Annotated in this window: 105 protein-coding genes, 1 tRNA gene and 1 pseudogene; 59 read left to right on the plus strand and 48 right to left on the minus strand. The window is 62.8% G+C overall.

The window, feature by feature from the left end; genetic code table 11:
* From ftsY to FJ934_RS13900, 5 genes and pseudogenes are all read left to right on the plus strand, one after another.
* On the plus strand, nucleotides 1–1,349 hold a 1,349-nt coding region (gene ftsY, locus FJ934_RS13885; protein ID WP_140610183.1), incomplete at its 5' end, for a signal recognition particle-docking protein FtsY.
* A 62-nt stretch (nucleotides 1,350–1,411) separates the two neighbouring features.
* The gene (locus tag FJ934_RS13890; protein ID WP_140610184.1) at nucleotides 1,412–2,086 is read left to right on the plus strand and encodes a septation protein A; all 675 of its coding nucleotides are present in this window, start codon (nucleotides 1,412–1,414) and stop codon (nucleotides 2,084–2,086) included.
* An 11-nt stretch (nucleotides 2,087–2,097) separates the two neighbouring features.
* The gene (locus tag FJ934_RS13895) at nucleotides 2,098–2,718 is read left to right on the plus strand and encodes a pyridoxamine 5'-phosphate oxidase family protein (protein WP_140610185.1); all 621 of its coding nucleotides are present in this window, start codon (nucleotides 2,098–2,100) and stop codon (nucleotides 2,716–2,718) included.
* Nucleotides 2,719–2,819: 101 nt separating this feature from the next.
* Nucleotides 2,820–2,930: pseudogene (locus FJ934_RS28665) on the plus strand (NAD(P)H-dependent oxidoreductase); the annotation flags it as partial.
* Nucleotides 2,931–2,970: 40 nt separating this feature from the next.
* Nucleotides 2,971–3,291: an NAD(P)H-dependent oxidoreductase gene (locus FJ934_RS13900; RefSeq protein WP_281407070.1), complete on the plus strand. Its 321-nt coding sequence runs from the start codon at nucleotides 2,971–2,973 to the stop codon at nucleotides 3,289–3,291.
* A gap of 240 nt (nucleotides 3,292–3,531) precedes the next feature.
* Here the strand turns inward: FJ934_RS13900 and FJ934_RS13910 are convergent, their stop codons facing one another.
* Both FJ934_RS13910 and FJ934_RS13915 read right to left on the minus strand, forming a co-directional pair.
* A complete protein-coding gene (locus tag FJ934_RS13910) occupies nucleotides 3,532–3,738 on the minus strand; it encodes a 4-oxalocrotonate tautomerase family protein (protein ID WP_140610186.1) in 207 nt (68 codons plus the stop codon).
* A 162-nt stretch (nucleotides 3,739–3,900) separates the two neighbouring features.
* A complete protein-coding gene (locus tag FJ934_RS13915; protein WP_140610187.1) occupies nucleotides 3,901–4,821 on the minus strand; it encodes an SMP-30/gluconolactonase/LRE family protein in 921 nt (306 codons plus the stop codon).
* Between the two features lie 286 nt (nucleotides 4,822–5,107).
* Between FJ934_RS13915 and FJ934_RS13920 the strand changes: the two genes are divergently transcribed.
* Nucleotides 5,108–5,275: a hypothetical protein gene (locus tag FJ934_RS13920; RefSeq protein ID WP_140610188.1), complete on the plus strand. Its 168-nt coding sequence runs from the start codon at nucleotides 5,108–5,110 to the stop codon at nucleotides 5,273–5,275.
* Nucleotides 5,276–5,498: 223 nt separating this feature from the next.
* On the opposite strand, the gene FJ934_RS13925 is transcribed toward FJ934_RS13920, so the two are convergent.
* The 4 genes from FJ934_RS13925 to ccmA all read right to left on the minus strand — a co-directional run bounded on the left by FJ934_RS13925 (nucleotide 5,499) and on the right by ccmA (nucleotide 7,778).
* The gene (locus FJ934_RS13925; protein WP_140610189.1) at nucleotides 5,499–6,077 is read right to left on the minus strand and encodes a DsbE family thiol:disulfide interchange protein; all 579 of its coding nucleotides are present in this window, start codon (nucleotides 6,075–6,077) and stop codon (nucleotides 5,499–5,501) included.
* The gene (gene ccmD, locus FJ934_RS13930) at nucleotides 6,074–6,247 is read right to left on the minus strand and encodes a heme exporter protein CcmD (protein WP_140610190.1); all 174 of its coding nucleotides are present in this window, start codon (nucleotides 6,245–6,247) and stop codon (nucleotides 6,074–6,076) included. The genes FJ934_RS13925 and ccmD overlap by 4 nt, the downstream gene beginning before the upstream one ends.
* Nucleotides 6,248–6,423: 176 nt before the next feature.
* On the minus strand, nucleotides 6,424–7,089 hold the full coding sequence (gene ccmB / locus FJ934_RS13935; RefSeq protein WP_140610191.1) for a heme exporter protein CcmB: 666 nt from the start codon (nucleotides 7,087–7,089) through the stop codon (nucleotides 6,424–6,426).
* An 80-nt stretch (nucleotides 7,090–7,169) separates the two neighbouring features.
* Nucleotides 7,170–7,778, minus strand: coding sequence for a heme ABC exporter ATP-binding protein CcmA (gene ccmA, locus FJ934_RS13940; RefSeq protein WP_140610278.1), 609 nt, complete (start codon nucleotides 7,776–7,778; stop codon nucleotides 7,170–7,172).
* Between the two features lie 286 nt (nucleotides 7,779–8,064).
* Here ccmA and acnA point away from each other — a divergent pair, with 286 nt between their 5' ends.
* The 3 genes from acnA (at nucleotide 8,065) to FJ934_RS13955 (ending at nucleotide 12,837) form a co-directional block, all read left to right on the plus strand.
* Entirely contained in the window at nucleotides 8,065–10,755 is a 2,691-nt protein-coding gene (acnA, locus tag FJ934_RS13945) for an aconitate hydratase AcnA (RefSeq protein ID WP_140610192.1), read from the plus strand.
* A 366-nt stretch (nucleotides 10,756–11,121) separates the two neighbouring features.
* The gene (locus FJ934_RS13950) at nucleotides 11,122–11,907 is read left to right on the plus strand and encodes a thioredoxin family protein (protein WP_140610193.1); all 786 of its coding nucleotides are present in this window, start codon (nucleotides 11,122–11,124) and stop codon (nucleotides 11,905–11,907) included.
* Between the two features lie 543 nt (nucleotides 11,908–12,450).
* Nucleotides 12,451–12,837, plus strand: coding sequence for a DUF2794 domain-containing protein (locus tag FJ934_RS13955; protein ID WP_140610194.1), 387 nt, complete (start codon nucleotides 12,451–12,453; stop codon nucleotides 12,835–12,837).
* A gap of 63 nt (nucleotides 12,838–12,900) precedes the next feature.
* Here the strand turns inward: FJ934_RS13955 and FJ934_RS13960 are convergent, their stop codons facing one another.
* The 4 genes from FJ934_RS13960 to FJ934_RS13975 form a co-directional block, all read right to left on the minus strand.
* Nucleotides 12,901–13,470, minus strand: a complete 570-nt coding sequence (locus FJ934_RS13960; RefSeq protein WP_140610195.1) for a GNAT family N-acetyltransferase — start codon at nucleotides 13,468–13,470, stop codon at nucleotides 12,901–12,903.
* Nucleotides 13,471–13,588: 118 nt separating this feature from the next.
* Nucleotides 13,589–14,362 (minus strand): Bax inhibitor-1/YccA family protein, encoded by a 774-nt coding sequence (locus tag FJ934_RS13965; RefSeq protein WP_140610196.1) that lies wholly within the window; start codon nucleotides 14,360–14,362, stop codon nucleotides 13,589–13,591.
* A 244-nt stretch (nucleotides 14,363–14,606) separates the two neighbouring features.
* Entirely contained in the window at nucleotides 14,607–17,156 is a 2,550-nt protein-coding gene (locus FJ934_RS13970) for an ABC transporter permease (protein WP_140610197.1), read from the minus strand.
* The gene (locus FJ934_RS13975) at nucleotides 17,156–17,851 is read right to left on the minus strand and encodes an ABC transporter ATP-binding protein (protein ID WP_140610198.1); all 696 of its coding nucleotides are present in this window, start codon (nucleotides 17,849–17,851) and stop codon (nucleotides 17,156–17,158) included. Before FJ934_RS13975 ends, FJ934_RS13970 begins: the two co-directional genes overlap by 1 nt.
* 88 nt (nucleotides 17,852–17,939) lie before the next feature.
* Between FJ934_RS13975 and FJ934_RS13980 the strand changes: the two genes are divergently transcribed.
* Both FJ934_RS13980 and thpR read left to right on the plus strand, forming a co-directional pair.
* Complete coding sequence (locus tag FJ934_RS13980) at nucleotides 17,940–18,584, plus strand: arylesterase (RefSeq protein WP_140610199.1); 645 nt, start codon at nucleotides 17,940–17,942, stop codon at nucleotides 18,582–18,584.
* Between the two features lie 128 nt (nucleotides 18,585–18,712).
* A complete protein-coding gene (gene thpR / locus FJ934_RS13985) occupies nucleotides 18,713–19,309 on the plus strand; it encodes an RNA 2',3'-cyclic phosphodiesterase (RefSeq protein WP_140610200.1) in 597 nt (198 codons plus the stop codon).
* Here thpR and FJ934_RS13990 read toward each other — a convergent pair.
* The gene (locus tag FJ934_RS13990; RefSeq protein ID WP_140610201.1) at nucleotides 19,213–19,728 is read right to left on the minus strand and encodes a low molecular weight protein-tyrosine-phosphatase; all 516 of its coding nucleotides are present in this window, start codon (nucleotides 19,726–19,728) and stop codon (nucleotides 19,213–19,215) included. The two genes, thpR and FJ934_RS13990, sit on opposite strands and share 97 nt — an antisense overlap.
* A 212-nt stretch (nucleotides 19,729–19,940) precedes the next feature.
* On the opposite strand from FJ934_RS13990, the gene FJ934_RS13995 reads away from it, so the two are divergent.
* Both FJ934_RS13995 and FJ934_RS14000 read left to right on the plus strand, forming a co-directional pair.
* Nucleotides 19,941–20,237: a 4a-hydroxytetrahydrobiopterin dehydratase gene (locus FJ934_RS13995; protein ID WP_140610202.1), complete on the plus strand. Its 297-nt coding sequence runs from the start codon at nucleotides 19,941–19,943 to the stop codon at nucleotides 20,235–20,237.
* Between the two features lie 135 nt (nucleotides 20,238–20,372).
* Nucleotides 20,373–20,735, plus strand: a complete 363-nt coding sequence (locus FJ934_RS14000) for a YkvA family protein (protein WP_140610203.1) — start codon at nucleotides 20,373–20,375, stop codon at nucleotides 20,733–20,735.
* A gap of 45 nt (nucleotides 20,736–20,780) precedes the next feature.
* Here FJ934_RS14000 and FJ934_RS14005 read toward each other — a convergent pair whose 3' ends face one another.
* Nucleotides 20,781–21,395 (minus strand): isoprenylcysteine carboxylmethyltransferase family protein, encoded by a 615-nt coding sequence (locus FJ934_RS14005; RefSeq protein WP_181165613.1) that lies wholly within the window; start codon nucleotides 21,393–21,395, stop codon nucleotides 20,781–20,783.
* A 356-nt stretch (nucleotides 21,396–21,751) separates the two neighbouring features.
* On the opposite strand from FJ934_RS14005, the gene FJ934_RS14010 reads away from it, so the two are divergent.
* Nucleotides 21,752–22,255 (plus strand): invasion associated locus B family protein, encoded by a 504-nt coding sequence (locus tag FJ934_RS14010; protein WP_140610205.1) that lies wholly within the window; start codon nucleotides 21,752–21,754, stop codon nucleotides 22,253–22,255.
* Between the two features lie 78 nt (nucleotides 22,256–22,333).
* On the opposite strand, the gene FJ934_RS14015 is transcribed toward FJ934_RS14010, so the two are convergent.
* Nucleotides 22,334–23,686 (minus strand): chloride channel protein, encoded by a 1,353-nt coding sequence (locus FJ934_RS14015; protein ID WP_140610206.1) that lies wholly within the window; start codon nucleotides 23,684–23,686, stop codon nucleotides 22,334–22,336.
* A gap of 279 nt (nucleotides 23,687–23,965) precedes the next feature.
* Between FJ934_RS14015 and FJ934_RS14020 the strand changes: the two genes are divergently transcribed.
* From FJ934_RS14020 to FJ934_RS14030, 3 genes are all read left to right on the plus strand, one after another.
* Nucleotides 23,966–24,271 (plus strand): antibiotic biosynthesis monooxygenase family protein, encoded by a 306-nt coding sequence (locus FJ934_RS14020; RefSeq protein ID WP_140610207.1) that lies wholly within the window; start codon nucleotides 23,966–23,968, stop codon nucleotides 24,269–24,271.
* A 54-nt stretch (nucleotides 24,272–24,325) separates the two neighbouring features.
* Complete coding sequence (locus FJ934_RS14025; RefSeq protein ID WP_140610208.1) at nucleotides 24,326–24,640, plus strand: EthD family reductase; 315 nt, start codon at nucleotides 24,326–24,328, stop codon at nucleotides 24,638–24,640.
* A gap of 181 nt (nucleotides 24,641–24,821) precedes the next feature.
* Nucleotides 24,822–25,679 (plus strand): sigma-70 family RNA polymerase sigma factor, encoded by an 858-nt coding sequence (locus FJ934_RS14030; protein ID WP_140610209.1) that lies wholly within the window; start codon nucleotides 24,822–24,824, stop codon nucleotides 25,677–25,679.
* A 152-nt stretch (nucleotides 25,680–25,831) separates the two neighbouring features.
* On the opposite strand, the gene FJ934_RS14035 is transcribed toward FJ934_RS14030, so the two are convergent.
* Nucleotides 25,832–26,131: a hypothetical protein gene (locus FJ934_RS14035; protein ID WP_140610210.1), complete on the minus strand. Its 300-nt coding sequence runs from the start codon at nucleotides 26,129–26,131 to the stop codon at nucleotides 25,832–25,834.
* Nucleotides 26,132–26,385: 254 nt separating this feature from the next.
* On the opposite strand from FJ934_RS14035, the gene rlmN reads away from it, so the two are divergent.
* Genes rlmN through FJ934_RS14055 form a run of 4 tightly spaced genes read left to right on the plus strand, consistent with a single transcriptional unit; the run spans nucleotide 26,386 to nucleotide 29,277 of the window.
* Nucleotides 26,386–27,621, plus strand: coding sequence for a 23S rRNA (adenine(2503)-C(2))-methyltransferase RlmN (rlmN, locus tag FJ934_RS14040; protein ID WP_140610211.1), 1,236 nt, complete (start codon nucleotides 26,386–26,388; stop codon nucleotides 27,619–27,621).
* Nucleotides 27,618–28,067: a hypothetical protein gene (locus tag FJ934_RS14045; RefSeq protein ID WP_140610212.1), complete on the plus strand. Its 450-nt coding sequence runs from the start codon at nucleotides 27,618–27,620 to the stop codon at nucleotides 28,065–28,067. Before rlmN ends, FJ934_RS14045 begins: the two co-directional genes overlap by 4 nt.
* Nucleotides 28,064–28,561 (plus strand): hypothetical protein, encoded by a 498-nt coding sequence (locus FJ934_RS14050; protein ID WP_140610213.1) that lies wholly within the window; start codon nucleotides 28,064–28,066, stop codon nucleotides 28,559–28,561. The genes FJ934_RS14045 and FJ934_RS14050 overlap by 4 nt, the downstream gene beginning before the upstream one ends.
* Before the next feature lie 32 nt (nucleotides 28,562–28,593).
* Nucleotides 28,594–29,277 carry a GNAT family protein gene (locus tag FJ934_RS14055; RefSeq protein ID WP_140610214.1) on the plus strand — a complete coding sequence of 228 codons (684 nt, stop codon included), beginning with the start codon at nucleotides 28,594–28,596 and terminating at the stop codon, nucleotides 29,275–29,277.
* A 9-nt stretch (nucleotides 29,278–29,286) separates the two neighbouring features.
* Here FJ934_RS14055 and FJ934_RS14060 read toward each other — a convergent pair whose 3' ends face one another.
* The 3 genes from FJ934_RS14060 to FJ934_RS14070 all read right to left on the minus strand — a co-directional run bounded on the left by FJ934_RS14060 (nucleotide 29,287) and on the right by FJ934_RS14070 (nucleotide 32,991).
* The gene (locus tag FJ934_RS14060; protein WP_140610215.1) at nucleotides 29,287–29,970 is read right to left on the minus strand and encodes an outer membrane protein; all 684 of its coding nucleotides are present in this window, start codon (nucleotides 29,968–29,970) and stop codon (nucleotides 29,287–29,289) included.
* Between the two features lie 102 nt (nucleotides 29,971–30,072).
* On the minus strand, nucleotides 30,073–30,714 hold the full coding sequence (locus FJ934_RS14065) for a LysE family translocator (protein ID WP_140610216.1): 642 nt from the start codon (nucleotides 30,712–30,714) through the stop codon (nucleotides 30,073–30,075).
* A 219-nt stretch (nucleotides 30,715–30,933) separates the two neighbouring features.
* The gene (locus FJ934_RS14070) at nucleotides 30,934–32,991 is read right to left on the minus strand and encodes a bifunctional diguanylate cyclase/phosphodiesterase (RefSeq protein WP_140610217.1); all 2,058 of its coding nucleotides are present in this window, start codon (nucleotides 32,989–32,991) and stop codon (nucleotides 30,934–30,936) included.
* 307 nt (nucleotides 32,992–33,298) lie between these two features.
* Between FJ934_RS14070 and FJ934_RS14075 the strand changes: the two genes are divergently transcribed.
* Nucleotides 33,299–34,522, plus strand: coding sequence for an argininosuccinate synthase (locus FJ934_RS14075; protein ID WP_140610218.1), 1,224 nt, complete (start codon nucleotides 33,299–33,301; stop codon nucleotides 34,520–34,522).
* 108 nt (nucleotides 34,523–34,630) lie between these two features.
* Here the strand turns inward: FJ934_RS14075 and FJ934_RS14080 are convergent, their stop codons facing one another.
* Entirely contained in the window at nucleotides 34,631–35,428 is a 798-nt protein-coding gene (locus FJ934_RS14080) for a lytic transglycosylase domain-containing protein (protein WP_140610219.1), read from the minus strand.
* A 248-nt stretch (nucleotides 35,429–35,676) separates the two neighbouring features.
* Between FJ934_RS14080 and FJ934_RS14085 the strand changes: the two genes are divergently transcribed.
* From FJ934_RS14085 to rpsP, 6 genes are all read left to right on the plus strand, one after another.
* Nucleotides 35,677–36,774, plus strand: coding sequence for a putative zinc-binding metallopeptidase (locus tag FJ934_RS14085; protein WP_140610220.1), 1,098 nt, complete (start codon nucleotides 35,677–35,679; stop codon nucleotides 36,772–36,774).
* Between the two features lie 63 nt (nucleotides 36,775–36,837).
* The gene (locus FJ934_RS14090; protein WP_140610221.1) at nucleotides 36,838–37,443 is read left to right on the plus strand and encodes a DUF1236 domain-containing protein; all 606 of its coding nucleotides are present in this window, start codon (nucleotides 36,838–36,840) and stop codon (nucleotides 37,441–37,443) included.
* A 178-nt stretch (nucleotides 37,444–37,621) separates the two neighbouring features.
* A complete protein-coding gene (locus FJ934_RS14095; protein WP_140610222.1) occupies nucleotides 37,622–38,581 on the plus strand; it encodes a CPBP family intramembrane glutamic endopeptidase in 960 nt (319 codons plus the stop codon).
* Nucleotides 38,582–38,906: 325 nt separating this feature from the next.
* The gene (gene ffh / locus FJ934_RS14100) at nucleotides 38,907–40,496 is read left to right on the plus strand and encodes a signal recognition particle protein (protein ID WP_140610223.1); all 1,590 of its coding nucleotides are present in this window, start codon (nucleotides 38,907–38,909) and stop codon (nucleotides 40,494–40,496) included.
* A 10-nt stretch (nucleotides 40,497–40,506) separates the two neighbouring features.
* Nucleotides 40,507–40,833, plus strand: a complete 327-nt coding sequence (locus FJ934_RS14105) for a chorismate mutase (RefSeq protein WP_140610224.1) — start codon at nucleotides 40,507–40,509, stop codon at nucleotides 40,831–40,833.
* A gap of 50 nt (nucleotides 40,834–40,883) precedes the next feature.
* Nucleotides 40,884–41,279 carry a 30S ribosomal protein S16 gene (rpsP, locus tag FJ934_RS14110; RefSeq protein WP_140610225.1) on the plus strand — a complete coding sequence of 132 codons (396 nt, stop codon included), beginning with the start codon at nucleotides 40,884–40,886 and terminating at the stop codon, nucleotides 41,277–41,279.
* A 75-nt stretch (nucleotides 41,280–41,354) separates the two neighbouring features.
* Here the strand turns inward: rpsP and FJ934_RS14115 are convergent, their stop codons facing one another.
* The 3 genes from FJ934_RS14115 to FJ934_RS14125 form a co-directional block, all read right to left on the minus strand.
* Entirely contained in the window at nucleotides 41,355–41,618 is a 264-nt protein-coding gene (locus FJ934_RS14115) for a YMGG-like glycine zipper-containing protein (protein ID WP_140610226.1), read from the minus strand.
* A 130-nt stretch (nucleotides 41,619–41,748) separates the two neighbouring features.
* The gene (locus tag FJ934_RS14120; protein WP_140610227.1) at nucleotides 41,749–42,159 is read right to left on the minus strand and encodes a DoxX family protein; all 411 of its coding nucleotides are present in this window, start codon (nucleotides 42,157–42,159) and stop codon (nucleotides 41,749–41,751) included.
* Between the two features lie 108 nt (nucleotides 42,160–42,267).
* Nucleotides 42,268–43,173, minus strand: coding sequence for a bestrophin family protein (locus FJ934_RS14125; protein WP_140610228.1), 906 nt, complete (start codon nucleotides 43,171–43,173; stop codon nucleotides 42,268–42,270).
* 180 nt (nucleotides 43,174–43,353) lie between these two features.
* On the opposite strand from FJ934_RS14125, the gene FJ934_RS14130 reads away from it, so the two are divergent.
* Entirely contained in the window at nucleotides 43,354–43,761 is a 408-nt protein-coding gene (locus tag FJ934_RS14130) for an ACT domain-containing protein (protein ID WP_140610229.1), read from the plus strand.
* A 2-nt stretch (nucleotides 43,762–43,763) separates the two neighbouring features.
* Here the strand turns inward: FJ934_RS14130 and FJ934_RS14135 are convergent, their stop codons facing one another.
* The gene (locus FJ934_RS14135; protein ID WP_140610230.1) at nucleotides 43,764–44,216 is read right to left on the minus strand and encodes a GNAT family N-acetyltransferase; all 453 of its coding nucleotides are present in this window, start codon (nucleotides 44,214–44,216) and stop codon (nucleotides 43,764–43,766) included.
* A gap of 177 nt (nucleotides 44,217–44,393) precedes the next feature.
* Nucleotides 44,394–45,428 (minus strand): aspartate-semialdehyde dehydrogenase, encoded by a 1,035-nt coding sequence (locus FJ934_RS14140; protein ID WP_140610231.1) that lies wholly within the window; start codon nucleotides 45,426–45,428, stop codon nucleotides 44,394–44,396.
* 591 nt (nucleotides 45,429–46,019) lie between these two features.
* On the opposite strand from FJ934_RS14140, the gene FJ934_RS14150 reads away from it, so the two are divergent.
* Nucleotides 46,020–47,888: a DEAD/DEAH box helicase gene (locus FJ934_RS14150; protein WP_140610233.1), complete on the plus strand. Its 1,869-nt coding sequence runs from the start codon at nucleotides 46,020–46,022 to the stop codon at nucleotides 47,886–47,888.
* Nucleotides 47,889–47,958: 70 nt separating this feature from the next.
* On the opposite strand, the gene FJ934_RS14155 is transcribed toward FJ934_RS14150, so the two are convergent.
* Nucleotides 47,959–48,165, minus strand: a complete 207-nt coding sequence (locus FJ934_RS14155; RefSeq protein ID WP_246671507.1) for a hypothetical protein — start codon at nucleotides 48,163–48,165, stop codon at nucleotides 47,959–47,961.
* Between the two features lie 55 nt (nucleotides 48,166–48,220).
* Here FJ934_RS14155 and FJ934_RS14160 point away from each other — a divergent pair, with 55 nt between their 5' ends.
* The 4 genes from FJ934_RS14160 (at nucleotide 48,221) to FJ934_RS14170 (ending at nucleotide 49,917) form a co-directional block, all read left to right on the plus strand.
* On the plus strand, nucleotides 48,221–48,871 hold the full coding sequence (locus FJ934_RS14160) for a DUF805 domain-containing protein (protein ID WP_140610234.1): 651 nt from the start codon (nucleotides 48,221–48,223) through the stop codon (nucleotides 48,869–48,871).
* 176 nt (nucleotides 48,872–49,047) lie between these two features.
* Complete coding sequence (locus FJ934_RS14165; RefSeq protein WP_246671508.1) at nucleotides 49,048–49,341, plus strand: hypothetical protein; 294 nt, start codon at nucleotides 49,048–49,050, stop codon at nucleotides 49,339–49,341.
* Nucleotides 49,338–49,475 (plus strand): hypothetical protein, encoded by a 138-nt coding sequence (locus FJ934_RS28380; protein WP_246671509.1) that lies wholly within the window; start codon nucleotides 49,338–49,340, stop codon nucleotides 49,473–49,475. The genes FJ934_RS14165 and FJ934_RS28380 overlap by 4 nt, the downstream gene beginning before the upstream one ends.
* Nucleotides 49,468–49,917: a MarR family winged helix-turn-helix transcriptional regulator gene (locus FJ934_RS14170; RefSeq protein WP_140610235.1), complete on the plus strand. Its 450-nt coding sequence runs from the start codon at nucleotides 49,468–49,470 to the stop codon at nucleotides 49,915–49,917. Before FJ934_RS28380 ends, FJ934_RS14170 begins: the two co-directional genes overlap by 8 nt.
* Before the next feature lie 116 nt (nucleotides 49,918–50,033).
* Here FJ934_RS14170 and leuB read toward each other — a convergent pair whose 3' ends face one another.
* From leuB to leuD, 5 genes are all read right to left on the minus strand, one after another.
* The gene (leuB, locus tag FJ934_RS14175) at nucleotides 50,034–51,137 is read right to left on the minus strand and encodes a 3-isopropylmalate dehydrogenase (protein WP_140610236.1); all 1,104 of its coding nucleotides are present in this window, start codon (nucleotides 51,135–51,137) and stop codon (nucleotides 50,034–50,036) included.
* Nucleotides 51,138–51,326: 189 nt separating this feature from the next.
* Nucleotides 51,327–51,677 carry a VOC family protein gene (locus FJ934_RS14180; protein ID WP_140610237.1) on the minus strand — a complete coding sequence of 117 codons (351 nt, stop codon included), beginning with the start codon at nucleotides 51,675–51,677 and terminating at the stop codon, nucleotides 51,327–51,329.
* A gap of 11 nt (nucleotides 51,678–51,688) precedes the next feature.
* Nucleotides 51,689–52,072 (minus strand): RidA family protein, encoded by a 384-nt coding sequence (locus FJ934_RS14185; protein WP_140610238.1) that lies wholly within the window; start codon nucleotides 52,070–52,072, stop codon nucleotides 51,689–51,691.
* 1,342 nt (nucleotides 52,073–53,414) lie between these two features.
* Nucleotides 53,415–54,344: a hypothetical protein gene (locus FJ934_RS14195; protein WP_140610240.1), complete on the minus strand. Its 930-nt coding sequence runs from the start codon at nucleotides 54,342–54,344 to the stop codon at nucleotides 53,415–53,417.
* A 72-nt stretch (nucleotides 54,345–54,416) separates the two neighbouring features.
* The gene (leuD, locus tag FJ934_RS14200) at nucleotides 54,417–55,022 is read right to left on the minus strand and encodes a 3-isopropylmalate dehydratase small subunit (RefSeq protein WP_140610241.1); all 606 of its coding nucleotides are present in this window, start codon (nucleotides 55,020–55,022) and stop codon (nucleotides 54,417–54,419) included.
* A 150-nt stretch (nucleotides 55,023–55,172) separates the two neighbouring features.
* On the opposite strand from leuD, the gene FJ934_RS14205 reads away from it, so the two are divergent.
* The 5 genes from FJ934_RS14205 to FJ934_RS14225 all read left to right on the plus strand — a co-directional run bounded on the left by FJ934_RS14205 (nucleotide 55,173) and on the right by FJ934_RS14225 (nucleotide 57,784).
* On the plus strand, nucleotides 55,173–55,598 hold the full coding sequence (locus FJ934_RS14205) for a GNAT family N-acetyltransferase (protein WP_140610279.1): 426 nt from the start codon (nucleotides 55,173–55,175) through the stop codon (nucleotides 55,596–55,598).
* Between the two features lie 90 nt (nucleotides 55,599–55,688).
* Nucleotides 55,689–56,003: a metalloregulator ArsR/SmtB family transcription factor gene (locus tag FJ934_RS14210; RefSeq protein WP_140610280.1), complete on the plus strand. Its 315-nt coding sequence runs from the start codon at nucleotides 55,689–55,691 to the stop codon at nucleotides 56,001–56,003.
* Complete coding sequence (locus tag FJ934_RS14215; protein ID WP_140610242.1) at nucleotides 56,000–56,446, plus strand: SRPBCC family protein; 447 nt, start codon at nucleotides 56,000–56,002, stop codon at nucleotides 56,444–56,446. The genes FJ934_RS14210 and FJ934_RS14215 overlap by 4 nt, the downstream gene beginning before the upstream one ends.
* A gap of 35 nt (nucleotides 56,447–56,481) precedes the next feature.
* Nucleotides 56,482–56,970, plus strand: coding sequence for an SRPBCC domain-containing protein (locus FJ934_RS14220; protein WP_140610243.1), 489 nt, complete (start codon nucleotides 56,482–56,484; stop codon nucleotides 56,968–56,970).
* A 67-nt stretch (nucleotides 56,971–57,037) separates the two neighbouring features.
* Nucleotides 57,038–57,784 carry a DUF72 domain-containing protein gene (locus FJ934_RS14225; protein ID WP_140610244.1) on the plus strand — a complete coding sequence of 249 codons (747 nt, stop codon included), beginning with the start codon at nucleotides 57,038–57,040 and terminating at the stop codon, nucleotides 57,782–57,784.
* A gap of 259 nt (nucleotides 57,785–58,043) precedes the next feature.
* Here FJ934_RS14225 and FJ934_RS14230 read toward each other — a convergent pair whose 3' ends face one another.
* Genes FJ934_RS14230 through FJ934_RS14245 form a run of 4 tightly spaced genes read right to left on the minus strand, consistent with a single transcriptional unit; the run spans nucleotide 58,044 to nucleotide 62,076 of the window.
* On the minus strand, nucleotides 58,044–59,210 hold the full coding sequence (locus tag FJ934_RS14230) for an FAD-binding oxidoreductase (RefSeq protein ID WP_140610245.1): 1,167 nt from the start codon (nucleotides 59,208–59,210) through the stop codon (nucleotides 58,044–58,046).
* Nucleotides 59,211–59,248: 38 nt separating this feature from the next.
* Complete coding sequence (locus FJ934_RS14235; RefSeq protein ID WP_140610246.1) at nucleotides 59,249–60,850, minus strand: ATP-binding protein; 1,602 nt, start codon at nucleotides 60,848–60,850, stop codon at nucleotides 59,249–59,251.
* Nucleotides 60,841–61,533, minus strand: a complete 693-nt coding sequence (locus tag FJ934_RS14240) for a response regulator transcription factor (RefSeq protein WP_140610247.1) — start codon at nucleotides 61,531–61,533, stop codon at nucleotides 60,841–60,843. The genes FJ934_RS14235 and FJ934_RS14240 overlap by 10 nt, the downstream gene beginning before the upstream one ends.
* 3 nt (nucleotides 61,534–61,536) lie before the next feature.
* Entirely contained in the window at nucleotides 61,537–62,076 is a 540-nt protein-coding gene (locus tag FJ934_RS14245; RefSeq protein WP_348642485.1) for a DUF4153 domain-containing protein, read from the minus strand.
* A 295-nt stretch (nucleotides 62,077–62,371) separates the two neighbouring features.
* On the opposite strand from FJ934_RS14245, the gene FJ934_RS14250 reads away from it, so the two are divergent.
* The 3 genes from FJ934_RS14250 (at nucleotide 62,372) to FJ934_RS28765 (ending at nucleotide 63,801) form a co-directional block, all read left to right on the plus strand.
* Nucleotides 62,372–63,307, plus strand: coding sequence for a CoA ester lyase (locus FJ934_RS14250; protein ID WP_140610248.1), 936 nt, complete (start codon nucleotides 62,372–62,374; stop codon nucleotides 63,305–63,307).
* Nucleotides 63,304–63,510 (plus strand): DUF1737 domain-containing protein, encoded by a 207-nt coding sequence (locus FJ934_RS14255; RefSeq protein WP_027145959.1) that lies wholly within the window; start codon nucleotides 63,304–63,306, stop codon nucleotides 63,508–63,510. The genes FJ934_RS14250 and FJ934_RS14255 overlap by 4 nt, the downstream gene beginning before the upstream one ends.
* A 159-nt stretch (nucleotides 63,511–63,669) precedes the next feature.
* Nucleotides 63,670–63,801, plus strand: coding sequence for a GIY-YIG nuclease family protein (locus FJ934_RS28765; protein ID WP_348642486.1), 132 nt, complete (start codon nucleotides 63,670–63,672; stop codon nucleotides 63,799–63,801).
* A gap of 161 nt (nucleotides 63,802–63,962) precedes the next feature.
* On the opposite strand, the gene FJ934_RS14265 is transcribed toward FJ934_RS28765, so the two are convergent.
* The gene (locus tag FJ934_RS14265; protein ID WP_140610249.1) at nucleotides 63,963–64,385 is read right to left on the minus strand and encodes a metallopeptidase family protein; all 423 of its coding nucleotides are present in this window, start codon (nucleotides 64,383–64,385) and stop codon (nucleotides 63,963–63,965) included.
* 182 nt (nucleotides 64,386–64,567) lie between these two features.
* Here FJ934_RS14265 and FJ934_RS28385 point away from each other — a divergent pair, with 182 nt between their 5' ends.
* From FJ934_RS28385 to FJ934_RS14280, 3 genes are read left to right on the plus strand one after another with little or no spacing between them, the layout of a single operon-like run.
* Nucleotides 64,568–65,611 (plus strand): hypothetical protein, encoded by a 1,044-nt coding sequence (locus tag FJ934_RS28385; RefSeq protein ID WP_140610250.1) that lies wholly within the window; start codon nucleotides 64,568–64,570, stop codon nucleotides 65,609–65,611.
* Nucleotides 65,553–67,031 (plus strand): DUF6504 family protein, encoded by a 1,479-nt coding sequence (locus FJ934_RS14275; protein ID WP_140610251.1) that lies wholly within the window; start codon nucleotides 65,553–65,555, stop codon nucleotides 67,029–67,031. Before FJ934_RS28385 ends, FJ934_RS14275 begins: the two co-directional genes overlap by 59 nt.
* Complete coding sequence (locus tag FJ934_RS14280) at nucleotides 67,028–70,372, plus strand: error-prone DNA polymerase (RefSeq protein ID WP_140610252.1); 3,345 nt, start codon at nucleotides 67,028–67,030, stop codon at nucleotides 70,370–70,372. Before FJ934_RS14275 ends, FJ934_RS14280 begins: the two co-directional genes overlap by 4 nt.
* A gap of 243 nt (nucleotides 70,373–70,615) precedes the next feature.
* Here the strand turns inward: FJ934_RS14280 and FJ934_RS14285 are convergent, their stop codons facing one another.
* The 4 genes from FJ934_RS14285 to FJ934_RS14300 form a co-directional block, all read right to left on the minus strand.
* Nucleotides 70,616–70,864, minus strand: coding sequence for a Trm112 family protein (locus FJ934_RS14285; protein ID WP_140610253.1), 249 nt, complete (start codon nucleotides 70,862–70,864; stop codon nucleotides 70,616–70,618).
* A 33-nt stretch (nucleotides 70,865–70,897) separates the two neighbouring features.
* On the minus strand, nucleotides 70,898–71,569 hold the full coding sequence (locus FJ934_RS14290) for an LON peptidase substrate-binding domain-containing protein (protein WP_140610254.1): 672 nt from the start codon (nucleotides 71,567–71,569) through the stop codon (nucleotides 70,898–70,900).
* Between the two features lie 205 nt (nucleotides 71,570–71,774).
* Nucleotides 71,775–72,776: a thioredoxin gene (gene trxA, locus FJ934_RS14295; RefSeq protein ID WP_140610255.1), complete on the minus strand. Its 1,002-nt coding sequence runs from the start codon at nucleotides 72,774–72,776 to the stop codon at nucleotides 71,775–71,777.
* 84 nt (nucleotides 72,777–72,860) lie between these two features.
* Complete coding sequence (locus FJ934_RS14300; protein ID WP_140610256.1) at nucleotides 72,861–73,358, minus strand: prolyl-tRNA synthetase associated domain-containing protein; 498 nt, start codon at nucleotides 73,356–73,358, stop codon at nucleotides 72,861–72,863.
* Nucleotides 73,359–73,571: 213 nt separating this feature from the next.
* On the opposite strand from FJ934_RS14300, the gene FJ934_RS14305 reads away from it, so the two are divergent.
* Nucleotides 73,572–73,646: transfer RNA gene (locus FJ934_RS14305), tRNA-Gly, on the plus strand.
* 500 nt (nucleotides 73,647–74,146) lie between these two features.
* Nucleotides 74,147–76,192: a hypothetical protein gene (locus FJ934_RS14310; protein WP_140610257.1), complete on the plus strand. Its 2,046-nt coding sequence runs from the start codon at nucleotides 74,147–74,149 to the stop codon at nucleotides 76,190–76,192.
* A gap of 143 nt (nucleotides 76,193–76,335) precedes the next feature.
* Here the strand turns inward: FJ934_RS14310 and FJ934_RS14315 are convergent, their stop codons facing one another.
* Entirely contained in the window at nucleotides 76,336–76,536 is a 201-nt protein-coding gene (locus FJ934_RS14315) for a helix-turn-helix transcriptional regulator (RefSeq protein WP_210241958.1), read from the minus strand.
* A 136-nt stretch (nucleotides 76,537–76,672) separates the two neighbouring features.
* Here FJ934_RS14315 and FJ934_RS14320 point away from each other — a divergent pair, with 136 nt between their 5' ends.
* Together FJ934_RS14320 and FJ934_RS14325 are read left to right on the plus strand one after the other, a co-directional pair.
* Nucleotides 76,673–77,425 (plus strand): hypothetical protein, encoded by a 753-nt coding sequence (locus FJ934_RS14320; protein WP_140610258.1) that lies wholly within the window; start codon nucleotides 76,673–76,675, stop codon nucleotides 77,423–77,425.
* Between the two features lie 185 nt (nucleotides 77,426–77,610).
* A complete protein-coding gene (locus FJ934_RS14325; protein ID WP_140610259.1) occupies nucleotides 77,611–78,030 on the plus strand; it encodes a hypothetical protein in 420 nt (139 codons plus the stop codon).
* A gap of 198 nt (nucleotides 78,031–78,228) precedes the next feature.
* On the opposite strand, the gene FJ934_RS28000 is transcribed toward FJ934_RS14325, so the two are convergent.
* From FJ934_RS28000 to FJ934_RS14350, 6 genes are all read right to left on the minus strand, one after another.
* On the minus strand, nucleotides 78,229–78,390 hold the full coding sequence (locus FJ934_RS28000) for a hypothetical protein (protein WP_181165616.1): 162 nt from the start codon (nucleotides 78,388–78,390) through the stop codon (nucleotides 78,229–78,231).
* Between the two features lie 219 nt (nucleotides 78,391–78,609).
* Nucleotides 78,610–79,848 (minus strand): site-specific integrase, encoded by a 1,239-nt coding sequence (locus tag FJ934_RS14330; protein WP_181165617.1) that lies wholly within the window; start codon nucleotides 79,846–79,848, stop codon nucleotides 78,610–78,612.
* Between the two features lie 466 nt (nucleotides 79,849–80,314).
* Nucleotides 80,315–82,489 (minus strand): virulence-associated E family protein, encoded by a 2,175-nt coding sequence (locus FJ934_RS14335; protein ID WP_140610261.1) that lies wholly within the window; start codon nucleotides 82,487–82,489, stop codon nucleotides 80,315–80,317.
* A 136-nt stretch (nucleotides 82,490–82,625) separates the two neighbouring features.
* Complete coding sequence (locus FJ934_RS14340) at nucleotides 82,626–82,826, minus strand: hypothetical protein (RefSeq protein ID WP_140610262.1); 201 nt, start codon at nucleotides 82,824–82,826, stop codon at nucleotides 82,626–82,628.
* 769 nt (nucleotides 82,827–83,595) lie between these two features.
* Nucleotides 83,596–83,880: a DUF3892 domain-containing protein gene (locus tag FJ934_RS14345; protein WP_140610263.1), complete on the minus strand. Its 285-nt coding sequence runs from the start codon at nucleotides 83,878–83,880 to the stop codon at nucleotides 83,596–83,598.
* A 140-nt stretch (nucleotides 83,881–84,020) separates the two neighbouring features.
* Nucleotides 84,021–84,272, minus strand: a complete 252-nt coding sequence (locus FJ934_RS14350; RefSeq protein ID WP_140610264.1) for a hypothetical protein — start codon at nucleotides 84,270–84,272, stop codon at nucleotides 84,021–84,023.
* Nucleotides 84,273–84,451: 179 nt separating this feature from the next.
* Here FJ934_RS14350 and FJ934_RS14355 point away from each other — a divergent pair, with 179 nt between their 5' ends.
* From FJ934_RS14355 to FJ934_RS14375, 5 genes are read left to right on the plus strand one after another with little or no spacing between them, the layout of a single operon-like run.
* A complete protein-coding gene (locus tag FJ934_RS14355; RefSeq protein ID WP_140610265.1) occupies nucleotides 84,452–85,090 on the plus strand; it encodes a restriction endonuclease subunit S in 639 nt (212 codons plus the stop codon).
* Entirely contained in the window at nucleotides 85,078–86,604 is a 1,527-nt protein-coding gene (locus FJ934_RS14360) for a class I SAM-dependent DNA methyltransferase (protein ID WP_140610266.1), read from the plus strand. The genes FJ934_RS14355 and FJ934_RS14360 overlap by 13 nt, the downstream gene beginning before the upstream one ends.
* On the plus strand, nucleotides 86,594–87,895 hold the full coding sequence (locus tag FJ934_RS14365) for a restriction endonuclease subunit S (protein ID WP_348642487.1): 1,302 nt from the start codon (nucleotides 86,594–86,596) through the stop codon (nucleotides 87,893–87,895). The genes FJ934_RS14360 and FJ934_RS14365 overlap by 11 nt, the downstream gene beginning before the upstream one ends.
* Nucleotides 87,892–90,870, plus strand: a complete 2,979-nt coding sequence (locus FJ934_RS14370) for a type I restriction endonuclease subunit R (RefSeq protein ID WP_140610268.1) — start codon at nucleotides 87,892–87,894, stop codon at nucleotides 90,868–90,870. Before FJ934_RS14365 ends, FJ934_RS14370 begins: the two co-directional genes overlap by 4 nt.
* On the plus strand, nucleotides 90,867–91,601 hold the full coding sequence (locus FJ934_RS14375; RefSeq protein WP_140610269.1) for a SprT family zinc-dependent metalloprotease: 735 nt from the start codon (nucleotides 90,867–90,869) through the stop codon (nucleotides 91,599–91,601). The genes FJ934_RS14370 and FJ934_RS14375 overlap by 4 nt, the downstream gene beginning before the upstream one ends.
* A 6-nt stretch (nucleotides 91,602–91,607) precedes the next feature.
* Here FJ934_RS14375 and FJ934_RS14380 read toward each other — a convergent pair whose 3' ends face one another.
* Entirely contained in the window at nucleotides 91,608–92,249 is a 642-nt protein-coding gene (locus FJ934_RS14380) for a hypothetical protein (RefSeq protein WP_140610270.1), read from the minus strand.
* Between the two features lie 476 nt (nucleotides 92,250–92,725).
* Between FJ934_RS14380 and FJ934_RS14385 the strand changes: the two genes are divergently transcribed.
* Nucleotides 92,726–93,289 (plus strand): type 1 glutamine amidotransferase domain-containing protein, encoded by a 564-nt coding sequence (locus tag FJ934_RS14385; protein WP_140610271.1) that lies wholly within the window; start codon nucleotides 92,726–92,728, stop codon nucleotides 93,287–93,289.
* Between the two features lie 154 nt (nucleotides 93,290–93,443).
* On the opposite strand, the gene FJ934_RS14390 is transcribed toward FJ934_RS14385, so the two are convergent.
* A complete protein-coding gene (locus FJ934_RS14390) occupies nucleotides 93,444–93,644 on the minus strand; it encodes a DUF2934 domain-containing protein (RefSeq protein ID WP_140610272.1) in 201 nt (66 codons plus the stop codon).
* Nucleotides 93,645–93,818: 174 nt separating this feature from the next.
* The gene (locus FJ934_RS14395; RefSeq protein WP_140610273.1) at nucleotides 93,819–94,622 is read right to left on the minus strand and encodes a SapC family protein; all 804 of its coding nucleotides are present in this window, start codon (nucleotides 94,620–94,622) and stop codon (nucleotides 93,819–93,821) included.
* Nucleotides 94,623–94,940: 318 nt separating this feature from the next.
* Here FJ934_RS14395 and FJ934_RS14400 point away from each other — a divergent pair, with 318 nt between their 5' ends.
* The 4 genes from FJ934_RS14400 to FJ934_RS28390 all read left to right on the plus strand — a co-directional run.
* Nucleotides 94,941–95,198 carry a hypothetical protein gene (locus FJ934_RS14400; protein ID WP_140610274.1) on the plus strand — a complete coding sequence of 86 codons (258 nt, stop codon included), beginning with the start codon at nucleotides 94,941–94,943 and terminating at the stop codon, nucleotides 95,196–95,198.
* A gap of 317 nt (nucleotides 95,199–95,515) precedes the next feature.
* Nucleotides 95,516–96,748 (plus strand): 3-methyl-2-oxobutanoate dehydrogenase (2-methylpropanoyl-transferring) subunit alpha, encoded by a 1,233-nt coding sequence (locus FJ934_RS14405; protein WP_140610275.1) that lies wholly within the window; start codon nucleotides 95,516–95,518, stop codon nucleotides 96,746–96,748.
* 2 nt (nucleotides 96,749–96,750) lie between these two features.
* Nucleotides 96,751–97,764, plus strand: coding sequence for an alpha-ketoacid dehydrogenase subunit beta (locus tag FJ934_RS14410; protein ID WP_140610276.1), 1,014 nt, complete (start codon nucleotides 96,751–96,753; stop codon nucleotides 97,762–97,764).
* A 15-nt stretch (nucleotides 97,765–97,779) separates the two neighbouring features.
* On the plus strand, nucleotides 97,780–98,273 hold a 494-nt coding region (locus tag FJ934_RS28390; protein WP_348642488.1), incomplete at its 3' end, for a biotin/lipoyl-containing protein.

Below are 98,273 nucleotides of genomic sequence, written 5' to 3' on the forward strand. Positions count from 1 at the left end.
CCCCGGAAGTCAGCGCCGCCCCTCATCCGCCTGCCGGCACCTTCTCCCCGTATAGGGACGGGGGGAAGGGCGCTGATCGCGACGCCGGAACCCCTTTTGCTGATACCGAAGAAGAAGCCTCGACGCTGACGCCCCCCTCTCCCCGTACTTCACGTGGAGAGGGTAAGGGTGAGGCGCAGCGCCAACCTGCGGAAAATTCCGCACCGACCGCCGAAGCTTCGCCGACGATTCCGGCGCCACCAGCGGAAATCGTGCCCCCCCTTCGGCAACCATCCCCGGTCGAAGTACAGCCGGTCATTGCCGAGATCGCGCCGGAACCTCAGTCTGTCCCACAACCCCTGCCGGAACCGAAACCCGCCCAGGGAAAGGTAACCGTCTCCAAAAAGGTCGAGCAGAAGGCCGAGCCGGCGAAAGCGCCCGAGGCGGCGCCGCGGCGGTCCTGGTTCCAGCGCATGCGGGACGGGCTTGCCCGCTCGTCGCGTGAACTCACCGGCAACATCGCTGGCGTCTTCACCCGGCGCAAGCTGGACGAGGACACGCTGCAGGATTTGGAGGATGTGCTGATCCGCGCCGACCTCGGCATGGAAACGGCGCTGCGCGTCACCGATGCGCTGGCTTCCAGCCGTTACGGCAAGGATGTCTCCGACACCGAAGTCCGCGCCATCATGGCGGCCGAGGTCGAAAAGGTGCTGACACCTGTCGCCATGCCGCTGGAGCTCGATCTCTCGCACAAGCCGCATGTCGTCCTGGTGGTCGGCGTCAACGGCACCGGCAAGACCACCACCATCGGCAAGCTGGCGGCGAAACTGACCGATGGCGGCCTGTCGGTGATGCTGGCCGCCGGCGACACGTTCCGCGCCGCGGCCATCGAGCAGCTGAAGATCTGGGGCGAGCGGACGAAATCGCCGGTGATCGCCTCGAAACTTGGCGCCGACGCCGCCGGCCTCGCCTATGACGCCTTCGAGAAGGCCAAGGAGGCGGGTTCAGACGTGCTGATCATCGACACCGCCGGCCGCCTACAGAACAAAACCGAACTGATGGCCGAGTTGGAAAAGATCGTGCGCGTGCTGGGCAAGCTCGACCCCGAGGCGCCACACACGGTGCTGCAGACGGTCGATGCCACCACCGGCCAGAACGCGCTCAACCAGGTCGAGATCTTCCGCAATGTCGCCGGCGTCAACGGCCTGGTGATGACCAAGCTGGACGGCACGGCGCGCGGCGGTATTCTGGTGGCGATCGCGGCAAAGCACAAATTGCCGGTCTATTTCATCGGCGTCGGCGAACAGGTCGAGGACCTCGAGCCTTTCTCGGCAAGCGAATTCGCCAGGGCGATCGCCGGAGTGGCCTAAACAAGCATGCCCCAAAAAGTTGCAGGCTTTTTGGGCCAGACCATGCATAAGAAAGAGATTCCATGAACCCACCTATCCTCGAGCGCGATCCCTCCGATCCGCAGAAAGAGAAGAAGGAAGGCGTCAATCCCGTGCTCAAGCTGGTGCTTGAGCTCGGGCCGCTGATGGTCTTCTTCTTCGCCAATGCGCGTGGCGAATGGCTGACGCAGAAATTTCCGGTGCTGGCCGAATTCGGCGGGCCGATCTTTGTCGCCACCGGCTTGTTCATGGCGGCAACCGTCATCGCCCTTGCCGTCTCGTGGCTGCTCACCCGCACCTTGCCAATCATGCCGATGGTGTCGGGCGTCGTCGTCCTCATCTTCGGCGCGCTGACGCTCTACCTGCAGGACGACATCTTCATCAAGATGAAGCCGACCATCGTCAACACGCTGTTCGGCGGCGTGCTGCTCGGCGGCCTGTTCTTCGGCAAGTCGCTGCTCGGCTATGTCTTCGATTCGGCGTTCCGGCTCGATGCCGAAGGCTGGCGGAAACTGACCTTCCGCTGGGGCCTGTTCTTCCTGTTCCTGGCCATCGTCAATGAAGTTGTCTGGCGCAACTTTTCCACCGACGCCTGGGTTACCTTCAAGGTCTGGGGGATCATGCCGATCACGCTCCTGTTCACCTTCAGCCAGATGCCGCTGATCCTGCGCCATTCGCTGGACGACAAGGCAGGCGGCGAGGAGAAGGCCGGCAAATAGGGAGTAAAGGCATGGAATTCGTCACCACGCGCGAAGAGCTGCGGACGATCTACAAGACGCCGCGCCCCACCGACGGTTCCATCCGCAAGGAATTGAAGACCCTCGACGGCCACTGCCGCTCCTTCATCGGCAAGAGCCCCTTCGTGCTGATCGGCTCCTCCGACGGCGAAGGCAATTCCGACGTGACGCCGAAGGGCGACAAGCCCGGTTTCGCCGCCATTCTCGACGACCGCACCATCGCCATCCCCGACCGGCCCGGCAACAACCGGCTGGACACGCTGGAAAACATCCTGCGCAATCCTTCGGTCGGCCTGCTCTTCCTCATCCCCGGCATGAACGAGACGCTGCGCGTCAATGGCGATGCCCGCATCACCGTGGATGCCACCTTGCGCGAGCGCCTTGCCGTTAACGGAAAGGAACCGCAAAGCGTCATCGTGGTGTCAGTCAAGGCCACCTACATGCATTGCGCCAAGGCTTTCATGCGCTCCGATCTGTGGAAGCCGGAGAGCTGGTACGACCGCGCCATGCTGCCGACGCTCGGCCAGATCCTGCGTGACCAGCTGGCGCTCGCCGACTCCGCCGAGGCGACTGACCGCTGGCTGGACGACGATTACCGGCGGACCATGTGGTAGGCTCGGACGGACACGATTCGTCCGAACCGGCCTTCTTCACCGTGCTCAACATCATCGCCATCTCCGGCAGCCTGCGCGCCGCCTCGACCAATTCGGCCCTGGTGGCGGCCTTGGCCGCCAACGCGCCTGCGGACTGCCGCGTCCAGCTTTATGACGGCCTCGGCCGGCTGCCGATCTTCAATCCCGACGACGAAGGCGAGCGCACGCCTTCCGAAGCGGCACGCTTGATCGAGATGATCACCCGCGCGGACGGTGTCATCATCTCGTGCCCGGGAATATGCCCATGGCGTTCCGGGCGGGCTGAAGAACGCGCTCGACTGGCTGGTGTCGGGCGAGGCCGCCATCGACAAGCCGGCGATGCTGGTGCACGCCTCGCCGCGCTCGCTCTATGCGCGCGCCGCATTGGCCGAGATCATGCGCACCATGTCGTTCGCGCTTTACGATGGCGGGCTTGAGATTGCCTTGCTGGGGAAGAAGTCGCCGGAGGTGGAGAATATTCTCACGGAACCGGCGAACCGGCTGGTCATGCACGATGCGGTTGCGGCTTTTGCGGAGTTTATCGGGACGCGTTGAGCGTGTTGGCCACTATCCTTCGTTTGCGATCCTTCGCGCCCGCCTCTGCCCTACCGGGCATCTCCCCCACTTGGGGGGAGATTGGCAGTTCCGCCGCCGGCTTCCTCTCGTAACGTTGATTATTGGCGAAAGCGGTAGCGGCATCAGATCTCCCCCCATGTGGGGGAGATGTCCGGCAGGACAGAGGGGGGCGCTGTCCCGCCGGCCCCTCACAATGTCCGCGTAGCAGCCTTAGTCGGGTTAGCCCTTGCGCAGCGTTTCGACATCGGTCTTGCCGACATACCAGTCGCGGGCATTGACCTCCTCAAAAACCACCCAGACATCGTCATTGCCGAGGCCGGTGGCGTCCATGATGGCGGCCGTGACCTTCCTGGCGATCTCAGCCTTCTTGCCGGCCGGATCGGCGGCGATCACTTCCTTGACGATGCGGATGTTGACGAATGGCATGACGTCCTCCCCTTGGATTCTGCCGGTCGCCGCCCGGCAAGTGTTTCGAAGCTCGCTCCGGCAAACCGCAGCGCGGGGGTTGCAGTACCCGTGGCGCGGCGAGCGCATCAGATAGGCGCAGAAACGCCAGCAGAGGCCGCCAGAGAAAAGTTTCCAGTAGCCTCAATAGGTCTTGGCCCCATTGACCATCAGCCGCACCGAATAGAGCGAGGTGGTGCCGGCGATGTAGAGACAATTCAGCTTGGCGCCGCCGAACACGCAATTGGCGGTCACTTCGGGCACCTTGACCTTACCGATCAGTGTCCCGTCCGGATCGTAGCAATGGATGCCGTCGGCCGCGCTCGTCCAGATGCGCCCGTCCGCGTCGAGCCGGAAGCCGTCGAACAGGCCGGCGGTGCAGTCGGCGAAGACCTTGCCGCCCGAAACCTTCTTGCCGTGCTTGCCGACGTTGAACACGCGCATATGCGCCGGGTTCTCAGCGCCATGCGTGCGGCCGGTATCGACGACATAGAGCAGGCTTTCGTCTAGCGAGAAGGCGAGGCCATTCGGCCTGACCATGTCGGTGATGACGGCCTCGACCTCGCCAGTCTCGGGATCGACACGGTAGACATGGCAGGCGCCGATCTCGCTCTCGGCCTTGTCGCCCTCATAGTCGGTGTCGATGCCATAGCTCGGGTCGGTGAACCAGATCGAGCCGTCGGATTTCACCACCACGTCGTTGGGCGAGTTCAGCCGCTTGCCCTTCCATTTGGCGGCAATCGTGGTGACCGAGCCGTCATGCTCGGTGCGGCTGACACGGCGGCCCGAATGCTCGCAGGTGACCAGCCGGCCTTGCCGGTCGACGGTGTTGCCGTTGGAATTGCCGGAGGGCTGGCGGAAGACGCTGACGCTGCCATCCGTCTCGTCGTAGCGCAGCATGCGGTTGTTCGGGATGTCCGACCAGACGACGTAGCGGCCGGCGGCGAACCAGGCCGGCCCTTCCGCCCAGCGGCATCCGGTGAACAGCTTCTCCACCTGCGCGCTGCCATTGAACAGGCGCGCGAAGCGCGGATCGAGAACTTCATAATAGTCTGAGGCCGCCATGCATTTCCTCCCGGCATCACGTGACGTCGGATCAAGCCAGCCCGCGATCGATATGGCAAGCCGTGGATTTCGCATTTGTAAGACAAAACGGATTGGGCCAGCCTTTCGCGCCGGCGGTCCGATGTGCGGAAGGACGCTTTAGAACGCCATTAACCGGCTATGCGCTCCGCGCAATGGTGCATTGCAAGATCTTCTTTTTGCAGCGCACCATTCCTATGTCATGCTGCGTATCGATCAAGGGAGGAAGAACCAGCCGCGACAAACGCGGCATAGAAGGAACCTTGACATGATCTTCAACGATCTCATGACCCGCGCTCGCACCAGCATCGCCAAGCGCAAGCAGTACAACCGCCTCGTCGCCGAAATCGACAGCTTCTCCAGCCGCGACCTGGCCGACATGCGCGCCGACCGCAGCGAGATGCTGTACCAGATCCACAAGCAGATCTACGGCTAGTATTCGGTCGGCCAATCACGTTCGTCATCCTTGGGCGTAGCGACGCGAAGCGGAGCGAAGACCCAAGGATCCATGCCGTGATTTTCGAGAGTTACCGCGGTGCAGGGCTCGTACGCGTTTCGGACCGCCGCACTTCTAACGAATGTCACGGAATGGATTCTAGGGTCTGCGCCGCGTCGCTTCGCTTCTTGCTTCGCCCTAGAATGACGACCGAAGGGCCGCCTCAACCCGGCGCCGCCAGTGCCTTTTCGATCTGCGGCAGCAGGAGATCCCTCGCCGACTCCGCCGTCAGCGGACCGACATGCTTGTAGGCAATCTTGCCGTCCTTGCCGATGACAAAGGTTTCCGGCACGCCATAGACCCCCCAGTCGATCGCCGTGCGGCCCGCCTCGTCGACGCCGATCGCCTGGAATGGATTGCCGAGGTCGCCGAGGAAGCGGCGGGCGTTTTCCGGCCGGTCCTTGTAATTCAGCGCCGCCATGGTGAAGCGCTTGTCCTGCGCCAGCGCCAGCAGCACCGGATGCTCTTCCCGGCACGGCGCGCACCAGGAGGCAAACACGTTCACCAGCGTGACCTTGCCGGCGAAGGCCTTCGAATCGAGCCCCGGCAGGTTCGACCCTGCCAGCGCCGGCAGGCTGGTTTGCGGCGCCGGCAGCCCGATCAGCGCCGAGGGCACTTCCGAAATATCGCGTCCCGACAGCAGCTGCCACAGGAACAGTCCCGCCAGGCCGAGGAAGACCAGCAGCGGCAAAAATACGAACAGGCCCCGACGGGGGGGCGGTGTTTCGCTTTCACTGCTCATGGCTTCGGTGTCCCGGCCTTGTCGGAACGGCGTCGCACGCCGGCGGCTTCGAGTTCGGCGAGTTCGCGCTTGCGCGCCCGCTGGTCGAGCAGGATCCAGCCGATCAATCCGGCCAGCACCACGGCGGTGATCGCATAGGCCGCGGTGACATAGAGTGCATGCGCGCTCATGCCGGCCGCTCCATCGACGTCCTTCTTTCCGACCGGATCGTTTCACCTCGCTCGATCATGCTTTTCCCTTAACGGCCTGCCCGTGGCTTCGCAATCGGCTGCCGCGCCGCAGTCCCAAACCTGCATGGTCGCCGCCCCGCCGCCTTGATGTCGCGCAAAACCCTGGCCGAGGTCACTCAATCCGTACCATGGCGCAAGGCCAACGCCGCCGAGACCGGCCCCAGCACGGCAAGAAACAGCGTCAGCGCGGCAAGAATGAGAAAGGGTTGCAGGAACGGGTCGGGACTGGCCGTCGCGCCGTAGCTCGCCGAAACGCCGAAGATCAGCACCGGGATGGTCAGCGGCAGCACCAGCACCGAGATCAGCAGCCCCCCACGTGGCAGCGCCACTGCCACGGCCGCCCCCGCGGCGCCGATGAAGGTGATCGCCGGCGTGCCTACCAGCAGGGTGAGCGCCGTGGCGCCGATTGCCAGCGGCTCCATGTTCATGAACAGGCCGAGCAGGGGGGCTGCGACGACCAGCGGCAGCACGCTTCCCGCCCAATGCGCCAGGCACTTCACCAGCACGGTGAGCGCCAGCATGTGCCGGTCGTTGCCGAGCACCAGCAGGTCGAGCGAACCGTCCTCGCGGTCGGCCTGGAACAGCCGGTCGAGCCCGAGCAGGCAGGACAGCAGCGCCCCGATCCAAAGGATCGCCGGGCCGATGCGGGAAAGCAGCTTCAGGTCCGGGCCGACACCAAAGGGAATGGTGGCGATGACGGCAAGGAAGAAGATGACGCCGGTCAGCGCCCCGCCGCCGGCGCGGATCGAAAGGCGAATGTCGCGCAGGAAGAGGGACCACATTTACACTGCGGCCTTTTGTTTAGGTGGGAGTTCCTTCGCCCCCCCCTCTGGACAGAGGGGGGCGCCGTAGAGGGCAGACATCAGCCGGCCTCCCCCATCCGCAGCGCCTTTGCCCCCTCGATCCCCAGCGGCAGATGCGTTGCCGCCACGACAATCCGTCCGTCTCCCAGATGTTTGCGCATCAGCCCCGCGAACCGCTCCTCCGAAGCCTTGTCCAGCCCCGCCGTCGGCTCATCGAGCAGCCACAACGGTCGATGGCTGACCAGCAGCTTCGCGATCGCCGCGCGGCGCCGCTGCCCCGTCGAGAGATAGCCGAACGGCAGATGGCCGATGCCACCCAGCCCGACCGTTTCCAGCGCCTCTTCAACGCCGGTATCTCCACTGCCATTGAACTCCCGCCAGAAGCGCAGATTCTCGGCCACGCTGAGCGCCGTCTTCATCGCGTTCTGATGGCCGAGATAATGGCAGGCCGAAGCGATCGACGGGAACGCCTCGCCGCCGCCCTCGAGCAGCAGATCGCCCTCGGCCTTCGGCAGCAGCCCGGCGATGATCCGGAGCAGGGTTGATTTGCCGGCGCCGTTCGGTCCGGTGACGACCAGCGCCTGGCCCTGGTCGAGCGTAAAGCCAATGCCGGAGAAAACCGATTCGCCGCCGCGTTCGCCGCCCAGATTTTCGGCGATAAGCCGCATCCCTCGCCTGCCCTGAAAACAATGTTTCGCGAGCGCTGCCGCATCGCACAAATTTGCTCCGCAACTGTCTAGAACTATTCCAGAAAATTCTCTATATGCGGTGCATCCGTGCCAGCGGTCGGCGCGGGAACAGAATTTGCGCCGAAACCAGCGCACGCGCCGCCTTGAACGGCTCGGGTTGCTTGGGAACGGACAGCGGAAATGGCCGTACCCGCACCTTTGCGCGTGATTGCATGCCATCGGCGTCCGTTCCCTTTCAGGCTGAACAGACAAGGACGGATCGCACGTGTCAAAATCCCTCGATAGTTTCAATTGCCGCCGCACGCTGACCGCGGGTGGGGTGGAGTATGCCTACTTCGATCTCGTCGAGGCCGAGAAGAACGGTCTCACGGGCATCGCCCAGCTGCCTTATTCGATGAAGGTGCTGCTGGAGAACCTCTTGCGCAACGAGGATGGCCGCTCCGTCACCAAGGACAGCATCCAGGCGGTCGCCGGCTGGCTGACTGACAAGGGCACCGCCGGCGTCGAGATCGCCTATCGCCCGGCCCGCGTGCTGATGCAGGATTTTACCGGCGTTCCGGCCGTGGTCGACCTTGCCGCCATGCGCGACGCCATGGCCTCGCTCGGCGGCGACCCGCAGAAGATCAACCCGCTGGTGCCGGTCGACCTCGTCATCGACCATTCCGTCATCGTCGACGAGTTCGGCACGCCGATGGCCTTCGCCCGCAATGTCGAGCTCGAATATGAGCGCAACGAGGAACGCTACAAGTTCCTCAAATGGGGCCAGCAGGCATTCCGCAATTTCCGCGTCGTGCCGCCCGGCACCGGCATCTGCCACCAGGTCAACCTCGAATATCTCGGCCAGGTGGTATGGACCAACACCGAGGATGGCGAAACGACAGCCTATCCCGACACCTGCGTCGGCACCGATTCGCACACCACCATGATCAACGGCCTTGGCGTGCTCGGCTGGGGTGTCGGCGGCATCGAGGCCGAGGCGGCCATGCTCGGCCAGCCCGTTTCCATGCTTTTGCCGGAAGTCATCGGCTTTCGCCTCACCGGCAAGCTCAAGGAGGGCGTCACCGCCACCGACCTCGTGCTCACCGTCACCCAGATGCTGCGCAAGAAGGGCGTCGTCGGCAAGTTCGTCGAGTTCTTCGGCCCCGGACTCTCCAACATGACGCTGGCCGACCGCGCCACCATCGGCAACATGGCGCCCGAATACGGCGCCACCTGCGGTTTCTTCCCGGTCGACAGCGAGACAATCCGCTACCTCACAATGTCCGGCCGCGAGGAAAGCCGCATCGCGCTGGTCGAGGCCTATTCCAAGGCGCAAGGCATGTGGCGCGAGGCAGGCTCCGCCGACCCCGTCTTCACCGACCTGCTCGAACTTGATCTCGGCGATGTCGTGCCGTCGATGGCCGGCCCCAAGCGCCCCGAAGGCCGTGTCGCGCTCGAAGGCATTCCGGCCGGCTTCGCCAAGGCGATGGACACCGAATACAGGAAGGCGGCGGAAATTTCCAAGCGCTACGCCGTCGAAGGCACCGATCATGATCTCGGCCATGGCGACGTCGTCATCGCCGCCATCACGTCGTGCACCAACACCTCGAACCCGAGCGTGCTGATCGGCGCTGGGCTGCTCGCCCGCAACGCCAACCGCCTTGGCCTCAAGCAGAAGCCGTGGGTGAAGACCTCGCTGGCGCCCGGCAGCCAGGTGGTCGCCGAATATCTGGAGAAATCCGGCCTGCAGAAGGAACTCGACCAGATCGGCTTCAACCTGGTCGGCTTCGGCTGCACCACCTGCATCGGCAATTCCGGCCCGCTGCCGGCGCCGATCTCCAGGACCATCAACGATAAAGGTTTGATTGCTGCCGCGGTCTTGTCCGGCAACCGCAACTTCGAAGGCCGCGTCTCGCCCGACGTGCAGGCCAACTACCTCGCCTCGCCGCCGCTGGTCGTTGCCCACGCCTTGGCTGGAACCGTCACCAAGGACCTGACGTCAGAGCCGCTTGGCGAGGACAGCAACGGCAATCCGGTCTACCTCAAGGACATCTGGCCGAGCTCGGCCGAGATCCAGGAGTTCATCGAAAAGAACGTCACCCGCGAGCTGTTCGCCCGCAAATATGCCGACGTCTTCAAGGGCGACGAATACTGGCAGAACGTCAAGGCGCCGGAAGGCCAGACCTATGCCTGGGACGACAATTCGACCTATGTGCAGAACCCGCCCTATTTCGCCGGCATGACATCAGGCTTCGGCAAGATCGGCGACATCAAGGGGGCTCGCATCCTCGGCCTGTTCGGCGACAAGATCACCACCGACCACATCTCGCCGGCAGGTTCGATCAAGGCGGCGTCGCCGGCCGGCAAGTACCTCACCGACCATGGCGTCGGCGTTGCCGACTTCAACCAGTATGGCACGCGGCGCGGCAACCATGAGGTGATGATGCGCGGCACCTTCGCCAACATCCGCATCCGCAACCACATGCTGGGCGAGAATGGCCGCGAGGGCGGCTACACCATCCACTACCCGTCGAAGGAAGAGGAATCGATCTATGACGCGGCGATGGAGTACAAGAAGGAAGGCGTGCCGCTGGTCATCTTCGCCGGCGTCGAATACGGCAACGGCTCGTCGCGTGACTGGGCGGCCAAGGGAACGAATCTCCTTGGCGTCCGGGCGGTCATCGCCCAGTCCTTCGAGCGCATCCATCGCTCGAACCTGGTCGGCATGGGCGTCATTCCCTTCGTCTTCGAGGACGGCACCTCCTGGGCGTCGCTCAACCTGAAGGGCGACGAGCTCGTCGAGATCGACGGCCTGAACGCGATCAAGCCGCGCCAGACGATGAACGCCAAGGTCACCTATGGCGATGGCACGGTGAAGAACGTGCCGATCGTCTGCCGCATCGATACGCTGGATGAGCTCGACTACTTCAAGAACGGCGGCATCCTGCAATACGTGCTGCGCGATCTCGCCGCCTGAGGCAGCAAGGGAATAGGGCAGTAGGGAAGCAACACCTACTGCCCTACTGCCCTACTGCCCTACTGCCCTACTGCCCTACTGCCCGGCAATAAAAGCCAGGCCGCTCAAAGCATTAGCGGCTCGGCCCAAGTTACTGACCAGTTCGCCCGCAATAGAGGTCGTCGGGGATCAGGAGAGTTTGCCACATGGTGGTGATGCCACCCCCAAATCGAACCGCGTCGTGAAATGCAGTGCCGCTCCTATCGCCGCCTTATCTGCGGCTGCGATGCAAAAAATTTCACCGCAACGTGACTTCCCGTTGACTTGCGCTTCTGCCACATATTTCCGCAAATCAGAACAAAGCCGGCATCACCGGCGGGAATTGGAATGGTCATGGCCTGGCGAAGATCACTGTGGCTGGCAGCCCTTGCGCTGGCCTTCTCGGCGTTTGCCGGTTCGGGCCACGCGGGCGAGTCCGAGAGGGTCCAGGCCGAAAAATCCCAGCCCGACAAGCCGCTCGGCGTGGTCGAACTGTTCACCAGCCAAGGCTGCAGTTCCTGTCCGCCAGCCGACGCATTCTTCGCCGAACTTGCCAACAAGGAAGACATTGTCGCGCTCGCCTATCACGTCGACTATTGGGATTATCTCGGCTGGAAGGACACGCTGAGCCAAAAGGAAAACACCGAGCGGCAGAATGACTACATGCGCGCCTTCGGCAGCCGGTCCGTCTACACGCCACAGGCGGTCATCAACGGCCGCATCCACGTCAACGGCGCTAACCGCAGCGAGGTCAATGGCGCGCTCGCCCGCATGGCCAGGGGTGGCGAAGGCATTCGGGTCCCTGTCAAGGTCAGTCGGACCAGCGACCGTGTGATCATCGACGCCGGCGACGCCGGCGCCGGCCCCAGCGATGCTCATGTCGTCATCGTCTATTTCGAGCCTCCGCAGACGATCAAGATCGCCCAGGGCGAGAACACCGGCCGCAAGATGACCTATTGGAACGCGGTCACCGACATCCAGACGGCGGGCATGTGGCACGGCAAGGCGCAACGCTATGAATTGCCGCTGAGCGAGGTTTCCAAGAAGGGCGGTTGCGCCGTGCTGCTGCAGTCCGTCGGCAAGGACGGCATGCCGGGGCCTATCCTGGGTGCCGCCTTCATTCACAAGCCCTGACGGCCGTAGCGAGCGGTTCATCGGTTCACGAAAACGTTGAACCTATCGCTTCTTCAAACGCAATTCTGGACGGAAGACCGTTTCACATTTCCTGGAATTGCTTTGCTGACTGCAACAGGATGTCTGAGCTGTCCGGGAGACCGGCTGGCACGCCAAACCGCAGGCATAAAAAACCGACGTCAGCTTGCTTCTGACGCCGGTCATTCAGGTATTTGGGATCGTCGCACCCGATTTCTCCAAGAGAAAAACCGAGGTTGGTTCGATCCGACGCAGACCCGTGGGCGGGGGGCTTGGGGTTTACGAGTCGGTGCCGGACCGAACCGTCTCAGGCAACGCCGGTAAATTCGTCGGACATTGGGGCATGAGCGCGGATAAAAAAAGGCAGAAATGTGGCGAGGCATCACCAATTCCAACAGGACGCATTACAAAAGTGACTGGACGTGTCCAAAAAGGCGCACCCCCGCCTCTCCTCGTCGGCTCTTGCAATTGTAACGCGAAGGGGCCAACTTTGGTTGGCAAAGATTCATTTTGAAGGATCGAGGCATGACTGATGATAGCGGCGGGACGGGGGATGGTGACGCATCCGCAATATTGATCCCGCTGCACGAGGCGCGACGTGACCGCCTCGACCAGCCGGTGCGCTTCGACCGGCGGGAACTGGACCAGATCCTCAGGCTCTACGGGCGCATGGTCGCCGCCAATGAATGGCGCGACTACGCCATCGATCATTTGACCGACAGAGCCGTGTTTTCCGTCTTCCGCCGCGCCAGCGAAGTGCCGCTCTTCCAGATCGTCAAGAATCCGAAACTGGCGCGCAAGCAGGGTGCCTTCGCCGTCATCGCGGCGGGCGGGCGCATCCTCAAACGCGGCCAGGAGCTTGGCCGCGTGCTCGGCGTCTTCGATGGCAAGCTGAAGCTGGTGCAGGCCTAGAGCAATTCCAGGAAAAGTGCGCAGCGGTTTTTGCGTCCGGAATTGCGTAAAGAACTCAATCCCTTATTTCTGCTGCTGAAATCGACGCTCCGGCAGGGAAGCCGGATCAGGCGGCAGTGACGCTCCACCATTCAGTGGCAATTGCATGAACACCGTGTCCAGCCAACGCCCGTGCTTGTAGCCGGAACCGTCGAGGCGGCCTGAATGGCGGAAGCCGAGCTTTTCGTGCAGCTTGACCGAGGCGCTGTCGGCATGGCCGTCGCCGATCACCGCGACGATCTGGCGGAAGCCCGCTGCCTCGACCGCCGCGATCAGGCTTTGCATCAGCTTGAGGCCGACGCCCTGGCCCTTGGCATCGGGCGCGATATAGACCGAATCCTCGACGATGAAGCGATAGGCCGGGCGCGGCCGGAAGGGACCGGCATAGGCATAGGCGAGCACGAGGCCAGCTTTTTCCGCCACCAGATAGGGGAAGCCGCCGGCCGCGAGCGTTTCGAATCGCGCACCCATCTCGGCGCGGCCGGGCGGCTCCAACTCGTAACTCGCCGTGCCGTTGGTTACTGCGTCGGCATAGATTTCGGTGACGGCGTCGAGGTCGGCTGCGGTCGCCGGCCGAATCACGATAATGCTCATTTTTTATGCAAGCCTTTCATCTGCCTTCAATAACAGCAAAGACCGGCACAAAAGGAAAGGGCGGCCGTTGGGCCGCCCTTCCGCAAGTCGATGGTCCAGTGAGACCGCGGACGAAGCCTTAGCGGCGGTCGCCCATGAACTGCAGCAGGAACATGAACAGGTTGATGAAGTCGAGGTAGAGTCTCAACGCGCCCATGATCGCCTTGCGGCCGGCGACATCGGAAGCGTCACCTTCGAAATACATCTCCTTGATGTTCTGCGTGTCATAGGCGGTGAGGCCGGCGAAGACCAGCACGCCGATCGCCGAAACGGCGAAGGACAGCGCCGACGACTGCAGGAAGATATTGATCACCGACGCGATGATGATGCCGAACACGCCCATGATCAGGAACGAGCCCATCGCCGTCAGGTCGCGCTTGGTCGTGTAACCGTACAGCGACAGCGCGCCGAAGGCCGCGGCGGTGGCGAAGAAGGTCTGCGAGATGCTTGCCGCGGTGTAGACCAGGAAGATCGAAGACAGCGACAGGCCGACCAGGCCGGCATAGACCCAGAATGTGGTCTGCGCCGCCGAAACGCTCATCGACTGGACGCGGAACGACAGGAAGAACACGGCGGCAAGCGGCGCCAGTATCACCACCCAGCGCAGCGGCGAACCGAAGATCGCGTAGCCGAACGAGGTCAGCATCTCGCCGCTCGGCAGCGTGGCGACAGCCGAGGCCGGATCGGTCGTGGTCGCCAGCATGATCGTGCCGACGGCGGCAAGGCCGGTGATGAGGAGACCAAGCCCCATCAAATTGTAGACCTTGATCATGTAGGCGCGCAGGCCCTGGTCGATATCGACGGCGGCGCCGGGCACGGCGCGCGTCTGATAATTGCGAATGGGATCAGCCATTGTAGTCCTCTATTGCTTCTGCCCCGTCCGGTGTCGGGCCCTGCCGGATATACATCCGCCCAACCCAGGCGCCGCTGGCGGGGCTCCAGCATGCCTGTGGCGAAATATGATGGTTATTCGCGTCGAGAACAAGACCGTAACGGCGTGTAACGGTTCGTGAGAGGACGAAATCCAGCTCCATCAGTGCCTTCAGGCGGCATTCTTACCAAGATTTAACCCGAGACAGGGCGCTCCGACCGGCGAATCAGAGATTGCGCAGCACGGGTGCCGCCTTGTGGCCGAGCACACGCCAGGTGCCGGCGAGGCCGATGCCGACGGTGATGAAGAGCGAAAACAGGATGGTCGCCACCGCCACCTCGGGCATGAAATGCGATGGCAATGTCATGATGCGGGCGACGATGTACCAGGCCGCGATGCCGCCGGCCGCCAGCGCGAATACCGCCGTGGCCAATCCGACTAGCATGTACTCCAGGGAGAATGCCGTGATCAGCGTTCTCCTGGTGGCGCCCAGCGTCTTCAGCACCACCGCATCGTGGATGCGCGCCCGGTTGCCGGCGGCGAGCGCGCCGGCCAGCACCAGCACCGAGGCGATCAGCGCCACGCCGGCCGCCGCCCGGATCGCCGTGCCGAGCTGGCCGACCAGCCGGTTGACGACTTCGAGAGCGTCCTTGACGCGCACCGTGGTCACCGCCGGGAAGGCACGGGTGACGGCATTGAGGATGCGGGCATCGTCGGCCGTGGTGGCGCTCTTTTCGGTCAGCGTCGCCATCCAGCCATGCGGCGCGCCGGCGAAGGTGTTGGGCGAGAACACCATGACGAAATTGATGCCCATCGTCTCCCATTCGATCTGGCGGAAATTGGCGATCCTGGCCGTGACATTGCGGCCGAGCACATTAACGGTGATAGTGCCGCCGAGCTTCAGCCCGATCTCCTTGCCCTCCCGCGCCGAAAACGAGACCAGCGGCTCGCCGGCATAATCGTCCGGCCACCAATTGCCCTCGGTCAGCGTCGCGTTTTCCGGCTGCCTGGCGTCGTAGGTCAGGCCGCGATCACCTTTCAGCACCCACGCGCCTTCAGCCGGGACCTTGACCTTGTCGACATCGACACCGTTGAGCGCCATCATCCGCCCGCGCAGCATCGGCACCTTGACCAGCGTCCCCCGTGGCGCCTCCTTGCCGATCAGCGCGGAGAACGCGTCGACATCGCTGCCCTGGATATCGACGAAGAAGAAGTTCGGCGCCCGCTCCGGCAGGCTGCCGGAGATCTGCTGCCGCAGATTGCCGTCGATCAGCGCCAGCGTCACCAGCAGCGTCAGCCCAAGCCCCAATGACAGCACCACCGACGGCGTCAGCGCACCTGGCCTGTGGATGTTGCCCACGGCGAGCCGGAGCGCCACGAAGCGCACCCGCGGGCTTTTCCTTGCCGCCCATTGCACCAGCCCGCCGACCAGGCGCAGCACCAGGAAGGCGAAGATGGTGGCGCCGACGAAGATCGAGGCGATGCGCCGGTCGCCGGAGAACAGGATGGCGAGCGCCGCCAGCAGCAGCGCGATGCCGATGGCCGACGCGACATAAATGGGGCGCGGAAAGCCGCGGCCCTCCAGGCCCATCTCCCGGAACAGCGCGGTTGCCGGCACGTCGCGGGCGCGCCCGAGCGGCAAAAGCGCGAAGGCCAGCGTCACCAGCAGCCCGAACAGCGCCGCCATGGCGAGCGCGCCGGGGTAGAAGCCGCCTTGCGCCGGCACCGGAATGACGGACTGCAACGCGGCGCTTGCCACGAACGGCATCAGCGCCCCGAGCACCAGGCCGGCGGCGATGCCGAGTGCCGCGATAATCAGGATCTGCACGAGATAGACGGCAAAGACGAAGCCGCCGGAAGCGCCCAGGCTCTTGAAAGTCGCGATGACGCCGCGCTTGCCGTCGAGATAGGCGCGCACCGCATTGGCGACGCCGACACCGCCGACAACAAGCGCCGTCAGCCCGACCAGCGTCAGGAATTGCGAGAAGCGCTCGATGTTGGACGACAGCGCGGGCGCCGCGTTGCCGCGCGTGCGGATCGACCAGCCGGCCTCGGGGAAATCCTTGGCGGCTTGGTCCTGGATGGCCTTGAGCCGCGCCTCGTCGGCATCGGCGGGCAACCGGATCTTGTAGGCATTTTCGACCAGGCTGCCCGGCTGGACCAACCCGGTGGCCGCCAGGGCCTCGGTCGAGATCATCAGCCTTGGCGCGAAGCCGAAACCGTCGGACACGGCGTCCGGCTCGGTCACCAGCCTGGCGCGCAGTTCGAAGGTGGCGGTGCCAAGCTTCAGCCGGTCACCAGGCTTGAGATGCAGCCGTTCGAACAGCAGATCGGGTGCGGCCGCGCCAAAGACGCCGAATTCTTCGCCGAAAAGTTCATGCTTCGTCAGCTTCGGTTCGGTTTCCAGCGCGCCATAGAGCGGATAGGCATCGTCGACCGCCTTGGCCTCGACCAGCGCCTGGTCGGAGCCATCGGCCAGACGCGCCATCGAGCGCGTGCTCGCGGTGCGCGAGACGACACCCAGCCCGTCGAGGAAGCCGCGCTCCGCCTGGCTGGCGTCGCGCTGGTTGATCTGGAAGCGGAGGTCGCCGCCAAGCAGCGTCTGCCCCTGGTTGGCGACACCGGCGGTGATGGAGCGGGCCACCGAATTGACGCCGCCGATCGCCGCGACGCCGAGTGCGATGCAGGCGAGGAAGATCAGGAAGCCGGACAGGCCGCCGCGCATCTCGCGCAGCGAGAAGCGGACGGCAAGCTTCAATGTCCGCGCCAATGGCATCAGGCGGTGACCTTCAACGGCGCCGACGCCTCGATCCGCCCGGAGCGCATCGAAACCTGGCGCGAGCAGCGCGCCGCCAGCGCCGGATCATGGGTGACCAACACCAGCGTCATGCCACGTTCGGCCGCCTTGGCGAATAGAAGGTCGGCGACCTGCCGCCCCGTCGCCTGGTCGAGATTGCCGGTCGGCTCGTCGGCGATGAGGATGCGTGGGGAAGGCGCCAGCGCCCGGGCGATCGCCACGCGCTGCTGTTCGCCGCCCGACAATTCGCCGGGGTAATGGGTGACGCGGTCGCTCAGGCCCACCGCCGCCAGTTCCCGTTCCGCCACCGAAAACGGATCGGCATGGCCAGCCAGCTCCAGTGGCACGGCGACGTTTTCCAACGCCGTCATATTAGGGATAAGATGGAAGGACTGGAACACGATGCCAATGTTTCGACCACGAAACGAAGCGACCTGATCCTCGCTCCTGCCGTTGAGGAGCTCGCCAGCGATTCGTATCGTGCCCGAATCGACCCTTTCCAGACCCGCCATCACCATCAGGAGAGTCGACTTGCCGGAGCCCGAAGGGCCAACGATGCCGGTCGCCTCGCCATGCGCCATCTCGAGGCTGACGCCTTTCAGTACATGGACCGACGAAGCGCCTTCGCCGAGCGTCAGCGATACGTCTTTCAGCGCGATGACCGCTTCTGTCAAAATGAAAGCGTCCTATATGGAGGATGAGGGCTTTGCTTACCGGAAGCCGTCGCCCGAAAGAGTCTCTTGGTCATATGGGGCCTGACGCATGTCTTTCAAACGCCGATTTGCCGCAGGCCTGATCCTTTTCCTTGCCATTTGCGGCGCCATTTCGTCGGCGCGGGCCGAGCCATTCAAGATCGTCGGCTTCGGTGACAGCCTGATGGCGGGTTTCGGCCTCGGACCCGGCGATGGATTTACCGACAAGCTGCAGACAGCGCTACGCGCCAAGGGCCATGACGTCTCCGTTGCCAATGCCGGTGTCTCCGGCGATACGTCGAGCGGCGGGCTGGCGCGGCTCGACTGGTCGGTGCCGGACGGCACGCAACTGGTCGTCCTCGAACTCGGCGCCAACGACATGCTGCGCGGCATCTCGCCCGACATCACCAGGAAGAACCTGGACGAGATGCTGGGCAAGCTGAAACAGCGCAAGATTGCCGTGCTGCTCGCCGGCATGCGCGCCGCGCCCAATCTCGGCGCGGATTACCAAAGCGCCTTCGACGCCGTCTTTCCGGACCTGGCGAAGAAATACGATGTCCCGCTCTACCCGTTCTTCCTCGACGGTGTCGCCGGCCAGCCCGCTTTGCAGCTCGAGGACGGCCTGCATCCGAACGCAAAGGGGGTCGACCTGATGGTCGAGCGCATCCTGCCGACGGTCGAGAAGGCCATCACGGCGGCGCCGGGAGGTGCATGAAAACCGAGAAAACTGCCTTCCCTTAGGGAAACTTTTAGCAAAGCCTGTGACCAATATACCTCTTGCTCCGTTTGACTATCGATGATTCGCTATGGGTGACAGTTCGATTCGAGGAAGGGAGGCTCTTCATGCCGCGTCTTTTCACCGCCCTCGAAATTCCGCGTGATGCTGCCCTTTCGCTGTCCCTGCTCCGGGGCGGCTTGCCCGGGGCCCGCTGGATCGATGTCGAAAACTACCATTTGACGCTGCGCTTCATTGGCGATGTCCAGGGCCATGTCGCCGACGAGATCGCCAATGCGCTCGACCGGGTCCATCGCCCCTCCTTCTCGCTGACCTTGTCCGGCGTCGGCGCCTTCGGCCAGAAGAAGCCGCATGCCGTGTGGGCCGGCGCCGTCCCCTCGCCCGATCTCAACGCCCTCCAGGGCGAGATCGAGCGCATCTGCCAGCGGCTCGGCATTCCCGCCGATCCGCGCAAGTTCATGCCGCATGTGACTTTGGCGCGCTTGCGCAATTCAAGCCCGCTGGATGTCGCCCAATATCTCTCGGCGCGCGGCAATTTCTCGACGCTGCCGTTCCGCATCAGCCGCTTCGTCCTGATGTCGTCACGCGATTCGGTCGGCGGCGGCCCCTATATCGTCGAGGAGGCATGGCCCTTGTCGGGCGGTGATTCCCGCGCCGCCAGCCGCGTCGCCAGCGCCTCCGACGCCTCGCGGATCATGCGGTAGACCTCGGCGAAAGCCTCCTGCCCGTCATAGTAGGGATCCGGCACGTCGCGCGCCTTGCCTTGTGCAAACTCGAGGAACAGATGCACCCGGTCGCGCATGGCGGCGGGCGCCAGTGCCCTGATGCCGGCGACATTCGAATGGTCCATGCCGAGGATCAGGTCGAAGCAGTGAAAATCCCGCGACGTGATCTTGCGCGCCAGCTGCCCGGAAATGTCGATGCCGTGATGCGCCGCGATCGCCATCGCGCGCGGATCCGCCGAGCCGACCTCCCAGCTGCTGGTCGCCGCCGAATCGAGCAGCATGTCCCGCGCCAGTCCGCGCTCCGTCCATACGGCCTGAAAGACGCCCTCGGCCAACGGTGAGCGGCAGATATTGCCAAGGCACACGAAGAGAATGGATTTTATGGGCTTTGCGCTCATCGATCCCAGGCTGTTCTATCCAGGTCGTTTCCTAAAACCGCAACCCACTTTGGGCGACATGCCTGCTTGTGCATGTCGTTTTCCCAAAACCGCAACGCACTTTTGGGCGACATGCCTGCTTTGTGCATGTCGTTTTCCCAAAACCGCAACGCACTTTTGGGCGACATGCAGTATGGTGAGGGTCGTTTTTGCAAATAGCATGGGAACCGAACATGACGAGAGAAAAACTGTCCAACGATGCCATCACCGAAGCCTTGGCCGGGCTCGCCGGCTGGACGCTGGCCCCGGACGGCGCTTCTATCAAGCGCAGCTTCGTCTTCGGCAATTTCTCCGAAGCCTTCGCCTTCATGACCCGCGTCGCGCTGGCGGCCGAGAAGATGGATCATCATCCGGACTGGTCGAATGTCTACAAGACGGTCGACGTGACCTTGAATACCCATGATGCCGGCGGTGTAACCGCGCTGGACATCGAGCTGGCAAAGAAGATGAACCGCTTCGCCGGCGGCTGAACAGCTTCGCTTCCTGTCCGCGATCCGGCGAGACAGCCAAATTGGCGCCGGCATCTTGCAGGGGGGTTGGGCTTTCACCACATCTTCCCGCGCGGACATGCGCCAGGAAGCGCATCGGCCAGCAAGGAGATGTTGATGGCGCAAGAATCCGGTTTTGATTTCTTCGGCTTTGGCGACAAGCTTGGCGGCGAAGGCGAAGTGCGCGAGAAGTTCTGGCGCACGGCCAAGAAAGCCGCACGGCAGATCCCGTTCATGGAGGACGTCGTCGCGGCCTATTACTGCGCCATGGACAAGAACACGCCGCTGCGTGCCAAGGGCATATTGGTGGCGGCGCTTGGCTATTTCGTCCTGCCAGTGGACCTGATCCCGGACTTCATCGTCGGGCTCGGCTTCACCGACGACATCGCCGTGCTGACCGCCGCGATCACCGCCGTCAGCGCCCATATCACGCCGGCGCATCGCCAGGCCGCCAAGGATGCCATCGCCGATAGGAGCTGAGCCGGTGCAATGTAAGGCGTGGACGAGGCTCTGCCCCGCGGCCGGTCAAACCCACCGCCGCACCCGCGCCTTGTAGGCACGATACGCATCGCCGAATTTCCGCTCTAGATAGCGCTCTTCCCGCGCGATGACGCCGGTATTGATCACCCACAGCAACGGGACGATCAGCCCGATGACCCAAAAACTTCCCGCCGCGACGCCCAGGCCCAAATAGACGAGGGTCGCTCCCAGATAAAATGGGTTCCTGGTCCGCCGGTAGATGCCGTCGATGACCAGCGCCGTTGTCGGCAGTGTCGGCGGAATATTGGTGCCAGCGGCGCGAAAGCGCCCCGCCGCCATGAAGATGATGACGAAGCCGCACGCCGCGAGCACGGCCCCGCCCAGATAGCGGGTGGGCGACGGCGCGGCCAGGACCGGGAGAGGAATGACCGCCTCGAGGACCGCTGCCGCCGCCAGGAAGCCGAGAAAGATCAAAGGTGGCAGCGTGATGACCCCCGCCACGTCGGGCGCGCCCGATCCGCCTGCAGCCTCCCGATCACCCGATCGCGGCGCCGCCGCGGCGCCACCGGCCACCGCCCGAATGGCAACACGAATGCCGAACACGACCAACAGGACAACAGTGCCACCCACCAGGATCAGGACTGTCCCGGATATGGCCATGACTGAAATCTCCCATACGCTACCAATGAGGGCGCCCAGGCCGAGCGCCTCAGAAACGAAAGCGGGCATCTTAGCGGCTGGAGGGAAATTCGTCACGTGTCCCGGAAGTCAGGGTGGCTGCCGGACCTGGCTTGAAAAGTCAAACTCTTGCCGCTTTCGTGGCCTCCAAGTCGCCAAAGGGACGCCGTGCCGGCAGCTGACAAGGCGGCGGTGCGGAAATGGCGGCGGTTTCCTGGGGGTGTGGGTCCTTTTCTCAAAGGAAGTTCACCGTTTGGTAACCCAGATTAAATCAAAATGAAGCGACGGCAGGACGCAAGGCGGCCCGCCTCCGCACCATTTGGAATACGGGAAAGACGATGCGCGGATTGACAGCTATAGTTTCGAGCCTGGTCCTGGTGGCCTTTGCAGCGCCGGCGCTGGCGCAGCAGGCGACCAAGATCGGCCAGCACAATGCCTGGGGCACCTACAGCTACCAGGCATCGGGGGGCAAGGTCTGCTACGTGCTCACCGTGCCGACCGACAAGCAGCCGCCGACGCTCGACCACGGCGACATGTTCTTCTTCGTCAGTCAGCGGCCCGGCCAGCAGGTGTCCTACGAACCGCAGTTCATTGCCGGCTACAATTTCCAGGAAGGCTCCAAGGCTACCGTCACCATCGACAAGAAGTCCTTCTCGATGTTCACGCGCGGCAAGTCGGCCTGGGTCGAAAACGCCGCCGAGGAACCGGTGCTGATCGCCGCCATGAAGACCGGCACCGACATGAAGGTGACGGCGAAGTCCGGCCGCGGCAACCCCACCTCCTATGTCTTCTCACTGAAGGGCATTTCGGCTGCGCTGTCGTCGATCGCCAAGTGCAAGTAACAAGTGCAAGTAAGCAAAAGCCGCGTTTGAAACCGAAGGCCGGGCCGCAAGCTCGGCCTTTTGCTTTGCATATGTCTCTCAGCCCCCGGAAACCGGCGCGGCTTCCGCCCGCCGCCGCCGGATCGCCTCGGCGATGAACACCCGCGACAGCGCGTGGTAGAGCGGCTCGTGCGAGATCATGCGCGCCATGCCGTAGCCCAGCATCGAGGCCAGCATCAGCGCGATGACATTGTCGTGATTGCCGGTCATCTCCAGGATGATGACGAAGGCCGTCATCGGCGCCTGCACGACGCCGGCGAAATAGCCTGCCATGCCGAGCAGCGCCGCCGCGCCCGTGCTGGCGCCGAACAACAGGCCGAGCGAACTGCCAATGCCGGCGCCGACCGCCAGCGAAGGCGCGAAGATGCCGCCGGGAATGCCCGAAACCATCGACAGCAGCCCGGCCAGGAACTTTTCGGCAAAAAAGAACCATGGCAGCGGCGTGCCCTCGACGGCGCCGCGCGCCTGTGCGTAGCCGGTGCCGAAGGTGAGCCCGCCCGACGCAATGCCGATTGCCGCCACGGCAAGTCCGCATGCGGCGGCCACCAGCAGCGCGCGCCGCAAGGGCTGCTGCGTGTGCCAGCGCCGGATCCGCCGCGTCGTCTTCAGGGCCAGCAAGGAAAACAGCGCGCCAAAACCGCCGCCAATGACGCCGCAGGCGATCACCAGCGGCCAATCGGCGGCGAACGAGATCGTGTCCTTTGACACACCGAAATAGGTGTAGTTGCCAAGCAGGCCGAGCGAGGCGATGCCGGCCAGGATGACCGCCGTCAGCACCAGCCCGTTGGTGCGCGATTCATAAGTCCGGCCCATTTCCTCAATGGCGAAGACGATGCCGGCCAGCGGCGTGTTGAAGGCGGCGGCGATGCCGGCGGCCGAGCCGGCCAGGATCAGGCCGCGCGCCTGCGCCATGCCGCCCCAGCGCGCCGCCTGCAGCATCAGCGACGCCCCGACCTGCACGGTCGGGCCCTCGCGGCCGATCGAGGCACCACAGAACAGGCCGACGATGGTGAGTGCGATCTTTCCCGCTGCCAGCCGAAGCGACAGGAGATGCTCTCGATCCTCCTCGTCGCGCAAATGGCGCGCGGCGATCGCTTGCGGAATGCCGCTGCCTTGCGATCCGGGGAAGAAAGCGTAGGCAAGCCACGCGCTCAGCACGAAGCCCAGCGGCGTGATCACGAGCGGCAGGTAGAAGCGCCAGCCACCATCGGCGCCGATCATGACATGGAAAAGTTCCTGCGCCTTGTCGGCCAGCACCGCGAACAGCACGCTGATGACGCCGATCGACACCGCGCCGGCCCAGAACACCAGGCGCGGCTGCCACACGCGCCGCGAGCCCAACATCGCCCGCGACCGCCGCAGCATGGGATATTTTCGCGATGTGCCGGCCATGTCTGTCCTCTGGAAGGGTGGTTCCGACCTAACACAGCCGCGACCTGCGGGGCCAATCCTGCATAGGGAGCGATTCTTCCTTCTTTCCCCGTAAGGAAGGGCCTCGCGAAGAGTCGTCGGTAACGGACCGCATGAGCGCTGCGTCAGGTCGCCGCAGCCGGCGTCGCAAGACCAGGCAAGCGCCCGCTTCGGGACGATCTTTTAAAAATCTTTTGTGTCGCGATCCGTTTCCATCCTGCGGATCGTCCTTGCTTCGTCCGAAACAGAAGGAGACACGCCATGTCCGACAAATCCGTTATTCTGGTCAATCTGCTGAAGGTCAAACCCGGCAAGCAGGATGCGCTAATCGCGCTCCTGAAACAGAACACCGACACGGTGATCCGCACACTCCCGGGCTGGAAGGCGACCAAGCTGGTCGCGGCGGCGGACGGTGCCGGCGTCGTCATCTACTCCGAATGGGAGTCACCCGCGGCCATAGAGGCGATGCGCGGCGACCCGCGCATGAAAGTCTATTTTCCGAAGATCATCGAGCTGGCGAGCCTGGACTCGATCGTGGGATCGACGGTGTTGAGCGAGACCCGGTGACGGCCGGACGTGCGAGCAAGCAACCATCACGAAATCGGCGAAAGGAGAACCGCAATGGCCAAGATGGTCGTCGTCTACAGGAAGCCGGCTCACGTCGATGCGTTCGAAAGGCATTATTTCGAGACGCACATACCTCTGGCCAAGAAAATCCCGGGCCTCAGGAAATATGAGATCAGCAGCGGACCTGTCATGGTGATAGCCGGACCGCCCGATGTTCACCTGATCGCGACGGTGTATTTTGACGATCTTGACGCGATGAAAAAAGGCTTCGCAAGCCCGGAGGGGCAAGCGGCTGGGGCGGATCGGCGGCTTTATGCGCCTGATGAATCAGGCGTTCAAATGTTCGTTTTCGACACCAGGGAAGTTTGACCCGTCTTCTGTCCGCTACATCGCGACGGTTGACGGCGCCATCGGCGGCAAGACAACTACCCACATTGGAAAGCAGCCACTCGCCATTCCTCTCCCAACCGGCGGCCCTTGTCGAAAATTCTCGACACCGGCATCCAGTCCGTAATGGAACAAAGCGCGGAAGCACCGAAGGTCTCGATCGATGAATACGGAAGAATTCGAAGATCGGCTGAAAGCGCTGCGGCCACGCCTTCATCGCTATTGCGCGCGCATGACGGGATCGGCGATCAGTGGCGAGGATGTCCTTCAGGATGCCCTCGTCAAGGCCCTGCACGCGCGAGCCCAGGGCGCCGAGGTGGACAATCTCGAGGGCTGGCTGTTTCGCATCGCCCACAATGCGAGCCTGGATTTTTTGCGCGGCAGGTCGCGCAACACCGTGGTTCCGCTTACCGAAAACATCGAGGCCGCGCCCATGCCCGAGGCGGATATCGTCGCGATCAGCTTTCAGACCTTCCTGCGGCTGCCTGAACTTCAGCGCTGCGCGGTGATCCTAAGGGATGTGCTGGGGCATTCGGTCGAGGAGATCGCTGGCATTGCCGAGTGCTCTCCAGCCGCCGCCAAATCGGCGCTTCAGCGCGGCCGCGTCGCGCTGCGCCAACTTGCCGAGACGCCGGAGGACACCAGGCTGCCGCTGATGTCGGACACGGACCGGCGCAAGATCGCCGCCTTCGTCGATCTGTTTCGCGGCGGCGATTTCGACGCCATCCGCGCCATGCTCGCCGACGATGTGAAGCTCGAACTGGTGAACCGGCTGCACCTGGAAGGGCGCGGCAGGATTACGCCCTATTTCACGCGCTATGCGGAAGTGACGAAATGGCGGTTCGCCCTTGGCGCGGTCGAAGGACAACCGGCCATGCTGGTCTTCGACAGCACCGGCCCGATGGACAGACCCGCGCATTTTGTTCTGGTCGACTGGTCGGAAAACAGGATCATCGGCATCCGGGATTTCCTGTTCGCTCCCTATGTTCTGGAGGCCACGGACTGGGTTCAACTCGGCTAAGAAGCCATGGTCTCCTGGCACAGACACCGTCAAGCTGTGAGGTGAGGTCGCGACCGCGCGTCTGAGCGATTGTCGCGTGTTTGCTCGAGCCAAAGCCACGAGAGGCTGGCGCCGGACCCCGCCAGCTCTCGCCGGCGGGGCGGTGGTTACGACTACATGGCCATCTTCTCACATTCGGCCTGTGCCTTCTTGGTCGACGTATCGATCATGTAGGCTTTGCCTTTGGCGTCGGTCATCATCATCATGCAATGCTTGATAGGCTTCGCCATCTTCATCATTTCGCCGCTCATCTTTGCGTCCGGCGTCATGGTGCCCATATGGCCGTCCGGCATGATCGCCGTCACTTGTCCGGCCTTCATCATCGTCATCGTGCCCATGGCGTCTTCGGCAAAAGCCTGCGAGGCGGACAGGCCGACAAGGCCGGCAATAAAAACAAGCTTGATCGAGTGCATTCCACGAACTCCCATTTTTCCGGAGCACAGTTGCCCCTTTCAGCCTTCGCGGCCGCGGGGCCTGCTGTTACCTCAACACGAACATGTGACCGGAGCGCTGGCAACGACGCGGTGGAGAAGACCTTGGCGGTTTCCCATGACGAGCCGGTCGCTTCGCCCGCGCATGACTCCGCGCTCAACCTGTGCTATGCGCCGCGCTTGATGTCCGGCACGATGGATGAAATCGGCCGCAAACCGCTTATATCAGTGCAACCATGACCCTTTCGCTTGACCTCACCGCCGACGGTGCCCGTGACGCGTTGCGCGCCCGCGCCGTGCCCTCCGAAAAGCCGTCGCTGATCGGCCTGACGCGCGCCGAGCTGGCGGAGGCTCTCGTCGCGTCCGGCGCCGTACCAGAACGCCAGGCAAGAATGCGCGCCCAGCAGCTCTGGCACTGGATGTATGTGCGCGGCGTTTCCGACTTCGCCGGAATGTTCAACATCTCCAAGGATTTTCGCGCCGAACTGGACAAGCATTTCACCGTAGCCCGGCCCGAGATGGTCGAGGAACAGATCTCTTCCGATGGCACGCGAAAGTGGCTGTTCCGCTTTCCGCCGCGCGGCGCCGGCCGGCCGGTCGAGATCGAAACCGTCTACATTCCCGAGGAAGGCCGCGGCACGCTTTGCATCTCCTCGCAGGTTGGCTGCACGCTGACCTGCTCGTTCTGCCACACCGGCACGCAGAAGCTGGTGCGCAACCTGACGGCGGAAGAAATCCTCGCCCAGTTGCTCACCGCGCGCGACCGGCTCGGCGATTTTCCCGACCGCGACACGCCCGATGGCGCCATCGTGCCGGCCGAGGGCCGCAAAGTGTCCAACATCGTCATGATGGGCATGGGCGAGCCGCTCTATAATTTCGAGGCGGTGAAGAAGGCGCTGTTGATCGCCTCCGACGGCGACGGGCTTTCCTTGTCAAAAAGACGCATCACGCTGTCGACCTCCGGCGTCGTGCCGGAAATCTTCCGCACCGGCGAGGAGATCGGCGTCATGCTGGCGATCTCGCTGCACGCCACCAATGACGATCTGCGCGACCTTCTGGTGCCGATCAACAAGAAGTATCCGCTGAAGGAACTGATTGCCGCCTGCCGCGCCTATCCCGGCCTGTCGAACGCCAAGCGCATCACCTTCGAATATGTGATGCTGAAGGACGTCAACGATTCCATCGAGGACGCCAAGGCGCTGATCAAGCTGCTCAAGGGCGTCCCGGCGAAGATCAACCTGATCCCGTTCAATCCGTGGCCTGGCACCAACTACCAGTGCTCGGACTGGGAAACGATCGAGAAGTTCGCCGACTACATCAACAATGCCGGCTACGCCTCGCCGATCCGCACGCCGCGCGGCCGCGACATCCTGGCCGCCTGCGGCCAGCTCAAGTCGGAATCCGAGCGCATGCGCAAGGTCGACCGGCTGGCGCTGGAAGCCATGATGATCGCGGGGCACGGCGAGGCGTGAGCCGTCTCGTCGCCGGGCTCAAGCGTATCGCCATGATAGCGGTCGGTTATGTCGCCGCCGTGCTGACCTCGATCCTGGTGCCCGTGCTGCTGATCGCCCTTCTGGCAGGGATCGAGGATGACAACTGGTCCATGGTCTTCGCATTCGACTGGCTGGGTTCCTTCCCGCTTGCCGTGTTGACCGTGGCGGTCTGCGCGCTGCTGATCGTTGGGCCCGCGATCTTCCTCGCCGAGCGGCTCTGCCTGCGAGGATGGTTCTACTTCGCAGTCACGGGTGCGATCACGTCCATCGCGTTTGGCGTTTTTATCCCGGGCTCGGCCGGTGGGTTTGTTTTCAATCCGGGCTTTCTCGGGTTTCTGGCCACGGCCGGCACCGCCGCCGGTTCGGTCTATTGGCTTGTGGCTGGACGCAAGTCCGGTCACCTCATGCCGCGGGGTCCGCGATGAACCGTCTCGTCGCCTACATCGTCCGCTTGGCCATCATCCTGTTCGGCTACGCCGTCGCCGCGCTGGCGGCGAGCGCCTTCCTCAACATCCTGTTCCTGGCGTCGCACGGCTATGCGCCGGACCACACGCACCCGACAGCGACGGCTTCGCTGTATTTCTCAATTCCCTTCGTCGCCCTGTTCGTCGCCTACTTTGCCTTCATGCCGGCGGTGATCGTCATCCTGGTTGCCGAAATCCTCGGCCGGCGCGACTGGCTGTATTATGCGCTGGCCGGCGCCGTGGTCGCGGCCGTCTTCCTCGGCCTCGTCGACCACGCCGGTGACACCACCTTCGCGGTCACCGGCACTAACCCGATTATGGCGGTGATCGGCGGCGGCATGGTCGGCGGCATCTTCTATTGGCTCAGCGCCGGGCGCTGGGCCGGAAGCTGGTGGCAGGACGGAAGACCCGTTAGCCTGGGCGATCGAAATCCTGATCTCGACCGCAGCCCTTGACCGCAGCCTGTTGCTTTCGGCATGAGTAGCCGATGCCGAAAATGCCGAAGCCGGGCGCGACGCCCTCTCCCGCACCGCTCATCACGCCGCTTGCCGCTCAGAGGTTGAGGCCGGTCTTTGTCGACCGCTGGAGCGACAAGGTTCGGATCCGCACGCTCAGGCCATCCGAGGTTACGAGTGAGATCGCGGAGTGGTTGACTGATCCGGCGGTCATGGAAGGCCTGAACGCACCGCAGAAGGCGATGGGGCTCGAGGCCTTTCGTGTCTATGTCGCCAGCTTCGACAATCTAAAGCGCAATCTGATGACGATCCTGCGCCGGCCAGACGATACCCCGCTGGGCCTGGCTGTGGTGGAGGTTGATCTCAGGCACCGGCTTGGCTCGTTGCACCTGATCATCGGCGATCCGGAAAACCGCGGCCGGAACATGGCGTTCGAGGCGTCGGTGGTGTTGCTCCGGCATTTCTTTCGTGAGCGCAAGCTGGAAAAGGTTACTTTCCAGCCCTTGGCCCGCAACCAGGCGGCTATCGCCGTTTGCGAACGGTCAGGCCTGCGGCTGGAAGGCACCTTGCGCTCGCACCGCATAGACGGCCGCACCGGCAAACGCCTCGACCAGATGCTCTACGCGTTGACTCTCGAAGAGTATGAAGAGCGTGCGAAGGTGGACGCGGCCGCCGGGGTCGTCCGTCCGTTCGGCGGGCCAGGTCTTCCCGGCTAACAGACCGCCTTAGAATCTGTACGCTATGCCGAACTTCACCGTGTCGAGTGAGGGCCTGAAAGTGGCGCCGGCCGTACCGCCCGGCCCCGGCTCGATCTCATCGAACATATAGTGGAGATATTCCGCCTTCAGCGACCACTTGTCAGCCAGTGCATACTCCGCGCCGAGGCCCAACACGCCACCGAATTTCACGCCGGAAAAATCCGATGTCGATGCGGGTACGGAAGTTGGAAAAAAGATCGGACCTGAATAGGAAGTGGCCTGAAAATGTCCTGCCGCCAGGCCGCCAGTCGCGTAGGCCAGCAGACGGTCGGTCGCCGCATACCCGGCGCGCAGCCGCGCCGTCGCCACCCAGTCGACGTCGTATGTATACGCTTCACCCTTGCCGCCGGTGAAGGCCGCGCTGTCGCCAAATTCAGTGTCGCCGAGACCGACAAAGTCGAAATCACCGACCACGCCGTAGACGACGTTGCCGAACTGCCAATCATGACCGGCGTAAAGGCCGCCGAGAAAACCGTCCTTGTGGTAGGTGTCTTGGAACCTGGTGAAATCGGCGTCGAACCGGACAGAGGATCCTGCATATCCTCCTTCGACACCGACATATGAACCCGACCAATTGTACCGCGCGTCCTGAGCGTTCGCTTCGGCGCACAGGCCCATCACGGCAACTGATGCCAAGAGTATGTTTTTCATAGATTCCCCAATCACCCTTGGGGCCTATCTAAATGTGCGGCAATTGGCCGGCAAGAGCAAATTTGCAACGCTGTTCGCGAAATCCGACGCGCTGAAAAGTGCCTATTTCGCCTGCGCCGTGAGTATCTTGAGCGCGAAGGCCGAGAAGACGCCGGCGAAGAGATAGTCGACCACGCGCGTGACGCGCGGGCTGGCCTTCATCGCCGCCGAGAACCTTTCCGCCGCCAGCACCATCGGCGCCGTCACCGGGATCGACAGCACGATGAACATGGTGCCGAGGAAGAACAGCTTTCCCGGCGCGTTCGGGTCATGTGCGGAGACGAACTGCGGCAGGAAGGTCATGAAGAACAGGATGATCTTCGGGTTGAGCAGGTTGACGCCGAGCCCCGCCGCCCAACTGCGCAGCAGCGAGATTTGCGGCCCCGTCTTCTTTTCCGGCGAAAAGGCCGAGCCCTTGGCGATCGCCTGCCAGGCGAGGAAGACGAGATAGCCAGCGCCGAAGATCTTCAGCGCGAAAAAAGCCATCGGCGAGGCGACGATCAGCGCCGAGACGCCGACCACCACCAGGGTGGTGTGAATCAGCGTGCCGCACAGCGCGCCCGCCATCGAGGCGAAGCCGGTGGCGCGCCCCTGGCTCAGCGTGCGCGACACGAACAAGGTCATGTCCGGCCCGGGCGTGATCGCCAGGATGACGGTGGCGATGGCGAACTGGATCAGCGTGGTGGTGTCGGGAATGAAGGACATGCAAGGCCCCAGAACAATTCCGGGAAAAGTGCGAAACGGCTTTCCGGGCGGAATTGCGTCAGACAAGGAGAGGGAGACAGAGCGGCTCGCCGTTCGTGAAACGATGGACCGCTCCGGGAATGCGTGTGCCTATACAGGATGCGCGGCGATGGCGCCAGACACGGCAGGGCGAGCTGCGTCGCGCCACGCGCAGCATGCCAAGCCGCGCCGGACCGGAGGCTAAGCGGCAGCCGGCCGATGGATCTCGGCAAGCGTGGGGACCGCCGCACCGGTCAGCACGATCTGGTCGATTGGTTTGGGCCGGCCGAGGAAATAGCCCTGCGCCTCGTTGCAACCCTCGACTTGCAGGATGCTGAGCTGGACATGGGTCTCGACGCCTTCGGCGAGCACTGGAATGTCGAGGCTGCGCCCCAGTGTCAGCACGGCGCGGATGATCGCCTTGGCCTGCGGGCTGCGCTCGACATCGGCCATGAACGAACGGTCGAGCTTGATCTTGTCGAAAGGGAACGAGCGCAGCGTGTCGAGCGAGGAATAGCCCGTGCCGAAATCGTCGATCGCGATCGTCACGCCCAGCGCCTTGATCTGGCGCAGCACGTGCAGCGTGCGAACCTTGTCGGCGACGATCGTCGATTCCGTCAGTTCGAGTTCCAGGCGCTTCGGCGACAGCCCGGTCTCGACCAGGATCTGGTGGATGAGCGTGGCGAGGTCGGCATGGGCGAACTGCACCGGCGACAGGTTGACCGCGATCTTGTGGCCATTGCCCCAGGAGGCTGCCTGACGGCATGCGGTGCGCAGCACCCATTCGCCGATCGCCAGGATCGAGCCATTCTCCTCGGCGATCGGGATGAATTCGACCGGCGGGATCATGCCGTACACGGGGTGGGTCCAGCGCAGCAGCGCCTCATAGCCGCAGGTAGCGCCGGTCGCGACCGAAGTCTGCACCTGATAATGCAGCGACAGCTCGCCGCGTTCGATCGCCTGGCGAAGATCGTTGGCCAGCGCGCGGCGCGCCCGCGCCGTCTCGTCCATGGCCGATTCATAGAAGCAGACGGCCCGCGTCACGTCGTTCTTGGCCCGGTACATGGCCAGGTCCGCATTGCTGACCAGCCTCTCCCGGTCGGCGCCGTCACGCGGATAGACGGCAACGCCGATGCTGGCGCCGGTGACGATCTCGAAATCGTCGAGCCGCAGGGGCTCGAACAACGATTTTTCCAACCGCGAGACCAGGCCGATAAGATCCTTCTGGTCCTTGAAGCGCTTGATGGCGGCAAATTCGTCGCCGCCGAGCCGGGCGACGAACTCGCCGTCGCCGACGAGTTTCGCCAGCCTGCGGGCGATGATCTTGAGCGCCTGGTCGCCGGCGGCGTGTCCCCTGAGGTCGTTGATTTCCTTGAAACGATCGAGATCGATGACGATGACGGCGGTCATCGCATCCTGGTCCTCGCGCGCCCGCTTGATCTCATGGTCGAGGCGGTCGTTGAAGGAGACGCGGTTGGCAAGACCGGTAAGCGCGTCGTTGAGGGCGAGATGCTGGAGCCGCTCGAAGCTCTCGAGCCGGCCGCGCTCGTCGATCAGATAGCTGGCGAAGCCGGTGGCGGCGACGATCAGGCCGACAACGGCGACCGCGACGGCCATCGCTTCCAGGATGTCGGGATTGGTGCCCGTGGTGATGAAGGAGAGCGGCGTCACCGCCACCGCGGCCATTGCCGTGAAATGCAGGCCAACGATCGCCAGCACCAGCAGCCCGATGCCGAGATAGTGCGACCAGCGGTACGGCCGGCGCACCGCCTGGCCGATCGCGGCGGCGGAAAACACTATCGAGATCAGCAGCGACGCGACGACATAGCGGGCGTCCCACTCGACGATGCCGGCCACGTGATAGGCCATCATGCCGGTATAATGCATGGCCGAGATCGCCAATCCGACAAGGCATCCACCCCATTCCGGCGCCAGACCGCGGCCTTTGTCCAGAGCAAGGCCGAAGCCCGTCCCGGTTCCGACCATGGCGATGACCAGGGATATCATGGTGAGCGCCGGATCGAAGGTGATCGGCGCACCGGGCTGGTAGGCCAGCATGGCGATGAAATGCGTGCACCAGACCGAGGAGCCGGCCGCGACCGCGGTCAGGAACAGCCAGCCCCGCATCTGCACACCAACGGTTTTCCTGGCGCGGTCCAGCAGACCGATCGTCACCCAGCACCCGGTGACGCACATCAGCGCCGCCAGCAGAACGAGCCACAGATTATGCTCCGTGACGATACAGGATATAACGCGCATCAAGGATGGCCCAAGCCCGAGGATACCCGCGACGAAGCGAGCGAGGCTGCCCCGGCACGGTCCTGTGGGCCGGCGCAGCTCCGTCGGGTCTTTTAGCGGCGGGGCATGAAAACTTGATTAAATACGACAGCTAAATGCAGCCTTCGATTGCAGCAAGTTGTTTTCCTGGCCGGTGTTCAGCACCCAGCTATACGCTGGATCGGCAGTCTGGCGCCGCGCCTGCTTGCTCGCTTTGCCGTTCCTGCTAAAAGGCGCTCCGACCATCCGTGATGCCCGCTCAGGGCGTCCGCCATCCCACGGAGCAGAAATGTCCAAGGCCAAAGACGTCAAGAAAGTCGTGCTCGCCTATTCCGGCGGCCTCGACACCTCCATCATCCTGAAATGGCTGCAGACCGAACTCGGCGCGGAGGTCGTCACCTTCACCGCCGATCTCGGTCAGGGCGGCGAATTGGAGCCGGCGCGCCGCAAAGCCGAAATGATGGGCATCAAGGATATCCGCGTCGTCGATGTGCGCGAGGAATTCGTCTCCGACTTCGTCTTCCCGATGTTCCGCGCCAACGCCGTCTATGAAGGCACCTACCTGCTCGGCACCTCGATCGCGCGGCCGCTGATCTCCAAGCATCTTGTCGAGATCGCCAGGGAAACCGGCGCCGACGCCATCGCGCACGGCGCCACCGGCAAGGGCAACGACCAGGTCCGGTTCGAATTGTCGGCTTACGCGCTGAACCCCGACATCAAGGTCATCGCCCCCTGGCGCGACTGGTCGTTCAAGTCGCGCACCGACCTGATCAATTTCGCCGAGCAGCACCAGATTCCGGTGCCGAAGGACAAGAAGGGCGACGCGCCGTTCTCGGTCGACGCCAACCTCCTGCATTCCTCTTCCGAGGGCAAGGTGCTGGAAGACCCGTGGAGCGAGCCGCCGGAATTCGTCCACCAGCGCACCGTTTCGCCGATGGATGCGCCGGACAAGGTCACCGAGATCGAGATCGAATTCCTGAAGGGCGATCCGATCGCGCTCGACGGCAAGAAGCTGTCGCCGGCGACCATGCTGGCGGCGCTCAACGATCTCGGCCGCGACAATGGCATCGGCCGGCTCGACCTGGTCGAGAACCGCTTCGTCGGCATGAAGTCGCGCGGCGTCTATGAGACGCCCGGCGGCACCATCCTGATCGCGGCCCACCGCGCCATCGAATCGATCACGCTCGACCGCGGTGCCGCGCACCTCAAGGACGAGTTCATGCCGCGCTACGCGGAACTCATCTACAACGGTTTCTGGTTCGCGCCCGAGCGGCTGATGCTGCAGGCGATGATCGACAAGAGCCAGGAAGATGTCGAAGGCACGGTGCGGCTGAAGCTCTACAAGGGCAATGTCATGGTCACCGGCCGCAAGTCGAAGAAGACGCTCTATTCGGATGCGCTGGTCACCTTCGAGGATGACCGCGGCGCCTATGACCAGAAGGACGCCGCCGGCTTCATCCGCCTCAACGCGCTCAGGCTGCGCACGTTGGCGGCGAGGAACCGCAACGGCTGATATCCGGGCTCGACGGGAAATAGAAAGCCGACGCCGGCGTCGGCTTTCCTTACGACCAAACAAAAGCCCGGCACATGGCCGGGCTCCTGCTGCTGAACGAAGATCGGGTCAGTCGGCGTCGATCGCGGTCGCGATGCGGGCAATGGCCTGCTGATAGACGCTCGCGGAATTCCAGCCGGCAATTGCGCCCATGTTCGCCTCCGCGCTCGCGCCGGCCTGCCAGCCATGCCCCTTGAGGAAGTTGGCGGTGGAAGCCAGCGCAGTGGCCTTGTCGCGGAGGTTTCCGCTCCCTACGCCATATTTCAGGACATTCCCGGGCAGGAACTGTGTGTGGCCGATCTCGCCATGCATGGCGCCGACCGACGAGGCGGTCAACGTTCCGCGATCAACCAGCTTCAAGGCCGCAATGGCATGCGGGTGAAAGTAGTCCGGACGGCGGCAATCATAGGTCAGCGTCAAAATGGCCGAGATCGTGTTCTGGTTGCCCATCGAGGCACCGAAGCCGGTCTCCATGCCCCAGATGGCGAGCAGCACACCCGGCGATACGCCATAGTTCCGCTCGATCTGGTCGAACAGCGCCGCGTTCGACTTCTTCAGCGCACGGCCCTTGGAAATGATCGCCGCCCCGCCACGGCGCTTCATGAAATCGTCCACCGAGCCGCTGAAAGCCTTATGGATGGCGCGGTCGGCGGCGATGGTCCTTGTCGCGTAGGTCGCGCCAGCAAGAGCCGCCAGTCCCCTCGAACCTACACCTTCGGCCTTGGCCTCCGCGGCAAAATCCTGTTTCCAGGCATCGAAGCCGGCGCCGTTCTTGCCACAGCTTGGCGCCGCCTGCCCGGTCGTCGCAAGCCCAAGCACAGCCACCACCGCGGCCGCTAAAATCCTACCCTTGGCAAGAAATGCCATATTGTTCTCCTGGTTGCCTGATTCACGTCCCAGTTGCGAATTTGCCAGCGAAACGCACATTTGTCACCGTCCGCGGCGCCGTGCTGGCGAATGCCGGGGAATTTACCTACGATCAAGTAATTATTGTGGCGAACGCGGCCGAGAGCCGGCTGATCCACCTGCCGTGTTGCTGATTGGCGTCACCGGACGGAACGACGTTTGAAGGCCCGCGTTTTCGAAGCGACACCTCCCCGCACGCCGAGACCGATATGAAACTCTTCGACTGCCCGCAATGCGGCCACCGCCTGTATTTCGAGAACGCCCAGTGCCTGAACTGCTCCAGCCGCGTGCTCTACGACCCCGAACACGCGCGCTTTGTCCTGTCCGGCGTCGACGGCATCATCCAATGCATCAATGCCGATGAATGCGCCTGCAACTGGATGGCCGAGCCGGGCCGGGTTTTCTGCCGTGCCTGCGCGCTGAACCAGTTGATCCCCGATCTCTCCGTCGACGGCAACCGCCGCCGCTGGATCCGGGTCGAGGCGGCGAAGAAGCGTGCCGTCTATTCGCTGCTCGCCTTCGGCCTGCCGGTCGCGCCCAAGCATGCGCCCTTCGACGAGGTGGGCCTGGCTTTCGACTTCGTTGCCGATCCGATCGGCGGCGGCCCCGGCGGCGAACGCATCCTGACCGGCCACGACAATGGCCTGATCACGCTCAACGTCGCCGAGGCCGATTCGGCCGAGCGCGAGAAGCGCCGTGTCGAGATGGGCGAGAATTACCGCACGCTGCTCGGCCATTTCCGGCACGAACTCGGCCATTACTACTGGGATCGCCTGGTCCGCGACGATCCGCAAAGGCTGGAAGCCTTCCGCGCCTTGTTCGGAGACGAGCGAGCCGACTACGAACAGGCGCTGAAGACTTACTACGCCAATGGTGCCGCGCCCGACTGGCAGCAAGACCACATCTCGGCCTATGCGACCTCGCATCCATGGGAGGACTGGGCCGAGACATGGGCCCACCATCTGCACATCACCGACACGCTGGAGATGGTCCATGCGCTGAACTTCCCGCTCGGGCGGCTGGAGACGGTGGAGGCCAACGACTTGCCGCGGGGCGACACTGGCGGCCGGCTGCAGGCAGCCCCTTCCGAGCCTGCGAACAGACCCGAGCCTTTCGACAAGGTCCTCGCCCGCTGGCTGGTGCTGTCGGAAGCCTCCAATTCGATCAACCGCTGCATGGGTCTGCCGGATCTCTACCCCTTCGTCATTTCGGACGTCACGGCTCGAAAACTGGCCTTCGTTCACGACCTTCTGACCGGTTTGCCGAAAGACGTCGGAACAAATCGTGAGTTGGCAACGGCGCTTTAACCGGAACGCATGCGCCGCTGCGCCGTTTTCACCGCCGAGGGACCATGAAAACGGAGAGAACCCATGAAATCCCTGTTGTTGCCCGCGGTCGCCGGGATGTTGGCCGTGATGTCGGGTGCCGCGCTTGCCGACACAGCCGTCTCGGCCGTCACCGATCTCAACGTGCGCGCCGGCCCCGGCCCGCAATATCCAGTCATCGGCGTGCTCGCCGCTGGCCAGTCGGCAACGCTCAATGGCTGCATCGAGAACAGCAAATGGTGCACCATTGCCGAAGCGGGCGGCCAGGGCTGGGTCTATTCCGACTATGTGACGGCCGATTTCGGCGGCAGCCGGGTGGTGCTGACGCAGCGGCCGCACGGTTCCAGCGTCGCGATCGTCTCGCCGCCGGAAGACATCGGCAACTACTCGAATGATTATACCGGCGCGATCATCTCCAGCGACCCGGTCGTGGGCGACTTTCCTGCGCCTCCAGCCGAGGTCCGGACCTATGTCGACAGCCACCGCCTCGACCCGGTCTATCTCGACGGCGAGGTGGTGACCGGCGCGATCTTGCCCGACACCATCGAACTGCGCCCAATTCCGGATTACAACTACCGCTATGTCTATGTGAACGGTCAGCCGGCGCTGATCGATCCGCAGACACGGCGCGTCATGTACGTGATGCGTTGACATAGGCTTTCTCAAGCGGCCGCGACAGCACCGCCGCTTGAGCATGCAGGGCCAGTCGATGTTTCTGGCGCGCGCTTGGATCGGAAGTGCAGGCGCGCGCCGCTCCTTTGCGAAATCGATTCCGATCTTTAGGCCCATCGGCTAGTCAGCAGGTGGTGGATTCGGCAAAGGAACCGTCGTGATATCTGACCCTGCCGCCTTCGACCGTTACCGGCATTCGCCAAACCACAAAACCACCTTGTGGCGGCTGTTTTTCGGGACAGGGATCGTCGTCCTGTTCTGGGTGGTATCCACCGCGATCGTGCTGTTTGGCGGGACCTATGCCTTGTTCACCTGGCAGGCTTCGAAGGGCGGGGCCGCGCCTGCCGGCGGGATGCAGGGTTTCCTCGCCTCGCCCATCGGCATCCTCAGCGCGCTTGGCTCCTTCGCCGGCATCTGGATCGGCCTATGGATTGCGATGCGCTGGGTCCATGGCGAACCCTTGTCGGCACTTCTTGGCAACAGCCGGCGTGTTTGCCGACCGGATTTCCTCAAGGGACTGGTCGCGGTGCTGATCACCTCGCTTATATCCGAAATCCTGCTCTATTTCCTGGAGCCCGGGATCTCGCGCGGCACGATCCGCCTGTCGTCCTGGTTGCTGTTCCTGATCCCGATCGTCGCGCTCACTTTTCTGCAGACATCGTCGGAAGAGGTGCTGTTTCGCGGCTACCTACTGCGCGGTCTGGCCTACCGCTACAGAAGTCCGTTCATCTGGGCACTGCTGCCGGGACTGCTGTTCACATCACTGCACTGGAGCACGAATTCGTCCGCCGCCATCAATGCCTGCCTGCTGGCCTCGATCGCCGCTTTTGCCCTCCTTCTGACGCTCGTGGTCTATGCCACCGGCAATCTGGGTGCTGCGCTTGGCGCCCATCTCGGCAACAATCTGACCGGCTTCCTGCTGATCTCGCATCAGGCGAGCTACAATTCCTTCGCCCTGTTCACCGCCACGCCGCTCGAAGGGCCGGGCTGGACAACGACGGACGCGGTACTCATCGCCATGATCGGCATCGTCAGCAGCCTGCTGACGATTGTCTTGCTGCTTCATCCCCGCTCGCTGCTCAAGGTTGCGGCTGACACAGCCGAGCCAGCCAGCTGACACGGGCACGATGAAAATCATCTCGCAGGGCCGCCACGCCTTGCTGCCCAGCCCTTGCCTTGACTCTTGCGCCGATTTCCTGTCTACACGCCTCGAATTCCGCGACGAGTATCCCTCCGAGCAAGCCGACCAGGACGCCGAAGCCTCTTAGGAGGCCAAGTGCTGTAAATCGATCCTGGAGGCCAACACCCGGCAGCGCTGTGCGCCCCCGGGTGCTTTTTGGTTTTGGGCTTTTGCTTTTGCTTCGACTGGGTTTTGCTTGGAGACGGAGCGCGAACGCACTACCTCTCGGGCACCATCCGGGTGTCAGGGAAAAGGACAAAGAATGTTTGAATCGCTGCAGGAGCGCCTTGGCTCCATCCTGAACGGCCTCACCGGCCGCGGCGCGCTGTCGGAGGCTGATGTCTCGGCGGCACTGCGCGAGGTGCGCCGTGCGCTGCTCGAGGCCGACGTCGCGCTGGAAGTGGTGCGTTCCTTCACCGACAAGGTGCGCGAGAAGGCCGTCGGCGCCGCGGTGCTTAAGTCGATCAAGCCCGGCCAGATGGTCGTCAAGATCGTCCATGACGAGCTGGTCGACATGCTCGGCGCCGAGGGCGTCGCCATTGATCTCAATGCGCCCGCGCCCGTCGTCGTCATGATGGTCGGCCTGCAGGGCTCCGGCAAGACGACCACTTCGGCCAAGATCGCCAAGCGGCTGACCGAGCGTCAGAACAAGAAGGTCCTGATGGCCTCGCTCGACACGCGGCGTCCCGCCGCGCAGGAGCAGCTGCGCCAGCTCGGCGAGCAGGTCAAGGTTGCGACGCTGCCGATCATATCAGGCCAGAACCCGGTCGACATCGCCAGGCGCGCCGTGCAGGCGGCCAAGCTCGGCGGCCATGACGTCGTCATCCTCGACACTGCCGGCCGCACCCATATCGACGAGCCGCTGATGGTCGAGATGGCCGACATCAAGAAGGTGTCGAACCCGCACGAAATCCTGTTGGTCGCGGACTCGCTGACCGGCCAGGACGCCGTCAACCTGGCGAAGAGCTTCGACGAGCGCGTCGGCATCACCGGCCTGGTGCTGACCCGCATGGACGGCGACGGCCGTGGCGGTGCGGCCCTTTCGATGCGCGCCGTCACCGGCAAGCCGATCAAGCTGATCGGCACCGGCGAGAAGATGGACGGGCTGGAGGAATTCCACCCCAAGCGCATCGCTGACCGCATCCTGGGCATGGGCGACATCGTCAGCCTCGTCGAGAAGGCCGCCGAAAACATCGACGCCGAGCAGGCGGCGGCGATGGCCAGGAAGATGCAGTCGGGCAAGTTCGACCTGAACGATCTGGCCCAGCAGCTTCAGCAGATGTCCAAGATGGGCGGCATGGGCGGCATCATGGGCATGATGCCCGGCATGGGCAAGATGAAGGACCAGATGGCCGCCGCCGGCCTCGACGACAAGATGTTCGGCCGTCAGCTCGCCATCATCTCCTCGATGACCAAGGCCGAGCGCGCCAACCCCGATATTCTCAAGCACTCGCGCAAGAAGCGCATCGCGGCCGGCTCCGGCACCGACGCGGCCGAGATCAACAAGCTCCTGAAGATGCATCGCGGCATGGCCGACATGATGAAGGCGATGGGCGGCAAGGGCAAAGGCGGCGGCCTGATGCGCGGCATGATGGGCGGTCTTGCCTCCAAGATGGGACTTGGTGGTTTGGGGGGCGGCATGATGCCCGGTGGAATGGGCGGCATGCCCGACCTGTCGAGGATGGATCCCAAGCAGCTCGAAGCGTTGCAGAAGCAGGCGCAGGCCGCCGGCCTCGGCGGCATGAAGGGCTTGCCTGGCGGCCTTCCCGGCGGCGGCCTCCCCGGCCTGCCTGGCGGCATGAAGCTTCCGGGCCTCGGCGGCGGGCTGCCGGGCCTTGGCAAGAAGAAGTGAGGGGCGCGCTGTGAACGAGGAAAAAGACATGGCGGACGCCCGCATTGTCCTGGCCGGCTACCGCGCCTCGATCGACAACATCGATGCCGCGCTCATCCATATGCTGGCCGAGCGCTTCCGCTGCACCAAGGCGGTCGGCGTCCTGAAGGCCGAGCATGGCCTGCCGCCGGCCGATCCGGCACGCGAGCAGCAGCAGATCGCCCGTCTGCGCCAGCTGGCCAAGGACGCGCATCTCGATCCGGATTTCGCCGAGAAATTCCTCAACTTCGTCGTCCGCGAAGTGATCCGGCACCACGAACAGATCGCCGCTGCCAACGGCGTGACGAAAACCGGCTGACAACCAGCCACAATCTCATCAACGAAATCAGAGCTTTTAGGAGAAAAGAAATGGCACTGAAAATCAGACTGGCCCGTGCGGGCTCGAAGAAGCGTCCTTACTACCACGTCGTCGTCGCCGACGCCCGTTCGCCGCGCGACGGCCGTTTCATCGAGTCGCTCGGCTCGTGGAACCCGCTGCTGCCGAAGGACGGCGAACGCGTCAAGGTCGACGCCGACCGCGTCAAGCACTGGCTGTCGCACGGCGCCCAGCCGACCGACCGCGTGCTGCGCTTCCTCGACGAGGCCGGCCTTGCCAAGCGCGACGCCCGCTCCAACCCGAAGAAGGCCGAGCCCGGCAAGAAGGCCCAGGAACGCGCGGCACTTCTGAAGAAGGCGCAGGACGACGCCGCTGCTGCCGTTGCGGCCGCAGCCGCGCCGGCGGAAGAAGCCGCCACGGCGGAGTAATCGCTTCGCATCCCTTGCGGATACCAGAACGGCGGGCCTGTGCCCGCCGTTTTGCTGTCTGCGGTCCAAGAGCGCTCAATAGCCGCTCGGGCAGCGGTCGACATAGACCCGCCCATGGCGGTCGCGGTACCGGCACTGGCCGCTTTCGCTGGCATGGCCGATCAGGGCGCCCGCCACGGCGCCTACGGCACCACCGACCACGGCGCCCTGGACCGGATCGCCGGCAACGGCCGCGCCAACCGCGGCACCGCCAAGGCCGCCCACGGCCGCGCCTTTTTCCGTCTGCGAACATGCACCGAGCGCCGTCGCCAACACCAGAACAGTCAATATCTTCTTCATTTTAGCTCCTCTCACACGCGGGTCGCCGTCTCGCCGCCGAGTCCTTAACTCTCAGACGGCTAATTTGATCCCGAGGAGAATAAGATCGCTACAGTGCCCGCTGGATGGCGCTGAACATTCTCTCTCTCGATTATCGGCTGAGCGGGATCAGCGCGCGGACCCGGGGGTCGCGTAGATAGAGGCCGCCCCACAGGATGATGCCGAGATAGACGCCGAACAGCGTGTGTGAGAACAGCGGGCTGCCGATGCGCACATGCGTGGCGATGGCGCCGCCCATATAGCCGGTGAGCAGGATCGCGCCGAGCACCGATGTGCGTGGCAAAGCGTAGAGCGCGGTCGAGACCAGCCCTATGACGCCGAGCAGGCGCGCGACATTGGCGTCAGCGGGCCAGCCGAGCTCAGTCATCGTCTGTGTGACGATGTCGAGCGGCGGCAGCTTGATGGCGCCGTCGAAGATCATGAACAGGACGATGACGCCGCTGAGCACGCGGCCGGTCCACAGGGCGCCCGAGGAGACAGGCGCGGTTTCGGAAATGCTCATTGGTCTTCCTCCGGTGGTTCGGCCCCTTTTGATGGTCGAACCAAGGACGCGGGGTAGAGCGGCAATCCTACAGGGGTCTGGATTCTTTTGATCCGTCCTCTGCCGGATCTAGGAAAAATAGAACTTCTCAGCCGGGATCATCTTCGGCGGCGTCTCGCCAAGCGCCTCGAACACCGAGATTTCGCAGACGCGGCACAGGCCGTCGAGGGCGAGGTCGTTGGCCTCGGTGCCGAAAGGATCCTCGAGCTCTTCCGAAAGCGCGTCGAGACCGAAGAAGGTGTAGGCGATCAGCGCCGTGAACAGCGGCGTTGCCCAGCCGGTGGTCGAGATCAGGCCGATGGGCAGCAGCAGGCAGACGATGTAGGCCGTGCGGTGCACCAGCAGCGTATAGGCGAAGGGCAAGGGCGTGCCGGCGATCCGCTCGCAGCCGGCCTGGATGGCCGATATCGACGCCAGCCTTTCGTCCAGGATGCGGAAGCCGATCGCGTCGAGTTCACCGCCCCGGCGTTGGGCATTGGCGCGCCGGCCCATGCGCCTGACCATCTCGTCCGCCGGATTGGCAAAGCTTGCGGCCCGCTCCGCCTCGGCATCGATGAAGGCGCCGGCGTCCTTCACGCTGTCGATCTTGCGTAATTGCCCGCGCAGGAAATGACAGAAGGCCAGCGCCTCCATCAGCAGCGCGCGCTGCTCGGCCCGGTTGGGAATGAGGCTGGTGGTGGCGCGGGCCAGATTGCGGATTTCGAAGACCAGTGCGCCCCACAGCTTGCGCGCCTCCCACCACCGGTCATAGGCGGCGTTGTTGCGGAACGAAAGGTAGATCGACAAGGTCACGCCCACCAACCCGAAAGGCGCGATGCTGAAGACGCCGAGATCGAGATGGAACTGGCGCGCGACGACAAGGATGACCGCCGAATAAAGCGCGAAGCCAAGGATCTGCGGCAGGATGCGCGGCACCACGGAGCCGCGCATGACGAAGAACAGCTGCAGGAAGGTGGGGCGCGGGCGAACGATCATCGAAGGGCCTTTCACGGACCGGCGTCGGCCCTCAGCTCCTCTATTGTGCGATCGGACAGATGCGCAAGCTCAGCCGCCAGCGACATCGCCATGTCGTGCCCGCCGTGTGCGGACTATCGGCATCCGGCAGTTGCGGATATTGAGGAAATTGCAGGGCCGCCCCCAGTACAGGCAAGAAAAATGACCGGCGAGACCGATCTGAAAAAGCTGCTGGCATCGATGACGCCGGAATTGCTCGATGGCACCTATGTCTTCGCGACGCTGGCGCCCGGCGTTCTCCAGCCGGAAGGCCTCGATCCGGTCATGATATTTCGCGAGCGCGAGGGCACGACGCTGATTGTAACTGAGGATGCGGCGAGTGCCGCAGGGCTGGCCGCTTCATTCCGCTGCCGGATGATCACGCTGAACATCCACTCATCGCTGGAAGCAGTCGGCTTCCTCGCCGCCATCACCGCGCGGCTCGCCGGGGCCGGCATGGGCGTCAATCCGGTCTCGGGCTTTTATCACGACCACCTGTTCGTTCCGGCTGACCGGGCGCAGGAGGGATTGGGGTTGCTGCACCAGTTGGCCAGGGACAGCGCAGGCTGAAATCAACACCTGCGAACACAGAGAATGTCAGGCAGGCCTTCCTCGTTGGTCGTGCCGTCGCCGAACGCTTCGGCACGAAACCCGTGGCGCTCGTAGAAACGCCGGGCGCCGGTATTGGCCTGGAAGCAATGGAGTTTCACGACCGGCAAAGTAGCGGTCGCGTCGATCAGCAACCGGCTGCCTATGCCTTGCCCGGTCCAGGCCGGGTCGAGGTAGAGTTGTTCCACCCAATCGCCACTGACGGCAATAAAGCCGACAATCTCGCTGCCGGCTTCGGCGACCGTCGCCTGCTGCCGTGGCAGCAGAATGTCGCGGATGAAGGCAAGATCCTCAGCCGGCGTGTGGATGACCAGCATCCAGTCGAACGAGTTGAGCGCCGCCCGCATCACCTTGGCGATGGCGGCGGCATCCGAACCGATGGCCGGGCGCAGAGTGATTTTGGTGCGATCGCTCATAGGTCGGCGCTGCCCCTCATCCGCCCTTCGGGCACCTTCTCCCCGTATAGTGACGGGGAGAAGAAACCAACGGCCGAAGGCCGAGCCCGCGACGCGGGCCGCCGGTCGTCCGGCGCCCCCGCGGAGGGCCCGCCGCGGCAGCGGCGATACGGCCCGTGAGCGCTAATTGAACAGCCGTCAGGCCGCCTTCTGCTTCGGCTGGATCAGTCCGCGCTCGATCAGCAACTCTGCGATCTGCACGGCGTTGAGCGCCGCGCCCTTGCGCAGATTGTCGGAAACGATCCACATCGACAGCCCGTTGTCGACGGTCGAATCCTCACGGATGCGCGAGATGAAGGTGGCGTCCTCGCCGGCCGATTCGAGCGGCGTGATGTAGCCGCCGTCCTCGCGCTTGTCCAAAACCTGGCAGCCGGGCGCATCGCGCAGGATGTCGCGTGCCTCGTCGGCGGTGATCGGCTTTTCGAACTCGATGTTGACCGCTTCCGAATGGCCGATGAACACCGGCACGCGCACGCAGGTCGCCGTCAGCTTGATCTTGGGATCGAGCATCTTCTTGGTCTCGGCCACCATCTTCCACTCTTCCTTGGTGAAACCGTCGTCGAGGAAGACGTCGATATGCGGAATGACGTTGAAGGCGATGCGCTTGGTGAACTTCTTGACGTCGACCTGGTCGGCGACGAACACGGCACGCGTCTGCGTGAACAGCTCGTCCATGCCTTCCTTGCCGGCGCCGGACACCGACTGGTAGGTGGCGACGACGACGCGCTTGATGGTCGCGACGTCATGCAGCGGCTTCAGCGCCACGACCAGCTGCGCCGTCGAGCAGTTCGGGTTGGCGATGATGTTCTTGCGCGTGAACAGCGAGATCGCGTCGGGATTCACTTCCGGCACGATGAGCGGCACGTCCTGGTCGTAGCGGAAGGCCGACGAATTATCGATGACCACGCAGCCCTGCTTGCCGATCTTCGGCGACCATTCTTTGGAGACGTTGCCGCCGGCCGACATGATGCAGATGTCGGTGTCGGAAAAATCATACTGGTCGAGCGGCCTGACCTTCAGCGTGCGGTCGCCGAACGACACTTCCGTGCCCATGCTGCGCCGCGAGGCCAGCGCCACCACTTCGCTCACCGGAAAGCCGCGCTCTTCCAGTATGTTGAGCATTTCCCGGCCCACATTGCCCGTGGCGCCGACGACTGCAACCTTGAAACTCATCGAAATCTCCTGTCCCTCTCCGCTTGGTTTGTTGGAGAAAACCCGCCGGCCGATGCGGGTTCCGTCCCGGGCCGAACCCGGGAGAGGGTGGTTAGGCCAAGGGAATCACACCGTTTTGGTGGTGGTTTTGGTGGTTTTCTTGGCCAAGAATAGGGGTTTGCTGGAACGAGGCGACGCGCCGACGCGCCCGGCCCAATGGTTTACATCGTGGCTGGGGGCGTCGAATGCAAGAGGAGCCGTCGAGAGGCCGCGCATCGAAAAACGATCCCGTTCGAAGCGGGCTTTTACGCGGTTTGCGACAGGAGTCAATTGGTCGCGCGGCGCTGCTCTTCCCTTCCGAGCAAAGCTCGGTCGGATGAGGGGTGCTCCAGCTTGGCACCGACGGCGATCCTTCCAGCACCCCTCAACCGTCTTGGCGCTGCGCGCCAATCCACCTTCTCCCACAGGGCGAGAAGGGGAAGCGGTACCTCTTGCCCTGTACAAGAGCGACGCCAAGAAGTACGAACGGCCAAGATTGTTTTGGCTGGCGCTGCGCCAGGCCCGGTATGTGCTCCATGATGAGCGCGGAACCCTGAATTCCGAAAGAACGAGATGTCCAACTTCGAAGGTATCGTTCCTGCGCTGGCACAAGCGCTGGAAAAACGCGGCTATGCCGAGCTGACGCCGGTGCAAAAGGCGGTGCTGGAGCTCGGCCAGGCCGACGCACTGGTGTCGGCGCAGACCGGCTCGGGCAAGACCGTGGCCTTCGGCCTCGCCATGGCGCCGACGCTTCTCGACGGCGCCGAACGCTTTTCAGGTGCCGCCGCGCCGCTGGCATTGGCAGTGGCGCCGACGCGCGAACTGGCGCTGCAGGTGACGCGCGAGCTGGAATGGCTCTACGAGCCGACCGGAGCCACCGTGGCGTCCTGCGTCGGCGGCATGGACATGCGCACCGAAAGGCGCGCGCTGGAGCGTGGCGCCCACATCGTCGTCGGCACGCCAGGCCGCCTGCGCGACCACATCACCCGCAATTCTCTCGACATGTCGGCGTTGAAGGCAGTGGTGCTCGACGAGGCCGACGAGATGCTCGACCTCGGCTTTCGCGAGGATCTCGAATTCATCCTCGACGTCGCGCCCACCGATCGCCGCACCCTGATGTTCTCGGCCACCGTGCCGCGCTCCATCGCAACGCTCGCCCAAGGCTATCAGCGCGATGCCGTGCGCATCTCGGCCGCCGGCGAGGAGAAGCAGCACCTCGACATCGAATACCGGGCGCTCAACGTCGCCCAGGCCGATCGCGAGAACGCCATCATCAACGTGCTGCGCTATTACGAAGCCAAGAACGCGCTGGTGTTCTGCAACACGCGCGCCGCCGTCAACCATCTCACCGCGCGCTTCAACAACCGCAATTTCTCCGTCGTCGCGCTTTCGGGCGAGCTTAGCCAGAACGAGCGCAGCCATGCCTTGCAGGCGATGCGCGACGGCCGCGCCAAAGTCTGCATCGCCACCGATGTGGCGGCGCGCGGCATCGACCTGCCCAATCTCGAACTGGTGATCCATGCCGACCTGCCGACCAATCCCGAAACGCTGCTGCACCGCAGCGGCCGAACCGGGCGCGCCGGGCGCAAGGGCGTCAGCGCGCTGATCGTGCCCAACAGTGCCCGCAGGCGCACCGAACGGCTGCTGCAGAGCGCCAAGCTGACGGCGACATGGGCAAGCCCGCCCTCGGCCGACGACGTGATGCGGCGCGACGACGAGCGCATCCTGGCCGATCCCGCCTTCGACGAACCGGTGAAGGAGGACGAGCGCGCTTTCATCGACGCGCTTCTCGCCAGGCACGGCGCCGAGCAGGTGGCGGCCGCTTTCGTGCGCCAGTGCCGTTCCAGCCGCTCGGCGCCCGAGGATCTGATGGATGTCGCGCCGTTCACGCCTTCGCGTGACAGCCAGGCGGGCGAAAAATTCGCCCGCCGCGACGAGGCGCCCAGCCGCCGTGATGATTTCGGCGCCAGCGTCTGGTTTTCGCTGTCGGTCGGTCGCCGGCAGAATGCCGAGCCGCGCTGGCTGATCCCGATGCTGTGCCGCGCCGGCAGCATCTCCAAGCGCGAGATCGGCGCCATCAAGATGCAGCCGGAGGAAACCTTCGTGCAGATCGCCGCCGACTGGGCCGACCGCTTTCTCGCCGCGATCGGTCCGGACCGCAAAGTGCAGGGCAACATCGCGGTCAAGCGGCTCGAGGGCACGCCGGACCTGTCGCGGGCCGGCTATCAGCCGCCAAGCCCGGACAAGAAACCGCATCGCGGCAAGGCGCCGTTCGACCCGAGCGCACCGAAGCGCAAATTCGAGAAGCGTACACCGGCTTCAGCCGATCAGCGCCCGGCCGCCGTGCATGAGGCAAAGCCGTGGGCGAAAAAGCCAGGCAAGCCGAAATTCGAAAATGCCGGTGCGCCAAAGCACAAGAAGACGAAGAAACGCCCTTCATAGGACAGGGCTGCCAGATCAGGGCGGTTGGTGTTCGGCGCGCTGCCTGCACGCGCTTTCCTTCAAACCGGCCTTAATGGCGGCCCAACTCGCCGATACCGGTGTCGGCCGGTGCTGCTTTGCGATGCGCTCGGCCAGCGAGGATCGCCCAGGCGTGATCGTCCGCCATCCTGCGGATCGCGGCGTACCAGCCGGCCCGGTCATTGGAATCGATCGCCGGCATCAGCCCGCCGCTCGCCTCGATCAGCGACGCGGTCGCAGTTTTGCGTGCATGTTGCAATTGTGGACAACCTGTAGTAGCAGTCGGCGTATTGCTGCAGCGATGGGGGCGGGGCATGCGCGGAGCAGTGCTTCATTACGACCAGGATCAGGATTACGGGTACATCAACGGAACGGACGGCAAGCGCTATATCTTTTCGCGTAACGATCTCAGCCAGGAGATTCCCCTCGTCAGGGGAACGCTCGTCGAGTTCCAGCCGGACGACGGCACGGCCCACAATATAGCCATGGCGGCCGCCTCAACCATACCGTCGTCAAGCACCGGTCCACGGCCAGGCCGACCTGCCGAAAAGGGTGCCACGGGACTGTGGGCCTACTTCAGGCGCACAGTGAGCGTGAACTATTTCAATTTCGATGGACGCGCCCGCCGCAAGGAATTCTGGGCCTTTTGGCTATGCTTTAATCTTGTGCTGGCGGCGCTTCTTGGCTTCGGGATACTCGTCAATCTGGCCATCAACGGCTTCGGCATCAATGCAGGCAAGAGCTCGATAGGATACCTGCCCGCCCTTATCTTCATGGCGGCATTCGGCCTGTCATGGATTGCGCTGACAGTGCGGCGTCTGCACGACGTCGGTCTGAGCGGCTGGCTTGTCTTGCCCTGCTTCATCCCAATCATCGGTGGAGTGGCCGTGCTGGTCTTGGGGCTAGCGCCCTCTCAGCTCGGTGAAAACCCCTGGGGGCCGGTGCCGGCAGGGGTCGAGGTTTAGAGGCCAGCCCCAAAACGAACGAGAATGTTTTCTCGGCCGAGAAACAAGGGTTAACTCAAGGCTGATTTGCCGTTCAGCGTCGGAGTTAAGATTCCGCTTGCATAATAGTCTGTGCACCGATAATCTGTGCGCAGATCGAGTAGTCGATCGGACAAGACGCGGATGGAGGCAAGATTATGTGGAGCAATGAGTACACCGCGATTTCGCCGCTACCGGCTCGCGCTATCTGGAACGCGCTCAAGGCATTGCATGAAGGCCGCCTGACCTATGAAGGATCGGATACCTTCGTGCTGCACGGGCCATTCGCCAAGGGCACCCGTGTCTCCGTGACCCCGGTGGGGCAGGACACTTTCGAATCCACCATTGTCGATCTCGTCGAAACGTCACCTATGCCGACCAGACCTCGTTCGGCGATACGACGCTGCTGTTCCGGCATACGCTGGTGCCGGTCGAAGGCGGCACGCAGGTGACCCATAGGCTCGAAATCTCGGGCCCGTCGGCCGCCGAGGTCGGCCCGGAGCTCGGGCCGCAGATCAGCGGCGATTTCGACACCTCGATGGCCAGGCTGTTCGAAGAGGCGAAGGCGTTGGCGAACCGTGGCTGAACTCGACACGCGCTTCAAGGGCGGTCCATCGGAGAGCCCGGGATTGTTGCTCTGGCGAACCACCATGCGCTGGCAGCGCGTCATGACGGCGGCGCTGGCGCCGCTCGACCTGACGCACGTCCAGTTCGTGCTGCTGGCCTCGGCCATGTGGCTCGGCCGCGATGGCGAGCCGCCCAACCAGGTGCAACTCGCAGCCCAGGCGGGGACAGAAGTGAAGATGACGTCGGATGTCGTTGCCAGGCTCGAGGCCAAGGGATTGATCGCACGCGAGGCGGACCCCAAGGATTCCCGCGCCAAGGTGATCCGCGTCACTCCAACCGGAGCGGCGGCGGCACAGCGCGCTATCGTCGCCGTAGAGGCCGCCGACGCGGCCTTTTTCGAAGCGGTGGACGAGGCACGGCTCGTCGGCCTGCTGCAGCGGCTGGCCGGCGAGATCCGCTGAGGCTGAAGCCTTCGGCTAGGGCAATTCCAGGAAAAGTGTGAACGGTTTTCCGTCCGGAATTGCGTCAAAACAAGGAGTTAGAGCAGATTGCCGTTTCTGTGAAACGGTGAACTGCTCTAAGCCAGGAACTTGGCGATGATGGCCTCGCCCATCTCGACCGTGCCGACGTCGGTCATACCTTCGGACATGATGTCCTTCGTCCGCAGACCGGCATCGAGCACGGCGGCGATCGCAGCTTCGAGACGATCGGCCTCCTCGACCATGCCGAAGGAATAGCGCAGGCCCATGGCGAAGGACGCGATCATGGCGATCGGGTTGGCGACGCCCTTGCCGGCGATATCGGGGGCCGAGCCGTGCACCGGCTCATAGAGCGCCTTGCGCTTCTTGGTCCTGGCATCCGGCGCGCCCAGCGAGGCCGACGGCAGCATGCCGATCGAGCCGGTCAGCATGGCGGCGATGTCGGACAGCATATCGCCGAACAGATTGTCGGTGACGATGACGTCGAACTGCTTTGGCCAGCGCACCAGCTGCATGCCGCCGGCGTCGGCCAGCATGTGGTCGAGCTTGACGTCGGAATAGCGCGCCTTGTGGGTCTGGGTGACGACCTCGTTCCACAGCACGCCCGACTTCATGACGTTGCGCTTTTCCATCGACGTGACGTGGTTCTTGCGGGTGCGCGCCAGCTCGAAGGCGACGCCCGAAATGCGCTCGATCTCGAACGTATCGTAGACCTGCGTGTCGATGCCGCGCTTCTGGCCGTTGCCGAGATCGATGATCTGCTTGGGCTCGCCGAAATAGACGCCGCCGGTCAGCTCGCGCACGATGAGGATGTCGAGGCCTTCGACCACCTCCTGCTTGAGCGAGGACGATGCGGCGAGCGCCGGGTAGCAGATGGCGGGGCGCAGATTGGCGAACAGCTCCATGTCCTTGCGCAGCCGCAGCAGGCCGGCTTCGGGGCGCACCTCGTAAGGCACCGCATCCCACTTCGGCCCGCCGACCGCGCCGAACAGAACGGCGTCCGCTGCCATCGCCTTTTCCATGTCGGCATCGGAAATCGCCGCGCCATGCGCGTCGTAGGCGCAGCCGCCGACTAGGCCCTCGTCGGTGACGAAGCCGCTGCCGAGCTTTTCGTTCATGGCTGCGATCAGTTTCTTGACCTCGGCCATGGCCTCGGGGCCGATGCCGTCGCCGGGGAGCAGGAAAAGATGCTTCGTTGCCATGAAAACCGTCCCAGAAAGATTTGAACCGGCGCTTTGCTAAACGCCAAGCGGGCTCTGCGCAAGCCGTAACGGGCAGGTAGAACGCCGCGATGCGAACCAGGGCACCGTCGGTGATCCTTCGCCCCCCTCTGCCCGGCAGGGCAGAGGGGGGCGCTGTCCCGCCGGCGTTTCGCAAGAACTCGTGGCCGCCTACCGATGCGAAAGGATATTCACCAGCCTGCCGAATGGATCGCGCACATAGAAACGCCGCACGCCCCAGGGCTCGTCGGCCGGGCCGTATTCGATGACAAAACCAGCCTTCTTCATGTCGGCAAGCGCGGCGTCCACATCGTCCACCTCGATCGACAGGTCCGGCACCGGCGTGCCGGATCCGCCTTGCGCCATGAAGCTCACCTGCACATCCATCCGCTCCTCGGAGCCGTAGGTGGCGATCCAGCCCATGTCCATGAGCAGATCGAGGCCGAGCACGTCATGATAGAAGCGCTTCGCCGCCGCGATGTCCTTTGTAGCGATGTTGGTTACGATGCGCCGGACCGCCATCGCTCCGGCCCCTATGCCGTCCGTCTCAGCGCCGTCACTTCGATCTCGATCTTCATTTCCGGCTTGTTGAGCTGGCAGACGATCATCGTCGCCGCCGGCCGGATGTCGCCGAAGGTCTCGCCGAGGATGGGGAAGACCACGTCCACGAACGCCTGGTCGGTGATGTAGTAATGCGCCCGCACCACATCGCCCATGTCGAAGCCGCCGTCGTTCAATGCCTTGCCGATCGTCGCCAGGCAGTTGCGCGTCTGCGCCTCGACCGTTTCCGGCATGGTCATGCTGGCATAGTCGTAGCCGGTCGTCCCGGAGACGAAGCACCAGTCGCCCTGCACCACGGCGCGCGAATAGCCCGCGGTCTTTTCGAAAGGCGAACCGGTGGAGATGAGTTTACGCATGGGGGACTCCGCAGGATTATTCAGGTCATTTTGCAGGCAAGAGGCCGAGCCGGCCATGGGCCAAGCCGGTCGGACTGTTGTCACCATGTGGCGATATGCAACCTCGGAGATTGGCCAGAGCATCCCCCGCATCGTCATCCTGTGGCGAAGCAAGGAGCGAAGCGACGCAGCGTAGACCATAGGATCCATGCCGTGACATCAAGGCGTTGCCGCCGTTCAGAATTCTACCCCGCTGCGCCCTGTGATCGCGATCACGGCATGGATCCTCGGGTCAAGCCCGAGGATGACGAAATTGGAGTAGCGAAATCCAATTCGCCGACCCCAGCGCTCTGTCCAGTGAGTCTACGCATGGGGATCTCGCGGGTTTGTTCCGGTCATTTTGCAGGCAAGAGGCCGATCCGGCCATGGGCCAAGCCAGTCGGACTGTTGTCACCATGGGGCGATACGCAACCTCGGAGATTGGCCAGAGCATCCCTCACATCGTCATCCTATGGCGAAGCAAGGAGCGGAGCGACGCGGCGCAGACCATAGGGTCCATGCCGTGACATCAAGGCGTTGCCGCCGTTCAGAATTCTAGTCCGCTGCGCCTGTGATCGCGATCACGGCATGGATCCTCGGGTCAAGCCCGAGGATGACGAACGTGGAGTAGCGAAATCCAATTCGCCGAGCCCAGCGCTTTGTTCAGTGAATTTACGCATAAGGAACCTCGCGGATTGTTCAGGTCATCTTGCAGGCAAGAGGCCGATCCGGCCATGGGCCAAGCCGAGGCGGACTGTTGTCACCATAAGGCGATACGCAACCTCGGAGATTGGCCAGAGCATCCCTCGCCTCGTCATCCTATGGCGAAGCAAGGAGCGAAGCGACGCGGCGCAGACCATAGGATCCATGCCGTGACATCAAGGCGTTGCCGCGGTGCAGAATTCTAGTCCGCTGCGCCTGTGATAGCGATCACGGCATGGATCCTCGGGTCAAGCCCGAGGATGACGAACGTGGAGTAGCGAAATCCAATTCGCCGACCCCAGCGCTTTGTCCAGTGAGTTTACGCATGAGGAACCTCGCGGATTGTTCAAGTCATCTTGCAGGCAAGACGCTGATCGGCCATGGGCCAAGCCGGTCGGACTGTTGTCACCATGGGGCGATACGCAACCTCGGAGATTGGCCAGAGCATCCCCCGCATCGTCATCCTATGGCGAGGCAAGGAGCGAAGCGACGCAGCGTAGACCATAGGATCCATGCCGTGACATCAAGGCGTTGCCGCCGTTCAGAATTCTACCCCGCTGCGCCCTGTGATCGCGATCACGGCATGGATCCTCGGGTCAAGCCCGAGCATGACGTCGAAAATCTAATTCGGCGAGCCCAGCGCTTTGTCCAGCGCTTCCTTCACGTCGGCAGGCCATGTCGTCACCGCTGGCCATGCGTTCGGCTGGCCATTGTCGCCGCGGCGGGCGAAGTAGAGCTTGTGCTTGGCGGGGTCGACCGCCATGAAGCCGTCATTGCCGCCGCAATCATGCGGTACGCAGCCGCTGGCGTAGAAGGCGCCCGAAGCGGTCTTTTCCGTGCCGCCACCGACCAGCAGGCTGGTCGCCATGTCGGACATATCCTTACCCAGCAGCTTTTCGGCTTCCTTGTAGACGGCCTCATTGTGGAAGGCGTCGATGATGTTGTCGTATTTCGACGGGTCGATATCTTTCCAGTCGGTGCCGGGTTCCGGCATGTAGGTCAGATTGCCCGATGTGGTCAGCCCTGATGTCGGCGACCACTGCAGCGCCGGCTTCTCATCCCCGGGCAACAGGTAGGGAACAAAATAGATGGCGTTGTCGGAGACCGCTGCCGGCGGCGCGCCGCATTGGTCCTGCTCGACCGTGGCGGTCTGGATTTCGCCGTCTTTCGGCTTCCAGACGATAACCTTGGCCGGGCCGCATTGATTGCCGCCGTCGCCGACATCCACCAGCGCGACGTTGACATCGCCGATCTTGACGATCTTGTCGAAGAAGACGTCGTAGTTGCTGGCGAGCTCCTTGCCGTCGAAAGCCAGCACCTTCTCGCCATACTGTTCCTTCTGGGTGATGGTCAGTTGGCCGCCCTCGAACGGCACCGGCGCCTGCTTGTCGTCGTCGGTAGCGTCGGCGGCGTTCGTTCCCTGGCCGACGGCCGGCTGATCCGTGGCCGGTGCCGGCTGCGCGGCGGGCGTCTGTGTCTGCGCGAACAGGCTGCTGGCCGACGCCAGCAACAAGGCCAGGCCGCAAGCGCCGGCAAGAAGCGAACGTGTCATGACTGTCCCTCCCTTCAGTCGCCGCCAACCCGGCCTGGAAAGGCCGGGCCTATCCGTTGCGGGCGATGCCGCTCAGGCCCAGGGGCGCTGTTCGGCGTTGCGCTTCTCGAACGAGGCGATGGCGCCGGCCTTCTCCATGGTCAAGCCGATATCGTCGAGGCCGTTAAGCATGCAGTGCCGCTTGAATTCGTCGAGATCGAACTTGACCACGCCGCCATCGGGACCCCGGATTTCCTTGGCTTCGAGGTCGATCGACAGGGTGGCGTTGGAGCCGCGCGAGGCGTCATCCATTAGCTTCTCCAGGTCCTCGGGGCTGACGGTGATCGGCAGCACGCCGTTCTTGAAGCAGTTGTTGTAGAAGATGTCGGCGAACGAGGTCGAGATGACGCACCGGATGCCGAAATCGAGCAGCGCCCACGGCGCATGCTCGCGGCTCGAGCCGCAGCCGAAATTGTCGCCGGCGACGAGGATCTGTGCCTTGCGGTAGGCCGGCTTGTTGAGCACGAAATCCGGGTTTTCCGAACCGTCGTCATTGTAGCGCATTTCGGCGAACAGGCCGGTGCCAAGCCCGGTGCGCTTGATCGTCTTGAGATAATCCTTCGGGATGATCATGTCGGTGTCGACATTGACGATCGGCATGGGGGCGGCGACGCCGGTGAGCTTGGTGAATTTTTCCATGGCTTTTGCCCGTGTTTTCGTTGCGGGGGATTTTTCTGAGGCCGGTTTACACAAAGCCGCGGCCAAATAAAAGGCAACTGTTTGTACGCCGGCACCGGGGTCGAGCAAAAACGGCTTCGAATCCATGCCACGATGGTGCACTCTGACGCGATGTCGGAAAGCTCGCACGTCCTTTACGCACGTGAAACCGCGCTCGGTGTCGGCGAATTCCGCCGCGTGCTGGTGGACTCAGGCTTGGGCGAAATCCGTCCCGTCGACGATACCGCCAGGCTGCAAGCAATGCTGTCCGGTGCCAATCTGGTGCTGACCGCGCGCCTCGACATCGAAGGCAAGCCGCTGATCGGCATTATCAGGGCCATGACGGACTTTTCCTGGGTCTGCTACATCTCCGATCTCGCCGTCTCGCAGGCAGCACAGGGGCTTGGCGTCGGCAAGGGCCTGATCGACGAGGCGCGGCGGCAGCTCGGCCCTTCCGTCGCCATCAGCCTGGTCTCCGTGCCCGATGCCGCCGGTTTCTATGAGCGCATCGGCATGAAGCGCATGCCCGACGCCTTCTGGTTTTCCCGCGAACGCTGATTTTTGCTCCTGTGACCGCATCCTGCCGGCAAGACGCACGATCTTGCCACTTGACATGCAACCAAATGGTTGCATATTAAAGCCATGAGCATGGATGCCGTCTTTCGCGCCCTGGCCGACTCGACACGCCGGCAATTGCTTGACAGCCTCCATGCCAGGAACGGGCAGACGCTGAACGCGCTGTGCGCGGAGATGGACATGACACGCCAGGCGGTGACCAAGCATCTGGCGATCCTGGAAGAAGCAAACCTCGTCACCGCCATCCGCAAGGGGCGTGAGAAGGAGCATTACCTCAACCCGGTTCCGATCAACGAGATCGCCGAACGCTGGATCGGCAAATTCGAGCGGGGACGGCTGACCGCCCTCAGCGACTTGAAGAAACGCCTTGAAAGGGACGAACCATGAGCAACGCCTTCGTTTACGTGACCTACATCCGCACCACGCCCGAAAAGCTCTGGGAAGCGCTGACCGACCCGGAATTCAACCGGCAGTTCTTCCTCTGCTCCTATCAGGAGAGCGATTGGAAAGTCGGCTCCAGCTGGAAGCTCATCTTTCCCGACGGACGCGTCGCCGACAGCGGCGAGATCCTCGAGATCGACCCGCCGCGGCGCCTCGTCATCAAATGGCGCAATGAATGGATGCCAGAGGTGAAGGAAGACGGCTACACGCGCTGCACCTTCACCATCGAGCAGGACGGCGAGTTGATGAAGCTTGCCGTCACCCATGAAGCAGACGGGCCACACAGACTGATCGGGAATGTCGCCAAGGGGTGGCCGCTGGTGCTGGCCAGCCTCAAGAGCCTGCTCGAGACCGGCAAGGGTTTTGAGCCCCCGCCATCGAAAGGGTGATCATTCCGGGAGCGAAACATGCCATGGAGACAGCGATGCATCTCCCCACCCTGCATGCCATGACCAATGGCGACACCGTCTTCGCCACTGTCGACCTCAGTGCTTCGCCAGAGCGCGTCTTCCGTGCGCTGAGCACCGATCAAGTCGAACTGTGGTGGGGATCCGCCGACACGTACCGGATGGTCGACTGGTCGGCCGATCTCCGCGTCGGCGGCCGCTGGAGCGTGACGGTCAGAACCGCCGACGGCAGAAGCCTGCCGGCCGGCGGCCATATCCTCGAGATCGAAGCGCCGCGCCGAATCGTGCAGACGCGAGCTTACGCATGGGACCATCCAACGCTTGGCCGGCGGGAAACCAAGGTCGCCTGGCTGCTGCAACCTGTCGCCGCCGGCACGCGGCTCACCATTTGCCACGGCGGTTTCGCCGGCTTGGCGGAAGCCGCCGCCGAGCATGCTGATGGCTGGGCGCGGGTGCTCACCTGGCTGGCGGGATATTTTGACTCGCAAGGGCGTGCGGCTGCTTAAAATAGCGCGCGCCGCAGCGATACGGTTCTGCCTTGACCTTCACGTCAGTCGAGCCACATCACCAGGCATGACAAACCGCAGAACGTTCATAGGCACGGCAGGCTGGGGGATTTCCACGCCATACAAGGATGATTTCCCGCAGTCCGGTTCCCGTCTCGAACGCTATGCCACGCGGCTGCCCATCGTCGAAATCGACACCTCCTTCTACAAGCCGCACCGTCGCGAGACCTATGAACGCTGGGCGCGTTCGGTGCCCGGGGATTTTCGCTTTGCCGTCAAGACACCCAAGGCCGTTACGCATGAGCGCCGCCTTGTCGGTTGCGACGATCCCCTGGAAAGCTTTCTCGAACAGGTCGAAGGTCTCGGCGAGAAATTGAGTGTGCTTCTGGTCCAGTTGCCGCCGAGCCTTCCGTTCGAGGCGGACATCGCGCAGGGTTTTTTTGACCTGCTGCGCAGCCGGACCGAGGTCAGGCTGACCTGCGAGCCGCGCCATCCCAGCTGGTTCGATGCCGAGGCGGAAGCGCTTCTGGCCGCCTGTCATGTCGCGCGCGTCGCCGCCGACCCGGCCTCTGTGCCGGAAGCCGCGGTGCCTGGCGGATGGTCGGGCCTTGCCTATTTCCGCTGGCACGGCGTGCCGCGTGTCTATTATTCGGACTACGATGCCGAGAGCCTCGACCGGATCAGCCGGCAGATTGATGAAGCAGCCGCTTCCGGGGCGGAAGTCTGGTGTATTTTCGACAACACAGCCCAAGGGCATGCCCTTGGCAATGCCATCGCTGTCGACGAGATGATCTGTCCAGCGTCGCCATGCTAGAGCAAAGCAAGGAGCAAAGCGACGCGGCGCAGACCTCAGGATCCATGCCGCGACGTTGGAATTTCACGGCGGTGCAGAATTTTTACCGGCAATGCGCGCCGATCGGTGCGCCTTTTCATTCTGCGCCGTTGGAGCCCACGGCAACAGTCACGGCATGGATTCCAGGGTCTCCGCGACGTCGCTTCGCTCCTGCTCCGCCCTGGAATGACGAAGAACCTGAGACGTCTTGGCAAATCCCGAAGATCGTCCCGTATTGCCCTCAGATCACGTTCAATTCCCGGAAGGCGCGCCCTTCGGCGACGCGCTCGTATCCGAACGCCGAGCAATCGATCGTCCGGTAGCCGCCATGCATGATCAGCTCGGCCAGCGCCTTGCCGACCGCCGGCGCCTGCTGCAGGCCGTGGCCGGAAAAACCGTTGGCGAAGAGGAAATTCCGCACCTCGGGGTGCGGGCCGATCACGGCGTTCTGGTCGAGCGTGTTGTAGTCATAATGACCGGCCCAGGCGCGGGTCGGCTTGATCGCCTCGAAGGCCGGGATGCGGGTCGCCAGCACCGGCCAGATCACCTCTTCGAACAGCGGCCAGTCGACCTCGAAATCGCCGGGATCGACGGGGCCGTCGCCCTCTTCCGGCTCGGCGCCGCCGGTGAGGTAGACCGAGCCTTCCGGCCTGACATAGATGCCGGAGGGATCGACCAGCAGCGGCATATCGGCATATTTCTCGCGCGCCTCGAAGACGAAGACATTGCGCTTGCGCGGCTCGACCGGCAGCGCGAGCCCGGCAAGGGCGGCGACCTTGCCGGCATTCGGCCCGGCGGCGTTGACGACAATGCCGGCCTCCAGCGTCTCGCCATTGTCGAGGCTCACGCCGGTAACCTGATTGCCCTGCCGCGCGATGCCGGTGACATCCGCCGTGATGAAATCGATTTTCTTGTCCCGCAGCGCCTTGCGAAACAGCATCAGCATGGCATGCGCGTCGAACCAGCCCTCGCCGGAACGGCCATAGGCGCCGGCGGTGATGCCTTCGCTCGACAGCCAGGGGAAACGACGCGTCAGCTGGTCGGCATCCTCGAAAAGGATGTCGGCGCCTTCGGCGACCTGCGCCTCATGGTTGGCCTTGAGGATCGGCAGCCCCGCCTCACCGGCAAGGATGAGATAGCCGCCCTCGCGAAAGCCGATATCGGCATCGGAACCAAAAGTCTCCTTCAGCCGCCGGAACAGCTTCAGCGTGAATTGCGACAGGCGGATGTTTTCCGGAATCGAGAATTGCTGACGGATCGAGGCCATGGATAGCGTCGTCGCGGCATGGGAGAATTGCGGATCGCGTTCGATCAGCGCGATCGAGCCGGAAAACCCTTCCTCGCGCAGATAGTAGGCGATCGAGGATCCGACGATGGCCCCGCCGATGATGACGATGTCGTAGCGCACGCTTTATGCCCTTTCCGAGTCGAGCCGCGATCGAGGAGCTAGGCGGCAGGCAAGACAATCTCGAAGCGCGTGCCGCGCTCGCTGTCAACCAGCCGGATCATACCATCATGCGCTTTCAGGAGGGCCAGCACGATGCCGAGCCCCATGCCGGTGCCACCGGACTCACGCCGCGTGGTGAAGAACGGCTCGAAGATGCGCGCCCGGTTGCTCGGTGAGATGCCGGCGCCGTCGTCGCCGACCAGCACCGTAGCGTTGCCGCCGGCGCTTGCGGCGATGATCGAAACCAGCGTCGCGCCGTGCCTTGCGGAATTGTCGATGAGATTGCCTAGCACGATTGCCGCGTTCTCGGCCGATATGCGCAAGGTCAGATCGCCGCCCGCCTCGACGCGAACCGCCAGCCTGGTGTCGACGGGAAGCAGCGCCAGCGCCGACCTGACCGAGGTGCTCTCGCCGCTGGGCGCGAGATTTTCGGCGCGCGCCAGGTCGAGCAGGCGCCGGACCAGCAGGTTGAGCCGCCCGGCATCGGTGACGATGTTGCCGGAGAAGCGCCGCCGCTCGTCATCGTCCATCGCAGAGCCGGAATCGCGCAGCAGCTCGGCCGCGCCCTGGATCGCCGTCAGCGGCGATTTGAGCTCGTGCGAGACATGGGTGGCGAAGGTCTGGATGCTGTCCGATCGCGCCTGCAGTTTTTCCGCCATGTCGAGGAAAGCGTCCGACAGTTCGGCCATTTCATAGGTGCCGTGATGGTCGAGCGGCCGGATCGCGTCGCGCTCACCGGCGGCGATGCGCTGGGTGCGGTCGATCAGCGCATAGATCGGCCGGCTGACGGTGCGCAGGAACACCAGGCCGATCAGCAGCGTGCCGCCGAGGATGGCGATGGCCGCCAACGTCACCTTGCCGCGCTCGCCATAGAGATGCTTGACGATGTTGTTGGGCGTCCGCGAGACATAGACCACGCCGGCGACGTGGCCGTCGACGGCCACGGGAAAAGCGACGAAGACGCGCACCCTGGTGCCGCGGCTGACCGAATAGAGCGGCGGCGCCGGCTGGTCGGAAATGCGCAGCCGGAGCGCGCTGGCATAGCGGCCGTCAAGCGCGGCGCGCACCTCCTGGACCTCGGCCAGCGACTGCCCGACCTCGTCACGCCCGGCGATGACGACGCCCCGGGGATCGAGCAGCCGGAAGCCGGCCAATGTGGTTTTCTGCGTGGCGTCGAGAATGCCGGACAGGCGCGTGCCGATCGCGGCGAAGGCGGGATCGGCGGTCGCTTGCACAGCCGCCGGCCGGGTCGGAAGCACATAATCCGAAGCGAGATCGAGGCGCGGCTCGACCGGCCGGTATGGCCCGTCGGGATTGGGGTCCCGGCTCGCGCTTCCACCAGCCTGCGGCATTGGCGCGCCGAGCTTGTCCGGTAGAATGCCGACGTCGCGCACCTCCTGCGCATAGATGGCGGCGATGGCAGCCCCTTGCGCGATCAACTCCGCCTCGGTCTGGCGGATCAGCTGGTTTTCATAAAGGCGGAAGAAGAACAGGCCGACCAGCGGCAAGGCCATCACCAGGATCAGGATGGCAACGACGACGGTGGCAAGGCGCGGCCGCCATTTGCGGCCCATCCATTTGCGCGAAGCCGTCAGCCGCATCGGCCGAGCCGGAAGCCGACGCCGTGCACGGTCTCGATGACCTCGGGGCAACCCACCGCCGCCAGCTTGGCGCGGATGTTGCGGATATGGCTGTCGACGGTCCGGTCGGCGACATGGATCTTGCCGGCATAGGCACTGGCCATCACCGCGTCGCGGTCGAGCACATGCGTCGGCCGCGCCAGAAACCCTTTCAGGATCGAGAACTCGATGCCGGTCAGGGCGAGCGGCTTGCCGTCGAAGCTGGCGCTGTGACTGGCCGGCGCCAAGGCGAGCTTGCCATGGGCGAACTGCCTGTCGTCGATCGGTTCGGGCGCCGCCGGGCGGGCGCGGCGCAGGATGACGTTGACGCGGGCGACCAGCTCGCGCGGGCTGAACGGCTTTGTCACATAGTCGTCACCGCCCATCTCCAGGCCAAGGATGCGGTCTATTTCTTCGTCGCGCGCGGACAGGAACAGCACCGGCACATCGGAACGCTGCCGCAGCCGGCGGCAGACCTCCAGCCCGTCCATCTCCGGCATGCCGATGTCGAGCACGACAAGGTCTGGCGGGCGCCGCTCGATCGCCTGCAGGGCGGCGGCGCCGTCTGAGACGGCAGCCGTCTTCATGCCCGCCTTTTCCAGCGCGAAGCAGATCACTTCGCGGATATGCGGGTCGTCGTCGGCGACGAGGATGTGATGCGGCATGGATCAGCGGCCCGGCGCGAAGGGTTCGGATACGGAGGGAATCACAGGCAAGGCCCTGCTGTCGAGATAGAAGAGCAGGCGCCAGTCGCGAAAACTCCAGGCGCGCCAGTTTTCCAGGGCGCTGCGGTACCATCCCTCGTCGACGCCACGCAGTCTGGCGAGTTCGCGTGTAGCGCCGGCTCCAGCCGTCCTGCCCTGATGATCGAGGAAGCGATCGAGCGCCGGAAACGCGCCCGGACCGAGCGAGCCCAGATACCAGCCGTCGAGGGGGATGCCTTGTCCGGTCATTTTTTGGGAATGGTCGACATTGTAATTGGCGATCGTTGCCGCGAAATCGATGAAGCAGCAGGCATAAAGCGTCGCCGATAGCGTCAGAAGATTGGCGGACGAGAGCCATTCATTGGATTTTCCGAGCGCGATGCGGACGATGATCAGGGCAAGCCCGGCCGCCACCAGCCCCATCCAGACGAGGCCGCAATAGGCCAGCACGACGACGCCCAAGCGGCTGCCATGGCCCGGCGCGGCGGTGAACGGTGGCGTCACGGTCTGATCTTCCCGAGAACTTGCAGCCGGGCTGTCGGCGGGCGTTTGCGGATGAAAGGAATGAGGATCGCCGCAGGCCGCGCGCGTGGCGGGTCGACCAGCCACCAGCCTTCGCTGCGCAGCCGGTAAGGCAGGGACCACGGGAGTTTGACTGGCTTATGCATGCCGCCTGTCTGGCAGGTCGGTCGGGAGGCGGCAGGGCGGATCCGAGGAGATTTTCGGCAATCGCGTGCAGTTTCCGTGCAGGACATATGGCGGCTTGCCTCGACCAGCCGCAACCGGCATAGATCGGATCATGACGACCAAACCCTATCGCCCGCGCCGCTCGGTGCTCTACGTCCCGGCCTCCAACGACAAGGCGCTGGCCAAGATCGAGCAGCTTTCCTGCGATGCCGTCATCATCGACCTTGAGGATGCCGTCGCCCCGGTCGACAAGACCGCCGCCCGCGACCGGCTGGCCGGTATTTTCGCCAACCATCCGGAGGCCGGCACCGGTGGCCGGCGCCGCGAGATGATCGTGCGCGTCAATGCGCTTTCCAGCGAATGGGGCACAGACGATCTGATGGCCATGGCGAAGGCGGAGCCGGATGGCATTCTGCTGCCCAAGGTCGACACGCCGCGCGACGTGCTCGAGGTCGGCGATGTGCTGGACGACAATTTCGCGCCCGACAGCGTGAAGCTATGGGCGATGATCGAAACCCCCAAGGCCATGCTCAACCTCGGCGCCATCGCCGAGCTTGGCCGCGATCCCGGCTCGCGGCTGGCTTGTTTCGTTGCCGGAACGAATGATCTGATCAAGGACACCGGCGTGCTGGCGACGCCCGACCGCCGCTATCTCATGCCATGGCTCATGCAGATGCTGCTGGCGGCGCGGGCCGGTGGCCTCGACATGCTTGACGGGGTGTTCAACGATTTTCGCGACCCCGAGGCCTTCGCCCGGGAATGCGGGGAAGCCGCCGCCATGGGGTTCGACGGCAAGACCCTGATCCATCCGGCGCAGATCGACGCGGCGAACCGCGCCTTTGCGCCATCCGCCGCGGCGGTGGCCGAGGCGCGCGCGGTGAAGGATGCCTTCGCGCTCGCCGAAAACGCCGGCAAGGGCGTGATCGCCCTGAACGGCAGGATGGTCGAGCGGCTGCATCTGGCGCAGGCCGAAAAACTGCTGGCGAAGGCGCCGCCGCCATCGGCGCATGATCCGGCTAAGCTGTTCACGACAGGACCTGAACCATGAAACTCTACCGCTTTCTGACTGCCCCGGACGACGCCAGCTTCTGCCACAAGGTGACGGCGGCGCTGAACAAGGGCTGGCACCTGTTCGGCTCGCCGACCTACGCCTATGACAAGAAAGCCAAGACGATGCGCTGTGGCCAGGCGGTGGTGAAGGATGTCGACGGCCAGGAATACGGCCCGGACACCAAGCTCAGCGATTGGTAGGGAAAGCCCTGGGGCCTCACTCTCCTCGTCATCCTAGGGCGAAGCAAGGAGCGAAGCGACGCGGCGCAGACCCTAGGATCCATGCCGTGACCTCGGCCGAAGAGTGCAACGGATCAGAACGGCGCTTGTCCGCGCGCCGACACTTGCTACCCCAAAGCTATGACCGGCTATGTCTACATAACGGCGAGCCAGAAGGGCGACACGACGTACATCGGCGTTACCAACGATCTTGGCCGCCGCATACCGGAGCACAAGGCCCGACAGGGACTCCCGCTTCACCAGGCGCTATAGCGTACAACGGGGTTGGTCTGGTCCGAAGAATTTTTCGACATCACGGACGTCATCCAACGTGAGAAGTCGCTGAAGCGCCGGCCACGCCAGCGGAAGATCGAACTGATCGAAAAAAGCCAATCTCGAGTGGTTCGAACTCTTTCGCGGAACCGGTTGGTTGGTTACTCCGCAGCTTCCTCGATCCGCTCCATATCGTCGTCCGACAGGCCGAAATGATGGCCGATCTCGTGGATCAGCACGTGGGTGACGATGTCGCCCAGCGTTTCCTCGTTTTCGGCCCAGTAGTCGAGCATGGCGCGGCGATAGAGCGTGATGCGATTCGGGCCTTCGCCGGTCTGCGGGTTCCAACGCTCGGCGATGCCGCGCCCCTCGAACAGGCCGAGCAGGTCGAACGGCGTTTCCAGCGACAAATCGTCCATGATCTCGTCGGTCGGGAACTCGGCGATCTGGATGACGATCTCGCCGGTCAGCTTGCGAAATTCCTCCGGCAGATGGGCGTAGGACTCCAGCGCCAGGAACTCCAATTCCTCCATCGAGGGCGAGAACTGGTCGTGCCAGGTGCGGGTCTTGTAGATGCGGGCCATGCTTTATCCTTTGATCCCGGCATATAGGCTTTCGCACCGGTAGAGGCAAATCGAGCGGCCGCCGCGCCCGCATCACGCGGATTGGAAGGAATAAATTCCTTCTGACTCTGCTTGACTCTTCCGGTCGCCTCTGGAATCTATGGGAACATAACAGGAACAATTGTGAGTGGAAGCTGACCGTCATGGCGATGAACGCCGTGGCGCGGGAGACTGTTTTTGCCCTGCGCCGCCAGATCGCGAAGATCGAGGGAACGCTGCCCGAGCGCCTGCAGGCGCCGGTCGCGGCGCCCCTTGGGGCTGACGCCAGCACTGATGCCCCGTCCAACGCCGATCTCACCATCGTCCGGCGCGGCAAGGCCGCGGCCTTGCCGGATGCCTTTCTGCCCATTGGTGTCGAGCGCCTCGATGCCGCCCTGAGCGGCGGCCTGCCGAAAGCCGCGCTGAGTGAAATCCATGGCCTGGAAACCCGCGATGCCGGGGCTGTCGCCGGCTTCGCCCTGTCGCTCACCAGCCTGATCCTCAAGCAGGCGCAAGGGCTGCCGGTGCTGTGGATCGGCACCACGGAAATCTTTCGCGAGGCGGGCTTTCCCTATGCCAGGGGGCTTCATGCCTCGTTCGGCATCGAGCCCGGGCAATTGCTGTTTTCCGAGGCGCCGAGGCTTCTCGATGCGCTGTGGGTCGCCGAGGAGGCCGCCAGGATGACGGCGCTCGCCGCCGTCATTCTCGAAATTCGCGGCAACCCGCAGCGGCTGGACCTGACCGCGACGCGGCGGCTGCATGCCAGGGCGATAAGTGCCGGGCGGCCGGTGTTCCTGCTGCGGCAGGCGGCCGAACCCGAACCGACGGCGGCACCTGTCCGCCTCATCGTCTCGCCGGCGCCGGCCCTGCCGCGCGCCACGGTCGCCGGGCCGCTCGCCGGTTCGATCGGCCGCCCTGCCTTCACCATCACCATCGGCAAGAGCCGCACGGCCCTGCCTGGACAATTCACACTGGAGTGGAACCCCGATGAACGCGTATTCGACGAAAGATGGGGCGAAGAAAGACGGGCCCGGCAACACCGGACAGAGGATCTTGTCCCTGTGGTTTCCCTATCTCGCGGCCGAAAGGATCCTGCGGCAGCGTCTGGGGCGGTCCTGGCGTTCCCACCCGTCGGATCACCCACCGCTCGTGATCAGCCATCGCCAGGGCAACGCGCAGCGCATCTCGGCCCTCGACGAGCGGGCTGAGGCGCTGCACCTGAAGCGCGACATGGGGATTGCCGATGCGCGCGCCATGCATCCGTCGATCGACATCGTCGAAGCCGATCCGGAGGCCGATCGCCGCCTGCTCGAAGGCCTTGCCGACTGGTGCGACCGCTACACCCCGCTGGTGGCGCTGGACGGGGCGGACGGCCTGTTTCTCGACGTCACCGGCTGCACCCATCTGTTCGGCGGCGAACGTGCCATGCTGGACGACATCCTGTCGCGCTTCTTCCATCAGGGTTTCGATGTCCGCGCCGGCCTTGCCCCGACACCAGGGGCGGCCTGGGCGGCGGCACGGTTCTGCGGCGACCGCATCGTTGCCGGCGGCGAGGAGGAAGCGCTGCTCGCGCCCTTGCCGCTGGCCGCATTGCGCATAGCACCGGAAACCCGCGCCAGCCTGGAAAGTGTGGGCCTGCGCACGGCGGGCGCCGTCATGGCCACGCCGCGCGCGCCGCTTGCCCGCCGCTTCGGCGCCTCCCTGCTTTTGCGCCTCGACCAGGCGCTTGGCCGTCTCGACGAGGCGGTCTCGCCACGTCTGCCCGTCGCGCCGCTTTCGGTCGAACGGCATCTCGCCGAGCCCGTCACCTTGACCGAGGACATCGAACGGCTGGTGGGCCTGCTGGCGACAACCTTGAAGACCGATCTCGAGCGCCGCGGCGAGGGCGCTCGCTCGCTGGCGCTGCTGCTCTTCCGCGTCGACGGCGCCGTCAGCCGCATCGCCTTGGGCACCTCGCGGCCGATGCGCGAACCCATGCTGATTCAGAAACTGTTCCATGAAAGGCTGGCCGCGCTCGAGCAGGACATCGATGCCGGCTATGGCTTCGACCTGGTGCGGCTTTCGGTGTTGGCCGCCGCCGCTTTCGAGATGCCGCAGGCCGATCTGACGGGCGAGACAACCGATGACGGCGCCGATATCGCGCTGTTCGCCGACCGCATCCGCGCCCGGCTGGGCGAGGGCGCGATCCTGCGGCCCGTCGCTGTCGAAAGCCATCTGCCGGAACGCGCCGTAGCCATCATTCCTTTCACCGAAGCGCCGCGCCGGACCACGCCGCCGAGGAAGCCGGACAGGATGCAGGCGCCGATGACCATTTTCCCGCCGGAGCGGCCGATCCGGCTGTTCCGCGCGCCCGAGCCCATAGAGGTGCCGGCCACCGAAATGCCGGAGGGGCCGCCGCGGCACTTCCGCTGGCGCCGCGCGCTCTACCGGGTGACGCGTGCCGAAGGTCCGGAGCGCATCGCCGCCGAATGGTGGCGCGAGGCGCCAGGCGACGCAGCGGCATCGACCCGCGACTATTTCCGCATCGAGGATGCCGACGGCCGCCGCTACTGGCTCTACCGTCAGGGCCTTTACGGCAGCGTCTCCCAGATCCCGCCGCGCTGGTTCATGCACGGGGTCTTCGCATGAACGCACTGACCATCATCCCCTATGCCGAGTTCGGCATCCAGTCGAATTTCTCCTTCCTGCGCGGCGCCTCCAAGCCAGAGGAGCTGGTGGTCGCGGCCAAGCTCCTGGGCTTTCCGGCGATCGGGCTTGCCGACCGCAACACGGTGGCCGGCGTGGTGCGCGCCTGGCAGCAGGCCAAGGTCGAAAAGCTCTCCTATCACCCCGGCTGCCGGCTGGTCTTTGGCGACGGCACGCCCGACATTCTCGCCTATCCCAGGGACCGCACGGGCTGGGGCCATCTGTGCCGCATGCTCACCCAAGCCAATCTGCGCGACGAGACCGAGAAGGGCGCCACCCTTCTCCAGCGCGGCGACCTGCTCGAATGGGGAGACCGGATGTCGCTGGCGGTGCTGCCGGATCTGACGGCGGGCGCGGAAGACAGCCTCGCTTTGCTCCGCCAGCTCAAGGACCGTTTCGGCGGAGCCCTGCGCCTTGGCGTCTCGCCCTGTTATGCCGGCAATGACCATTTCCGGATCGAGCAGGCGGCGGCGTTTGCCGAGGCTGCCGGCATCCCGCTGATGGCGACCAACGACGTCCTTTACCACACGGCCGAACGCCGCCCGCTGCAGGACGTGCTGACCGCGATCCGCCTCAACACGCCGGTGGCTGAAGTCGGGCTGGAACTCACCGCCAATGCCGAACGCCACCTCAAGCCGCCGCTGGAAATGGCCCGCCTGTTCCGCAGGCATCCGCGGGCGCTGGCCGAGACGCTGCGGTTCGAGGAAGAACTCACCTTCTCGCTCAGCGACCTCCAATACAATTACCCCGACGAGCCGACGGAATCTGGCCTCGGTCCGCAGGCCGAGCTGGAAAGGCTGGCGCGGGAAGGTGCGGCCAGGCGCTTCCCCGGCGGCGTCCCCGCCAGCGTCATAAAACGCATCGAGGAAGAACTCGCCCTCATCGAACGCCTGAACTACGCGCGCTACTTCCTGACCGTCTATGACATCATAAAATTCGCCCGTAGCCAGAACATCCTCTGCCAGGGACGCGGCTCCGCCGCCAATTCCATCATTTGCTTCTGCATCGGCATCACCGAGGTAGGCCCGGACAAGATCGACACACTTTTCGAGCGCTTCATTTCCGAAGAGCGCAACGAGCCGCCCGACATCGACGTCGACTTCGAGCATGAGCGGCGCGAAGAGGTCATGCAGTACATCTATTCGAAATACAGCGCCAAGCGCACCGCGCTCGCCGCCGCCGTCATCAGCTATCGCGGCCGCTCGGCACTGCGCGAAGTCTCCAAGGCAATGGGCCTGTCGGAGGATGTCCGGGCGTCCCTGTCCGGCTCGATCTGGGGCTGGTCGACATCCGAGCTTGGCGAGAAGGAAGCCCGGGCCGGGGGGCTCGACCGCAGCGATCCCGTATCGCGGCACGTGATGGAGCGCGCCAACGAGATCATGGGCTTTCCCCGCCATCTCTCGCAGCATGTCGGCGGTTTCGTCATCACCAGGGACCGGCTCGACGAGATCGTGCCCATCATCAAGACGGCGATGGACGAACGCAAGATGGTCGAATGGGACAAGGACGACCTCGACGCGGTGAAGATCCTCAAGGTCGATATTCTGGCGCTCGGTATGCTGACCTGCCTGCAGCGTGCCTTCACCCTGCTTGAGACTCATTACGGTGTCAGGGACGAGTTCGACAGGCCATTGACCCTGGATACAATCGCCAAGGAGGATCCTCGCGTCTACGACATGATCTGCCGTGCCGACACACTCGGCGTTTTCCAAATCGAATCGCGCGCGCAGATGTCGATGCTGCCTCGGCTCAGGCCACGCACTTTCTATGATCTGGTCATCGAAGTGGCGATCGTGCGGCCCGGTCCGATCCAGGGCGACATGGTCCATCCCTATCTGCGCCGTCGGCAGGAGAAGGAAAAACCCGAGTATCCCAAGCCGGAACTGAAAGAGATCCTCGGCAAGACACTCGGCGTGCCGTTGTTCCAGGAGCAGGCGATGAAGATCGCCATCGTCGCCGGTGGCTTCAAGCCAGGCAAGGCCGACGAACTGCGCCGCGCCATGGCCACTTTCAAGCGCACCGGCACCATCGGCAACTATCGCCAGCAGATGATCGACGGCATGACGGGCAGGGGCTACGAAAAGGAGTTCGCCGAGCGCTGCTTCAAGCAGATCGAGGGTTTTGGCGAATATGGCTTTCCCGAAAGCCATGCCGCCTCCTTTGCGCTCCTCGTCTATGCCTCATGCTGGTTCAAGACCTTCTATCCCGACGTGTTCTGCGCCGCGATCCTGAACTCGCAGCCGATGGGGTTCTACCAGCCGGCGCAGCTGGTGCGCGACGCGCGCGACCATGGCGTCGATATCCGCGAGGTCGACGTCAATTATTCCGTCTGGGACTGCATCCTCGAAAAGGCGCCTTTCGATCCGGCCCGCATCCTGCCGCGCCATGCCGAAATGCGCGGTGTCGTCCAGACGGATCATGCGGTGCGGCTCGGCTTCCGGCAGATCAAGGGACTTTCCCAGGAACGCATGGAGGCTTTCGTCGCGCGGCGCGGTGCAGGCTACGAAACCGTCCGGGACGTTTGGCTGCGCTCCGGCCTCGATGTCGGCGAGATCGAGAGGCTGGCGCAGGCCGATGCCTTCCGTTCGCTCGGCCTCGACCGCCGTGCCGCGCTTTGGCAGGTGCGTGCGCTCGACGGCAAGAGTGCGGCCGAAAAGCTGCCGCTGTTCGACCAGCCGGCGCTGCGCCTGCGCGAACTGGAACCCGAGACGAAGCTGCCCAAAATGCCGCTCGGCGAGCATGTCATCCACGACTACCGCTCGCTCGGCCTGTCGCTAAAGGCGCATCCGGTCGCCTTCCTGCGCGAGCGGCTCGACCGGGCCGGCATCATCCCCAACGCCAACCTGCCTTCCGTGCGCGACGGCAGGCGGGTTTCGGTTGCCGGTCTGGTGCTGGTGCGCCAGCGCCCCGGCAAGGGCAATGCGATCTTCCTGACGCTGGAAGACGACAAGGCTGTCGCCAATGTCATTTTCTGGGAGAGAACCTTTACCCGCTTCCGCCCTATCGTCATGGGCGCGCGGTTCGTGAAGGTCAGCGGGAAATTGCAGTCGGAATCCGGTGTCATCCATATCGTCGCGGAAAAGATCGAGGATCTGACACCCTGGCTGACCGTCCTGCTGGAGAAGGTCAGCGCGGCCGGCCCGCCTGCCACACGACACGCCTCCGGGGAAGGTCCGGGGCGCTCCAGCCAACCCGCACGACGGAACGCGCCGGTCGGCCAGGACCTGGCAACGCTGTCGGAAGAAGCGGAAAGGGTCATGCCCAAGGGGCGTAATTTTCAGTAGCCTTACCTTCGTCATCCACGGGCGGAGCAGGAGCGAAGCGACGTCGCGGAGACCCGAGGATCCATGCCGTGACGTCTGGTAAAGAATGCCACGGTCCAGCATGGCTTCCCGAGAGGAAAGGCACCCGGCTTTGGCCCGCTTCACATGTCACCTGTGTCGCGGCATGGATTCCAGGGTCTTCGCCACGCCCTTCGCGGCTGCTTCGCCCTGGAATGACGACGAAAAGGAGTGCTTCTGCGCCACTCAGCTCGGCCCGCTCAGCCGCGGCGGCGTTACGGGCAAAACGTCCTCCGCCGACAACGTCCGCGCTTCCGAGGGCAGCATGATCGGGATGCCGTCGCGTACCGGATAGGCGAGCTTGGCGACCCGCGAGACCAGTTCACCCCGCTCCGGATCCCAGGCCAGCGGCCCCTTGGTCAGCGGGCATGCCAGAAGCTCCAGCAGCTTCGGGTCGACACTGACCTTCCTTCCGTCACGTCCATCCGCCGCCATCACGGCCTCCCCTCAACCAACTGCCGACCCATCTCATTGCAGGCTCGAGCCAAAATCCTCGTTCTCGCGCGCCAGCGCCATTTCGGTGATGGCGATCAGCGTCTCGGCCCTTGTCTTCAGGTCAGCGGCCTCGAGCAGCGCCTGTTTCTCGGCCGGCCCGTAAGGCGCCATCATCGACAGCGCATTGACCAGCATGGCGTTTTCGGCGCGGCTGACGCTTTCCCAGTCGGCCTCGAGATCATTGGCTTGCAGATAGGCGCGAAACGCCTTGAGCAGCGCCGGCCGATCGATCTCGTTCGCCGCCTGGTCGTCACCAAGATCGGCCAGGAATGGCGCTGGCTTGACCTGGCGAAACGGCGTCTTGACAGTCAGCTCCTGGCCGATGCGGAACCGGCACACGCCCTGCAGCGAGATCAGGTAGCGGCCATCACCGGTCTCGGAAAAGGCGATGATGCGGCCGGCGCAGCCGACATTGCACAGCTCCGGCTCGCCATCCTCGCGCAGCGCGCCGTCGAGACTGGGCTGGATGATGCCGATGAGCCGCGAGCCGGCCACCGCCTGATCCACCATCTGCAGATAGCGTGGCTCGAAGATGTTGAGCGGCATGCGGCCGCCGGGCAGCAAGAGCGCTCCCTCGATCGGAAAGATCGGGATCGCTGACGGCAGATCCTTGGCGAGCCGGTAATGCGCGTTTCCCGCTTGCACCTCATTCCTCCGATCGCTTCACAACGCATGTCGCCCAAAAGTGACCTCGGTTTTGGGAGAACGACATGCATAAAAACAAAGACATAGTGCGCGTTCACGCCCGATCCGCCTTTGCCTGCCAGGGCCATCGGCCCGCCGAAGCCAGCTTTCTAATCTGGCGCAGTCGGCGCCGCCCGCAAGCCCGTGCGACGAAACGGCCTCGGGCTCAGGAAAACAGCAGCGACGACAATTTGCGCCGGGCGGCCAGCGTCGCCTCGTCGGTCATGCCCCAGGCTTCGAAGAAACGCAGCAATTGCGCCTTGGCGCCGTCCTCGTTCCACGTGCGGTCGGCCTTGATGATGGCCAGGAGATTGTCCGCCGCCGCCGTGCGCTCGCCTCGCGCGTTCTGGATCATGGCCAGGTCGAAGCGCGCCTGATGGTCGTTGGGATTGTCGGCCAGCCGGCGCTCGAACTCGGCCGGGTTGCCCAGTTCCGCCGCCTGTGCGGCGAGCGCCATCTTGGCGCGCAGCGCGGCAAGCGCCGGCGCGTCCTTCTTGGCCTCGGGTGCGGTTGCCAGCAGCGCCTCGGCGCCTTCGCTGTCGCCAGCCCCGAACAGGATCTCGCCCAGTCCGGCGATCGCCTCGATGGTCTCGGGCGCCTGCGCCAGGATGGCGTCATAGATGTCGGCGGCGGCCTGCATATCGCCGGCGTCGCGCGCCTCGGTCGCCGCGGCAATCGCCTCGGCCACGGCCGGCGCGCCATTGCCCTTGCCGCCGACCTTGTCGATGAACTGAACGATCTGGCTTTCGGGGATGGCGCCCATGAAGCCGTCGACCGGCTGACCGTCCTTGAAGGCGATGACCGCCGGAATCGACTGGATGCCGAGCTGGCCGGCGATCGAGGGATGATCGTCGATGTTCATCTTGACCAGCTTGACCTTGCCGCCGGCCGCCTTGACCGCCTTTTCCAGCTGCGGCGTCAGCTGCTTGCAGGGCCCACACCACGGCGCCCAGAAATCGATCAGCACCGGCTGGCGGCGCGATTCCTGGATGACGTCGGCCGCGAAGGCCGCGGTCGTCGTGTCCTTGATAATGTCGCCGGTTACAGGGACCGCCTCCCCAAGCGCGGCGTTGGCGCGCGCGGGTTCGGTTCCGCCATACTGCACCGTGGTGGCATACTGGCCGCCATTGCTGCCGAATGATCCGCCAAACCGATTGTTGTCGCTCATCTCGTCACCCTTTCGGTGCGCCGCCGAACAGCGGGCCGGCGCAATGTCTTCAATTGGAAGTCGGTTTCGCCATCCATGTGGCGATCATGCCGAGACTTTCAAGATAGCAGCATCATGCCCGGTTGCCTCGACGAATCTGATGAGATCGGCCGCCGCGATCGATGTCGTCGCCTCATTGGTCAGCGGATGCGCGTTGATGACGGCATGGTCCATCAAATCCTTGTCGAGCACCAGCCTGACCTTGTTTGCCGTATCGTTGATGACGCCGAAGACGGTGACCGCGCCCGGCGTGACGCCGAGCAGCTCCATCAGCATCTCCGGCTTGCCGAAGGAAACACGGCTGGCGGCGCCTATCAATTGATGGATCTGCTTGAGATCGACGACGGCGTCCTCGCCGACGGTGACGAGGAAGAAATTATCCTTCTTGTCCTTCAGGAACAGGTTTTTCGTGTGGCCGCCGGTGATCTCGCCGCGCAGTGCCTGCGAATCGGCGACGGTGTAGAGCGGCGGGTGGCGTCTCGTCGAAACGGCGATGCCGAGTTCGGCGAGAAAGGCAAGAAGCTCGGCTTCGGTCTTTGGCATTGGGTTCTTCTTCGGCTGGTTTCCAGCCATGCCGTTTACGGCCAATGAGGCGCCCGACACAAGACCACCGCGCGCCAGGGCGCACAAATCGACCCTTTGCCGGCAAGTCTCGCCGGCATCACCACGTTGCGTCAAAAAAGGCTGCGATTTCCCTGTTGCAATCGCCGCGCTCTTCAGCCATATAGGCCCGGCTTGCGGCCAAGGGCCGTGTGAGCGGGTGTAGCTCAGGGGTAGAGCACAACCTTGCCAAGGTTGGGGTCGAGCGTTCGAATCGCTTCACCCGCTCCAGTTTCCTTCCAGGGAATCAAGCATCGAAAAGCCGCGGTTCGCCGCGGCTTTTTCGCATTTTGGGCCGGCCAGAGATCGCGGCGACTTCAGGCTGCGGAAGGTCGTGGTCACCGCGCGGTTACCGGTTCGCGGTTATCAGTTTGCGGATTCGACGCGGCGTGAAATCCGAACTTCGCGCAAAGGCATGCTGGGGATTGATAATAGTTCAAATCTGCGCTATCTCCGGAACACCGCGACGCAGGAATGCGCGTCGTCCACCTCCTTCGATCGTGTTGGAGGGCGGTTACGCGAAACAACTCAGGCATGGCCCGATATGTTTCGTACGCCTTGGGAAGACGTTTCAGTCTTGTTGCCGCCTTCGGTGACGCCGGGATTTTCCTGGTAAGCGGAAGGAGGATGCGCACGGACCTAGTGTCCTTGGCACCTCGGATCGTCAACCTCGTGTTGCGATCGGGTTTTTGACGAGTTCAGTCTCGATCGCCTAGCCAAGGACCATTAAGATGAACATCACTAGCACAAAAGAATATACCGTTCTCCCGCGTCCTGCGGAAAAACTTCCTGAGTACGCGCACGCAAAGGCCCGCCAAACCCTTGCAGAAAAACTGCAAGAGGCATTCGGCCTGTCCGAAGCGGCGGCAGCAGCTATCTCGAACGCTGTTGTGGATCCGGCTGCGGTACGAAAGTCCATCAATGATACTGCTGACCCGACTGTTGAATCCATCGCCGTGCCTGGCGGAACCCTGCTTGGGATTCGAACTGCGGTGTGGGCTCGCCGGATCATGCCAGATGCCCGCAACCCACGCACGCTCCCGTCTCGTCGGCACCCCTTCGCAGTTGAACCTGGGAAAGGTGCTGAGGATTCAAAGTTCCGGCCGGTGCCAGAGCCCCGCACCCCATCAGGTGTGGGTCCCGAGATCGCTGAGCTGGCGGTCCAAATTGAGAGCCGTGAGCATCTGCATTGGGCCTCTCAGCAGGCGGCAGGATATGTGCTCGCAAACAACAACTGGAAGGATTCGATTGCTTCCCAGGGCGTCATGGAATCCGTCTATCTGGTCGCGATGACATATAACCATGATGACGGCATAGAACCGGTTACGACGCTCACTACTGTGGACGGGTCGTCCCGCGTAACGGCCACACATGAGATACTCGGCATTCGATCGTCCGACGTGCCATACGATGACCAGGATACAAAATTCCGGGGCCACATCCGTAAACTCAACGAAGAGTATGAGCGCGGAGCTGACAAACAGACCCTCGACACGCTGAGGTGCGAGCGCATTCCTGCTTTGATCTTGGTTGGATTTGTACCCTATCACTCAGGGACTACAGGGTTTCCAACAGCGGTTAAGTCGATCGTCGCGCTGCGCCATGTCGACCCCCCGACCCCTTGGGGGGAAGGTCCAGAAAATGAATCTCTTGCCGATGAAGTTCTCGATGAATTGCATCGTCGGAGTTTGATAACTAGCATTCAGCATGCCTACTACGCCGGCTCTTGCACGAGAGCAGAGGCGCGCGCTGCCCACCTCTCGGATGATCCAGCGATTCGGGCAGCCGAAATTGTTGGTTTGCTGACGAACCCCGATCAGCGTTTCCGCACTGCCATTCGTGTCGCCGTTACGAGCCAGTCCACGCGGAAGCGAATTGGCACAAAGCTTCTGAACGACCTTGCTACGGCGCTTGTGCTTCGAGCGGTCGCGGGTGACCCTTCAAAAGCAGACCAGGTGCGCCGTTATCTTCGGTTCGCTTTCGGAAAATCGGTGCATAGCCAAGTTTGGCAGAGCACTTCCCGTGACACTGACACCTTGGTCAACGCGGCACTGTCCGAGGTCCATCAATCGATCGCCAATGGATCGGTTGATGAGAGGGGCCCAGCTTCTCTCGAACTTGCAGTCCGCGCGGCCTATCCCCTTGTTGTTTCGGGCAGGCTAAATGCCGACCGAGGCTCGGCTAACAATGATCAGCCCGATCGGCGGACGCCGGGTGAAGTCCTTGACGCCATGCGACAGAACGTTCAGGGCGTCTACCAGCTCGGCCAAGCCTTGAGAGATTTTGCCGAGGGTCGTCATATTCGGGCGGTCGCTGACGACGGTACAATCAAGGTGCAGGGCGACGCCGGCGACCAGATGGTCAATGACATCTACTTGCGGGGAGAATTCCCGCCTGCCGGGAAAGCGCGGGCACGCAGACCCGGGGATACGCCGACCGACCGCTACCACAACGCCGTAAGCGCCATGGCTAATGCGATCACGGCATTGACCGAAGCTTTCGACAATCTAAGAAGTGTCGAGGGAGATGACGGGCGTGCGCTTGTCGAAACGAAGGGTGTTGATCAGCGTGCCTGTGCGGCATGGCGTGAAGAACTGACCCAGATCGATGATGAGCTCGTCCTGTGGAGTGTGACGCATCGTCGGGCCAATGGTGCAAACGCCGATGCCCGTCGTCTGGTGGAAGAAGCAAAAAGTCTTGATGACGAGCCGATCATGGATGTTACGGATGAATGGGAACTAGAAGGCGATGAGCCCCTCTCTCAGACCGCAGACTAACCAATCGGTGTAAAACCGTCAGAAGTCGAAACGCCAAGGCCAGTAGGTAGCCTTGGCGTTTTTGCGCTTCCGCCGGCACGTACAATCCGGCGCCGCTCGCCCGCTCTTGCGCCGCGAGTGTCTCCATCACCATCTCATGGCGCTCAACGTACGTCGGCCGCCCGCATGATTTGGCACGGATCCGTGCCTATGGCTCGACACACATCAATATACTCCGCCACATCGAGTCGCCGCTCGCCTAGCTCAAATTTCGACACAAATGTCTGACGGACACCAAGGCGTTTTCCAAGCTCGACCTGGGTGACGCCAGCTTCCTTTCGCGCTTCTACAAGAAGTTCGATCATTCTGCGGTAGAGATCGGAGCGAATTGAGGACAACGGAAGCGCCAGTTCGGAAGACCAGCGCTTCAATAGAACCCGAATTCGGAGTACCCCAAATTAGGGTATTATGACATTGTCGCCCGAACGGGGATTCGGGCGCATGAAGCATCAGTACGTCGGGGACATCAGCGACTACCGGAAATATGCGTTGCTAAGGGCGCTGTCGTGGGACAGCGCTAATGGCATTGGAGTTTGCTGGATGTTGACACCTTCAGACGGAAGCTCTGACGGCAGGAAGCTGGGCTATCTCGATCAGCCTGAACGGCATCGCCACTTCGACCCGGAATTATTCGACACCTTGGCGCACGCCGCTGACGAGCCGGATCGCCGCCGTCTGCAAACCATCGAGGACAGCGGCGCCATTCCAGGCGCGGCCTACTTCAACGAACTGTTGCCGGATGAGCTTTCGGCCCGGACTGCCTGTATAGAACGTTGCCTGGCGGTGTTCCAGGATACCGATCTCGTCTTTTTCGATCCGGACAACGGTTTGGAGACATCGCTGCCGAAGGGCCGCAAGAATTCATCCAAATACCTGTACCTGGACGAGGTGGGTGCCTTCTACGCATCGGGGAAATCTCTGCTGATTTACCAGCACTTTCCCAGGGTCGAGCGTCGAGCCTTTCTGGCCTCTTGTATCGAGCGCCTGCGAAGCGTCGCGCCTGGCGCCCTGCTCTGGACGTTCACCACCGCCCACGTGGTCTTTTTCCTTGTTGTCCATCCGGAGAGCCCTGCGAGGCTGGCCGTTGCCGCAACAGAGGCTTGCGGACGCTGGGGCGAGGACTTCATTGCCGGGCGATATGTCGGCCGGTCTCGCGGTGCAATGCCAATAATTGACAGCGAAGTTCACGCGTGATTTTTCGGGATAATAACAATGTTTCAATAGGTTACGCTGCCATGCACCGGAATATGAAATACGCGCACACGGCACTATTCTTGTCTGGGATGGCCCTCGCCGCCTGCACGCCAGTTGAGACAAAAACATCCTTGCTAACCCCCGCCAACGGCACAGTCCTGTCTGCAGGCCCCGGCGATCTCGTGATGAACTTCCAGTCCCGGCGCTCCCTCCCCAACATCGTTGGCAAGGCCGACCTGTTTGGCCGCACCACCGATGCCGGGCACACGACAGTCCGCTATCTCGGCACACACGGTGGTCAGGCAGTGTTCGAACGGTCGGACGTAACAGTCGAGAGCAATGCCACCACGATGAGCGAGACGCCACTCATTCTGCCGAACACCACCAATACCAGCGTGAACGGCACGATCGGCGGAACTCCTGTCTCGGCGACCGCGACGTCGACCTCCTTCCAATACATTCCACCGCGTGGCTCATCCCAATACGCAACTGCGGCGCGGCCGATCCAGATCGCGCTCGGGAAGGGTCAAAGCGTGACGGTCGAAGGTAGAACGCTGCGAGTTATCCACGTGTCGCCCACCTCTGTCGACTATCGGATCGAGTAACAGTCGGCGTAGCGCGTAGCGCGTATTCGCTGTCGATCCTTTACGAGGGACAAATGGGTCCCGTTGCCTATTGTACTATTGCTGCTGGCAAGGGGGAGGGTCGGGGCGCGCGCCCGGAGAAATGACGCACATACGAAAATGCGGCGATCGAGAGACGACCGCCGCATCGGGGAGGCGCAGCTGTGTGGTGGCGGCGGCTTATTCCGGCTCGATGGCGACGTGATGGACCGACTCGCACTCGCCGAACTCTTCCAGCGCCCACTCAACCTCGGTCGGGTCGAGCTCCATGACTTCCGCAGCGGCTTCTAGCGGCATCCATTCCTCATTGCCGGTCCGCTTGTCCCTGATCAGGATGTGCATCGATCTCTCCCTACTGTCCAACAGGACAGTAAAACACGGCGAGAGCGTAGGCACAATTATATGAGCGATATCAGCATGTTAGAGACGGCTGCCATGTGGCAGGCCTGCACCGCAGCCGTGCGCCACCAGCGGCGGTGCGGGCCGGCTGGCCGGCTGCCGTACCCACAGCGCTGAGCGTACGGTCCCCGTGGCGCGGCGTGGCCGGTGGGCTGCATAGGCCTAGCCGCTGTAGGCGCGGTCGAGCGCGGCGATCGCTGCACTGCCGTCGCGAACGGCCTGGGTGTAGTGGCCGAGCGTCACTGTCGGGTTCGCATGGCCAGCGATCTGCGCCACAAGGCCGATCTCGATGCCCTGCGCCTGCAGGGTCGAGATGAACGAATGCCGCGCAGAGTGTGGCGTTACATAGGGCAGGCCGAGCGCCTTGAAGACCGGGGCCCAGTAACGCTTGCGGAAGTTTTGATAGAGCAGCGGACCGCCACCGCCGATCCGTGGCTTCGGCCATTCCTGTAGCCGGCCTGGGCCGGGGAAGACTCGGTGCAGTTCCTTACCTGCCCTTGGACAGCGAACCCGCCATGCCAGCAGCATCTCGCGTAGCACGGCGCTCATCGGGATCTCGCGGGTGCCAGCCTCGGTCTTGGTCATCTCGGTCAGCGAGCCATCGCGCTCCTGAATACGCCGGATGCGGATCACGTTCTTATCGAAATCCACTTCGGACCACAGCAGGCCCAACTGCTCGGAAGGGCGAGTGCCGGCGAGAAAAGCGAAGGCATAATAGATACCTTGCTCCAGATCGTTCTTGGCGGCTGCGATGAGCTTGGCGATATGCTCGGTGGTCAGGATTGCCTTCTTGAGCTTGTGGCGCGCCCGCGCCAGCCCGGTCGGCATCGACGGCGCGCGAATGGAAAAGTCTTCCTCAGCCAGTGCCAGGATCGATTTGAGGTGCGACTTGGCCCGATTGGCGGTGTAGCTGCCGCACTGCTCCGTGACGGTCTTGTGCCAGACGCGAATCATGGCAGTTGTCAGCTCCGACAGCTTGATATCCCCGAGCAATTTGATGAAGCGGGCGTTCTTGGGTGGAGTGCCGGTCTCGGTGAAGTCGGCGCGTTCCTGTTGAGTGCCGATCAACAACGGCCCCCGGAGTGCACCATACACCACCACCTTGTAGCCCATCAGCGTCGATGACTTGACGTTGCCTTCCTTGGTCTCAAGCCAGTGCTCGATGGCCTGCGCAACGGTTGGGGCCTTGCGCTCATCCATGTAGCTGCCTTCTGCGACCTTCAGCAGTAACGAGTTCCGGAACGCCTCGGCGTCCTTCTTGCGGTTAAACGCGCGGCGGCGGCGCTTCTGTGTCAGGGGCTCGCGATACTCACAGTAATATTGCGGATAAAGTGCGACCTTACCGCCGCGCAGCTTGCGGCGACGCGTTGCGGTCGTGATGGAAACGTTGAAGTCAGTCATGGCGTTGCTCGTCCAAAAGGAAAAAAAGCGGGAACGAAAACACGCGTCAGTAACCGGCACAAGTAATCGCCGGAGCAGCCATCGAGGCCGTGAAACGGCCCGAACTGTAACCAGACACGTAACCTCGGCATGTTGGGAAAGGTCGAAGCCGCGAGACGACGCGGCCCCGGATATCTCGGATTCTTCGGCCACCGAGGTTGAAATCGCGGTCGCGAAAGCGGTGGCAGCTGCGGCCCCAACGACGAGGCGATGTTCCGGCTGCCCGCACAGCGTAGCGGCCCCGCCGCCAGCCCGCGCGCTCGCAGCAGAGGAATTCAGCGTGCGCGGCTCCCGGGTGGCGGTGGCGGCGGTGGCACCCATGGGCGGCCGGTGGGCGCGCTGAGTGGCGGCCCAGCACGGCCGCCTGGGCGCACTGCTGCACACCGGGAGTTCATACAGCACGTGCCACCGCCGCCACTGCCACCTCCTAGAAGTTTTGAACAGCGTTAATCGGGGAGTTGTCATCGACGTGTCCATCAGGCTTGGGGCGGTGGAACCCTCGTAGAGTTTTGCCGGCTACCTTGAACTTGCCTGGCTCCCAGCCGAGTTGGCGCATCAACGCCGTTAGCCGCTTGCCGTGGCCGTTGTGCTGCCGCTCGATGGGGATTCCCAGCAACTCGCCCAGCAGTTCGGCTGTGAAAGCTCGCGCCTCGTCGCCTGCTGCCCTGCCTCGGACAGTGGCGAGTTTCTCCTGCCACGGGTCGTCTTCAAGTCGCTCCTCTTGCTCGGCGGCAGCGATCGCCCAAAGCCCTTGTGGCAGGACGATACTCTCGTTTTGTGCCTCAAGGCGCGCGGCCTCGGCCCAGAGCTGGTCTCGGTCGCGCCGAAGCGCCTCTAGATCGATTACGCCGGTCCTGACAGGGAGGAAGCGGCGATTGCCAGTACGGTCCTTCAGGTATTTGTGTTCATTGGTGGTACCGACAAAGATAGTCTGCCTGCCTCGTGCCTCCGAGAAGCGGCCATAGGACATGCGAGCACGATCAACGTCGCGGGATGCGAACGCCTTCATCCGCTCCACCTCGCCCCTGTTGAGCCCGGACATTTCGCTGAGCTCGTAAATCCAGACGCCCTCCATCGCTTCCATCTGTGCTTTTGTGTCGAGCACCAAAAGTTCGTTGTCAGAGTGGTTGTTAGGGCCGGCTAGGATTCGCAGCGCGGTCGATTTACCTGTTCCCTGCTTGCCTTCGAGGATCACGATGGTGTCGAACTTTGCGCCGGGCTCCCGCACGCGCCTCACCGCCGCGATGAGCATGATCCGACCAATCGCACGATTGAGCGGTGTGTCATCGGCCCTCATGTAGGTGGTCAGCCATCCGTCGATACGGGGAACGCCATCCCAAGTGAGCGCATCAAGCATTTGTCGGATCGGGTGGAAGGTGTGTTCCAGACAAAGCTGCGTCACCGCATCGCGCACGTTCTCAGCTTTGGGGTCGAACCCGAACGACTCGATGATAGCGGCGCGCAACATTGCACAGGCATCATCACTGATCTCCCCCTGCTGCTCTTCAAGCAAGGTGCCGTTGACGACCTTTCGATGCCGGAACAAATCGTGGGAGAAGCTGAGCTCAAGCTTCTGGAGTGCGACAGCAGTATTCCGCATCGTTATCCTCAGGCCGCCGTTCCTATCGTAGTCGGGCCAGCCATCCGACACTGCGGCCAAAGCGGACCGCGCCTGTCGTTGTGCGTAATGAACAGGCCTTTTCTTCTCCAGTACCGAGCGCGAGATGCCAAAGGCCTTATTGATGAGCACGCCCGCAATGATTCCTACCGGACAGCCTGCGCGAGCCAGATCGCAGGCGACGCGGTACACCGCCTCGCTGCGGGAGCGAAAGCGCGGAGTGGCACCGTCGCGCGGACGCTCAGGATCGTCGCCCAGTTCGATGAGTGTCCGTGTAACCGGCAGCACCGACAATGGAAGCTCGTCCAAGCCCACCAGCACCACGGGCAGGTCTTGAGCAACCGCACCGTCCGGCCCTGTTGTCGTCGGCTCGTCGCTCTGCGCGAATTCGTCTAGTGAATAGCGAAGTGACCAGTCTGCCTTCACGACCCGAGCAAGTGTCGGCTTGCGTCCCGCCCGCTTCTTCTTCGCATTAGGGATGTTCACCGTTCCCGGCAGGCGCAGGATGCGGTCGATGTTGTGGCAGTTGTCGCCGCCGAGGGTTTTTGCGATTGCCATATTGCTGGCTTCGACGCGCAACAGATCGCCGGTCGGCTGCGCGAGATTCCAGTAAGGGTGGTACCCGCCACCGGAGAACACGACGACGCTCGGGGGCGGTGTGAACTTGAGAACACGCTCCTCCGCGTTCGTATCGTCTATGTCGGAATGCAAACGCAGCGCGGTCGCCACATCGTCCTTAGCAGCTTTCTTGTTTGTAATTCCGGGTCGTAAAGCATTGACGTGGAAATAGAGATTGCTCAGGCCTTGCCGTGCGTCGATCCACGCGCGCATCTTGTCGATTTCGTCCGGAGAAAAGGTACGAGCCGTGACGCGTCCCTTCGGATCGATGGCGACGAGGTGACGAGGCAAGCCGGAGAACATGTGCTCGAGGAATTCAAGCGCTTCATCGGTGTTGCCTTTGGGAATAGGGTGATCTTTGGACATCGTGTGCCTTTGATTTTGAACAAGCCGATCCCGTTCCGTGCCAAGGCCCGGCGGGACGTCTTAGGTTGTCGGGAGAAGGCGCGCGGCTCGGGTTCGAGCCGCGCAAGGCTCTGTCAGGTCCTTTGTAGATCGACCATCACACGCCTCCGCGCCGCACAATCACGATGATCGACGGTCCGTTCGGGCCGGTCTTTACCCTGAACGTCACCCTCGATACGTTCGCCGCGACCGGGATGATATGGTCCCCGGTTTGCAACGGCGCATGATAGTATTCCGGCGGCGTCAGCCACTCGATGGGATCGTCGTAGTTCGGGAATGAATGGGGCTTGCGCATCATTCGACCCCTCCCTGACGGGATGCCTCGATAAAGGCGACAACCTCGGACAGCTTGACCAGCTTCCGCGAGTTGAACGGGGTATAGGCTGGTACCACTCCAGAGCTTATCGCTCGACGCAGTGCCCACGTATGGACGCCCAACGCTTTCGCTGCTGTCTGGACATTGATCAGCTTTTCCGGCGCTGAAGGACCGCTACAGGGTGAATTCTCCATAACACTCTCCGATCAGCGGAGAGCACAGAGCAACAAAAGAGCGCTGCTCCGTGCATCTCCGCCCTGTTTCCATTCAGGGTTAAAATGCGACCGGCGGCGCTCTGCAGAACTTTTAAACCTAGCTTGCGCATTGGTTGTTATGTCTGAAGCACTGCGTCATGAAGGCGGCGTTTACCGCGCGTCAGCACACATCATCAGTTGCAAGCTGACTGTGCCACGAATCGGCGGCCTGTGCAACGCGCTGAATTTGTTCACGTTTTGTGGTCGCATGCAGGGAGGGGTCGCGCGCCCGTGTAGCTGCGCCGCAGCTGAAAAACGCGAAATATGCGTAGCGCTAGCACGGCGGGATATGGGGTATGCGTGGGTGGGCTAGACACGTCCCGAAGCTGCCCACACAGAGCCATCTTACCGTTGGGCGCTTCACGCTTAAGGTACCAGTCGTGCCGTCACAGACGGTCTGGGGTGGAAACCGATGTAGGCGTCGTAAATGCGCACTCAGAGGGGAATCCCGCGATGCTATCGCGAGATTCCGTAGCTCGGCGGATCAACAAGGTCGGTTAGCTACATTCGTTCAAGGCGAGGAGGTTGTCCTTCCAAACCCCATCGGCATAGGTCTGAATGAATTTGTTGCCGTTCGTGCTGGTCCTGACACCGACCCAGGCGGTCTTCCCGCCCTCGTTTGTGTAGAACCTATGAGTCCCCTGCTCGATGGACCGCGCAATATTTGGAACGGTGTCCTTCCAGCGCCCACCATTGGCGTTAGGTCCACCCGCATGAGTGATGTGATCGTGGGTACTGCTGCGGTTCGGTTTGTTAATGCAGTCGATTCTATAGTCAGCCATGGCGGCTACCCTTTCATAGATTGAAATGGCCCGTCCGAAGCGTCGGGTCATTGATCTTTAAGGAGGGGCCAGCTAGGGTAATGGTGTTCAAGCATGCCTAGCGGGCTTCGGCCCTGGTATTTGGGATCCGGCTGGTCGGTTTAGGTCAGCCGGTTTTCCATCCATGTTACCTTCGGGGCGAGATACGGACCCCTAGGCGGCAGCTCATCAGGATCGGCCGGAGCGATGCCAGCGAACCGGCAGCCTTCCTTAATCTCAGCGACCCGGCCCTGATTGACGCCGAAGAACGCTGCGATGTCGTGATGACGATCGCCCCGTAGGATCATGCCGCGGATCAACGCCGCGTCGGACTCGGTGAGTGCCTGCCCGCTGGGCTCGGCTCGTGCAGTCATTTGAAACCTCAATCGGTTAGTTGTTGATGCCAGACTCAAGTCTGACATCCTCAAGATGACGCCCAACGCTGAACATGTCAACCGAAATTCTGCCAACCGCGTAACGTAGCCTAATACGTTCTGGCGAGAGGAACCAAAATGCCCTTGACGTAGCATGATACGTCTGATACTTTGCGTACATGAACGGATCCCCTCTCATACCTTCGACGACCCGCCTTGGGGATATCGCCGAAGTGTTCGCTGGCGTCGGCGTATCCCGGGAAGACAGCTTGGAACGGCCTGGCGAGAAGCTGCCCGTTATCGGCGTGCGCCACCTTCAGGATACTGGCGTGGCGCCTACTGCCGAACTCGAACTGGTGGGATTTGCCTCCCCGACGCGTGCGTTGGCTAATGTGGTCAAGATGAATGACGTATTGTTGACCGGGCGTGGCACCGTCTTGAAGGTCGGCCTTGTCGGACCTGAGACGGATGGAGCCATCGCAAGTGGCAACATCATCGTCATACGGCCCGGCGCCGGAGTGGTGGGGGGTGCGCTATTCGCACTCCTTTCAAGCGATGCCTACCGGCCAAAGATTGAAGTGCTACGGCGTGGCGCGACCACGTTGCTGTCATTGTCCGCCAAGGACATCAAGAACCTCGAAGTCAGCTTACCGACCCTCGATGAGCAGCGCCGTATTGCCGCGTTCGCAATCGAAGCGCAGGTCGCTTATCGCACAGCTATCGAGGCCGCCGAAATCCGCCGCTCCCTTGCACGTGCCGTCATGGAGGCACGCCTATTCGTCAATCAAGAAAACCGGGAAGAACGATGCCTAAGCTGACCAAAGACGAACTGTTCAACCATCTCTGGAGATCGGCGGACATCCTGCGTGGCTCCATCGATAGTTCGGACTACAAGATTTACATCTTCGGGTTTCTATTTCTGAAGCGACTTTCTGACCGATTCGAGGAAGAAGTGCGCGAATGCATTAAACAGGGGCTGACGGCCGAGACCGCATACAGCGATCCGGACGAGCATGAATTCTTCGTGCCCGAGCGTGGACGCTGGAGCCAAATCCAGAAGCTGACAACCAGTATCGGCGATCACCTGAACAAAGCCTGCGCGGCGATTGAAGACGCGAACCCGTCCATGCAGGGCGTGCTCATCAATGTCGATTTCAACTCCGAATCGCGTCTGGGTGATGAGAAAAATAAGGAAAAGGTGCTGTCCCTTCTAATCAGGCACTTCTCCTATCTGGACCTGTCCAACACCTCTCTTTCAGAGCCGGATTTGCTCGGCCGTGCTTATGAGAAACTTATTGAGTGGTTCGCTGACGATGCGGGCAAGAAGGGAGGCGAGTTCTACACTCCGCATCCTGTCGTCAAACTCATCGTTGAATTGCTGAACCCACAGCCGGCCATGCGAATCAGCGACCCGACTTGCGGCTCGGGTGGCATGCTGATCGAAAGCGCCAGGCACGTGGCTGATATTGAAGGCAAGCGCCTCGGGCAGCCGATCAATGTGACGCTGCATGGCCAGGAAAAGAACCTCGGCACTTGGGCCATCGCCAAAATGAACCTGTTGCTGCACGGGCTGCGTGACGCACGGATTGAGAAAGGCGATACGATCCGAAATCCGCGCCTTCTCGACGGAGACGGCAATCTGCTCGTCTATGATCGCGTCATTGCCAATCCGCCCTTCTCACTAGATAGTTGGGGCGCGGACGACGTGTCGAGCGATGTGGAGAAACAGGGGCATAACCGCTTCATCTATGGCGTCCCACCCAAGAACATGGGTGATTTGGCCTTTGTTCAGCACATGGTCGCGACCCTGAACACGAACGGCGTATGCGGCGTAGTCATGCCCCATGGTGTGCTGTTTCGCGGTGCGGGCGACGGGCGCATCCGCGAGGGCATGCTGAAGGCCGATCTTTTCGAGGCGATCATTGGTTTGCCGGAGAACTTGTTCGCCGGAACCGGCATCCCCGCAACAGTGCTAATCCTCAACAAAGCGAAGTTGCCGGAACGCAAAGGCAAGGTCCTCTTCATCCATGCCGCTAAGGAACTTGTAGAGCGGCCGAAGAAGAACGTGCTTGGTGACGGTAACATCAGGCGCATCGTCGACGCCTTCCGCGCCTGGAAGGAAGAGGATCGCTTCAGCCGCGTCGTCGAATTGAAAGAAATCGCCGAGAACGACTTCAACCTAAACATCTCCCGGTATATCGACACGCTCGAGCCAGAAGCACCGATCGACGTGAAACGCGAGCTTGAAAAGCTCAGGAAGGCCGAACTGGCGCGGGATGGAGCAGTTGCGCGCATGAATGCCCTTCTTGAGGAGATGGGCTATGTCGAGTGAATTGCCAAAGGGGTGGCAGTCAGTCCGAATTGGCAGTTTTGCCCGAGAACTATCCGAACGAAATCACAGCGGCGGAAGCATGCCTGTTATGAGCATGACGAAGCATCGAGGATTCGTTCGCGCTGCTGAATATTTCTCAAAATCGGTTCATAGTGAGAACACCGAAAATTACAAGGTCGTTCGAAAGGGACAGTTTGCCTATGCCACTATCCATTTGGACGAGGGTTCCATTGATTTTTTACGGCGCTACGATGCTGGTTTAATCAGTCCAATGTATACCGTCTTCGAATTGACTTCGGAAGCAGTGGATAACGATTTCATTTTTCGAAGCTTGAAACGCCTTGCGTTAACTGGACGCTTTGATCCTTACAGCAATGGTGGGGTCAATCGTAGGAAGTCTATCTCCTTCCACGATCTTAGGGCTTTCAGGTTCTCTCTCCCTCCGCTTCCCGAACAGAGAGCGATCACTGACATCTTGGATGCGGTGGAGACCGCCATCGACCGGACAGTAGCGTTGATCGCAGCCGTCTCTGATACCAAACGCGCGACGATGCGTGACCTGCTAACGCGCGGCGTTCGCCGCTCAAACGTGCCGCTCAAGAAATTGCCGGCAAGATGGGTTCTCGGGCGCATTGCTGAGGGTGTGACGCATATTCCCGCCGACTGGGACCTAGCGGTCCTCTCTCAGGTCGCCAAACTTGAAAGCGGGCATACGCCAAGTCGCGATAAGCCCGGTTATTGGGGCGGTAACATTCCGTGGATTTCTCTGGCCGATACCGACGCTTTGGATGCCCTGACGATCGGAACGACGGTGGAGTGCGTGACACCAGATGGCATCGCCAAATCGTCTGCTCGCGTGCTGCCAGCGGGAACAGTCGTTTTTTCGCGAACGGCGACCGTGGGCAAGGCAAGCCGTATGGTGCGCGAGATGGCGACTAGCCAAGACTTTGCAAACTGGATTTGCGGCCCAAAACTTTTGCCCGCCTATCTTGTGCAAATATTCCGCCATATGGGCCGTGAATGGGAGCGGCTTCAGGAAGGCAGCACACACCAGACGATCTACATGCCCGTGTTTAAGAAGCTGCAAATTCTGCTTCCGCCGGTGGCCGAGCAAGAAAACATTGCAGCAGTTGGTGAGGCGTTCGACATGCGTATTGAAAATGAAAGGGCCGCGTTGGCAGCATTGAAGAACTGTCGCAACGCGCTCGCACAAGAACTTCTCTCAGGTCGCCATCGCCTTCCCGAATGCATGATTGCGCATCATGCTAATACGTCCGGCAAAGCTGCATGAGTACTGCCAATGAGGCACTGGAACGCGATTGGGTGGAGGATCCCGCCGCCGATTTGTTGCGGGTTCTGTTCGACTACAGGTCGCTAAGCGTATCGGACGTTTGGGCTTTGCGGGAAGGCATCGCAAGTGAGCCAGTGCTTACCGTTCGTCTTCGCGAGTGCCTGAAGCGTCTAAACCCGTGGCTTGGAGAAGATGGCGTGCGTCGCGCCGTCAATGCCGTGACCCGCATCGTCGCAACGGACCTGATGGAGGCGAGCGAGGCGGCGCACACGGCTCTGTCCTATGGTGTCACCGCCCCGCACACGGAAGCCGGGCGGCGGCAGGATCGCACAGTGCGTTTTTTTAGTTTCGACAATCCTCTGGCCAACATATTCGAGTTCGCGCGGCAGATCGCAATCAAGGGACCGCGACAGGAAATAGTTCCGGACATCATCGTCTATGTGAACGGCCTTCCTCTTGCGGTTATCGAATGCAAACCGCCATCGCTCGCCGATCCGATCGGTGAAGGCATGCGGCAGATCCGTCGCTATGAAGGCCGCGATGAATTTGCTGGTCTTGGCGCCCCACGTCTTTTCGAGACAACACAAATCTCCATCGCGCTTGGGCGGGACGTTGCCAAGTACGGGACGACACTGACGCCCGTTCGTCAATGGGCAGAATGGAAGGATCCGTACCCGCTTACTCTTGATCAGTTGATGTCCCAGCTTGGTCGCACACCGACAGGGCAGGACATCCTGCTCGCCGGGTTGCTCGCGCCTGCGAACCTCCTGGATCTCATCCGCAACTTCGTTACGTTCGAGACAATCGACGGGCGACGAGTAAAAAAGCTTGCGCGGTATCAGCAATTCGTGGCCGTCGGCAAAGCGATCGATCGCATCCGTAGCGCGTCCACCCCTCAGCGGCGAGGTGGGGTGATCCACCACACGCAAGGTTCCGGAAAGTCGCTGACTATGGTGTTTTTGGCGACGAAGTTGCGCCGGCTAACTGAGGCAGAAAATCCGACACTTGTCGTCGTCACCGATCGCACAGACTTGGACGACCAGATCACGGCACAGTTCAAGCGCTCAGGTTTTCCGAACCCGATTCAGGCCGAAAGCGGGCAAGCATTGCGGCAGACCCTCTCCGCTGGCGTAGGCACGACCGTGCTGACGACGGTTCACAAATTCCACAGTGCCGTACCGAAGCGCTCGTCTGTCATCTCTGATGCTCAGAATGTTTTCGTAATGGTGGACGAGGCGCACCGCACCCAATACGGCGCGCTCGCGGCCCGCATGCGAGCCGGGCTGCCCAATGCATGTATGCTCGCTTTTACCGGCACGCCCATCGACAAGAAGGACCGCAGCACCCGCGAGGTGTTCGGCGACTACGTGCACCGGTACCTGATTGATCAGGCGGTCAAAGACGGCACCACGGTGCCTATCTTTTACGAAATGAGAGACGCGCGGCTACGTATTGAGGGCCAAGGGATCGAGGCTGATCTACGGAGCGTCTTTCCAGGCTTGTCTGCCGCAGAAATTGAGAAGCTGAAGCGCGGCTCAAACTGGAAGGAAAAGATTGCCGGGTCGCCTATTCGGGTTGAGGCCATCGCGAAAGACATCCTTGAGCATTTTCGCACAACGATCGAGCCGAATGGGTTCAAAGCGCAGATCGTAGCGGTGAACCGTGAAGTGGCTGTGAGCTATGTCGAGACGTTGCGCGGACTTGGCGCACCGGAATGTGCGCTCATCATGTCAGCCTCGAACAATGATAGCGCCCGGCTGCAAGCTCATCATCTCTCGAAAAGAGAGCGCGACAATCGCATTGCACGGTTCAAGCGCAAGGACGATCCGCTCAAGATGTTGGTCGTCTGCGACATGCTATTGACCGGCTTCGACGCGCCTGTTGAGCAAGTGCTTTATCTTGATGCGCCGCTGAAAGAGCACACGCTTTTGCAGGCAATCGCCCGCGTGAACCGGACCGCAGATGGCAAGAGCTATGGCCTCGTAGTGGACTATTGGGGCGACAACCGGCGCATTTCGGATGCGTTGGACATGTTCTCGGAAGAAGATGGCGTGGGCAACGCACTCAGACCTCGATCCGAGAAGGTACAACTGCTCGAAAGTCGCCACCGCGCGGCGGTCCGGCTGTTCGAGGGTGTCGATCGCACTGACGAGCGAGCGTGTCTAGACCTGCTGAAGCCTGACGATACTCTCGCAAAATTTGAACTCGACTTTCTGCGGTTTGCCGAGGCAATGGACATGGTCCTGCCAGACCCGAAGGGCTTAGAAGAACCCTACGTGTCAGACCTGAAATGGCTGTCTCGACTTCGTGTCACCGCGCGTCGCGAACATTACTGGGAGCCCTTCGACCCAAAGGACTATGGCGCTAAGGTAGGAGACATTATCACCCGGCATCTTGCGGTGGAGGGCGTGGAACTTCTCCTCACGAAGCGGGACATTCTTGACCCGTCATTCAAGCAGTTCCTCGCGAGCTTAACTTCGGCCGAAGCCAGAGCCGCAGAAATCGAGCATGCTATCCGTCAGGAGATCCACGTGCACCGCGACGAAAATCCGGCGGCCTACGCTTCGTTGTGGGAACAGTTGGAGAGGATCGTCAACAAACGCCGCGAGGATCGCGTCGCTGCCGCTAGCGCGCTGGAAAGGTTAGGCGAGCTTGAGGCGCTGGCCGCGCAAGTTCCCAACGCCCGAGCTGGTAAGAGCGAAGGCAGCTCAGGGCTTGCCGGTACGGCAGGACGCATTCTGCCCTTTGTTACCGAGGCTTTACAGCCTGAGGATCGGGCAGCGACGGCGTCCGACATCGCGTCCACACTTGAGGGCTACGCATCTTTCGTCGACTGGCAGTACAAGGAAGACGTGCAGCGACAAATGCGGCGCGCCATCAAAGAGCGCCTTCGGTCAGCCGGCATTGATCCCGCCGTGATCGAGGCCGCGACAGCAAGCATGATGGATGTGGCACGGAAGAGCCTAGTTAGATGACGGCAGCGCATGAATTCAACTTCGGCGGTGAATTGGTGCAGTTCGCTATCGAACGCACCTCGCGGCGTAAGACGGTTGCCATCTCCGTAGGCTTTGATGGGGTGAGGGTGCTCGCTCCGTCTGACTTGGATGACGCGCGCGTGATTGAAATCGTGCGTAAGAAAGGGCCTTGGGTCCTACGCAAGCAAGCGGGTTATCGCGAACTCGGCGGCGTTCCGATAGACCGGGAATTCGTCAGTGGCGAAACATACCACTATCTCGGCCGCCCTTTTCGCCTGCGCATTGTGCATGATGCAGACGCCATCGTATCGCGGATTGTGGCACGCGGGTCGACGTTAATAGCGCCGGTCCTGCCAGACATGCAGGCCGCCATACAGCGCTCCGCTGTTCGAAGCGCGCTGAGGCACTGGTACCGCGATAAAGCGAAGAAGCATTTCCCTGAGCGCGTGCGCCTCGTGGCCGAAGCTTTGGGAATCAGTCGACCACCGATCCACATAGTGGACCAATCCAAGCGGTGGGGGAGCTGTGACGCGCGAGGACATATCCGCCTGAATTGGCGGTTGGTCATGGCACCAGTACCGCTCATCGACTACGTCATTGCGCACGAAACCTGCCACATCCTTGAACACAACCATTCTCGGCGCTTCTGGCGAGCGCTCGAAACGATTATGCCGGACTTCGAAGAGCGGTTGAGAAGGCTCGACAGGCTAGGACACAAGTTCATCTGGTAGTGTCGGCTACGCGGCGGCGAACAGAGCCGACAGGCCCGAATCTGAAAGCCACGCAACCCAACGGTGGAGAAACGCTCGATAGTCCGATTGTTTGATTCGAAGTAAATTGACGCCGACTAACTCACCAGACTCGCGATCATATCTCCCACTACCAAAGAGCAGCATCGCAACAGGGCTGCCATAAGAACTCCTTCCGTACACATCCAGATAAGCTATTCCGCCGTGCGCTAACGCATTGCGTAGAATTCCGCACCATTGCGAGGTAGACATTTTACTTGCCGCCGATGCAGCTTCATCGCTTTCGAGTTGATCTACAATCTCGTCCGGAAGCGCATTCGCCAGGTTTGGGAGGGGTGATCGGGAGGTTGTGACAAATCGCCATTCACCCTCTCTGTAAAAACGGGCCCTGCTGAAGGCCTGTCCGCCCAATTCCCTATCGACGGCTGCAGATATCTCGGCGTCTATGTGGCGGTCGTCCGCATACGCCCCCGCCTCGTTGCTTCTGCGGCGCTCAATGCGCTCAATCGGAAGATTGATGATCGGCATAGACATGGAAATCAGAAACGTTGTTGAAAGTGGCCCCAAGTGAGGAGCGTCCAGCTGGCGAGTTCGCTCCACTTCTGGCCATAACTGCTCGATCAGCTGCAAGCACCGTTGTGGTATTTCCACGCTGTAGTGAATTGGGGTTCCCATCTGCAACCTGCCGGAGTTTGTGCAACATGTCCAAAAGCATAAACCGTCTAAGGTCACCGCGCGGTTACCGTCTCTGGCGTGCACTGAAATTCACCTGAGTCCATCGGAGTTGTTCCGAGTTGAAAATGGAATGAGCAGGGATCGCGTTCTGGCGCGCATTGGGAGGGTATCGAGCATACTACCGTGAACCCCTTGGACGGCGTAATTTCTCGCTTGCCAAGGTTGGGGTCGAGCGTTCGAATCGCTTCACCCGCTCCAGTTTCCTCCCAGGGAATCAAGCATCGAAAAGCCGCGGTCCGCCGCGGCTTTTTCGCTTTCCGGGCGGTGCTTCAGGGTGATCCCAGCTCTGTCGGTCACATAAAATTACAGCTCGGAACGCTCGCGGCTCCGGCTCGTTAGGCCTGCATCCCGTCCAATCCATGGAGACAATGATGCAGAATATTTCCGGCAAGCGCGTCGCTGTCCTTGCGACCAATGGTTTCGAACAGTCCGAATTGGAAGTGCCGCTGAAGAAGCTGCGCGAAGCGGGCGCGGAGGTCGATGTCGTGTCGCTCGAAAGCGGCAACATCAAAGGTTGGGACCACAAGGACTGGGGCCGCGAGGTTCCCGTGGACAAGACCCTCGATCAGGCGCGCGCGGATGACTACGACGCGATCGTCCTGCCCGGCGGCGTGATCAATCCCGACCTCCTGCGGGTCGAAACGAAGGCGCTGGAGTTCATCAAGGCGTTCTGGGCGGCCAAGAAGGTCGTCGGCGCCATCTGCCACGCGCCTTGGCTGCTGGCGGAAACCGGTATCGCCAGGGGACGCCGGCTTACGTCCTATAAATCCATCAAGACCGACGTGATCAATGCGGGCGGCCTTTGGGAAGACACTGAAGTCGTCGCCGATCAGGGCCTTGTCACAAGTCGCAACCCCGGCGATCTCGACGCTTTCTGCGACAAGCTCGCCGAGGAGATCAGAGAGGGCCTGCACGAGGACAGAGCCGCGGCATAGATCGATGCACCTCGCCCACAATGTGTCCTCGGCAACGACATACGACAGCACTCAAGCTCGTCGCGCGAATTGGTTTGGGCCCGGCGCGCTTAAGGCGGTGGCTTGAGGTTGGCGGAGGCGCCATGCTCCGAGTTGCAAGGCCACAGGCCGGACTTCAGTGCTTGGGGTCCGTAGTGTGATTGGCGGCGTCCGCACCGGCCTGTTTTCGCCCTGCGGTCAACTTGCCTGATTCGAACTCTTCAACTGCCTTGTCCCAACAAGCTTTCTCACGATCGGGCATCAGTCCTTCGCGTTCCCAGAGCTCGCGGGCCCGCTTCGCGATATGCGCTATGCGTTCTTCCTGGCTGATCACCATAGCTGCATTCCTTCCGGATTTTAAAAGGAGGCAACAGGACAGTGCTGAAAATGTTCCACCACGGGTCGACTGGAAATGCCCGAGCCAGGCAATTCCAGGAAAGTTTGAAGCGGTTTCCGTTCGCAATGGCGTCGAAACAAAGAGTTAGGATCGCGATTCAGTCTCGCAGGCCCCTCAGCCGCCCTTTCCGCCGTCCGCCTTGCGCAGCGACGCCTGGTGGACCAGCGATGTCCAGCTGTTGGTCGAGGCAAGGTGGCAATAGACCAGGACGAGCGCGCCTGATTTTCTCAGGTCGAGAAAGGCCTGGTCGCTCAATTTGTTGAAGGCCTCCTCGTCGATCACCTGGAAATCGGTGAGGTTGAGCACTTCACCGCCTTCCAGCGTCACCTTGCTCTGGCGCGGCGAAAACAGCCCGTGCGCGTCGATCTTCTCGACCATCTCGCGGGTGGCTCTGAAGTCGATCTGGAACTGATTGCAGAAGGCGAGCGCCTGCTTGGTTGCCTCGGCCGGCTCGGCGCCGTTGAAGAATGGCGCGATCTTGTCTTCGCGCGGTGGCGCGACGGACTGGTCGACGACACGCTCGCTTGCCCGGTCGACGCACAGCGTCAGCCGGCCTGATGCGGTCGGGTCCTCGGCAAGGATGAAAGGATAGCGGCGCACATAGGCGGGGATATAGTGCGGTGCCGTCCACCGGCCGTCGGCGTCGACGAACAGGTTCTCGCCCTGGCGCACGCCGGTGATGATCACCGGCGCCTTGCCGGTGCCGATGAAGACGATCGGATAGGAGCGCATCGCCGCCGGCATTTCCGACGCCACCACCGGAATGGCATGCGCCGAGCGCGCGAAGGAAAAGTCGCTGCGCGCGGTGAGGCCGAGAAAACCGTGCCGCGCCGGGTTGAGCGCCTCGGGCCTCGAATAAAACAGCGGCATTGAAGCATCCGCCGGCGCCGCTGCCGTTCTCGCACCGCTGTCAGCCATCGTTCGGCCCCTCTTCTGCCGCGACCCGGTTGCGCCGGCCCGCTTTATACGCGATCCCGCCGGGATCTGTTTTTCTGCGCCGATCTTCGGTCGGCAAGAGATCGTGCGCAGGATTAAAGTAAAGGCTCTACCGCGTTCCTCGCCACGACAAAAGCAGGCATGGCCGGATGATGCGGATTTACGCCGGGTTTGCACCGCGTTGTGCGGCAAAGCCCGCCTTGCGGCTATGGACAGCTTGCGGCGAAGCGGCGACATTGCCGCCATTCCGGGAACCAGGGGACTGGGCGTTGAACGCTCCAGGCAGTCGAGGCGCATGGCATGACGAAATCGGATTTCGAACAAGCGGTCGGCACGGCCTTCACCACCACGATTGCCCTGGAATTGACCGATGTCCGCGCCATCCCTGCCAGCCCGCGCCCCGGCGGCGGATTCTCGCTGCTGTTTCGGCGGCCGCGCGACGTGGCGCTGCCGCAGGCGACCTATAGTCTTGCCGGCAAGGGCGGTGCCCATGACATCTTCATCGTGCCGGTCGCGGCCGACGCGGCGGGGCGGCTTTACGAGGCGGTTTTCAACTAGTCTTGTAGTCTTGCGAGGCTGGTGCCGGTCCCCCACCGAACCTGCGGTCCGAACTCGCCACAAAGGGGAGGTCGGAGCCAGGCCCTCCAGAATACCTCCTCTTGCGGCAACCCACCCGCAACCATTCGCCAAATTGCGCGCCGCCGCGCAACATCGACAAGAAATTTCGCCGACATATCTTCATCTTGGTGCGCGGGAGGCTCGATCGGCCGGCATGGCCGGCCCGATGCGCGAAAGGCTTGCCCGGCGAATTCGCACTGGTCTGGCCGCGCGGATGTGCAAATATCGGCGCCAGGCAACATTGGAGGACAAAGGTCATGGCCGATGCTGGAATGTTGCGGTTTCACGTTCCGGAGCCGGAAGTGCGGCCGGGCGGCATGCCTGACTTTTCCAATGTGCCCATCCCCAAGGCCGGCTCGGTGCCGCGCCCGGAAATCGATGTCGATCCGCGCACCATCCGCGACATGGCCTTCTCGATCATCCGGGTGTTGAACCGCAACGGCGAAGCCGTCGGGCCATGGGCCGGGCTGCTCACCGACGAAGAACTGCTGACCGGTCTGCGCCACATGATGACGCTGAGGACCTTCGATGCCCGCATGCAGATGGCGCAGCGCCAGGGCAAGACCTCCTTTTACATGCAGCATCTCGGTGAAGAGGCGGTGAGCTGCGCATTCCGCAAGGCGCTGGCGCCGGGCGACATGAATTTTCCGACCTATCGGCAGGCCGGCCTGCTCATCGCCGACGGCTATCCGATGGTCACCATGATGAACCAGATCTATTCCAACGAGGCCGATCCGCTGAAGGGGCGGCAGCTGCCGATCATGTATTCTTCGAAGGAACACGGTTTCTTCTCAGTCTCGGGCAATCTGGCAACGCAGTACATCCAGGCGGTCGGCTGGGCGATGGCCTCGGCCATATCGAACGATTCCAGGATCGCCGCCGCCTGGATCGGCGACGGCTCGACGGCGGAATCGGATTTCCATTCGGCCCTGGTCTTCGCCTCCACCTACAAGGCGCCTGTGATTCTGAACGTCGTCAACAACCAATGGGCGATCTCGACCTTCCAGGGCATTGCGCGTGGCGGCTCCGGCACTTTCGCCGCGCGCGGCCTCGGTTTCGGCATCCCGTCGCTGCGCGTCGACGGCAACGACTATCTCGCCGTGCATGCGGTGGCCAAATGGGCGGCCGAGCGCGCGCGCAGCAATCTCGGGCCGACGCTGGTCGAATATGTCACCTACCGCGCCGGCGCGCATTCCAGTTCGGACGATCCGTCCGCCTACCGGCCAAAGACCGAATCCGACGCCTGGCCGCTCGGCGACCCTATCGTGCGGCTGAAGAACCATCTCATCCAGCTTGGTGTCTGGTCGGATGAGCGGCATGCGCAGGCGGAGGCCGAAATCCTCGACACGGTGATCGCGGCGCAGAAGGAAGCCGAAAGCCATGGCACGCTGCATGCCGGCGGCAAGCCATCGACGCGCGACATGTTCGAAGGCCTCTATGCCGAGATGCCGCCGCATCTCAGGCGCCAGCGCCAGCAGGCGGGAGTCTGAGCATGCCGAGACGGACCATGATCGAGGCGATCCGCGACGCCATGGATGTGTCGATGGGACGCGATGAGCGCGTCGTCGTGTTCGGCGAGGATGTCGGCTTCTTCGGCGGCGTCTTCCGCTGCACGCAGGGCCTGCAGGCCAAATACGGCAAGAGCCGCTGTTTCGACGCGCCGATCAACGAATCCGGCATCGTCGGCTCGGCCATCGGCATGGCCGCCTACGGGTTGAAACCTTGCGTGGAAATTCAGTTTGCCGACTACATGTATCCGGCCTACGACCAGCTGACGCAGGAAGCAGCGCGGCTGCGCTACCGCTCCAACGGCGATTTCACCTGCCCGATCGTGGTGCGCATGCCGACCGGTGGCGGCATCTTCGGCGGCCAGACGCACAGCCAAAGTCCGGAAGCGCTGTTCACCCACGTCTCGGGCCTGAAGACGGTGGTGCCGTCCAACCCGCATGACGCCAAGGGGCTGCTGATCGCGGCGATAGAGGATCCCGATCCGGTGATCTTCCTCGAACCGAAACGGCTCTACAACGGCCCCTTCGACGGCCATCACGACCGGCCGGTAACGCCGTGGTCGAAGCATGAGCTCGGCGAGGTCGCCGACGGCCACTACACCGTGCCGCTCGGCAAGGCGGCGATCCGCCGGGCGGGGTCTGCTGTCACCGTGCTCGCCTACGGCACCATGGTCTATGTCGCGCAGGCCGCCGCCGAGGAGACCGGCATCGATGCCGAGATCATCGATCTCAGGACGCTGCTGCCGCTCGACCTCGACACAATCGTGGCCTCGGTGAAGAAGACCGGGCGCTGCGTCGTCGTGCATGAGGCGACGCTGACCTCCGGCTTTGGCGCGGAGCTTTCGGCATTGGTTCAGGAAAACTGTTTCTACCATCTCGAGGCGCCGGTGGCGCGTGTCGCCGGCTGGGACACGCCCTATCCGCATGCGCAGGAATGGGACTATTTTCCGGGACCGGCCCGCGTCGGCCGTGCCCTCCTAGAAACAATGGAAGCGTAGAGCGGGAGGCCTGAGATGGGCGAACACATCATCAAGCTGCCCGATGTCGGCGAGGGCGTGGCCGAGGCCGAATTGGTCGAATGGCATGTCAAGGTTGGCGACATCGTACGCGAGGACACAATGCTCGCCGCCGTCATGACCGACAAGGCGACGGTCGAGATTCCGTCGCCCGTCGATGGCGAAATCCTGTGGCTGGGCGCCGAGATCGGCGACACGGTGGCCATCGGCTCGCCCATCGTGCGGCTGAAGGTGGCGGGCGAGGGGAATGTGAAAGCGGAAGGCGCGAAATCGCCGGAGGTTACGGCGACACCTACCCCCACCCCTAACCGTGCCGGGGCGAGCCACGCGTTTCGCCCGTCCTCCGGACCCCCACAAGGGGGAGGGGAACGCGCCTCGGCTCCCAAGGTCGAAGCAAAGCGCGCGCCACCGTCATCCACGAATCCAAGAAACGATACCGTTGGAGCGGCTGTGACCGAATCCCCCTCCCCCTTGTGGGGAGGGGTTAGGGG

This window comes from Mesorhizobium sp. B2-4-12 (assembly GCF_006441575.1).
Taxonomy (GTDB): Bacteria; Pseudomonadota; Alphaproteobacteria; order Rhizobiales; family Rhizobiaceae; genus Mesorhizobium.

Bases quoted from the DNA above. Each gene is read 5' to 3' on its own strand.
- FJ934_RS13890 (WP_140610184.1), top strand. From the start codon at position 1,412: ATGAACCCACCTATCCTCGAGCGCGATCCCTCCGATCCGCAGAAAGAG.
- FJ934_RS13895 (WP_140610185.1), top strand. From the start codon at position 2,098: ATGGAATTCGTCACCACGCGCGAAGAGCTGCGGACGATCTACAAGACG.
- FJ934_RS13910 (WP_140610186.1), bottom strand. From the start codon at position 3,738: ATGCCATTCGTCAACATCCGCATCGTCAAGGAAGTGATCGCCGCCGAT.
- FJ934_RS13915 (WP_140610187.1), bottom strand. From the start codon at position 4,821: ATGGCGGCCTCAGACTATTATGAAGTTCTCGATCCGCGCTTCGCGCGC.
- FJ934_RS13920 (WP_140610188.1), top strand. From the start codon at position 5,108: ATGATCTTCAACGATCTCATGACCCGCGCTCGCACCAGCATCGCCAAG.
- FJ934_RS13925 (WP_140610189.1), bottom strand. From the start codon at position 6,077: ATGAGCAGTGAAAGCGAAACACCGCCCCCCCGTCGGGGCCTGTTCGTA.
- ccmD (WP_140610190.1), bottom strand. From the start codon at position 6,247: ATGAGCGCGCATGCACTCTATGTCACCGCGGCCTATGCGATCACCGCC.
- ccmB (WP_140610191.1), bottom strand. From the start codon at position 7,089: ATGTGGTCCCTCTTCCTGCGCGACATTCGCCTTTCGATCCGCGCCGGC.
- ccmA (WP_140610278.1), bottom strand. From the start codon at position 7,778: ATGCGGCTTATCGCCGAAAATCTGGGCGGCGAACGCGGCGGCGAATCG.
- FJ934_RS13950 (WP_140610193.1), top strand. From the start codon at position 11,122: ATGGTCATGGCCTGGCGAAGATCACTGTGGCTGGCAGCCCTTGCGCTG.
- FJ934_RS13955 (WP_140610194.1), top strand. From the start codon at position 12,451: ATGACTGATGATAGCGGCGGGACGGGGGATGGTGACGCATCCGCAATA.
- FJ934_RS13960 (WP_140610195.1), bottom strand. From the start codon at position 13,470: ATGAGCATTATCGTGATTCGGCCGGCGACCGCAGCCGACCTCGACGCC.
- FJ934_RS13965 (WP_140610196.1), bottom strand. From the start codon at position 14,362: ATGGCTGATCCCATTCGCAATTATCAGACGCGCGCCGTGCCCGGCGCC.
- FJ934_RS13970 (WP_140610197.1), bottom strand. From the start codon at position 17,156: ATGCCATTGGCGCGGACATTGAAGCTTGCCGTCCGCTTCTCGCTGCGC.
- FJ934_RS13980 (WP_140610199.1), top strand. From the start codon at position 17,940: ATGTCTTTCAAACGCCGATTTGCCGCAGGCCTGATCCTTTTCCTTGCC.
- thpR (WP_140610200.1), top strand. From the start codon at position 18,713: ATGCCGCGTCTTTTCACCGCCCTCGAAATTCCGCGTGATGCTGCCCTT.
- FJ934_RS13990 (WP_140610201.1), bottom strand. From the start codon at position 19,728: ATGAGCGCAAAGCCCATAAAATCCATTCTCTTCGTGTGCCTTGGCAAT.
- FJ934_RS13995 (WP_140610202.1), top strand. From the start codon at position 19,941: ATGACGAGAGAAAAACTGTCCAACGATGCCATCACCGAAGCCTTGGCC.
- FJ934_RS14000 (WP_140610203.1), top strand. From the start codon at position 20,373: ATGGCGCAAGAATCCGGTTTTGATTTCTTCGGCTTTGGCGACAAGCTT.
- FJ934_RS14005 (WP_181165613.1), bottom strand. From the start codon at position 21,395: ATGGCCATATCCGGGACAGTCCTGATCCTGGTGGGTGGCACTGTTGTC.
- FJ934_RS14010 (WP_140610205.1), top strand. From the start codon at position 21,752: ATGCGCGGATTGACAGCTATAGTTTCGAGCCTGGTCCTGGTGGCCTTT.
- FJ934_RS14015 (WP_140610206.1), bottom strand. From the start codon at position 23,686: ATGGCCGGCACATCGCGAAAATATCCCATGCTGCGGCGGTCGCGGGCG.
- FJ934_RS14020 (WP_140610207.1), top strand. From the start codon at position 23,966: ATGTCCGACAAATCCGTTATTCTGGTCAATCTGCTGAAGGTCAAACCC.
- FJ934_RS14025 (WP_140610208.1), top strand. From the start codon at position 24,326: ATGGCCAAGATGGTCGTCGTCTACAGGAAGCCGGCTCACGTCGATGCG.
- FJ934_RS14030 (WP_140610209.1), top strand. From the start codon at position 24,822: ATGAATACGGAAGAATTCGAAGATCGGCTGAAAGCGCTGCGGCCACGC.
- FJ934_RS14035 (WP_140610210.1), bottom strand. From the start codon at position 26,131: ATGCACTCGATCAAGCTTGTTTTTATTGCCGGCCTTGTCGGCCTGTCC.
- rlmN (WP_140610211.1), top strand. From the start codon at position 26,386: ATGACCCTTTCGCTTGACCTCACCGCCGACGGTGCCCGTGACGCGTTG.
- FJ934_RS14050 (WP_140610213.1), top strand. From the start codon at position 28,064: ATGAACCGTCTCGTCGCCTACATCGTCCGCTTGGCCATCATCCTGTTC.
- FJ934_RS14055 (WP_140610214.1), top strand. From the start codon at position 28,594: ATGCCGAAAATGCCGAAGCCGGGCGCGACGCCCTCTCCCGCACCGCTC.
- FJ934_RS14060 (WP_140610215.1), bottom strand. From the start codon at position 29,970: ATGAAAAACATACTCTTGGCATCAGTTGCCGTGATGGGCCTGTGCGCC.
- FJ934_RS14065 (WP_140610216.1), bottom strand. From the start codon at position 30,714: ATGTCCTTCATTCCCGACACCACCACGCTGATCCAGTTCGCCATCGCC.
- FJ934_RS14070 (WP_140610217.1), bottom strand. From the start codon at position 32,991: ATGCGCGTTATATCCTGTATCGTCACGGAGCATAATCTGTGGCTCGTT.
- FJ934_RS14075 (WP_140610218.1), top strand. From the start codon at position 33,299: ATGTCCAAGGCCAAAGACGTCAAGAAAGTCGTGCTCGCCTATTCCGGC.
- FJ934_RS14080 (WP_140610219.1), bottom strand. From the start codon at position 35,428: ATGGCATTTCTTGCCAAGGGTAGGATTTTAGCGGCCGCGGTGGTGGCT.
- FJ934_RS14085 (WP_140610220.1), top strand. From the start codon at position 35,677: ATGAAACTCTTCGACTGCCCGCAATGCGGCCACCGCCTGTATTTCGAG.
- FJ934_RS14090 (WP_140610221.1), top strand. From the start codon at position 36,838: ATGAAATCCCTGTTGTTGCCCGCGGTCGCCGGGATGTTGGCCGTGATG.
- ffh (WP_140610223.1), top strand. From the start codon at position 38,907: ATGTTTGAATCGCTGCAGGAGCGCCTTGGCTCCATCCTGAACGGCCTC.
- rpsP (WP_140610225.1), top strand. From the start codon at position 40,884: ATGGCACTGAAAATCAGACTGGCCCGTGCGGGCTCGAAGAAGCGTCCT.
- FJ934_RS14115 (WP_140610226.1), bottom strand. From the start codon at position 41,618: ATGAAGAAGATATTGACTGTTCTGGTGTTGGCGACGGCGCTCGGTGCA.
- FJ934_RS14120 (WP_140610227.1), bottom strand. From the start codon at position 42,159: ATGAGCATTTCCGAAACCGCGCCTGTCTCCTCGGGCGCCCTGTGGACC.
- FJ934_RS14125 (WP_140610228.1), bottom strand. From the start codon at position 43,173: ATGATCGTTCGCCCGCGCCCCACCTTCCTGCAGCTGTTCTTCGTCATG.
- FJ934_RS14130 (WP_140610229.1), top strand. From the start codon at position 43,354: ATGACCGGCGAGACCGATCTGAAAAAGCTGCTGGCATCGATGACGCCG.
- FJ934_RS14135 (WP_140610230.1), bottom strand. From the start codon at position 44,216: ATGAGCGATCGCACCAAAATCACTCTGCGCCCGGCCATCGGTTCGGAT.
- FJ934_RS14140 (WP_140610231.1), bottom strand. From the start codon at position 45,428: ATGAGTTTCAAGGTTGCAGTCGTCGGCGCCACGGGCAATGTGGGCCGG.
- FJ934_RS14150 (WP_140610233.1), top strand. From the start codon at position 46,020: ATGTCCAACTTCGAAGGTATCGTTCCTGCGCTGGCACAAGCGCTGGAA.
- FJ934_RS14160 (WP_140610234.1), top strand. From the start codon at position 48,221: ATGCGCGGAGCAGTGCTTCATTACGACCAGGATCAGGATTACGGGTAC.
- FJ934_RS14165 (WP_246671508.1), top strand. From the start codon at position 49,048: ATGTGGAGCAATGAGTACACCGCGATTTCGCCGCTACCGGCTCGCGCT.
- leuB (WP_140610236.1), bottom strand. From the start codon at position 51,137: ATGGCAACGAAGCATCTTTTCCTGCTCCCCGGCGACGGCATCGGCCCC.
- FJ934_RS14180 (WP_140610237.1), bottom strand. From the start codon at position 51,677: ATGGCGGTCCGGCGCATCGTAACCAACATCGCTACAAAGGACATCGCG.
- FJ934_RS14185 (WP_140610238.1), bottom strand. From the start codon at position 52,072: ATGCGTAAACTCATCTCCACCGGTTCGCCTTTCGAAAAGACCGCGGGC.
- FJ934_RS14195 (WP_140610240.1), bottom strand. From the start codon at position 54,344: ATGACACGTTCGCTTCTTGCCGGCGCTTGCGGCCTGGCCTTGTTGCTG.
- leuD (WP_140610241.1), bottom strand. From the start codon at position 55,022: ATGGAAAAATTCACCAAGCTCACCGGCGTCGCCGCCCCCATGCCGATC.
- FJ934_RS14205 (WP_140610279.1), top strand. From the start codon at position 55,173: ATGTCGGAAAGCTCGCACGTCCTTTACGCACGTGAAACCGCGCTCGGT.
- FJ934_RS14210 (WP_140610280.1), top strand. From the start codon at position 55,689: ATGGATGCCGTCTTTCGCGCCCTGGCCGACTCGACACGCCGGCAATTG.
- FJ934_RS14215 (WP_140610242.1), top strand. From the start codon at position 56,000: ATGAGCAACGCCTTCGTTTACGTGACCTACATCCGCACCACGCCCGAA.
- FJ934_RS14220 (WP_140610243.1), top strand. From the start codon at position 56,482: ATGCATCTCCCCACCCTGCATGCCATGACCAATGGCGACACCGTCTTC.
- FJ934_RS14225 (WP_140610244.1), top strand. From the start codon at position 57,038: ATGACAAACCGCAGAACGTTCATAGGCACGGCAGGCTGGGGGATTTCC.
- FJ934_RS14235 (WP_140610246.1), bottom strand. From the start codon at position 60,850: ATGCGGCTGACGGCTTCGCGCAAATGGATGGGCCGCAAATGGCGGCCG.
- FJ934_RS14240 (WP_140610247.1), bottom strand. From the start codon at position 61,533: ATGCCGCATCACATCCTCGTCGCCGACGACGACCCGCATATCCGCGAA.
- FJ934_RS14250 (WP_140610248.1), top strand. From the start codon at position 62,372: ATGACGACCAAACCCTATCGCCCGCGCCGCTCGGTGCTCTACGTCCCG.
- FJ934_RS14255 (WP_027145959.1), top strand. From the start codon at position 63,304: ATGAAACTCTACCGCTTTCTGACTGCCCCGGACGACGCCAGCTTCTGC.
- FJ934_RS28765 (WP_348642486.1), top strand. From the start codon at position 63,670: ATGACCGGCTATGTCTACATAACGGCGAGCCAGAAGGGCGACACGACG.
- FJ934_RS14265 (WP_140610249.1), bottom strand. From the start codon at position 64,385: ATGGCCCGCATCTACAAGACCCGCACCTGGCACGACCAGTTCTCGCCC.
- FJ934_RS28385 (WP_140610250.1), top strand. From the start codon at position 64,568: ATGGCGATGAACGCCGTGGCGCGGGAGACTGTTTTTGCCCTGCGCCGC.
- FJ934_RS14280 (WP_140610252.1), top strand. From the start codon at position 67,028: ATGAACGCACTGACCATCATCCCCTATGCCGAGTTCGGCATCCAGTCG.
- FJ934_RS14285 (WP_140610253.1), bottom strand. From the start codon at position 70,864: ATGGCGGCGGATGGACGTGACGGAAGGAAGGTCAGTGTCGACCCGAAG.
- trxA (WP_140610255.1), bottom strand. From the start codon at position 72,776: ATGAGCGACAACAATCGGTTTGGCGGATCATTCGGCAGCAATGGCGGC.
- FJ934_RS14300 (WP_140610256.1), bottom strand. From the start codon at position 73,358: ATGCCAAAGACCGAAGCCGAGCTTCTTGCCTTTCTCGCCGAACTCGGC.
- FJ934_RS14310 (WP_140610257.1), top strand. From the start codon at position 74,147: ATGAACATCACTAGCACAAAAGAATATACCGTTCTCCCGCGTCCTGCG.
- FJ934_RS14315 (WP_210241958.1), bottom strand. From the start codon at position 76,536: ATGATCGAACTTCTTGTAGAAGCGCGAAAGGAAGCTGGCGTCACCCAG.
- FJ934_RS14320 (WP_140610258.1), top strand. From the start codon at position 76,673: ATGAAGCATCAGTACGTCGGGGACATCAGCGACTACCGGAAATATGCG.
- FJ934_RS14325 (WP_140610259.1), top strand. From the start codon at position 77,611: ATGAACTTCCAGTCCCGGCGCTCCCTCCCCAACATCGTTGGCAAGGCC.
- FJ934_RS28000 (WP_181165616.1), bottom strand. From the start codon at position 78,390: ATGCACATCCTGATCAGGGACAAGCGGACCGGCAATGAGGAATGGATG.
- FJ934_RS14330 (WP_181165617.1), bottom strand. From the start codon at position 79,848: ATGACTGACTTCAACGTTTCCATCACGACCGCAACGCGTCGCCGCAAG.
- FJ934_RS14335 (WP_140610261.1), bottom strand. From the start codon at position 82,489: ATGTCCAAAGATCACCCTATTCCCAAAGGCAACACCGATGAAGCGCTT.
- FJ934_RS14340 (WP_140610262.1), bottom strand. From the start codon at position 82,826: ATGATGCGCAAGCCCCATTCATTCCCGAACTACGACGATCCCATCGAG.
- FJ934_RS14345 (WP_140610263.1), bottom strand. From the start codon at position 83,880: ATGGCTGACTATAGAATCGACTGCATTAACAAACCGAACCGCAGCAGT.
- FJ934_RS14350 (WP_140610264.1), bottom strand. From the start codon at position 84,272: ATGACTGCACGAGCCGAGCCCAGCGGGCAGGCACTCACCGAGTCCGAC.
- FJ934_RS14355 (WP_140610265.1), top strand. From the start codon at position 84,452: ATGAACGGATCCCCTCTCATACCTTCGACGACCCGCCTTGGGGATATC.
- FJ934_RS14360 (WP_140610266.1), top strand. From the start codon at position 85,078: ATGCCTAAGCTGACCAAAGACGAACTGTTCAACCATCTCTGGAGATCG.
- FJ934_RS14365 (WP_348642487.1), top strand. From the start codon at position 86,594: ATGTCGAGTGAATTGCCAAAGGGGTGGCAGTCAGTCCGAATTGGCAGT.
- FJ934_RS14370 (WP_140610268.1), top strand. From the start codon at position 87,892: ATGAGTACTGCCAATGAGGCACTGGAACGCGATTGGGTGGAGGATCCC.
- FJ934_RS14375 (WP_140610269.1), top strand. From the start codon at position 90,867: ATGACGGCAGCGCATGAATTCAACTTCGGCGGTGAATTGGTGCAGTTC.
- FJ934_RS14385 (WP_140610271.1), top strand. From the start codon at position 92,726: ATGCAGAATATTTCCGGCAAGCGCGTCGCTGTCCTTGCGACCAATGGT.
- FJ934_RS14390 (WP_140610272.1), bottom strand. From the start codon at position 93,644: ATGGTGATCAGCCAGGAAGAACGCATAGCGCATATCGCGAAGCGGGCC.
- FJ934_RS14395 (WP_140610273.1), bottom strand. From the start codon at position 94,622: ATGGCTGACAGCGGTGCGAGAACGGCAGCGGCGCCGGCGGATGCTTCA.
- FJ934_RS14400 (WP_140610274.1), top strand. From the start codon at position 94,941: ATGACGAAATCGGATTTCGAACAAGCGGTCGGCACGGCCTTCACCACC.
- FJ934_RS14405 (WP_140610275.1), top strand. From the start codon at position 95,516: ATGGCCGATGCTGGAATGTTGCGGTTTCACGTTCCGGAGCCGGAAGTG.
- FJ934_RS14410 (WP_140610276.1), top strand. From the start codon at position 96,751: ATGCCGAGACGGACCATGATCGAGGCGATCCGCGACGCCATGGATGTG.